The organism is Streptomyces sp. NPDC104381 (assembly GCF_055583745.1).
Genome location: NZ_JBVJNK010000003.1, coordinates 346,571 through 459,572 on the forward strand (window position 1 = coordinate 346,571; position 113,002 = coordinate 459,572).

The following is a 113,002-nucleotide window of genomic DNA, read 5'->3' on the forward strand; positions in this document are numbered from 1 at the left end:
GACGACTGGCAGAAGGACAAGGAGAAGGACTCCGGTTCCGGCAGCAACGACGACCGTGAGAAGCCGGACTCGTGGAAGCACGAGAAGCCGGAGGGCGGTGTCCACGCCGGTGGCGGTGCGCTGGCCGGCCTGTCGTCGGACGACTGGCAGAAGGACAAGGAGAAGGACTCCGGTTCCGGCAGCAACGACGACCGTGAGAAGCCGGACTCGTGGAAGCACGAGAAGCCGGAGGGTGGCGTGCACGCCGGTGGCGGTGCGCTGGCCGGCCTGTCGTCCGACGACTGGCAGAAGGACAAGGAGTCCGGCTCCGACTCCGGCTCCGGCGACAGCGAGAAGACCTGGAAGCACGAGAAGCCCGAGGGCGGCGTCCACACCGGCGGTGGCGCGATGGCGCTCTCCGGCAGCGGCCTGGCCGCCGGCTCGGTGCTGATGCTCGGTGGCCTGGGTGCCGCCGCGTACAAGCTGCGCCGCCGCAACGCCTCGGGTACCGCGGCCGCCTGACGGGCGCCCCGTACTGAATGAATCCTGTCGTGGCCGCCGCCCTCACCGGGGCGGTGGCCGCGCCGATTTCCCCGTACCGCCGGCCCGTGCCTCCCGAACGACGGGCCGCCCGTACCGCAGGCCCGCCCCTCCCGTACGCGAAAGGCAGCATGCGCATGGCCGCCCCGCAGCCGTCGTCCGAAAAAGACCCCGCCTCCCCTGCCCTCGGCCGTTCCCTGCTGTGGCCCGTCGCGGCGGTGGGGCTGGGCTTCCTCCTCGTCTACAACTCCTTCGACGCGTCCGCCGGAGTGCCCCCGGCTCCCGCCGTGGTCTCCCTCCCCGCCGCCTCGGCATCCGCCTCACCGGCCCCCTCGGCATCGGCCACCAAGGCCCCGCCGGGACTGCCCCCGTCGAATCCCAGGCGGATCTCGATCAAGTCGATCGCGGTCGACGCGCCCTTCACGCCGCTGTCGATCGGCCCCTCCGGGCAGCTGGACGCGCCGCCCGCGAACGACGCGAACCTCGCGGGCTGGTTCAAGAACGGCGCCACTCCCGGCGAGCGCGGCACCTCGGTGGTGGCCGGGCACGTCGACACCAAGACCGGCCCCGCCGTGTTCCTGCTGCTCAGCACGCTCAAGGCGGGCAACACCGTCGACATCACCCGCGAGGACGGCGTGGTCGCCACCTTCAAGGTCGATTCGGTCGAGACCTTCAGCAAGGACGACTTCCCGAACGATCGGGTGTACGCCGACACCGGTTCCGCCCAGCTGCGTCTGATCACCTGCGGCGGCGTGTACGACAAGAAGAAGAAGGACTACGAGGACAACGTGGTTGTCTTCGCCCACCTGGCCTCCGCCAAGAACTCCTGAGCGCTTCCGGCGCTTGACCCTGACGCATGGGTGAGGGCTTAGCGTCTGCGTGCTCCGGCCACCCGGGCCCGGAGCGCGCAGACGAGGAGTCCGCCGATGACCGCACGCCCGACCCTGCCCCGGCTCTCCCGTGAGGTACGGCTCGCGGCCGTCCCCGAGGGCCTGCCGCGTCCCGAGCACTTCCACGTCGTGGAGCAGCCGCTCCCGGTGCCGGGGGAGGGGGAGGTGCTCGTACGCAACACGTACTTCCAGGTCTTCCCCGCCCTGCGCATCCTCGTCTCCGGCGGGGCGGAGGGCGCGCCCTTCCCCGGGCTGGCCCCCGGTGACACGCTGTTCGGCCCGTCCGTCGGTGAGGTGGTGGCCCGGCCGGGCACCGCCGGACCGCCCGTGGGCGCGCTGGTCTCGCACTTCCTCGGCTGGCGGGAGTACGCGGTGGTGCCGGCCACGGAGTGCGTCCTGCTCGACGACGGCGCTCTGCCCGACCCGGCGGCCCACCTCTCCCAGGGCTCCCTGGCGTACACGGCGCTCACCCGGGTCGCCGGACTCCAGCCGGGGGAGACCGTGTTCGTCTCGGGCGGAGCGGGAGGGATCGGCTCCGTGGCAGGCCGGATCGCCCGGCTGCTCGGGGCCGGACGGGTCATCGGAAGCACCGGCTCGCCGGCCAAGGCCGAGCGGATGACGGACGGCCTCGGGTACGACGCCGTCGTGCTGAGGGACCCCGAACACTCCTTCTCCGACCGGCTGGCGGAGGCGGCCCCCGAGGGTATTGATGTCTTTGTCGACATGGTCGGGGGCGAGCAGCTGCGCGCGGCCGTACGGGCGGCGCGGCCCGGCGCCCGGTTCGTCCTGATCGGGACGCTGGCGGGCCAGCTCTCGGGGAAGGGCGGGGGCGCCACGGCACCGGTCGAGATCGACACCTTCCAGCTGGTGGTCAAGCGCATCACGATGCGGGGGATCTCCGGCCTCGACCACCCGGAGGCCCATGGCGAGTGGACCCGGGCGTTCGGGGCGTGGCTGCGCTCCGGGGAGATCACCTTCCCGCACGTACGGATCCCGGGCATACGCAACGCCCCTGCCGCGTTGCACGAGTTGATGGACGGGCAGCACCTCGGCACGGTGGTGGTCGAGCTGTAGCACCGGGACGGCACACAGCGGGGGGTGGGGATGCGGATCGGTGACGCCGCGGCGGCCGCGGGCACGACGCCGAGAGCGCTTCGGTTCTACGAGGAGCGAGGGCTGCTGCCCCCGCCGGCGCGCAGCGCCACGGGACAGCGGCAGTACGGCGCGCGCGATGTGGCGCGGGTCGGGTTCATCCGCGAGCTGCTGTCCCTCGGACTCACCGTGGAGGACCTGAGCCGGTGCGCGGACCGTCTCGATCTGCTGATGGACAGCCCGCCCCCGAGATGCGGCGGCGGGGACGGGGGCCCGGGGAGCGAAGGGGTGGCCTCGCGGAGACTGGCGGTGCTCGACGCGGAGATCGCGCGTCTGACCCGGCTGCGCGAGCAACTCGCCGCCCGGGTCGGGACGGTGGGCCGGCCGGTCGGCTGAGGGCGCCGGCAATCTCCGGCCGGGACGTCCCGTACGCACCTAAAATGCCACGGTGACGACGACGCCGGCAGACACCTGGACTCCGCGGAGGCTCCCGCGCCGTGACACGGTCATGGCCCTCCGCCCGGTCTCCGAGCTCGCGCCGCTCATCGGACACGAGGACCGCCGTACGAGGTACCGGGGGCTGTCCCTTCTCGCCGAGCGGGCGGCGCGGCCCCGGCTCCCGGCGGGCGAGGCGGCCGAACTGGCGGCACTGCTGCCGCGTGACGTCCCCGGGCCGCCGGACGAGTCGCTCCTGCTGGCCGGGCTCTACGGGCGCCTCGGAATCCACCTCCCGCCCGGAGCGATCCCCGCCTGGCGTGCCGCCGCGTCCCCGGCCCGCGTGCGGATCGCCTGGCTGCGGGCCGAACTCCTCACGGACCCCTCGGCGCTGCGGCACGAGCGGCCGGGGGAGACGCTCCACCGGGCGGTGCGCGCCATCGACGCCGGGGACGCCCACCGCCCGGACCGGCTCGTGGCCGAGGTCCTGGGCGCCCGTGACCCCGTCCTCCGGACGGAGGCGGTACGGCTGATACGACAGGGCCTGCACGCCGGACTGCTGGCACCCGGGCCCGCGAGGGACCAGCTGGCCGGGCTGCTCGGCACCGGCCCGGACGACACGGCCGCCGCGGCCGCCGCGCTGGAGGAACTGGCCGAGCCCTGGGCGGCGACGGACCCCCTGCCGGCCACCCGGTTCGCCCCGTACCTCGGCCCCACGCACGGCGCGCCCGTGTCCGCCCTCGCGCTCACCGCGGCCGCCCGGCACGGGCACGGGCCCCTGCTGACGCGCACGGCGGCCGACTCCGCCGCGCCCCCGGACGTACGGCGCCAGGCCCTCGAACTCCTCGGGGACCTGGCGGAACGCGGTGACATCGGCGCGCTCCTGGACATCGCCGCCCAGGACCCGCTGCTTCTCGGCGGGCCCGCCCTGAGCTGTCTGCAAGGGCTCCACCGGCGGGGGCACTTCCCCGACGTGTCCCAGGCGCCGGCCGTTGTCGCGCTGGCGCTGGCCGACCACTCGATCGACCCCCGCACGGTCGCCACGGTCCTCTACACCTGCCGCCGGGCGGTCCTGGACCTGCTCACCGGGACACCCGCGGACGACCCGTGCGGGCCCCGCCGCCTCGCCCTGCTCGTCGCCCTGGCCGGGCAGGGGACGGGCGACCTCCCGATCGGGGCGGCGGTCACCCGTATGCTCCCGTCGGCGCGGCTACCGGCGCCCTGCCTCGAAGCGATCCGTGAACTCCGCCACGAGGAAGCCGAGGAGGCCGTGCTGGCGCTGCTGCCCCGCGCTCCCGCCGCCGTCCTCGACACGCTCGAAGCCATCGGCGGACAGCGCACCGTCGCGGCGCTGACCGAAGCGCTCGGCCCGGACACCGACGGCCGTGCAACCGCCCCCTTCCTCCGCCCGGTGCGGCACCGTGCGCTCGAACTCCTCTGGCAGCTCACCACCGATCCGGAGGTCCGGCGCACGCTCCTGGCCCGCGTCGATCCCGCCGCCCTGCCCCCGGCCGTCGCGGCGGACCTCGGAGCCCCCGACGAGCGGGAACTGGCCCTGCTGACCGAGGGACCGGAGCCCGCCGACCCGGTCGCCGCGCTCCGCACGCTCACGGCCCACGGCAGCGCCGCTACCCTGCCCGCCGTCACGGGGCTGCTCCTGCGCGTCGTGAGCGAACTGGCGGCATCGTGGGAGACGGTCGAAACGGGCGCGCTCCCGGAACCGGCCCGCGCCGAGGAACCCGTCGTCCCCCAGGAGATCGTGGACGCCGTACGCGGCCTGGGCGGCCGGCTGCACGAGCGGCGCAGGATCAGACCGTCCTGCCTGGTCGGCGCCCGTGACGCCCGGGAGGCGGGCGACGCGCTGCTGGCCGGGATCGTGCTGGACCTGCTGGACCGGCCCGGCCTGCCGCCCCGGGAAGGGGCCGTCCTGCTCGAAGTCCTGCGGCGCGCGCCGTCGGCCCGTACCCGCCCCCGTGTGCACCGGCTGCTGCGCCATCGCGATCCGCAGGTGCGCAAGCAGGCCATCGCGCTGCTGGCCGCGGGCACCACGGGCGAGGACGCGCAGGCCCTGTCGGCCACCCTGATCGCACTGACGCGGGCCGAGGACATCCGGACCGTACGGCAGGCGCTGCTCGCCCTCGGCCATGCCGAGGCCCGCTGGGCCTGCACGGCGATCGCGGCCCTCCTGGACCACCCCACCATGAACATCAGGAAGACCGCAGCGTCGGTCCTGGCACGCGCCGGGACCCAGGCCGCCGTACCCGGACTCCTGCGCTCGCTCGGCCGCGACGACAACCCGGGGCTGCGCACCGCGCTCGTCGCCGCACTGCGCGCGGTGCTGGGCGACGCCTGGACGGCCACGCTCCTCGCCGCCGCCGCACGGGCCGGGGACCCCCGCCGACGCGCGCTGCTGCTGCGGGCCCTCGACGGCGCCCTCGCCTCCCGTACGGTCCTCGCCCTGGCCGAGCAGGGTTCCCCGGTCGTGCCGGACCTGCTCGCCCTGGTGGCCGCCGGCCGGATCCGCCTCGCGGCGGGGAGCGCCGCGGACGATCTCGCGGAGCTCTTCGCGGAGTACGGGATCACCCACTCCGCCCACCCGCGGGACGGGGACGCGGACTCCCGGGCCGCCGAACTCGCCGAGCACGGCTGGAGCGCCCCGGTCGCCCTGCGCCTCGCCGAGAGCCATGACGCGGTGCGGGCCCGCCGCACGGCGGAGCTGCGGCCGATGCTGGCGCACTGGCTGGACCTGGCCACGGCGGTCCCTGAGGAGGCCCGGGACCGGGTCCTCGCCCTCGTCGTACGGCTCTGCCCCACGCCGTGGCCGCCCGCCGAGCTGGACCTCTTCGCCGGGTACGCCCAGGTGCTGACGGAGGGGCTCGCGGGGGAGCGGGGACACCGGGCAGGACTCCTCTCCGTACTCCGGGCCGCGGCGCCCCGGCTGTCCGGCCCCGAGCGCATGGAACTCGCCGACGCCGTACGGTCCTTGTCGCCCCCGCAGCCCATGGAGGCGCTGCGGTTGCTCCGGGCCTGTGACGCCGTACCGGTCAGGGAGGACCTGGACCGTGCGCTCGCCGCCGCCCGCGTCGAGGCCGATGTCCGGGAGGCCGAAACCGCCGTACTGCGTGAGGCGTTCCCCCTGCCGCAGCCGCCCGCACCCGACAGCGCGGGCGAGGCATGGCGGTCGGCGCTGCGCGCGGCCCTCCGCACCCGGCGCGTCCTGGAGGAGTTCCGGGACCGCGTCCCCGGTCCGCCGGACGCCGGGCAGCGGCTCGCCGGGCTCGTGGCCGCCTACCCGGAGGCCGGTGACGACGAGGTGCGTGCCCTGCTCGTCGGATGGATGACGGAGCTGAGGCCGCTCGGTGTGCCCGCGTGGACGCCCGCCGGGCCGGTCGCCCCGGCTTCGGAAGTCGTACGCGCCGGTGACCCCGGCCGGCCGCGTTCCACCGCGCGGCGCACCCGGCTGCTGGAGCTGCTGGAGGGCCCCGACGCCCGCCGCGGATCCGAAGCGGCCCGGCAGCTCCTGGGCCGGCCCGAGCCGGACACGGCACGCGCGGTCCTCGACGCGTACCTGCGCGGACGCGTCGACCTGCCGCCCGGGGACCGCCTGGTCCGCACCCTGGCCACCGTCGATCCCGCGGAGCTGGGCGCCGGGGACCTGCTGCCCGCCAGGATCGTCCTGCTCGCCCGGCGGCTCGGCCCCTGGGACCTCGTACCGCTGATCCCGCTCCTGCTCGCATGGTGGGAGCACGGTCCCGCCGCCGTCCGTACGGACGCCGGTCACGCCCTGCGCTCCGCGCCCGCCGATCTGCTGGCGGAACACCTCCGTGCCCGGCTGGAGGCGGGGGCCTGGGGTCTCCTGGACCTGCTGGAGGGCCTGCGGCTGCTGGCCACCCCGGAGCTCAGGAGGATGCGGGAACGGCTGCGCGCCGAGGGGCGCGACGACCTCGCCGAACGGCTCCTGCTGGACGAGGGGCCCGGCTCCGTCGCGCCTCCGCCGGCCCCCGCCGGGGCGGACCGCCGCCCGGACCGCGCCGAACTGCTGCGCCTGGCCCGTACCGGAGGGCCGGAGCAGATACGCAGGGCCCTCTCCCGCCTCACCGAGGAGCACGGCGGACGGTCCCCGGACAAGGACCCCGGTCTGCGGGAACTCATCGGCGAGCTGCTGCACCACCCCAGGCCCAAGGTCAGGCTGCACGCCCACCGCACCTCACGCGCCCTGCTGGACCGGCCCTCCCATCTGCTGCACACGGCCGCCCTGCTGGAGGACCCGCAGCCGGACATCAGGCGCATGGCGATCAGGACGCTCTGCCACGCCGGCTGGGAGCCCGCAGTCCCCGCGCTGGTCGCCCTGCTCGGCCACTCGCACCCACCGGTCCGCAAGGAGGCCGCCGAAGGGCTCCTGTTGATGGGCGCAGCCGCGGTCCCCGCCCTGCGGCACGCCGTTGGCCAGGCCCGCCCCGACAGGCGCGCCCGCTACACGGGCGTCCTGGAGCGGCTCACCGGTTCCGGCGACGACGCGCCGCCCGTGCCCTGATCCCTCAGTGGGCGCTCTCCCGCTCGGCCACGGCGACCTGGTGCAGGGTGCGGCCGGTGCGGGCCGACCGGGCGTGGTACGGGTCGGGGGTGCCCGGCCGGTCGTGCACGGCCTGCCGGTCGTTGGCCTTGATCAGCAGCCAGGCCTCGGGCCCCCGGACCCCCTCCTCGTCGTCGATGTGGAAGCGGGTGAGCGCGAACTCCCCGTGCAGCTTGGCCCCGTCGAGCCGGAACGTGGCGTGCCCGTCCTCCAGGGAGTCGGCGAACGGGACGGGATCGCCCGCGAGGTCGTGACTGGTGGGGGTGTAGGTGCCCTGGTCCCAGACGATCACGGTGCCGCTGCCCTGTTCGTCCCTGGGGATGACACCCTCGAACTCGCGGTACTCCAGGGGATGGTCGTCCGTCGGCACGGCCAGCCGTTTGTCGCTCGGATTGTCCGACGGGCCGCGCGGCACGGCCCAGGACTTCAGGACGCCGTCGACCTCGAGACGGAAGTCGAAATGCATACGCCGGGCGTCGTGGATCTGCACCACGAAACGCCGTGTGCTTTCGCTGTCCACGCCTGATCCTTCCGCCGGATGCGTCGGACGGTGCGCGGCTGCCCGGTCGAAGGCCGTGCGGGCCCCGCTCGGTCCATGCCTCCACTGTGCCGCCGCCGACCGCACGCCGCACGGCGGGGGCAGGCCGGAGGCGGTGCGGCGACGGCTCCCACCCGCGACGACTTCTCGCCGAGGCCGCGACGACTTCCCCTCCCGAGGCCGCGACGACTTCTCGCCGAGGCCATCCGGTCTGGACCAGATCCTTGACGGGCCTCGGGCCACTGCCTTAAATCAAGTGTTGAAAGATACGCCCGGGACGAGCGCGTCGCGTGTTCATCTCTCGGTGCTTGTCTGTCATGCGCATGACTGTCATCCCCCCACCAGAAATGAAGTGATGACTGTGCCTTCCCCCCATCGCGCGGAGCGCCGCCTCTCCAGGAAGCGCCGCACCACGCTGTACGCCGCCCTCTCCCTGCTCTGCTGCTCCGTGGTCATGACCGCGCTGCCCGCCGGAGCCTCGGCCGCACCCGACCCCCACACGGCTGCGTCCTCCACCGGTTCCCGGGCCGCGCAGGCCGTCGCCTTCGAGGACAACTTCGACGGTGCCGCCGGATCCGCCGTCGACGGCGGCAAGTGGCTGACGGAGACCGGCGACAACGTCGACAACCACGAACGGCAGTACTACACGGCGGGCAACAGCAACGCCGCCCTCGACGGCCAGGGCAACCTCGTCATCACCGCCCGCAAGGAGAACCCCGGCAACTACCAGTGCTGGTACGGGACCTGCGAGTACACCTCCTCCCGTCTCAACACCTCCGGCAAGTTCACCGCGACGTACGGGCACATCGAGAGCAGGATGAAGATCCCGCGCGGGCAGGGCATATGGCCCGCCTTCTGGATGCTCGGCGCCGACATCGGCAGCGTCGGATGGCCCAACAGCGGTGAGATCGACATCATGGAGAACGTCGGCTTCGAACCCGGCACCGTCCACGGCACCCTGCACGGCCCCGGCTACTCCGGATCCGGCGGCATCGGCGCCGGCTACACCCTCCCGGGCGGGGCCGCGTTCGCCGACGACTTCCACACCTTCGCCGTGGACTGGGCCCCCGACTCCATCACCTGGTCCGTCGACGGCACCGTCTACCAGCAGAGGACACCCGCGGACCTCAACGGCAACGACTGGGTGTTCGACAAGCCGTTCTTCGTCATCCTCAACCTCGCCGTCGGCGGCTACTGGCCGGGCGACCCGGACGGCAGCACCAGCTTCCCGCAGGAGCTCGTCGTCGACTACGTCCGTGTGACCACGGGCGACTGAGCGCGGACGCGGACCGGCGGAGGACACCCCCGCCGGTCCGCGCACCGACGTAGCATGATCCGTATGGAGCAGCGCACACTCGGCAGGACCGGCCGTGACGTATCGGTCGTAGGACAGGGCACCTGGCAGCTCGGCGGGGACTGGGGCGAGGTGCGGGAGGCCGAGGCCTTCGGCGTCCTGGACGCCGCCGTCGAGTCCGGTGTCACCTTCTTCGACACCGCCGACGTCTACGGCGACGGCCGCAGCGAACAGCTCATCGGCCGCTATCTGAAGGACCGCCCGGACGCGGACGTCTTCGTCGCCACCAAGATGGGCAGGCGCGCGGAACAGCTTCCGGAGAACTACGTCCTGGACAACTTCCGCACCTGGAACGACCGTTCGCGCGCCAACCTCGGCGTCGACACCCTCGACCTCGTACAGCTGCACTGCCCGCCCACGGCCGTCTACTCCTCCGACGCCGTGTACGACGCCCTGGACACGCTCGTCGACGAGCAGCGGATCGCCGCGTACGCGGTGAGCGTCGAAACGTGCGCCGAGGCGCTCACGGCCATCGCCAGGCCCGGAGTCGCGAGCGTCCAGATCATCCTCAACCCGTTCCGCCTGAAGCCCCTCGACGAGGTCCTCCCGGCCGCCGCGGAGGCCGGGGTCGGCATCGTCGCGCGGGTGCCGCTCGCCTCCGGACTGCTGTCCGGCAAGTACACCGCCGACACCGTGTTCGCTCCCGAGGACCACCGCACCTACAACCGCCACGGTGAGGCGTTCGACCAGGGAGAGACGTTCTCCGGCATCGACTACGCGACCGGTGTGGCCGCCGCCGCGGAGTTCGCCGCGCTTGCTCCCGAGGGCGCCACCCCGGCGCAGACCGCGCTGCGCTGGATCATCCAGCAGCCCGGTGTCACCAGCGTCATCCCCGGGGCACGGTCCGTGGAGCAGGCCCGCGCCAACGCCTCGGCCGCCGCTCTTCCGCCCCTGCCGCAGAGCACCCTCGACGCGGTGCGCGACCTGTACGACCGGCGGATCCGCGCGGAGGTCCACGCGCGCTGGTGAGCCGCCCGCTCAGTCGTCGTCGCCGTCACCGGCCGGGTCCACCGCGGCCCCGGCCGGAGCGGGCGACTCGATACCGGCCGTCGGCGTGGAACCGGGATCAGGGGTGTCCGCCGCCCCGGTGTCCGGCGCGAAGAGGATCGTCCCCAGATAGACCGCCGCGAGGAACGCGACCGTCCCCGCCACGGCGCTCGCGACGCGCGGACGCCGGCGGATGGCCTCACTCGTGCTGATCCGGCGGGTCGTGGCCGACCTCGCGGCGGATCTGGAGGCCCGGGGCGCGGGAGCCGCCCGTCTGCGTCCGGTGGCCTGCGGCAGCCGGTACGTCGACGGGCCCCCGCCCGCGGGGGCCCCGGGAGCCGGCGCGGGAGCGGCCGGGGCGGCGGACCGTGGAGCGGCGGCCGAGTGGTGCGGCAGCGGCTCGGGCCGCCCACGCCAGGCGTCCGTACGGAACCAGTCGGAGACCTGCTGCGCGCTCGGCCGGTCCTCCGGCTTCTTCGCCAGCAGACCCAGAAGGTACGAGTCGAAGGCGGGGGAGACGTCCACCCCTCGCTGCCTGACCGGCACCGGAGGCGTGTCCACGTGCTGGTAGAGCGTCGCGGTCGCGGTGTCCGAGCGGAACGGCGGCTGCCCGACCAGCAGTTGGTAGATGACACAGCCCAGGGAGTACATGTCCGAGGCGGAGTCCGCCGTACGGCCCAGGGCCCGCTCGGGCGCCAGATACAGGCTCGTACCCACGATGTGGCCGGCCGTGGTCAGCGCCGTCGAGGGGTCGTCGACGAACTGGGCGATGCCGAAGTCCCCGATCTTCACGGACCCGTCGGCGTCGAGCATCAGGTTGCCCGGCTTGATGTCCCGGTGGACGATGCCCTGCCGGTGGGCCGCGGCCAGACCGGCGGCGGCCTGGCCGGCGATGTGGGCCACCTGCTCGGGATGGACCGTCTCCTGAGCCTCCAGCAGATCCCCGAGACTCCGGCCCTCGACCAGCTCCATCACCAGGTAGAAGCGGTCCTCCCAGGAGCCGAAGTCGAACACCGCCACCAGGTGAGGGTGGCTCAGACGCGCGGCCGTCTGCGCCTCCAGGCGGAAACGCGCGGTCGACGAGGCGTCGGCCTGGTCGCCCAGCAGCAGCTTCACCGCCACGGCCCGCCCCAGGACCTCGTCCTCGGCGCGCCACACCTCGCCCATACCGCCACGGCCGATGGGGGATATCAGCCGGTACCGTCCAGCAACCAGCACCTGTGCACACCAATCTCGAATTATGGCCCGCTCCGACTGCCGCGGCGGCGACCTCGTCGGGCTCATCGCCTCGGTACGGTGCGTCGGGATGCGCGGCCTGATCAGGATATCCGTCCCCCGGACCTCCGCTCGCCCGGCCGGAGTCCGGGACGCCGGATCCGGCCAATCGGCCTGCCCGACCGGCCTGTTCTCACCCGGCGCCGAGCCAGTCGAGCACGGCGGCGGCGGTGAACTCCGCCTGCCCGCCCGGGAACAGCAGCTCCGCCTTCCCGAACGCCGCGGCGTCCACCGGCACCCGGGTCTCGGGGATCGCGACACAGCGCATCCCCGCCGCGTGCGCCGCCCGCACCCCCGGCACCGCGTCCTCCAGGACCACGCACGAGTCCGGCGCCACACCCAGCCGCCGGGCCGCCTCCAGGAAGACGTCGGGCTCCGGCTTGCCGTGGGCCACCTCCTCGGCGGAGACGTACAGGGGGAGGTACGCGTCCAGTCCCGTGACCGCGAGCGTCGCCGCGATCGCGGCCCTGGAGGACCCCGACGCCACCGCCATCGGCACCCCGGCCCCGTGCAGTCGTGCGACCAGCGTCCGCATCTCCGGGAAGGCGGTGGTGGACGTCCCGGCGAGCTCCAGGTACAGGGCGTTCTTGCCGGCCAGCAGCTCGTCGACCGGCGCCTCGATCCCGTACTCCTCCCGCAGGGCGGTGAGGGTCTCACGGGTGCCGATCCCGATGAAGCGCGCGTGCTCCTCCCAGCCGAAGTCCCGCACGCCGTACCGGGCGAGGAGCCGGCGCCCCGCCTCGTAGTAGTTCGGCTCGCTGTCGACGAGGGTGCCGTCGAGATCGAGGAGGACGGGCGGTACGGGGCGGCGCGGGGTGCTCATGGCCCCCAGCATGCCCGACGGCCGTCAGCCGCCCGCGGCCCGCCCCACCGCCTCGACCAGGGGCAGGACCCGGTGCGCCACCCGCTCGCGCAGGGCGACATCGGTCCGGGTCCTGACCACGCCGGGGAGCTGGATCAGCTGCTGGATCACGTCCTCCAGATGCCCGTTGTCGCGGGCCACGACGCGCGTCAGGAGGTCGCCGCCCCCGGTCGTGGAGAACGCCTCGATGATCTCCGGGACGGCGACGAGGGCGTCACCCACCTCGTCCAGATGCCCCTGGGTGACCTCCAGGTGGACGAAGGCGAGCACCGGATGGCCGAGGGCCGCGGGGGAGAGGGCGGGGCCCGTGCCCGTGATCACTCCGTCCCGCTCCAGACGGTCCATCCTGGCCTGGAGGGTGCCGCGGGCCACGCCGAGAATGCGCGCGTACTCACGCACACTGGTGCGCGGCTGCTCGATGAGCAGCCGGAGGATGCGGGTGTCGAGGGCGTCCACCGCCATGTCGGGCTGTTCTCCTCCTGGCTCGGTGACCGGTCGCCCGACTGTACCCAGGGCCGGCGGTCGCGCCCGGCACCGGTGACCCGGCGGATCGTTTGACGGGACCGTACGGGCGTGGTTGCGTGGAATGGCAAACGGGGGGTAAAGGGGCAAGCCGGACTGCGACCGAAAGCGGTTGACCATGGCTCTCACGCCGCCGTTGGACATGGCTCTCACGTCGCCGGTGAACTCGCACAACGAGTGGGATCCGCTGGAGGAGATCATCGTCGGGCGCCTCGACGGCGCGACGATCCCCTCCGGTCACCCGGTCGTCGCGTGCAACATCCCGCCCTGGGCGGCCCGGCTCCAGGGCCTGGCCGCGGGCTTCCGCTATCCGCGCCGGCTGGTCGAGTCGGCCCAGCACGAGCTCGACCGGTTCGTCGACCTGCTGCGCTCCCTCGGGATCACCGTCACCCGCCCGGACGCGGTCGACCACAGGCAGCGCTTCGCCACCCCCGGCTGGTCGTCCCGTGGATTCTGCAACACCTGCCCGCGCGACAGCATGCTCGTGATCGGCGACGAGATCATCGAGACGCCGATGGCCTGGCCGTGCCGGTACTTCGAGACCCACTCCTACCGCACGCTCCTCAAGGACTACTTCCGGCGCGGCGCGCGCTGGACGGCGGCACCGAGACCCCAGCTGACCGACGAGCTGTTCGACCCGGACTTCCGTACGCCCGGGGAGGGGGACCCGATGCGCTACATCCTCACCGAGTTCGAGCCGGTGTTCGACGCGGCGGATTTCGTACGGGCCGGACGCGACCTGTTCGTCACGCGCAGCAACGTGACCAACCGGATGGGCATCGACTGGGTACGCCGCCATCTCGGGCCCGGCTACCGCGTCCACGAGATCGAGAGCCGCTGCCGGACGCCCATGCACATCGACACGACGTTCCTCGTGCTCGCTCCCGGAAAGGCGCTGGTGAACCCCGAGTACATCGACGTCGACCGGCTGCCCGACGTACTGAGCTCCTGGGACATCCTGGTGGCCCCGGAGCCCGACCGGATCGACGACCGGCTGCTCAAGGTCACCTCGCTCTGCGGCAAGTGGCTCAGCATGAACATCCTCATGGTCGACGACAAGCGGGTGATCGCGGAGCGGCGTCACACCGGCATGCTGCGTGCCCTGGAGAAGTGGGGTTTCGAGCCGATCCCCTGCGATCTGCTGCACTACGCGCCGTTCGGCGGCTCGTTCCACTGCGCGACGCTCGACGTCCGGCGGCGCGGAACGCTCGAATCCTATTTCGACTGACCGGCCGCCGCCCCGCCCCGGCGGAGCGGCGGCCGTCGCCGCTACCCGGTCCTGGACGGGGTCAGCCGCAGCACGGTGCCCTCGCCGTCCGCGGCCAGGACGAGCGAGCCGTCCGGCGCGGCGGCGATCCCCGCGAACCGGCGGGCGAGGCCCGGCAGTCCGTGGGCGAACAGGGCGGGTTCGGCCTCCGGCGGCAGGAGGACGGCGTCCGGCGACGGGCCGACCGGCAGGTCCTCGGCCTCGGTCCAGCTCGCCGACGTGGTGAGGGAGACCGCACGCACCCTGCGGTGCCCGGTCTCCACCGTGTACAGCGTGTCGCCCAGGACCGTCAGCCCCTGAGGCGCGCCGAGCCCGTCGGCCACGACGGCCGCCGCACCGTCCTCCTCCAGCCTCAGCACGGCGCCCGCCCGCTCGTCGCTGACGTAGCACCGCCCCGCCGCGTCGAAGGCCACGTCGACCGGGCGGCGGAGCCCCTCCGCGAGCACGGTGACCTCGTCGTCGCCGTCGACGGCCAGCACCCTCCCGCCGCCGGACTCGGCGACCACGAGCGAGCCGGACGGGCTCACCGCGATGCCCAGCGGCCGGTCCAGCCCGCCCGCCCGGGCCCGCATCGATCCGTTCCCCGGGTCGTAGGTCCGTACGTCCCCGAACTGCGAGGTGAGGTGCAGGAGTTCGCCGTCCGCCACGATGCCGTGGACGAACGGCGCCAGGACGTGGACCGCGGGTTCTCCCGTCCCGGCGCCGTCGTCGTCGGCCCGGGTGCCCCCACCGGTGGCCGGCGGGCTCGCCACCCGGTAGTGGTCGGCCGCGTACACCGTGCCGCCCGGACCGACCGTGACGCCGTACGGGCCGTCGAAGCCGCGCGGCACGATCACCCGGGTCCGTCCGTCGGGGCGCATCTCGGTGATGCCGCCACTGGCGTAGCTGGAGACGAACATCCGGTTCTCGGCGTCGAACGCCGCGTTGTCGAGTCCCACCACACCGCTGGTGATCAGGGTCCTCGCCCCGGTGCCGTGCAGATCGAGGCGCGTCACCCGGCCCTCCGGTCCGAGCGACAGGACGTGCAGGACACCGCCCTGGTCGAAGCGGACCGCGACCGGGCGGTCCACCTCGTCCGCGACCATCTCGGGGTCACCGCCGTCCGGCGGGATGCGCCAGACCTGCCCGCTGATCATGTGCGGGTAGTAGAGGTACCCGTCGGGCCCGCGCTGCATCGCGTTGCCCATGGCGAGCCCCTCGGTGAGCACGGCCGGCTCACCTCCGTCGGGGAAGAGCTCCAGCAGACGGCCGTCCGGCTTCATCTCGTTGACGAACAGCCGGTCCCCGACGCAGGTGATGCCGTTGGGGTTCTTCACCTCGTCGCAGACCAGGGAGTACTCGCCCTGCGGGGTGCGCCGCCAGACGCGCCCCGGGACCAGGTCGGCGATGTACATCGAGCCGTCCGCGCCGAACGCGAGGTCGTCCGGCGACAGGACCGGACCGCCCGCCGGTACGACGACGTCGAGTTCACCCCTCGCCAGATCGACCGCGCTGATCCGGCCGCCCAGGAACTCGGCGACGTACAGCCGCCCGTCCGGGCCGAACGCGATGCCGTTGGACCCCCACAGCGGGTTGGCGGGGTTGAGTCTCCGGGCGGTCGGGTGGGGGTCCCGCCGCCCGGTCCCGTCGAACCTGCCGGGGTATCCGGCCGCCTGCTCCTCCGTCCCGCGCACCCCCGTCACTCCGCCTCGACCAGGACGTCGTCCATGCCGTCGCCCTCGCGCCACTCCCTGAGCAACGCGTGGAAGGCGACCGGACCGTCGCCGAAGGACTCGCTGCGCGCCCGCGGCCTGCCCTCGTTGTTGTAGTACCCGGGCGTGCACTCCGCCTGGAACGCGTGCAGGCTCGGGGCCTTCCGGCGGATCGTGGCCACCCACTCCTCCTGTGCCTCGACCGTGGGCTCCACGCGCCGGGACCTGCGCCGCTCCGACTCGGCGACGACCTCCGCGACATGCGTGGCCTGCTCGTCGAGGATGTGGACGTAATTGACGGAGCTGGCGTTCTGCAGCGGGCCGAGCTGGAAGAAGTTCGGGAAGCCGTGGCTGTAGAACCCGTGGAGCGTCTTCGGGCCCTCGGCCGCCCAGGACTGCAGCAGGGTCACGCCGTCGCGCCCGTACACCGGGAGCCTCCCCGACATCACACCGGAGACGCCCACCTCGAACCCGGTGGCGAAGATGATGCAGTCGACCTCGTACTCGACGCCGCCGACCACCACCGCGTCCTCGGTGATCCGCTCGACTCCGTGGCTGTCCGCGGTGTCCACGAGCGTGACGCCGGGGCGGTTGAAGGTCTGCAGATAGTGGTCGCTGAACGTGGGCCGCTTGCACATGTAGCGGTACCAGGGCTTGAGCTTCTCCGCGGTCTCCTCGTCCGCCACGAGGGCGTCCACGCGGGCCCGTATCTCGTTCATCTTCTGGAAGTCGGCGATCTCGTACGCCCGTTCACGCTCCTCGGCCGGCACGTCCGCGTACGTGTCGGTCGGGATGAGCTTCTCCTGCAGGCGGGCGGTGCTGGTCCAGGCGTCGTCCACCAGGTCCTCGTCGACCTTCTTGCCGGTCACGACCTCGAGGAAGTTCTCCATCCGCCGACGCTGCCAGCCCGGCCGGAGCGACGCGGCCCACTCCGGGTCGGTGGGCCGGTTGTCCCGGACGTCGACCGAGGAGGGCGTGCGCTGGAACACGTAGAGCTGCCGTGCGTCGGCTCCGAGGTGCGGGACGACCTGGATGGCCGTGGCGCCCGTACCGATCAGGGCCACGCGCTTGTCGGCCAGGCCCGTCAGGCCGCCGTCCTGGTCGCCTCCGGTGTACGCGTAGTCCCACCGGCTGGTGTGGAAGGTGTGGCCCGCGAAGGTCTCGATGCCCGGGATGCCGGGCAGCTTCGCCTGGCTGAGCGTGCCGCTGGACACCACGACGTAACGCGCCCTGACGCGGTCCCCGCGGTCGGTGGTGACCGTCCACTCCGACGCGTCGTCGTCCCAGCGCAGTTCGGTGGCCTCGGTCTGGAAGCAGGCGTCGTCGTAGAGGCCGAAGTGACGCGCGATGGCCCGCGCGTGCTCGCGGATCTCCTCGCCCGGCGCGTACTTCCACTTCGGGACGTAGCCGACCTCCTCCAGCAGGGGCATGTAGGTGTAGGCGTCGATGTCGCAGTGGATGCCCGGGTACCGGTTCCAGTACCAGGTACCGCCGAAGTCACCGCCCTTCTCGATCACCCGGATCGACCGTACGCCCGCCTGCCGCAGCCGCGCGGCGGCGAGGAGACCGCCGAACCCGCCGCCCACGATCACCGCGTCGACCCGGTCCAGCAGGGGTTCCCGCCGGAAGTGCGGGTCGGCGTGCGGGTCGGCGTCGTAGTAGCCGAACTCACCGGTGGCGCCGCGGTACTGGGCGCTGCCGTCGGGGCGGATGCGCCGGTCTCGTTCCGCGCGGTACTTCAGGCGCAGCGCCTCCGGGTCGAAGTCAGGACGCGGGCCGGGGCCGGTGGGTGAGGTGTGGGGGGAGGGCATACGGGGCCTCGTTCCTCTGGGCGGATCAGGGGGCGGGTCATGGCCGGTGTCGTCGTGCGGCCGCCGGTGCGCCGGGTGCTCGGGCGGCCGCCTCGGACGGACGCGGATGTCCGCGTCCGGGGTGCGCGCAGGCAAGTGGCCTTGTCCCGCAGGGGACTTGTGGTGCGCGCGCTTCGATCTGAAGTGCATAGTACACATCATGTGGCAGATACATATCGCGACCCCGGCCGCACGCGGGGGAGGGGGTTCAGACCGCGGACCAGCCGTTGTCGACGGGAAGGACCGCCCCGTTGATGTTGCTCGCCGCGTCGGACGCCAGGAAGACGATCGCCGCCGCCTGCTCCTCCGCCCGGGCCGGCGATCCGACGTTGCCCATGTAGGGGGCGAGGGCGGCCGGACCGTGGGCGCCGCGGTCCGCGTCGACCCGGATGTTGGTGAGGGTGCCGCCGGGGGCGATGGCGTTGGAGCGGATGCCCTTGTCGCGGTACATGACGGCCAGGGACTTGGTCAGGCCCGCGATGCCGTGCTTGGAGGCCGTGTACGCGGCGCCCGCCGCGCTTCCCCGCAGGGAGGCCTCGGAGGCGGTGAAGACGACGGCCCCCTTGCCGGCGGCCAGCATGGAGGGCAGCACGGCCCGCGTGAGGCGGAACGGGGCCGTGAGGTTGATGCCGATGACGCGCTCCCACTCGTCGTCCCCGGTGTCCGCGGCCGCCGACATGCTGTCCATGACCCCGGCGTTGTTGACCAGGACGTCCACGCCGCCGAACTCCTCCACCGCCGTCGCCGCGACCCGGTCCACGACCGCCTGGTCGCGCAGATCGCCGATCACGGGCACCGCGGTCCCGCCGGCCCGCTCCACCTCCTCGGCGACGGCCCGGGCGGCCGCGTCGTCGACATCCGCCATCACGATGCGCGCGCCTTCCCGTGCGAACAGCAGGGCGGTGGCCCGGCCGATGCCCGATCCGGCGCCGGTGACGATGACGCTGCGGCCCGGGCCGCTGGTGGTGACGCTCACGTGATGCTCCTCGTGTCCGGTGGTGGGGGAGGCACGCTACCTTTAATGGCGTGCAGTGCCAAAATGGCAAGGTGCGCCAGAAAAGATATCGCTACGATGGGCGCAGCCGGAAGGAAGGTGGCCGAAAACCGTGGAAACCGCGCACGTCAACGGGGTGCACGACGCGCCTCCGGCCGCCTCGGGAGCCGGGGCCGGAGCGGGTGCCGCAGACACCGGAGCCCGCCTCGGGCGCCCGCCGCTGACCGAGCGCCGCAAGGCGGCGACACGGCTGGAGATCGCCCGCGAGGCCGTACGTCTCTTCGCCGACCGGGGCGTGGCGGCGACCACCGCCGAGGAGATCGCCGCCGCCGCCGGGATCTCCCAGCGGACCCTGTGGCGCTACACCTCGTCGAAGGAACTGTGCGTCCGCCCCCTGCTGACGTACGCGCTCGACTTCGTCATCGCCCTCATGAGGTCGTGGCCACGCGACCGGCCGCTGGCGGAGGCCGTCGTGGGGACCCCGTCCACGCAGGCGGACGGCACGGTGGACGGGGCGGGGGACACGGACGCGGAGGCGCTGCGCGATCTGGTCCTGCTCACCCGGACCGAGCCGGGGCTGCGCGCGGTATGGCTCCAGGTCCACCACGACGCGGAGCCCGCCTTCGCCGAGGTCATCGCCGAGCGCGCCGGGTACGGGCCGGACGACCTCGAACCGAGGGTGCAGGCGACCCTGCTCAACGGCGCCCTCCGCGTCGCGGTCGAGCAGTGGGCCTGGGGCACGGATCCCCGGCCGCTTCCGCTGTCCCGCACCATCCACCGTGCGCTGGCCATCGCCCGGTCGGGCCTCTCCGACTGACCCGGCGCTCCGGCTGCCTCCTTTTCCGGGCGGGCGCCCGGGACGTGTCCGCTCGCGCGGCCGGTCGTTGACCAGGGCATGAACCTGCGGCCCATGTCCCTCGTGCTCGTCGCCCTGCTGGGCGCGGCCGGCTGTGTCTCCGTACCGGCCCAGGCGGAGAGGCCCGCGCCCTCCGCCTCCGCACGTCCCGGAAACGCCCCCGCCGCCCAGGCGTCCACGGCGCCCGCCGCGCCCCCGGCCGTCCATGACGCCCTGGGGAAGACGGAGGAGCGGCCCGGGAAGCGGAAGCGGGAGAAGGGGACGCCGGAACCGGCCCGGGATGCCGGGGCGGCCGCCCCACCGGCCCGCCAGGAGGCGCGGAACCAGCCGCCGCGCGTGTCACCCGCCCGCCCCCAGCCGCCGCGCCGCGCGGCCACGCCCCGCAGGGCGCGGCCCCGGCAGACGTACGACATGCGCACCGTCTGCGCGACCGGCCGCGGTGTGGCGTCGGCCGAGATCATGGACCTGTGCCGCACGACGTACGGCCGCTGACGGCACGTCACGCGACCGGAGCGGGCGCGTCGGGGCGCTCCGGGCCGTCAGACGACTGCGTGGTCCGTCACGCGGACGACGAGACGGCCGGGTCCGCCGCTGCCCACGGCCGCCGGTCCGGCGCGCCGGTCGGCGGGGCGCAGGACGACGTTCTCCGGGTAGAGCCGGCCGAGCAGTGCCAGCACGGCGATGTCCGCCTGGTCGGTGGCGTCCAGGACGACCTCGCCCTCCTGCGCCCGGGCCAGCCCGGGGGCGTCCAGTACGGCCCGTACGTCAGCGGTCCGGGCGGCGCCGGAGAGCGGCGGCGCGCCCTCGGCGGGCTTCTCGCGGTGGGCGAAACGGTGACCCCGCAGGGCCTGGCCGAGGTCGGCACGGGCGGTGATGCCGTCGTGGGCCACCTCGATGCGAGCGGTGCGGGTCCCGTCGACGGTCGGACCGGCGACGATCCGGCCGGTGAGCCGTACAGGAGCGCCGGGCGCGGGTGGCAGGTCCTCGACGTGTGTACGGGGTGCGGCGTAGTAGTCCTTCGTCTCGACGACGTACGTGGCGGTCCCTTCCGTCTCCGGGCGGGGCCGCCAGGTCAGCAGATGCCGGGGCGCGGTGAAGGGCCGCCCGTCGACGACGGCGGGCAGGACGGTGCCGCCGCCGTGGTCGAAGCCGTAGCCGGCGGGGCCCGATCCGCCGGTGACGGCATGACGGGCGAAGTCCACGATGCTGGTGTGCCGGATGCGGCGGACCAGGAGTTCGGTGAGGAAGCGGTCGCGGGCGGGCTCGGTGTGCCGCAGGCCGGCCGGGGTGACCAGGAGAGGGACGTCCTGCCAGTTCGTGAAGGGCAGCAGGGCGTCCCGCAGCAGCACCACCTGGTGAAGCCACTCGTTGTAGAGCTGCATCGTGACGGGCCCGCCGCGGCGGCCCATGAGCAGTTCGGCCGCCGGAGGGGTCAGCAGATGGCCGTAGCAGTGACTCCGGACGACCAGGCGGCCTGCGGGGAGCGGCATCGGCTCCCTGAGCAGCCGGTCGAGGGAAGCGGTCGCCCACGACGCGATCTCCCGGCCGACGGCGTCGGCCTGCGCACCCAGTTCACGGGTGGTCGAGGTGCTGTCGGGGCCGACGGCCAGGGGCAGGGAGGCCTCGCGGGTGCCGAGGCCGAGTGTCGCGCGGATCTGGCTCTCCAGTACCTCACTGTCGGCGCGGCGCAGGGCGGCGCCGTCGATGACGCCCTGGAGCAACGGCTCGGTCCCGGCGAGGAACTGGCGTGCCGTCATGGCTCCGGCCGCCGGGAAGGTGTTCCACCGTGAGCCGCCGAGGGCGGTCGAGGCGTCCCAGGACGGGGTCGGGGCCGGGGCCGGGGTTCGGTCGGGATGCATGGGTCCTCCGGTGTGTCGGCGCTATCTGGATCGTTTGTTACAGATTGCGGGCATGAAGAGATCAGTCGAGGGCGCCCAGCGCGACCTCCACGACGGGTTCGAGGGCGTCGGCGTCCGGCGTGATCTTCGCGGACACGAGCAGTCCGTTGAGGACGGCGACGAGGAAGGCGGCGAGGGTGCGGGGGTCGTGTCGCGCGGAGATCTCGCCCCGCTCCGCCGCCTTGCTCAGCAGGTCGGTGAGCGCCTCCCGGCTCGCCTCCTGCATGTCACGTACCGTCCGCCGGGTGGCCGGGTCCTCGGGCAGGCGCTCGCAGGCGGCATTGACCGCCAGGCAGCCTCGCCCGCCGTGCCGGGTGGCGATGCGGACGCGCTCGATCAGCAGGGCGCGGATCGCGGAGCGCGCGTCCGCCCCCTCCTCCAGGCTGCGCAGGGCGGCGGCGGCCAGTGTGGTGCGGTAGTGCTCCAGGGCGGCCCGGTACAGGCCGTCCTTGTCGCCGAAGGCGGCGTACAGCGAACCCTGGCCGATCCCGAGGTGTCCCGTCAGATCGCGCACCGATGTGGCCTCGTAGCCGCGCGTCCAGAACAGCTCCATCGCGCGGCTCACCGCCGCCTCGGTGTCGAAAGCCCGGGTCCTCGCCATGGGTGAACCGTAACCTATCTGGATCGGTCGCTCAAGAAACATGTGAGGCGGCCCCGGCGTCCGGGTGGCAGCCTGGCGGCGCCGGGCGTGACCTCGCCGGCGCCGCGCGGAGGCCGAGGCGGCCCCTGCGGAGCGGGGATCCCGTCGGAGTCGAGTGGTCCGTTGGCTCTGCCGCCCGCCGACAGCGTGGCGCCGGAATGGGCCAATGGCCCAATGGAACGGGTTCCGTTTGAACCACCAGCCCACCAGGTGCTGAGATAGACCTGTCAATGGCGCTGCGGGTCCCCCCTGGGATCCTCGCGGCGCCTTTCTCATGTCTGCGCCGGTCTCACCGGCGAAAGGGGCGGGGCAACGTGTTGAAGAGGGCGTTCGTCGCACCGGATCCGGGGCGGATGCGGCTGCGGTTCGCGTCGAGGGCCGTGCTCGGCATCGGGCTCGCCGTCGCGCTGTGCGGGGCGGCCGGCCACTCGCTGGCCGCGGCCGTCACCGGTGGCCTGGCCGCGCTGCTCGCCCTGTTCACGGTGACCGACCCGACGGTGCGCGGGCAGGCGATCACGACCGCGCTGCTCCCCGTGGTCGGTCTCCCCGTCCTCACGCTCGCCGCGCTGCTGCACGACGTACCCGTCGCCCGCGACCTGGCGTTCCTCGCCGTCGTGGGAGCGGGGGTGTACGCGAGGCGCTGGGGGCCCCGCGGGCACTCGCTGGGCGTGTTCGCCTTCATGTCGTACTTCTCCGCCCAGTTCCTGCACACCGTGCCCGGCCAGCTGCCCGAGCTGTCCATGGCCGTGCTGCTGTCGCTCGTCGTCTCGTCGGTGGTGCGGTTCGGGGTGTGGTGCTACGAGCGCCGGTTCGGCGCCCCCGTGGCAGTCGCCCTCCCCGCCGAGGCGTCGGGGCTCGGGCGCATCACGACGCGGCAGGCCGTGCAGGCGACATCGGGGGCCGCCTTCGCGCTCGCGGTGGGCCAGCTGCTCTCCGACCAGCGCTGGTACTGGGCGGTCGGCGCCACCTGGTGGGTCTTCGTGGCCACCACCTCGCGCGGCGAGACCGTCGTACGCGGATTCAGGCGGTTCCTCGGGACGGTGATCGGGATCGGGCTGGGCTTCGCGGTGGCCGTGCCGCTGCACCACGAGCCGGTCGTGGCCGCCGTGGTCGTGGCGGTCAGCGTGTTCGGGATCTTCTACACCGCCGCCGTCTCCTACACCTGGATGATGCTGGCCGTGACCGTCATGGCGAGCATGCTGTACGGGCTGCTCGGCGTTCTCGACACGGGTCTGCTCCTGTTGCGGGTGACCGAGACGGCGGCAGGGGCGCTCGGCGCCGTACTGGCGGTGCTGTTCGTGCTGCCGGTCACCACGCACTCGGTGACCGAGGCATGGGTGGAGCGGGCGCTTCGATGCGTGCACACCTGCACGGCGGAGGCCGCCGCCCGGCTCGCCGGGAGGGAGGACGCCGACGCACCCGCGCGCGTCGCCGAGCTGGAGGCCATCCTGGGCCGGGTGCGCCTGTCACTTGCGCCGCTGGTGCACCCGCTCAACCCGCTGAAGGCCCGCAAGCGCCGGGCCCGCCAGGTGCTCGCCCTGCTCGACGACTGCGTACGCGAGGTACGAGGCCTGGCCTCCGTGGCCGCCGACCCGGAGGCCTCGCACGACGTACGGCTCGCCGCGGCCTGCTGGCGGGTGGAGGCCGCCGTGGAGGCCCTCACCGACGCGCCGGCCGCCGGGCGGCACGTCCGGCCCGACGCCGTACCGGCCACGGAGCCGACGGGCGCCGGACAGGTACTGGCCCACCTCCACGCGCTGGAGCGGGCCCTGCTCGAACTCGCCGTGCCGCTGCGCAGGCCGGGCCGCGTTCCGGCCGGCGCCTGACGCCGCACCCTCCTCCGGTCCGGTTCTTTCTGGTCCGGACCAGAAAAGCGTCGCCTGCTACCGTCGCCCGGGAAGATCGTGCCGGATGTGAAGAGGGGTAGCGCGATGGGCGCCGACCACGCAAAGCGGGCATTCATAGGGTCGTTCACCTCGGCGGGCGGCCAGGGCATCAGCGTCGCCGCCGTCGACCGGGACACCGGGGCACTGACCGTGCTCGCGTCCACCGACGCCCTGGCCGACCCGTCCTTCCTCGCGGCCGGCCGGGCCCCGGGAACGGGCGCCCCCGTGCTGTACGCCGTCAGCGAGGTCTCCGACGGGGCCGTGGCCGCGTTCTCCACCGATGACGACGGCACCCCGCGGCTGATCGGCGAGGTGCGGCCCGTCGACGGGAACAGCCCAACCCACCTGGCCCTGGCCGCCGGCCACCTCCTGACGGCCAACTACGGTTCCGGCAGCGTCACCGCGCTGCCCCTGGCCGACGACGGCTCACCCGGCCCGGCGGCCGGGGTCCTGCGGCACGAGGGCCGGGGCCCCGACGCCGGCCGCCAGTCGGGCCCGCACGCGCACCAGGTGCTGGCCGACCCCTCGGGGGAGTGGGTGCTGAGCGTGGACCTCGGCACGGACTCCGTACACGTCTGCGCCCTCGACCCGGACACCGGCTCGCTGCGGCTGCACGCCGAGACCGCGCTGCGGCCCGGGACCGGCCCGCGCCACCTCGCCTTTCACCCGTCCGGGGGACAGGTGTACGTACTGAACGAGCTGGAGCCCACGGTCACCGTGTGCCGCTGGGACGCGGCGGGCGGGCTGCTCGAACCGCTCGGGGAGACACCGGTGCTGCCGCACGACCACGACGAGGCCGCCGGCGTACGCACCTACCCCTCGGAGGTGGTGGTCTCGCACGACGGCCGCTTCCTGTGGACCGCCAACCGCGGGCACGACAGCATCTCGGTCCTCACGCTCGACGGGACCGGTGAGAAGCCCGTCCTGGCCGCCGCCGTGGGCTGCGGAGGACGCTGGCCGCGCGATCTGACCCTCGACCCCACCGGGCAGTGGCTGTACGCCGCCAACGAGCACTCCGGGAACGTCAGCTGGTTCGCCGTGGACGCGGAGACGGGGATCCCGGCGCACGCGGGCTCCATCGAGGTTCCGGCCGCCTCCTGCGTGGTCTTCGGCTGACGGCGCCACACGGCGACGGGAAACGGCGCGGACCGGTGAGCACCGGTCCGCGCCGTGTCGTTCGTGCCGCGCCGTCCCGCGCCCGTGTCGTGGCGTGGGCGCGGCGCCGTTCGTCAGTGCGCCTGGGCGCCCTGCGGGGTCGCCGGGGTGATGCCCAGCGTCGTCGCGTACAGGGAGAGCACGAGCTTCCCGATGGCCGGGTACGCGCCGAGCGGCTCGGCGGTCGAGCAGCCGGCCTCCTTCGCGGCGGCGTCCAGCAGTCCGGCGTCGATCTCCGGGCCCACCAGGTACGGCGCCAGCGCGAGCTGGGCGGAACCGGAGGTCTGCAGCTGCGCGGCGATCGAGGCGACCGAACCCTCCACGTCCAGGGCCGCGGCCATCACCGGCACGGCGAGCCGGGCGGCCAGCAGCATGCCGGTGATCCCGGCGGCCTGCACGGCCTCCTCGCCACCCACCGTGGCCAGCACGATGCCGTCGGCCGCCGTCGCCACGGTGAACAGCCGCGCACGGTCCGCGCGCGCCAGACCGGCCTCCGAGAGGCGCACGTGCAGCGCCTCGGCGAGCAGCGGGTGCGGACCCAGTACGTCGGTCAGCTCGGCCTGCGTACCGCTGTCCATGACGGCCTGCCGTATACGCCGGATGAGGGCGCTGTCCGGGCCCGCGAGCAGCGGTACCACGACCGCGGACGGGCCCGAGGGCTCGGCGACCTCACGGCCCGCGGCGGTGGCCTGCTCGTAGCGCGCGGTGCGCTCGGCGGCGGCCTGGGTGAGTACGGAGGCCAGCGTGGGATATTCGGCGTCGTCGCCGTCGAGATAGCCGATCTGCGCGTTCAGGCCGGGCAGCTCGGAACGGGCGATGCTGATCACTTCCTCGGCCAGGCTGCGCGAGGCCGGGGAAGGGGTACCGGGAAGGGCGAGAACGAGCGCGGCGGCGCCCTCAGGTGCGACCACGGGCTCCGGGCGGCGGTGCCGTCCGGACTGGCGAGGTCGCGGCATTCGTACAGGCAGGCCGGAAGCGGGCCCAGTGGGGGTGCTCATGGCGCCGCATGCTACTGGTTTTGGGTGCCCCTCCGTTCGGGGAGGGGGCCGTCAGGCGTTATCTGTCCGTATATGTCTGTTGAGCGGCATAGAGGGCGGCTGACCTGCTCTGTCCGGACAGACGGTTGCTCGGATTGCCTACGTTACTCCCGGTACGAACAGCAGGGCCGGGTGGGGTGGCAGCCGCAGCCCTCCTTCGGCCAGAGCCCGGGCGATCCTCAGCGCGCCGTGCAGCGGATCACCCTCCGCCGGGACCACCCGGGCTTGCGAGACCTGCTGGGCCAGCTCCCCGCGCAGCGGCCCGAGAAGAGGCTCACCCATGCGGAACAGCCCACCGGTCAGAGCGACTTCACAGCCCTCGGGGCGGGAGTCCGCCGGGCCCGGGCAGACCGCGGCCGCCGCCTCGGCGATGTGCGCCGCCGCGTCCCGCAGGATCCCCGCGGCGACCTCGTCCCCGGGTGCGCAGGAGGCGACCTCGGGCGCGAAGGAGGCGAGCAGCGCGGGACGGTCCGTACGCGGATAGAGCAGGCCCGGAAGACCGGCGGCCGGCCCGAAGACGGCCTCGAGCCTTTCCAGCAGCGCGGGCGAACCACCACGGCGGCCGTCGTGGGCCCGCATCGCCGCGTCCAGCCCCGCCCGGCCGATCCAGGCACCTCCGCCGCTGTCGCCCAGCAGATGACCCCAGCCGTCCGCCCTGCGCCACGTCGTGAGGTCGGTGCCGAGCGCGATCATTCCGGTGCCGCCCGCGACGACCGCCCCGGGCCGCTGCCCCAGCGCCCCGGCGTACGCGGTCACCGCGTCGGCGGCCAGCGCCAGCCGCCGTACCCCCAGCGCCTCCGCGAGCGCGCCGGGCAGCCGGGCGCGCAGCTGGTCGCCGAGCGTCGCCATGCCGGCCGCCCCGATCGCCACGGCACCGACGGCCGCGCCGGCCCCCGCCTCGTCCAGCAGCCGGTCGACGGCCGGCAGCAGCTGCTCCAGGAGATGCCCGGCGTCGATGCCGTCCGCACCCGTCCGTACGGGCTCGGCGCAGACCGTGGTGAACGCCGGGCGCTCCGTGTCCCGGGGGCCGAGCGCCACGCGCAGCCCCGACCCGCCGGAGTCGACGCCGAGGACGAACGCCTCACCCACCGGACCGGGACCCGTCATGCCGGTCACCGGCCGGTCCGGTCACCGGAATCCACGGGCACCGCTGTCCCCGGACGAACACCTGAACGCCTCATGGCTGGACCCCGGAAGAGTGGAGGACTGAAGACGACCGGCACCCTATCGTCCGGCTCCGTCCCGTGGGGGACCGCATGATCACCCGGGGCCCTGTAGGCCGGTAGAGTGACGGCTGTGGCAGCGCGACCGTTGAGTGAACTTGTGGAGCCCGGCTGGGCCGAGGCGTTGGCCCCCGTGGCCGGCCGGGTCGCCGCGATGGGGGACTTCCTCCGCGCGGAGATCGGAGCGGGCCGCACCTATCTGCCGGCGGGACAGAACGTGCTGCGCGCCTTCCAGCAGCCGTTCGACGAGGTACGGGTCCTGATCGTGGGCCAGGACCCCTATCCGACCCCGGGCATGGCGATCGGACTCAGTTTCGCGGTGGCGCCCGACGTACGGCGTCTGCCGGGCAGCCTGGAGAACATCTTCCGGGAACTGCACTCCGACCTCGGCCACCCCCGGCCTTCCAACGGGGACCTGACGCCCTGGACGCGGCAAGGGGTCCTCCTCCTCAACAAGGCGCTGACCACGGCCCCGGGGAAGCCCGCCGCCCACCGCGGCAAGGGCTGGGAAGAGGTCACCGAGCAGGCGATCCGCGCCCTGGCCGCGCGCGGCAAGCCGATGGTCTCGGTCCTGTGGGGACGCGACGCGCGCAACGTGCGGCCGCTCCTCGGCGACCTGCCCGCCGTCGAGTCGGCCCACCCTTCCCCGATGTCGGCGGACCGCGGCTTCTTCGGCTCGCGCCCGTTCAGCCGTACCAACGAGTTCCTCGAACGTGCGGGGGAGAAGCCGGTGGACTGGCGTCTGCCCTGACGCCTGGAGCCCGGCCGGGTGGCACTCCCCGGTGCGGATGGGCCGGACGCGGGACACCGCGTGGGCGGCTGCCCGCCGCCGGGCGGCGCGGCTGTTAGCGTCCCACTCCGCCGGGCCGGCCGGTCCGGTCCAGCGGCGGAGGAGTGGTGCCCCATGCGTGTTCTCCTGGTCGGCGCGGGTGGCGTGGGCACGGCGATCACCAGGATCGCGGCCCGCCGGCCCTTCTTCGAGTACATGGCGGTCGCCGACCGCGACCGTGCCCGGGCGGAGAGCGCCGTCACGGCCCTCGGGGAGAGCGGATCCCGTTTCGGTGTGGCCCGGCTCGACGCCTCGGATCCGGCGGCGGTGCGCGCGGCCCTCGCCGAGCACCGCTGCGACGTCCTGCTCAACGCCACCGACCCCCGCTTCGTCATGCCCCTGTTCGAGGCGGCGCTCGCCCACGGCGCGCACTACCTCGACATGGCGATGTCCCTGTCCCGGCCGCACCCGTCCCGGCCGTACGAGAAGTGCGGGGTCAAGCTCGGCGACGCCCAGTTCGAGCGGGCGGAGGAGTGGGAGGCCTCCGGGCGTCTCGCACTGGTCGGGATGGGGGTGGAACCCGGGCTCTCGGACGTGTTCGCCCGGTACGCCTCCGACGAACTGTTCGACGAGATCGAGGAGATCGGGATCCGCGACGGCGCCGATCTGACGGTGGAGGGCTACGACTTCGCTCCGTCCTTCAGCATCTGGACGACCATCGAGGAGTGCCTGAACCCGCCGGTCGTCTACGAGGAGGACCGGGGCTGGTTCACCACCGCCCCCTTCAGCGAGCCCGAGGTCTTCGACTTCCCCGAGGGCATCGGGCCCATCGAGTGCGTCAACGTGGAGCACGAGGAGGTGCTGCTCGTGCCGCGCCGGCTCAAGGCCGGCCGCGTCACGTTCAAGTACGGCCTGGGCGACGAGTTCATCGGGGTGCTGCGCGCACTCCACACGCTGGGCCTCGACCGCACGGACCCCGTGTCCGTGAAGAGCGACGCGGGCACCGTCAAGGTCTCACCGCGTGACGTGGTCGCCGCCTGTCTGCCCGACCCGGCGGGCCTCGGCGACCGTATGCACGGCAGGACGTGCGCGGGCACCTGGGTGAAGGGCACCAAAGACGGGCGGTCCAGGGAGGTCTACCTCTACCACGTGGTCGACAACCAGTGGTCGATGCGCGAGTACGGCTCGCAGGCCGTGGTCTGGCAGACCGCGATCAACCCCGTCGCGGCGCTCGAACTCGTCGCGAACGGCGTCTGGGGCGGTAGCGGAGTGCTGGGGCCCGAGGCCATGCCGCCGCGGCCCTTCCTCGACCTGCTGTCCGAGTACGGCGCACCGTGGGGCCTGCGCGAAGGGTGACGGCCGGGGTGCGGCCTCGGCGGACGCCTCACCTGACATGCGGACCATGGCGCGCCTCCCTACCATTTGGAACGACATATTCCGCCTTCCTTCAGGCCTGTGACCCGAGCGAGGGAGCATGGCAGAGGACACCGCCGGATCAGCACCGCCGGCAAGCTTGAAACCGAACGCGATCGGTTTCGTCGACGCGCTGGTCATCGGACTGAACGCCACGTCCCCGGCCTACTCGGTGGCGGCCGTCATCGGCCCGATCGTGGCGCTCGTCGGCGTCTACGCGCCCGGAGTGCTCTTCGCCTCCTTCGTGCCGATGCTCCTCATCGCGTCGGCCTTCTACTACCTCAACAAGGTCGACCAGGACTGCGGGACGACGTTCTCCTGGGTGACGCGCGCGATGGGCCCCTGGAGCGGCTGGCTCGGCGGCTGGGCCATCGCGATGACCGGCGTGCTCGTGGTCGGATCACTGGCCGATGTCGCCGTCAGCTTCGGCCTGCTCGCCGTCGGCCTCGACAGCTGGGCCGACAACACCTTCGTCCGCCAGCTGCTCACCGTGCTCCTGATCATCGTGATGACGGGGCTGTGCGTCATCGGGACCGAACTGTCGGCCAAGGTGCAGAACGTCCTGATCCTGGCTCAGGTGGCCTTCCTCCTGGTGTTCGTGATCGTCGCGCTCTACCGGGTCTACGCGGGCACGACGTCCTTCGACTCCATCAGACCCTCGGCCGAGTGGCTCAACCCCTTCGGGCAGGGCGGTGCGGCGCTCACGGGCGGCCTGCTGCTGGGCGTGTTCATCTACTGGGGCTGGGAATCAGCGGTCAACCTCACCGAGGAGGTCGAGGACTCCGCGAGCGCGCCGGGAAAGGCCGGCGTGTGGTCGACCGTCCTCCTGCTGGTGACCTACCTGTCCGTCGGCTTCGCGGTCGTCGCCTTCGCCGGAACGGCCTACCTGGCCGACAACGCGGGGGAGGAGGAGTTCATCTTCGCCCTGCTCGCCGGCGACGTCATGGGCGGCTGGGACTGGATCGTGCTGCTCGCGGTCGCGACGTCGGCGCTCGCCTCCACCCAGACCACCATCATCCCGGCGTCGCGCACCGCGCTGTCCATGGCCCGGCGGAAGGCGCTGCCCGCCCACTTCGCCCACATCAGCCCGCGCTTCCGGACCCCCGACGTGAGCACGTGGTGGGTGGCCGCCATCGCCATCGCCTGGTACCTCGTCGTCAGCCAGATCAGTGAGAACGCCCTCTTCGACTCCCTGACGGCGCTGTCCCTGCTCATCGCCTTCTACTACGCGCTCACCGGCGTGGCCTGTGCGATCTACTACCGCCGTCATCTGACCGAGAGCGTGCGCAACTTCCTCCTCATCGGCCTCGGCCCGGTGGTCGGAGCCGGTCTGCTGACCTGGCTGCTCGTCCGGTCGGTCATGGACATGTCCGACCCGGCGAACTCCTACAGCGGCACCTCCTGGTTCGGTCTCGGACCCCCGCTCGTCATCGGCATCTGCATCACCCTCATCGGGGTGGTGCTCATGGTGGTGCTGAGGTTCGTGTCGCCGTCCTTCTGGGCCGAACGACGGGGTGTGGTCGACCCCGGACTCGTACACGGCAAGGAGCCCTGACATGTCCGTGATCCTCGGGTACGACGAGTCGCCGGGCGCCGAGCGCGCGCTGCGCACGGCGATCGAGGTGGCCGCCGCGTACGGCGAGCAGCTCGTCCTGGTCTACGGGGCCGCGCCGCCCGGTCCCACCGGCGAGGAGTACCGCGCCCACTACGAGGCCATCCGCCAGGCCGGGCGTGCGGGGCTGGAGCACGCGGTCGCCGCCGCCGAGGAGGCCGGCGTACCGACCACGGTCGAGGTCATCGACCTGAAGCCGGCGGAGGCGCTGATCGAAGCAGCCTCCCGCCACGGCGGGCGGGTCATCGTGGTGGGCAGCTGGGGCGAGAGCCCGATGCGGGGGGCGCTGCTGGGCTCCACCCCGCACAAGCTGCTGCACCTGTCGACCGTGCCGGTGCTCTGCGTGCCCACCGACTGACGGAGCCGGCCTCCGGGGAAGCGGGCGGCGGACGGCGGCCGGTCAGCCGATCACCGCCGCTCGTACGCACAGGACGTCCGGCAGATGCGAGACGAGCTGCTGCCAGCTGTCGCCGTCGTCCGCGCTCGCGTACACCTCGCCGTTGCGATTGCCGAAGTAGACGCCCGCCGGGTCCGCGTCGTCCGTGCAGAGCGCGTCACGCAGCACCGTGCCGTAGTGATCGCCGTCCGGAAGGCCCCGGGTGAGGGGCTCCCACGTCTCACCCGCGTCCCGGGTGCGGTAGACCCGGCAGCGGTGACCTGCCGGGACACGGTCGGCGTCCGCGTTGATCGGGAACACGTAGAACGTGTCCGCGCGATGCGGGTGCGCGGCGGCCGCGAAGCCGAAGTCGGAGGGCAGGCCGGCTCCGATGTCCTTCCAGCGCTTCCCGCCGTCGTCGCTGCGGAAGACGCCCCAGTGGTTCTGCAGATACAGCCGGTCGGGATCCACCGCGTCCCGGGTGACCTTGTGCACGCACTGGCCGAACTCGGGGTCCGGGTCCGGCAGGAAGACGGCGGACACCCCCTTGTTGGAGGGAGCCCAGCGCTCACCGCCGTCCTCGGTGCGGAACACTCCTGCGGTGGACACGGCGACCGTCACCGCCCGGGCGTCCCGGGGGTCGGTCAGGATGGTGTGCAGGCCCTCGCCGCCTCCGCCGGGCACCCACCGGGACCGGGTCGGGTGCTCCCAGAGCGGGCGCACCAGCTCGAAGGACTCGCCGCGGTCGTCCGACCGGAACAGCGCGGCCGGCTCGGTGCCCGCGTAGACCACGTCGGGGGCCTCGGGCCCGGCGGGGTGCAGCTGCCAGACCCGCTCCAGCGAGGCGTCGGTGAACTGCGGGAACTTCACGGCGGGTCGCTTCGGCTCCACCCAGCTCGCGCCCATGTCGTCGGAGTGGAACACCGAGGGGCCCCAGTGGGCGCTGTCCCCGCCGACCAGGAGCCGGGGCGTCCGGCCGCGCGTGTCGATCGCGATCGAGTAGATCGCCTGGGCGTTGAAGTGCGGATCGCCGAACTCCCACGCCCCGCCGCGTCTGTGGCCGAGGAAGAGCCCTTTACGGGTGCCCACGGTGAGCAGTACTTCGGACATGCCAGAACCTCCCGAAACGCCGTTGTGTCGGTGAGGCCCAGTCTGCACCCGGCCACTGACAGCGGCCGGGAGGCGCGGTGACGCCGCAGGTCACCGCCGTCGTACAGGGCGGGCGGCGGCCCTCGGTGGACGGGCCGTCCGCACCCCGGGAGTCGTGGTCCTTCCCTCAGCGCGCCGGCGGGGCCGTGCTGCTGCGCACCACCAGACTCGTCGCCAGGTCGACCCGGGTGGTCGCGGGCTGCCTGCCCCGGCCCAGGTCGAGCACCAGACGGGCCGCGGTCTCGGCCATCTCGATGAGCGGCTGGCGCACCGTGGTCAGCGGAGGACCGATCCAGCGGGTGAGCGGCAGGTCGTCGAAGCCGATCACGCTGAGGTCCTCAGGGATCCGGAGTCCCAGCTCGCGCGCGGCCTCGTAGACGCCCAGTGCCTGGAGGTCGTTCCCCGCGAAGATGGCGGTGGGCGGCTCAGGCAGGCGCAGCAGCTCCAGGGCCGCCGTGTAGCCGTCCTCGTGGTTGAACTCGCCCTCCCGGACGAGCGCGGGGTCCATCGGGACACCCGAGGTCTCCAGGGCGGCGCGGTAGCCGTCCAGCCTGGCGCGGCTGCACATCATGCGGGTCGGTCCGCCGATGACACCGATCCGGCGGTGCCCCAGGCCCGTCAGATGGCGGGTGGCGGCGAGGCCGCCCTGCCAGTTGGCCGCCCCGACCGAAGGGATGTCGTCACCGGGGTCGCCCGCCGGATCGACCACGACGAACGGGATGGAGCGGCTGGTCAGTTGGGCGCGCTGGCCGGCGTCGAGGTCCGAGAGCACCAGGATCACTCCGGCCGGGCGGCGGGCCAGAACGCCGTCCACCCACGTCTGTCCCGGGGTGAGCCGGCCGGCGCTCTCCGAGAGGACCAGGCTCAGTCCCTCCTCCCTGGCGACGTTCTCCACGCCCCGGACGACCTCCATCGCCCAGGCGCTGTCCAGCTCGTGGAAGACCAGGTCGATGAGCTGGGACTGCTGGGAGGCGCCGCGCCTACGGCGGTAGCCGTGCCGCAGCAACAGCTCCTCCACCTTCGAACGCGTACTCGGGGCGACGTCGGCGCGCCCGTTCAGCACTTTCGAAACTGTCGGAGCCGAAACTCCGGCCGCTCGGGCGATCTCTGCCAGCGTGGCGGTGCTCTCCGACGACTCGTCGACGGACGCCTTCTCCTGTTGGGGCTGGACCTTTGCAGGGCTCATGCACGAATCGTAGCTCCCCCGCAGCCCTGTATCCGCGTCTGGGCAAGGTTCGTAAATCCTTGCTCCTACCCTCTTGACGGGTCCGAAACACGACCGTACCGTTCCGGCAACATTCGAAAGCCACGCCGAAACATTCGACAGAGGGTGCGGTCATGCGGTCGGGGATATTCACTCAGGGCACACGTACGACGAGATGGGCCGCGGCGGGTGCGGCCATGGCCATGGCCGGTCTGCTGGCCGGCTGTGGTTCCGGGGGCGGCGGGAGTGACAGCGGGACCATCACCGCCTACGTCTACGGGGACGACGCGGTCAAGGTCCAGCAGGCGGCGGTCGACACGTTCAACAAGACCTCCAAGGTCAAGGTGAAGCTGGTGTCGGTCCCCGGCACCGACTACGTGAACAAGCTCCGCAGCGCCATGGGCTCGCCCAGCGCCCCGGACGTCTTCTTCAACTGGGGCGGCGGCTCCATCAAGCCGTACGTCGACTCGAAGGACCTGGTCGACCTGACGTCGACGGTCAAGAACGACGCCACGCTGAAGGACGGATTCCTCCCCTCGATCATGACGGCAGGCGGTCTCGAAGGGAAGGTCTACGGGGTGCCCATGCGCGGCATGCAGCCCGTGATGCTCTTCTACAACAAGACGCTCTTCGCCGAGCACAAGATCGAGCCGCCCAAGACCTGGGAGGACCTCCAGGAGGCCATCAAGACCTTCAAGGCCGCGGGGATCACCCCCTTCGCGCTCGGCGGCTCCGACAAGTGGCCCGAACTGATGTGGATGGAGTACCTCCTGGACCGCATCGGCGGCCCCGAGGTCTTCAAGAAGATCCAGGACGGCGACACGACGGGCTGGGGCGACCCGGCGGTGCTCAAGACGGCGCAGACCGTCAAGGAGCTCGTCGACGGGGGCGCCTTCGGCAAGAACTTCAACTCCGTCGACTACGGCAACGGCGGAGCCCCCACCCTGCTCAACAAGGGCAAGGCCGCCATGCACCTCATGGGCTCGTGGGAGTACTCGACCCAGCTCGGCAAGGCGCCGGAGTTCGCGAAGAAGGACCTCGGATGGGCCGCCTTCCCGACGGTGACCGGCGGCGTGGGTGACCCCGCCAACGTGGTGGGCAACCCCACCAACTACTGGTCCGTCAACGCCCGGACCAAGCACAAGGACACCGCCATCGCGTTCCTGAAGACGATGGCGTCGAAGACCTACGCGCAGGCCCTCGTCGACAACGGCGACGTCCCCACCACGGCCGACGCCGCCGAGATGCTGAAGGGCTCCCCGAACCCGCAGTTCGCGACGGACAGCTACGAAATGGTGCAGAAGGCCCCGAGCTTCACCCTCTCGTGGGACCAGGCACTCGAAGCCCAGTACGCCACGCCGCTGCTCACCGAGATCAGCAAGCTGTTCGCCGGCAAGACGACCCCCGAACAGTTCGTCGAAGCAATGAAGGCCGCGAAGTAACCATGTCCCACCACACTCCGGTCGCGAAGAGGCGCGGAGACGGGAAGGCGGCCGTCGGCGACGTCGGCCGCCCGCCGGTCGCCTGGGCCGTCCCCGGCATCCTCTTCTTCGCCGTCTTCGCGATCGTCCCCCTGGCGATCGCCGTCTATCTCTCCTTCTGCGAGTGGGACGGGCTCGACTCCCCGACCCTGACCGGCCTGGACAACTGGACCAGGCTGTTCAAGGACTCGGAGTTCGGCCAGGCCGCCTGGCTGAGCCTCCTCCTCACCACGATCAGCTGGGTCTTCCAGACCCCGGTGGCCCTGCTGCTGGGCGTATGGGCCGCGGGCCGCCAGCGCAGCCGCGCCTTCCTGTCCGCGATCTTCTTCATCCCGCTGCTGCTCTCCACCACCGCCATCGCGATGCTGTTCCACGCCCTGCTGGACCCCAACTTCGGGGTGATCCAGACGATCGGGCCCTGGATCGGCATCGATCCCAACGTCATGGGGACGTCCACCGGCGCGCTGCTCGTGGTGGCCTTCGTCGGCGGCTGGCAGTTCATGCCCTTCCACACCCTGATCTACCAGGGCGGCGCCCGGCAGATCCCGGAGGTCCTCTACCAGGCCGCCTCCATCGACGGCGCCGGGATGGTGCGGCAGTTCTTCCACATCACGCTGCCGCAGCTGCGCCACACGATGACGACCTCCTCGGTCCTGATGATCGTCGGCTCGCTGACGTACTTCGACACCGTGCTCATCATGACCAAGGGCGGCCCCGGAACGGACACGACGATCCTGCCCTACCTGATGTACCGGACCGGCTTCCAGACGTACGACCTCGGCTACGCGGCGGCCATCGCCACGGCGCTCGTGGTCGTGGCCACCAGTATCTCGCTGATCATGGTCCGCCTCAGTGGCTTCGGGTCCATGCGGTCCACCCGGGAAGGTATGTGACGCGATGTCGATCGACACCCGCCCCGCCACTCCGCAGCACCGCGCGGCACCCACCGCGCCGCGCCGCGGACGCCCCGCCCGCCGGCGCCGGCCCCTGGGCAACCCGGTGGCCGGCATCGGCTCCCTGATCTGGCTCCTCATCGTCCTCGTACCGCTCTACACCCTGGTCTCCGCGTCGCTGATGCGCCAGGACGAGGCGCTCAACGGCGATCCGCTCGCGATCCCCACGGATCCGACGCTCGACAACTACCACACCGTGCTGGACAGCGGGTTCCTCACGCTGATCGGCAACACCGCGATCGTCGCGGTGGCCACGGTCGCCATCGTGCTGGTGCTCTCCGTCCCGGTGGCGTACGTGGCGGTACGCACCCGCAGCCGCCTCTCGTCGCTCGCCTTCCGGACGTTCCTGCTCGGAGTGGCGATCCCGGCGCAGGCGGTGATCGTGCCCCTCTACCTGATGATCGGGAAGATGGGCCTGTACGACACCCTGTGGGCGATCATCCTGCCCACCGCCGCCTTCGCGATGCCCGTCGCGGTGCTGGTGCTCAGCGGCACGATGCGCGACGTCTCCGAGGAGATGTACGAGGCCATGGCGCTCGACGGCGCCTCGCCCCTGCGCATGCTGTGGCAGCTGGCCGTACCGCTGTCCAGGGCCGGGATCAGCACCGTCGCCATCTTCTCCGCGCTCCAGGCGTGGAACGGCTTCCTCTTCCCGCTGATCCTGACCCAGTCGGAGGAGCAACGCGTCCTGACGCTCGGGCTGTTCAACTTCATGAGCCAGTTCGGAGTGAACATCCCCGCGGTACTGGCGGCCATCGTCCTCTCCGTCATACCCATCTTCGCCGTGTACCTCGTGGCCCGGCGGGCGTTGATCAACGGACTGATGGGGGTGGGCGGCAAGTAGGACACCCACGCCGCCCCGGACCACCGCACTCATGAGAGGAACCCCTGCCGCCATGGCGATCCACCCCGTCCCGCAGGCCCGTCAGGCCGATCCGCCCCCCGTCGCCGACGGCCCGTGGCGCGACCCCTCGCTCAGCCCCGAGGCGAGGGTGGCCGACCTGGCGTCCCGGATGACGCTCGAGGAGAAGACCGCCCAGCTCTACGGAATCTGGGTGGGTGCCGACGCGGAGGGCGACGGAGTCGCGCCGCACCAGAACGACATGGTCGACCCGGTCGACTTCGAGGAGATCACCACCCGCGGACTCGGCCAGCTCACCCGGCCGTTCGGCACCGCCCCGGTGGACCCGGGCGTCGGCGCCGTGTCGCTGGCCACTGCCCAGGCCAGGATCGCCGGGTCGAGCCGTTTCGGGATCCCCGCGCTCGCCCACGAGGAGTGCCTGGCCGGGTTCACCGCCTGGGGCGCCACCGCCTACCCGGTGCCGCTCGCCTGGGGCGCGGCCTGGGACCCCGAGCTGGTCGCCGAGATGGCCCACCGGATCGGCGGTGACATGCGGTCGGTCGGCGTCCACCAGGGCCTGGCCCCGGTCCTGGACGTGGTGCGGGACCTGCGCTGGGGCCGGGTGGAGGAGACCATCGGCGAGGACCCCTACCTGGTCGCGACCATCGGGACGGCGTACGTCCGGGGCCTGGAGTCCTCCGGGATCGTCGCCACCCTCAAGCACTTCGCGGGCTACTCCGCCTCGGCCGGCGCCCGTAACCTCGCCCCGGTCCGGGCGGGCGCGCGGGAGATGGCCGACGTGATCCTGCCGCCGTTCGAGATGGCGGTCCGCGAGGGCGGCGCCCGTTCGGTGATGCACTCGTACGCCGAGATCGACGGGGTGCCCACGGCCGCCGACCCGACCCTGCTCACCGGACTCCTCAGGGACACCTGGGAGTTCGGCGGCACGGTCGTCGCCGACTACTTCGGCATCGGCTTCCTGGAGACCCTGCACAGGGTGGCCGAGGGCCGCGGTGACGCCGCCCGTCTCGCCCTCACCGCGGGCGTCGACGTGGAGCTGCCCACCGTGCGCAGCTACGGGGACGCGCTGGTCGCCGCCGTACGGGACGGGCTGGTGGCCGAGGAACTGGTGGACCGCGCCCTGCGCAGGGTGCTGCTCCAGAAGTGCGAGCTCGGCCTGCTCGACCCGGACCGGCCGCTCCTGCCCCCCGTACTCAGCGGCGTGGACCCGGAGCGGGCGCGCGGCACGGTGGACCTCGACCCGCCGCGGAACCGCGCCCTGGCCCGGCTGCTCGCCGAGCGGTCCTGCGTCCTGCTGGCCAACCCGGAGGGCGCCCTGCCGCTGGCGGGCACCGGGCGGATCGCGGTCGTCGGACCCCGCGCCGACGACCCGCTGGCCATGCTCGGCTGCTACTCCTTCCCCAGCCATGTCGGGGTCCAGCACCCCGGGACCGCCATGGGCATCGACGTACCGACCGTCCTGGAGGCACTGCGCGAGGAGTTCCCCGGCGCGGGCGTCGACCACGCGCGGGGCTGCGAGGTCGACGGAACGGACGCCTCCGGCATCGAGGAGGCCACCGCGCTGGCGGCCGGGGCCGACGTCTGCGTGGCCGTGCTCGGCGACCGGGCCGGACTCTTCGGCCGCGGCACGTCCGGCGAGGGCTGCGACGCGACCGACCTGGCGCTCCCGGGTCTCCAGGGCGAGCTCCTGGACGCGCTGCTCGCGACCGGCACCCCGGTCGTCCTGGTGCTGCTGACGGGACGGACGTACGCGCTCGGAGGCCGGGCGGACCGGCTGGCCGGCTGTGTGCAGGCGTTCTTCCCCGGCGAGGAGGGCGGCCCGGCGCTCGCCGGAGTGCTCTCCGGGCGGGTCAACCCCTCCGGGCGCCTGCCGCTGGGGGTGCCCAGGGACCCCGGCGGCCAGCCGTGGACGTATCTGCAGCCGCCGCTGGGCCGGGTCAGCGACGTCAGCAATCTGGACCCCACCCCGCTCTACCCCTTCGGCCACGGGCTCTCGTACACCTCCTTCACCTGGGAGGCCGGCCCCGAGGTGCCGGCGGAGCTTCCCACCGACGGCGAGACCGATCTCGCGGTGACCGTCCACAACACCGGGGACCGCGACGGGGCCGAGGTGGTCCAGCTGTACGTCCACGACCCGGTCGCCCAGACCACACGCCCCGACGTACGGCTGATCGGATACGCCAGGGTGCCGCTGGCCGCGGGGGAGTCCCGGAAGGTCAGTTTCCGGTTCCACCCCGACCTGGTCTCCTTCACCGGGACCGGCGGGCGCCGGATCGTCGAACCCGGCGGCCTGGAGCTGCGGTTCGCCACCTCCAGCGACGCCGCCGACGTCAAGCACACCGTACGGCTGCGCCTCACCGGGCCGGAGCGGACCGTCGACCACCGGCGCCACCTGGTGTGCGCCACCTCGGTCGACTCGCTGGTCGCACAGCAGTGACGTGCGGGGGCCCGGCCCCCGCACGCCCGCCCCGCGCACCCTTCCCCGGGTGCGCGGGGAGCGATGTCGAAACTTTCGAAGACCCCTCCGCGCCCGGGCGCCGGCCTCGCGTCCCCGCGCCTTACGGAAAGGTATCTGTCATGCCCAAGACAATGCGTTCGCTCGCGGTGGGCTCCGCGGCCGCCGTGCTCCTGGTCTCCGCGTTCACGCTCCCCGGTGCTTCCGCCGCCGGCAACGACACCGCCCGGCACGGCGGAAAGGGCCACAGCACCGCCCCGCGGAGCCTCGGCAACCTCGGCCGCGAGGCCGGACTGCGCATCGGCACGGCCGTCGACACCACCGCCCTGGCCGAGGACGCGCCCTACCGGGCCGAGGTCGCGGGGGAGTTCTCCTCCGTCACCGCGGAGAACGTCATGAAGTGGGAAGCGGTCGAACCGCGGCGCGGCACCTACGACTGGGCCGCCGCCGACCGGCTCGTCGGCTTCGCGAAGAAGCACGGGCAACTGGTCCGCGGCCACACCCTGGTCTGGCACAACCAGCTGCCCGCCTGGCTGGACGAGGACGACTTCACCACCGCCGAACTGCGCGAGGTGCTGCACCGTCACATCACCGACCAGGTCACCCACTTCAAGGGCAGGATCTGGCAGTGGGACGTCGTCAACGAGGCCTTCGACGACGACGGCTCGCTGCGGGACAGCATCTGGCTGAGGAAGCTCGGCCCCGGCTACATCGCGGACGCCTTCCGCTGGGCCCATCAGGCCGACCCCGAGGCGCGCCTCTTCATCAACGACTACAACATCGAGGGCGTCAACGCGAAGAGCACCGCCCTGTACGAACTGGTCCGCACGCTGCGCAAGCAGCACGTGCCCGTCCACGGCGTGGGCATCCAGGGCCATCTGGCCGTCCAGTACAGCGCACCGCACGACATCGCCGACAACATGCTGCGCTTCGACCGCCTCGGCCTCGGGACCGCGATCACCGAGGCGGACGTCCGGATCCCCCTGCCGGCCGACAGCACGGAGTACGAGGCCCAGGCCGAGGGGTACGGCGTCCTGCTGCGCGGCTGCCTCCTCACCCCCGGCTGCGACGACTTCACCGTCTGGGGCTTCACCGACACCTACTCCTGGGTCCCGGACACCTTCCCGGGCGAGGGTGCGGCCAACCTCTTCGACGAGGACCTCGCCCCCAAACCCGCCTACGGCACGCTGCGCCAGACCCTGACGATCGCCGGGGGCCGGCACTGATGGCCTCGCTCGACTGGGCCGCCCTGGGCGGCTACTTCCTCGTGATGCTGCTCATCGGCCTCTGGTCGCACCGCCGCATCGGCAACGTGAGCGACTACTTCACCGGAGGCGGCCGGATGCCCTGGTGGCTGTCCGGCATCTCCCACCACATGTCCGGGTACAGCGCCGCCGTGTTCGTCGCGTACGCCGCCATCGCCTACAGCTACGGCATCACCGTCTACGTCTGGGCCTTCCTGCCGCTCGCCTTCGGCACCGCCGTGGGGGCCTGGCTGTTCGCCCCGCGCTGGCAGCGGCTGCGGAAGCGCTACGCCGTCGCCTCGCCCCTGGAGTACCTGGCCAAGCGCTACAACGTGCCCACCCAGCAGGCGCTCGCCTGGAGCGGCGCGCTGCTCAAGGTGTTCGACGTGGCCGCCAAATGGGCCTCCGTGGCCGTGCTGCTCAACGTGTTCACCGGCATGTCGATGACCACCGGCATCCTCATCACCGGCATCGTGACCCTGCTGTACTGCACGGTCGGCGGCCTCTGGGCCGACGCGCTCACCGACTTCGGGCAGTTCATCATCCAGGGAGCCGCCGCGCTCGCCATGCTCTGGGTCGTGCTGGACCGGCTCGGCGACGGCCTCGCGGGCCTGGGCACCATCTGGGACAAGCTGCCCGACGGGCACGGCCGGCCACTCGTCGGTCCGTACACCGCGACCTTCCTCGGCGCGTACGTCGTCGTGAAGCTCTTCGAGTACAACGGCGGCATGTGGAACCTGGCCCAGCGCTACATGGCCACGGACTCCCCGAAGGCCGCCCGCCGTTCGGCCGGGCTCTCCGCCCTGCTGTACGTGATCTGGCCCGCCGTCCTGCTCTTCCCGCCCGTCGCCGCGGCCGTGCTGCTGCCGGGCATCGCGGACCCGGAGAAGGTCTACGCGCTGATGGCGGAGTCGTACCTGCCGGCGGGGCTGGTGGGGCTGACGCTGGCCGGGATGTTCTCGCACACCATGGCGATGGCCTCCTCCGACGCCAACGCGGTCTCTGCGGTCGTCACCCGCGACATCATCCCCGCCGTCGTACGCCGCGCCCGTGAGCTGTCCCCCGCCACCGGGCTGCTCGTCGCCCGGGTGTGCACCGTCGTCTTCATCGGCGTCAGCATGATCGTCGCGATCGAGGCGGACCACTTCGGCGGAGTGCTGGGCATCATCGTCGGACTGGTCGCGGCGGTGATGGGCCCCATCTCCATCCCGATGCTGCTCGGACTGCTGCCCGCCTTCCGCCGGTTCGGACCCCGCGCGGCGCTGTCCTCCTGGGCGCTGGGCCTGCTCGGCTACCTCCTGGTGAAGTTCGTGCTGGACAGCACCGACCAGACGCTCGTGATCGTCACACCGCTCGTCACCTCGCTCGTGGTGTACATCGTCGTCGGACTGATCAGCCCCGAGCCCGACGACACCGCCGACGCGATCGTCGCCGCGCTCTCGCCCGGCCCGGACGAGGACGGCGCACCGGCCCCCGCCGCCCCGCGAACCGCCGCCGCCCCCGGCGCCACCGACTGACGCAGAGGTACCCGCACCGCACCTCTGCCAAGGGCTCACGCCCATCCAATTTGTCATGCGTGTGAACAAAATGGAGAGCGACATGGACAACCACACCAGCCGCAGAACGGTCCTCGGGGCCGGTCTCGGGTTCACGGCACTGGCGGCGACGCCCCTCGGATCGCTGATGGGGCTGACCGGTGAGGCGGCGGCGACACCCGCCGGCCCGGGCCACTCCCCGGCGGTCCGGCCCACCGACCCAGGGGCGTACATCTCCTTCACGCCACGCTCCGGCGCCTTCCCCCTGGTCAGGGCGGGCAAGGCGGCCCCGATCGTGGTCAGCGACAAGGATCACGACGGTGTCGTCCGGGTGGCCGGCGACCTCCAGGACGACATCGAGCGCGTCACCGGCGTCCGCCCCGCGCTCTCCCGGAACGCGACCCCCCGTGGCCGCGAGATCGTCCTCGTCGGCACCATCGGCCGCAGCCCGCTCATCGACGGCCTGATCGCCGCGGGCCGGCTCAAGGTCGCGGACATCGCGGGCAGATGGGAGACCAGCCTGCAGACCGTGGTGGAGAAGCCGCTGCCCGGAGTGGACCGTGCGTTCGTCATCGCCGGCAGCGACCAGCGCGGCACGATCTTCGGCGCGTACGACGTCTCCCGGGGCATCGGGGTCTCGCCCTGGTACTGGTGGGACGACGTCGTCCCCGTCCACCGCGACGCGCTGTACGTCCTGCCCGGCCGGCACAGCCAGGGCACCCCCGCCGTGAAGTACCGCGGATTCTTCATCAACGACGAGAACCCGGCGCTCGGCACCTGGGCACCCGCCTTCTTCGGCCCCGGCAAGGCACCCGGCTTCGAGGGCGGGTTCAACGCCGCCTTCTACGCCAAGGTCTTCGAGGTGATGCTGCGGCTGAAGGCCAACTACCTCTGGCCGGCGGTCTGGGGCCGTGCCTTCGCCGAGGACGACCCGGAGAACCACGCCACCGCGAAGGCCTACGGGGTCGTGATGGGCACCTCGCACGAGGCGCCCATGATGCGGGGCATCGAGGAGTGGAACCGGCACGCCGTCGCCGCCGTCCGCGACAGCGCGGGAAACATCACCAAGCCGGGCCACGACCCGTACGGCGGCACCGGCGAGTGGTCGTTCCGCCGCAACGCCGAGGCCATCAAGGCCTACTGGCGGGAGGGCGTACGCCGCATGAAGCGGGAGGACTTCGAGGGCGTGGTCACCCTCGGCATGCGCGGCAACGGCGACGTCAGCCTGCCGGACGGCGACGGCATCGAGCTGATGACGGAGATCATCGCCACCCAGCGCGCGATCCTCGCCGAGGAGCTCGGCTCGGAGGACGGGGTCCCCCAGGTGTGGACCCTCTACAAGGAGGTCCAGCACTACTGGGACCGCGGGCTGCGGGTCCCGGACGACATCACCGTCGTCCTCACCGACGACAACTGGGCCAACGTACGCAAGCTGCCGGACCTGAAGAACGACCCGCGAGGCGGCGGTTACGGCCTCTACTACCACTTCGACTACGTCGGCGTGGGCCGGAACTACAAGTGGGTCGACACGACCTCGCTCCCCAACATGTGGGACCAGCTCCACCAGAGCGCCGCCTACGGCAACCACGGCCTCTGGGTCACCAACGTGGGTGACCTCAAGGGCAACGAACTGCCCACCCAGTTCTTCCTGGAGTACGCCTGGGACCCCGACCGCTGGCCCCTGGACGCCCTCCCGGAGTGGGAGGAGCGCTACGCCGCCCAGAACTTCGGCGAGCGCAGGGCCGAGGAGATCGCGGAGATCCTCCGCACGTACGCCCGGCTGCAGTCCCGGCGCAAGCCCGAGCTGCTCAACCGGAAGATCACCCTCGACCCGGCCAAGGACCCGGCGACGGACTCCTCCGCCATCGTCTACGACGACCGGGCCACTCCCTTCAGCATCGTCGACTACCGCGAGCTGGAGCGGGTCACCGAGGACTGGCAGCGCCTGGACGCCGCGGCGGAACGCGTCCGGCGGGGCCTGCCCGCGTACGCCCAGGACGCCTGGTACGAGCTCGTCGGCTACGCGGTCCGGGCGACCGCCAACCTGTACGCCCTGCGCGAGGCGGAGTTCACCAACCTGCACTACGCACCCCAGGGCCGGGCGCTGACCAACCAGCTGGCCGCCACGGCCGAGGCGGGACTGGCCCAGGACCTCGCCCTGGCGCGGCGGTTCGACACCGAGGTGGCCGACGGCAAGTGGGAGGGGTTCCAGACGCAGCCGCACATCGGTTACGGCGATGTGGACCGCTACGGTCCCAACGCCCCCTGGCAGCAGCCCGAGCTGGACAACGTGGCGCTCGCTGACGAGATCTTCCCCGCCGTCCGGCGCATCGAACTCCCGCACAGGGCCGAGATGGGCGTGGCCGTCGACGGCTCGGCCGACTGGTGGCCGGCGTCCGGAGCGGAGCCGGTCCTGCCGGTCTTCAGCCCGTACCGGAGCCAGCCCGCGCAGTACGTCGAGGTGTTCAACCGGGGTACCGTCCCCTTCGACTTCCGCATCCGTACGGGCGCCTCCTGGCTGATCGCCGACCGGACGCGGGGCCGGGTGGACGCCCAGACCCGGGTCACCTTCCGCGTCGACTGGTCCCGGGCCCCGAAGGGCGTCACCCGGGTGCCGGTCACCGTGTCCGGCCCCGGCGGCAGCGAGGTCGTCGTCCGTGCCGTCGTCGACCGGCCCGGGCTGGAACGTTCGCAGCTCAAGGGGTTCGTCGAGGCCAACGGATACGTGTCCATGGAGGCCGACCACTTCCACCGGGCGGTGGGCCGCGGCGGGATCTCCTGGCGCCGCATCCCCGGCATCGGACGCACCGGATCGGGCATGGAGCCCTTCCCGGTGACCGCGGCCCGGCAGACCCCGGGCGGAGGCGGGCCCCGGCTGGAGTACCGGCTCAGCCTCTTCACCACCGGCCCGGTGACCGTCTGGGCGTATCTGTCGCCCCGCAACAACGCGCTGGCCACCGACGGACTGACGTACGCCGTCTCCTTCGACGACGACGCCCCGCAGTCCGTCGACATCACCGGGGCGACCGGGTCCGACGACGGCACCATGAACACCCAGTGGGCCCGCAACACGTCGGACAACGTGAACCGCACCGCGACCACGCACCACATCCGCCGGGCCGGCGTCCACGTGCTCTCGTTCTGGATGGTCGACCCGACCGTGGTACTCCAGAACCTCGTGGTGGACACCGGCGGCCTCAAGCCCAGCTATCTGGGCCCGCCGGAGAGTCTCCGGCTGAGCTGACCGGAGCGGGACGAGGAGGCGACAGGGATGAGCATCGAGATCCGGGACACCGAGGGGCGCGGTACGGCGCTGGAGGTGGCCCCCGGGCCGCCGGACGGGCCTCTCCAGGTCGGGATCCGCATCGCGGGCGCCTCCTGGTCCTGCTCACCGGCCGCGGCCAGGGAACTGGCCGCGGCGCTGGTCGCGGCGGCCACCGAGGCGGAGCACGCGCACTCGGGGGAGCCCGTCACGGTCGCGGCACGCGAGCTGCGGCGCGGCGACGTACGGGACGGGAACCGGCTGATGACGGTCGAGGCCGTCCGGACGGACGGGGCGAACGTCCAGGTGACCTGGACATCGGGAGGCGGACGCAGCTGGAGCCAGATGTACGAGGCGGACGCCGGCATCCGCCTCCGGCGCCGACTGGGTCCGGAGCGGTGAGGCGGGCGGCGTACCGGCTCCCCGGCCCGTGCAGGCGGCTCCCCGGCGCATGAGAGGGCACGTACGGGCCGTCTCGTATTTCGACATCCGCCGTAGTACGGTGAACTTCGTAGTACGGTGAATCTCGTACCAAGTGACGGCCCGGCGCACCCGGGCCGTCGCGCCGCCCGCCGTGTCCCGAGGAATCCGGAGCTCCCTGTGAGTGCACTGTTCGAGCCCTACGCCCTGCGGTCGCTGACCGTTCCCAACCGCGTCTGGATGGCCCCGATGTGCCAGTACAGCGCAGCCCCGGACGGGCCGGCCGTCGGCGCCCCGACGGACTGGCACCTCCAGCACTACGGCGCCCGCGCGGCCGGCGGCGCCGGCCTCATCATCGTCGAGGCGACGGGGGTGAGCCCCGAAGGCCGTATCTCGCCGCAGGACCTCGGCATCTGGAACGACACCCAGGTCGAGGCGTTCCGCCGCATCACGACCTTTCTGAAGAGCCAGAACACCGTGCCGGCGATCCAGATCGCCCACGCCGGCCGCAAGGCCTCCACCGGGCAGCCCTGGAAGGGCGGCGCCCCGGTCGGCCCGGACGCCCACGGATGGCAGCCGGTCGCGCCGAGTGCGATCGCGTTCGACGAGAACCACCCCGTGCCGACCGAGCTGACCGTCGGAGACATCGAGGGCGTCGTCCGGCAGTTCGCCGACGCCGCCCGCCGCGCCCTGGACGCCGGCTTCGAGATCGTGGAGATCCACGGCGCCCACGGCTACCTGATCGGCGAGTTCCTCTCCCCGCACTCCAACCGGCGCACGGACGAGTACGGCGGCTCGTACGAGAACCGCACCCGCTTCGCCCTGGAGGTCGTCGACGCCGTACGCGCCGTCTGGCCCGAGGAACTCCCCCTGTTCTTCCGCATCTCCGCCACCGACTGGCTGGAGGACGGCGAGGGCTGGACCGCCGACGACACGGTCCGCTTCGCCACCGACCTCGAGGCCCACGGTGTCGACCTCCTCGACACCTCCACCGGCGGCAACGCCGCAGGCGTCCGCATCCCCGTCGGCCCCGGCTACCAGGTCCCCTTCGCGGCCCGCGTCAAGACCGGGACCTCCCTGCCCGTCGCCGCCGTCGGCATGATCACCGAGCCGCAGCAGGCCGAGAAGATCCTGGAGAACGGCGAGGCCGACGCGGTCCTCCTCGGCCGGGAGCTGCTCCGCAACCCGTCGTGGGCCCGGCACGCCGCGCGCGAACTCGGCGCGGAACCGCATGTCCCGGACCAGTACCACCGCTCGGTCTGACCGCGGTCGCGCAGGCGCGTCCGGGATCTCGGCCACCACGGAGTGGGTAGGCTGAGCGGCGATGTTCACTCCCCAGGGCCCCACGCTGCGCGAGCTGGCCGCACAGGCGCTCTCCTCGACCATGCGGGGATACGACCTGCTCGCCCCGAAGTTCGACCTGACGCCCTACCGGACCCCGGACCGGGTGCTCGAAGCCGTCGCCGACGCGGTGCGGCCCCTCGGGCCGTTCGACCGGGGCCTGGACGTCTGCTGCGGCACCGGAGCGGGCGTCGGCGTGCTGCGGGAGCTCTGCCGGGAGCGGGTCACCGGGGTCGACTTCAGCGCCGGGATGCTCGGCGTCGCCCGGGCCGCGTACGCCGGTACCACCGGCGGCCCCGCGGTGGACTGGGTCCGGGCCGACGCCCTGGCGCTGCCGTTCGAGCGGGCCTTCGACCTGGCCCTGAGCTTCGGGGCGTTCGGCCACTTCCTGCCGACGGAGCGCCCAGGGCTGTTCGACCAGGTGTACGCGGCGCTCCGGCCGGGCGGACTGTTCGTCTTCCCGGTGGGCGCGCCTCCCGCCGTGGGCTCCCGGGCCTACTGGTCACTGCTCGGCTTCGACCTGGCCATGCGGGCCCGCAACGCCCTGTGGCGCCCCCCGTTCGTCATGTACTACCGCACGTTCCCGCTCGCCGGCGTGGTGGACGACCTCGTACGGACCGGATTCACCGTGCGGCTGCTGCCCCTGGAGGAATTCGGCAGGCGGCCGGACGGCAGCCCCCGGGTCCGGCTCGTGACGGCGGCGCGTGGATAAAACTACGACGGCTCTCGTACAATGGAGCCCCCGGTACGAAGTGGAGCCACCGTGACGACGAACGCCGCTCGCGTGCTCGCCCACCCCTCGCGCGAGGAGATCCGCGTCGAAGGAGTGCTCCACGCGCTGTCCGACCCGATCAGGCTCCGGATCGTGCGCCAACTGGCGGGCGCCGCCGACGAACAGGCCTGCTCCCGCTTCGACCTCCCGGTCTCCAAGTCCACCACGACGCACCACTTCAGGGTGCTCCGGGAGAACGGCGTCATCGCCCAGTTCTACCGGGGGACGGCCAAGCTGAGCTGTGTACGGACCGAGGACCTGGACGCCCTCTTCCCCGGCCTGCTGGACAGTGTCCTCGCCGGGGTCGACCTGCAGGCCGAGCGTCTCGGCCAGGGCTGACACCCCTCGGCGACGGCCTAACGGGGACCGCCGCGTGCCGCGTCGAGCAGTCCGGACCAGTCGGGGATCTTCACCGGCCCGCGTCCGAGCGAGCGGCCGAGCGCCGACTCGGCGCGTTCGATGGCCAGCCAGCCGTCCCACTCCACCGGCAGCAGCCCCTGGCCCCGGAGCACCCCCAGCGGGTCGGCGGGCACCTCGCGGCCGAGGAGCAGCGGGGCGTCGTCGATCAGTGAGGCGACCGTCTCCTTCGCGCACGACCTGTTCGAACCGATCACCCCGGTGGGACCACGCTTGATCCACCCGGCGACGTACTCCCCGGGCGACGCCTGCCCGCCCCTGACCACCTGGCCCGCCCGATGCGGCACGGTGCCGCTCACCGGGTCGAAGGGCAGGCCGGGCAGGGGCGTGCCCCGGTACCCCACCGCCCGCAGCACCAGCTGGGCCTCGATGTCCTCGTACGCCCCGGTGTCCCGCACCCCTCCGGCGCCGTCCGGGGCCGTCCGGGCGAACCGCACGCCCGCGACCCGGCCGTCCCGCTCCAGCAGTGCGGCCGGCCGCAGGAAGAACCGCAGCCGGAGGCGGCGCTCCGCGTCGGCCGCCGCGGGCGGAGGATCCGCCGCCCATCCGCGCAGCACGTCCAGATTGCGCCGGACCGCGGCGGGCAGGGGAGTGCCCTGGCTGCCGGCAGCCGCGTACGCCGGATCGCGTGCGAGCTCCGCCCCGTCGACGACGATCCGCGCCCCGGGGAGCGCGCCGAGCTCGCGCAGCTCCTTGGTGGTGAACCTGGCCTGAGAGGGCCCGCGCCTCCCGACGATGTGGACCTCGCGCACTTGGCTCGCCTCCAGGGCGTCGAGCGCGGCCGGCGGGACGTCCGTGCCGCGCAGCTCGGCCGCGCCACGGGCGAGGACGCGGGCCACGTCCACCGCCACGTTGCCGACTCCCACCACCACGGCCGAACGGGCCCGGAGCGCGGAGCCGTCGACGGCCGCGTCCGGGTGGGCGCTGTACCAGGACACGAACTCGGTGGCCGAGAAGCTCCCCGGCAGCCCCTCACCGGGAACGCCGAGCGGCCGGTCGGCGGCGGCACCGACGCAGTAGACCACCGCGTGGTACAGCTCCTTGAGCCGGTCGGGTGACACCCCGCCCGGGACGCCCACCCCGACATGTCCGACGAACGTGATCCGGTCGTCCTCCAGGACCGACCGGAGACTGCCCTGGAGCGACTTGATCTTCTCGTGGTCGGGCGCCACGCCGTAGCGGACCAGCCCGTACGGGGTGGGCAGCCGGTCCAGTACATGCACCCGCACGTCCGGTACCCGCGACTGTTCCAGCAGGGCCTGGGCCGTGTAGACCCCGCTGGGCCCCGAACCCACGACGGCGACACGGAGCACGGCGCACCTCCTTGGGCGGTTGCCTCCAGCATGGCACCGCCGGGGGAAGCGGGGAGGGGCTCGCGGGCCCGGAGGGGGCCCTCCAGCGCGCCTCGGCCCACCGGCGCGGCCCTCAGGCCATCAGTCCGCGCATCCGGTCGATCTCCACGGTCTGCTGGGCGACGACATCGTTGGCCATCTCCTCCACCAGCACGTTGTTGCCGTCGGCGAGCGCCTCGGTCGCCATGGTGACCGCCCCCTGGTGGTGGGTGATCATCAACTCCAGGAACAGCTGGTCGAACGCCTTGCCGTGCGCGGCCCGCAGTCGCGCGATCTGCTGGTCGGTGGCCATCCCGGGCATCGCGGCGTGGTCCTCGTGCGTCTCCTCGCGGTCATCGCCGCCGTTCTTCTTCAGCCAGCCCTCCATGGCGCCGATCTCGGGCTTCTGGGCGGCCGATATGCGTTTCGCCAGCCGCTCGACGGAGGTGGAGGCGGCCCGTCCGGGGACGAGTGCGGTCAGTACGAGCGCCTGCTCGTGATGGGCGATCATCATGCGGGCGTAGCGGAAGTCGGCGGAGTTGGGGGTGTTGTCCCCGGCGGCCTTCACCGCCTCCTCGGCCGACAGCGTCCTGGCCGGTTCGCCGGGCCTGCCCGGAGCCACGACCGAAGGACCTTCGTCCGCCCCGGCCTTCGTCCCGTCGTCGCCGTCGTCGCAGCCGCCCAGTGAGAGGACGGCGGCCACGAGCGCCGCCGCCAGAGCTGCTGTGCGCACGCGGGTGTTCCGACGGTGCATCAACACGACGACCTCCATTGCCACATGAGTGTGTTGCGGACAGTCTCCCCGCCTTGCACCCGGCCCGTGATCAAAAACTTTATTACGTCTCTGTTGCCGTCTGTTGGTGTGTACATGATACGGGTCATACTGCCGGGGTCCATGAACCGTTCGTCGACGAACGGACACTAGGGAGGACGCAGTGACCTCGTTGCACACCACCAGCGTGCGGAGGAGACGTCTGGGTGTGGTGACAGCCGCGGCCGGACTCATTGCCACGCTGTTCACGGCCGGGCCCGCAGCCGCGACCCCCGATCCGGGTGACGCCGCCACCACCCGCAGCGGTGTCTCCGTGAGCGAACAGGCCGAAGCCAGAGCCGCCATCGAGAGCGGCGAGATACCCGGCGTGGACGAGATCGTCCACAGCTCCAACATCAAGCACCTCGCCAACGTCCCCAAGGACGCGCTGAAGGGGCTCAACACGGACCTGGCCTTCCAGGGGAAGTACGCGTACGCCGGCAACTACGACGGTTTCCGCATCTTCGACATCAGCAATCCGAAGAAGCCGAGGACCGTCTCGCAGGTCCTCTGCCCCGGCTCGCAGAACGACATCTCCGTCTCGGGGGACCTGCTCTTCCTGTCGACCGACTCCTCGCGCAGCGACGACTCCTGTGCGAGCACCACGCAGCCGGCCACGGAGAAGTCCTCCTGGGAGGGCATGAAGGTCTTCGACATCAGCGACAAGCGTCACCCGAGGTACGTCGCCGCCGTCGAGACCGCGTGCGGGTCGCACACCCACACGATCATTCCGGAGCGCAAGAACGTCTACGTGTACGTCTCCTCGTACTCGCCGAACGAGACGTTCCCCGACTGCCAGCCGCCGCACGACGGGATCTCCGTCATCAAGGTGCCGCGCAGCACGCCCGAGAAGTCCCGGATCGTGAACTTCCCGGTGCTCTTCCCGGACGGCGGCAACCCGGGCGCGCCGACCAACCCCGGCGTCTCCAAGACCACCGGATGCCACGACATCACCGTGCTGCCCTCGAAGGACCTGGCGGCCGGGGCGTGCATGGGCGACGGTCTGCTGTTCTCCATCAAGGACCCGGAGCACCCCAAGATCATCGACCGTGTCCAGGACAACGTGAACTTCGCGTTCTGGCACTCCGCGACCTTCAACCAGAAGGCCGACAAGGTCGTCTTCACCGATGAGCTCGGCGGCGGCGGCGCGGCCACCTGCAACGACGAGATCGGCCCCGACCGCGGTGCCGACGGCATCTACGACATCACCGGCAAGGGCGACCACCGCAAGCTGGTCTTCCGCTCCTACTTCAAGATCGACCGCCCGCAGGCCGACACCGAGGTCTGTGTCGCGCACAACGGCTCGATCATCCCGGTCAAGGGCCGCGACCTGATGGTCCAGGCCTGGTACCAGGGCGGGGTCTCCGTCTGGGACTTCACCAACTCCGCGAAGCCCAAGGAGATCGCGTACTTCGAGCGCGGCCCGGTCACCCTGGACGAGGTCACCACGGCCGGTCCGTGGTCGGCGTACTACTACAACGGCTACATCTACTCCAACGACATCGAGAAGGGCTTCGACGTCCTGAAGCTCGACGACCGTCGGACCGACCCGGCGAAGAAGGTGCGGCTGAAGGAGCTCAACGTCCAGACGCAGCCGGACTACTTCGACCGCTGATCCACCGTACGACCCGCAGCTGAACACACGTGCCCCGCCGGACGGTCTCCGCCCGGCGGGGCACGTTTATCTCATTGACCGCCGGGTCGGCGCGGGGACATGCTGTACCCCTGATTCCGGCGATGCGGGGGATCGCCGGAATCAGCCGGGGGCGGCGCCGCCCGACCGGTCAGGCCGCGGGCCGCACGCTCGTTCCCGCGGCCGCGGCCCACTCCACCAGGAGGCGCTGGTACTCGGACTCGTCGGCCGGGGACAGCAATCCGCCCGAGCGCTGCCACAGGGTGCGGATCTCTTCGTTGACCACGGAGGCGGGGCGCACGGCGGCGGACGGGTTCGGATACGGGGACATGTCCACCAAGCTAAACCCCCGCAGGGCCTTCGGAGCCCCTTCGGGACAGGGATATCCCTCACACCGTCTCCCGGAATCCTTCACGAACCGCCTGTGTACGGCTTCTCCCCGGCGTGTTCCGTGAGGCGCAGTGCCCGGAGCGCGTCCGGCCGCTCCGCCACCGGCAGATGGTCCACGAAACGCACCTCACAGCCCACGGCCGCCGCACCGGCGTCCGCGTGGCGGTCGTCACCGACCATGACCACGTCGGCGGGATCGAGCTCCAGCAGCCCGCACGCCGTACGGAACAGCCGAGGATCGGGCTTCTGGACGCCGTGCTCGTAGGACAGGACGTACGCGTCGACGAACGCGTCCAGGCCGTGCGCCCGGAAGACGGGGCGCAGGTCCCAGCCGATGTTGCTCACGATTCCCACCGCGACACCGTCCCGGCGCAGCCCGCGCAGGACCTCCTCCGCGTCGGGGTACGGCTGCCAGGCGTCGGGGCTCATATGGCGGTCGTACAGCGCGTCGTACAGCGCCGGGTCGGGGAGATCCGCCTCGCGGGCCAGTCCGGTGAACGCCTCCCTGTGCGTCCGCGCGGTGCGGTCGCGTTCGGCCCACGCGGCGGCCAGCGGCGGCGGGATCCGCTCGGGGGCCGGACCGCCGGGCAGCGCCCCCGCCGCGGTCAGCCGGCGTACCCAGCGCCCGAAGTCCGCCGGCTCCACGGCCGTGGAGCGGGCGTCGAGAACAGCACGCAGCCACGCCTCGACGGACTCGATCCGGAAGAGGGTCCCGGAGAAGTCGAAAAGCACACCCTTGATCTGCATGGTCCGGATCCTCTCCGCCTCGGGTGAGGATCTACAAGGGCCCGTCGCCGTCACCGGCCGGTCTCCGCGTGCGCGCGGTGTACGCGGTGTACGCGGCCACGGACAGCGCGGCCGTGGCGCCCCCCAGCAGGATTCCGCCCAGCACGTCGCTCAGCCAGTGCACGCCGAGATAGACACGGGTGAGAGCCACGCCGGCCACCGAGACCACGGCGAGCACCAGTGAGCCCCACCACAGGGGCGCCTGCGCGCCGTACAGGCGCAGCAGCCACAGGAGCATCCCGCAGGTCACCGCGGCCGTCATGGCGTGCCCCGACGGGTAGGCCGCGAACTGCGCCGAGTCCACCGGGTCGGGCCACTGCGGGCGTTCCCGGCCCACCGCCGCCTTGAGTCCCTGCTGGACGAGCGCGGCGATCAGACAGGTCGCCGCGATCCACCCCGCGAGCAGCCGGGAGCCACGCCACCACAGGGCGATCACGACGACCGCCGTCAGTACGCGCATGGCCCACGGGTCCCACACCCAGTCCGTCAGCACCCGGGCGACCCGGACGAGCCCCGGCCGGGTCACCGCCTCGCGGTGCAGCGCCTCGGCCACCGTCGTGTCCAGGGACATCAGGGGCGGCCAGCGCACCGCGACCAGCACGAGCAGAACGACGGACAGCGAGGCGCAGACGAGGCCGGTGAGCAGGCCGGGGACCCGGGTGCGCGGAGGACGGGGAGGGGAGTACATGGGGAGATCCTCGTTCACCTGGGGCGTGTGAAGCTATCCCAGAGCCCTGAGTCCCGGCACGAAGGCCACCAGCAGCGGCACCACGGGCACCAGCGCCGCGGCAGCGGTCAGCCGCAGCCGGCGCCCCGCGGTGAGCCGCTCGACGGGGGCGAGCAAGCGGTTCACCCTGAGCGGCAGATGGGCGCCGGAGGCCGGGGCGGGGCCGAACACCCCCCGGTCCTCGTTGAGTTCGACCAGGGCGAGGGCGATCGTCAGACGGCCGAAGCGCCGTGACGCCACGTCGTCCGCGGCCAGTTCGACCAGACGGTGCATCTCGTCGCGGAACGCGGCGAACACCGGCACCTGCGGGAATCCCGTCGCCAGCGCGTCCGAGCAGTGCAGTAGCCAGTCGTGGCGGGCGCGGGCGTGCCCCTGCTCGTGTGCCAGCACGGCATCGAGCTGACGCCCCTTCAGCCGGCCGAGCGCCGCGGTGGTGATGACGAGCTGCGGAGCGGCCCCCGGCAGCCACCAGGCGTCGGGACGCTCGCCCTCCAGCACCACGAGGCGCCCGCCGCCCGGCTCCTCGCCCGGCATCAGCGGGGAACGGACCAGCAGTTCGGCGCGCCGCCTCCTGCGCCGGACCCGGGCGCGGTGGATCTCCCGTACGAGCATGGTGGCCGACCACACCCCGCCGAACGCCAGCAGGACCGCGATGACCGCCGACCACGGCCCGTACGCGCCCAGGGCGTAGGCCTCGACCACCGCGTGCGGTGCGGGCGCGAAGACATGGCCGCGGACCGCCTGCCAGGCGGCGGCCGCGCTGAGGGTCATGGAGAGCCCGAACGACAGCAGGACGGCGGCGACCACGCACTGCCAGACCCACAGGGCCACGACCGGCTCGCGCTCCGGCCACCGGGCCCTCGCCATCAGGCCCGGGGCCACGACGGCGGCCAGTGCACCGAGCAGCAGCAGCGCGAGGGAGACCAACATGGCGTCAGCCTATGAGCGCCGACTCCCCACGGGTATGGCCGCGCGCGCCAAGTGACGTAGGACACGGGGCGGGAGGCCCGCCGTCTCACAGGGTGAGCAGCATGGCGAACATGCCTATCCCCATGGTCAGCCTGCACGCCAGGGCCAGCTCCGGCCGCGCGCCCCAGGCCGGTGCGGATCCGCCGCCGCTCCGGCCGGCCGGCACCCCGGCGGGCGAGGGAGCCGGTATCAGCCGTCCCGCCGCGTGCAGGACGTAGAGCGCGTAGTAGACCAGCAGCACCCCCGTCAGTACGGGGACGCCCCCCGCGGGCCCGGCCGCCGACCCGTGGCCCGGGTGACCGCCGCCCGCCGGATGGGCGGCCCCCGGCCCCATGGCCAGGGCCATGTAGACCATGGCGAGCGAGCCGACCAGATGGTGCAGATGATGGCCGCCGCGCCCGGCGGACCGGAGCGCGTGCAGCGCGGCGGCGCCGAACACCACCGCGTACACCACCCACGTCCGGTCCGGGAGCGTGAGCAGGGCCGCGGGCACCGCCATCGCGGCCATCCCGAACCCCATCAGCGCCTCGGCGCGCGCCGAGGCGCGTTCGCGCCGTGTGCCGTCGCGGGTCCTCAGCAGGCAGTACGCCCCTGTGGCCGCGCACAGCACCATGAGCAGCCAGCCGGACAGCGCCGGTCCGTGCACGGTGCACCTCCCCTACGGCGGATCACGCCGGTGTCGTCCCATCGATGCCCCGTACCGGCCGCCTCTACCGGGGCGCATTGGGGTACTGGGGGAGCGCGCCAGGGGCCTGCGGGGGGCGGTCGGGGCCGGGTTAGTCTCGGGAGAGCACCCTCGGCAGAGCACACCACCGGAGAAGAGCCACATGGACAGCGCACCGGCCACGGCACAGGCAGAACTCACCTTCCGCGACGCGACCGGCGACGACGTGCCGGTCCTGGTGCGGCTCGTCGAGTCCGCCTACCGGGGCGACGCGAGCCGGGCCGGCTGGACCACCGAGGCGGACATCCTCCAGGGGCAGCGCACCGACGCCGACGGGGTGCGCGAGATCCTCGCGACCCCCTCCGGCAAGGTCCTCGTCGCCGAGCTCGACGGCGCGCCGGTCGCCTGCTGCCAGCTCGAACACCGGGGGAAGAACGCGTACTTCGGCATGTTCGCGGTCAAGCCGGGGCTCCAGGGCGCGGGCCTCGGCAAGGTCATCATCGCCGAGGCGGAGCGCACCGCCCGCGAGGACTGGGGCGTCGCCGAGATGCACATGACGGTGATCTCGGTCCGCGAGGAGCTGATCGCCTGGTACGAGCGCCGGGGCTACCGCCGTACGGGAGAGCTCACGCCCTTCCCGTACGGCGACGAGCGTTTCGGCATCCCGCAGCGCGACGACCTCGTGTTCGAGCTCCTGGTCAAGGAGCTCTAGGGCGTCGGGGCGCGCCGCAGGCCACCGCGGTCTCAGGCGGTGAAGCGGCCCGCGCGCCGGATCTCCGGGTAGTCGGTCGTCGCGCCGTCCAGGCCCAGCGCCCGGACCAGACGCAGATGGTCGGGGGTGTTGACCACCCAGCCGATCACCTTCAGGCCTTCGGCGTGCGCGTGCTCGACCACCTCGAGGGTGAGACGGCGGATGTTCAGGGCGAGCGTCGCCGCGCCCACCGCCTTCGCCCGGTCCACCACGTCGGCCTCCCAGCGGCTGGCGATGAGCACCGTGCGCACCCCCGGGACCAGCTGCGCGATCTCGGCGACCGCCTCGTCGTGGAACGACGACACCTCGACCCGGCCGGCCAGGTCACGCCGCCTCATCACCTCCGCCAGGGCCCGCGCCGCCGCCACGTCCTTGATCTCGGCCTGGAGGGGTGAGCCGATCGCGTCGAGGACCTCCTCGAAGACGGGCACCCGCTCGCCCTGTCCGGCGTCGAGCTCGCGGAGCTCCGCCAGCGTCTTCTCGGCGATCAGGCCCCGCCCGTCCGTCGTACGGTCCACGGCCGCGTCGTGCATCACGGCGAGCGCGCCGTCCTTGCTCAGATGGAGATCCAGCTCGACGGCGTCCATGCCGGCCTGCTCCGCGTGCGCGAACGAGCGCAGCGTGTTCTCCGGCTCGACGCCCATGACCCCGCGATGACCGATGGTGAGAAAAGTCAAGGCACTCCCCGCTTCCGTCCGTCGTGTTCGCCCGCGTGCGGCTCCTACCCCCCAGGGAACCAGTTCTCGCGTACAGGACGGTCTTCGCCCTACCAGTCCGGCGGAAGAAGTTGTCGCATCCAGGTGTGGCAGGAAAAATAACGGTGAACATGTAGGTCGGCAGGATAATTTTCTGCCCTCCACTTGTCCGAAGGAACCGGAGATGGATACGGTTACTTGACGCGAGGTTCTCCCGTGAAGGAAGTGTTATGACGGAAATTCTTGAGCATGCCGCCGCCACCGGCGCGATAGCTTCTGCCCAGCGGGTCGTGGAGCACCCGGCCTGGCCGGCGCTCAAGAGTGCCGTGGAGGAGCTCCGCCCCTGGCAGTCCAAGGACGGCTCCATCGACTTCGAGGCCGACGGCGCCCCGTCCGCCGAGGCGGCCGGAGCCGTCGTCGGGCGCGTGATCGCCGCGGTCGAGCAGCTCTCCCCGCTGCTCCCGCACGACGCCGCCTACCACCGCGCGCTCGTCACCGATCTGCGCCGCTGGACTGCCGAGGGCTTCGGCGTCCCGGACTTCCTGGACTCCCTGCTCGCCTTCCAGCCCGCCGAGGACCGGGCGGACGGCCTCCAGCACCTCGTCGTCTTCGCGATGTACACGCAGAACGGCAACCCGGACCGCAATCTCGAAGCCGTCGTGCTGCGGATGGTCTGGCCCGAGTGGCTCGCCGAGCTGGAGGCCACCCGCTACGACAACCCGATGTTCTGCGGGATCACCTTCGAGGACTTCACCTCGGGCTACGACACCAACTCCGCCGTGCTCTTCCCCGAGACCATCGCCGTACGCGAGGCGCCGGAGCGCTTCAGCTGGGGCGGCATCTTCTGCGACCGCGAGGCCGCCCGCTTCCGCCGCGTGACCGAGGCGTCCGTCGAGCTGCTGAGCGTCGAGCTGCCCGACGACATCCGCGAGATGCTCGGCGACCAGAAGCGCTGCGAGCAGGCCTTCGTGCTCTGGGACATGGTCCACGACCGCACCCACAGCCACGGCGACCTCCCGTTCGACCCCTTCATGATCAAGCAGCGCCAGCCGTTCTGGATGTACGGGCTCGAGGAGCTGCGCTGCGACCTCACCGCCTTCCGGGAGGCCGTGAAGCTGGAGGCCGACGGCTTCGGCCAGGGCCGCGACGTCCAGTTCGCCGTGCTCTTCGACCGGATGTTCCGCTTCCCCGTGACGGGTGAGCGGGTGCGCAACTACGACGGTCTGGGCGGTCAGCTCCTCTTCGCCTACCTGCACAAGCACGACGTGGTCCGCTGGACCGACAACACGCTCAAGATCGACTGGGCCCGCGCCCCCGAGGTCACCAACCAGCTCTGCGGTGAGATCGAGCAGCTCTACCGCGACGGCATCGACCGCCCCAAGCTCGTGCACTGGTTCGCGGCGTACGACCTGGTCTCCTCCTATCTCGCGCCCCACCCCGGATCGCGCTGGGCCAAGGGTCCCGACGCCCTGGACCTCGATCAGCCCCCTCGGAAACTCGTCGACGACGTGCTTCCTGACGAGTTTCCCCTGAGCATGTTCTATGAGGCGCTCTCGAAGAAGCTGAAGCATGTGATCGCCTCCACCAAGGGGATCACCGCGGCGGACGCCGGGCGGGCAGCTGCGTGAGCGCGGGTTCTGAGGAGGCGGTGGCGATGAACGGAACAGGCAGTGCCGACAGCGGAGTGCTCGAGGGCGCGGTAATCGCGGTGGCCGGAGCGGCGGGGCCGGCGGGCCGCGCCACCCTGCTCAGGCTCGCGGAGGCGGGGGCGACCGTGGTCGCCTCCGACGCGAACCCCGAGCGGCTCGTGGAGGCGGTCGACGCCGCGCGCTACGCCCACGGAGGAGCGACCGTCACCGGTGACACGGTGGACCTCCTCGATCCGGGGGCCGCGCGGGAGTGGGCCCTCAAGACCGAGAAGGAGTTCGGCCGGGTCGACGGACTGGTGCACCTCGTCGGGGGCTGGCGCGGCGGCGCCAACTTCGCGGACACCAGCCTGGCCGACTGGGACTATCTGGAGAAGCTGCTGATCCGTACGGTCCAGTCGACGTCGCTGGCCTTCCACGAGGTCCTCCAGCGCAGCGACCTGGGCCGGTACGTGCTGGTCAGCGCCGCCGGTGCCGGCAGCCCCACCGCCGGGAACGCCGCCTACGCCGCGTCCAAGGCGGCGGCCGAGGCATGGACGCTGGCCCTGGCCGACTCCTTCCGTAAGGCGGGGGGTGACGCGGGCCCGACATCCGCTGCTGCGATCCTGGTCGTCAAGGCACTGGTGCACGACGCGATGCGCGCCGAGCGCCCGAATGCGAAGTTCGCGGGCTTCACGGACGTCACGGAGCTGGCCGAGGCCATCGCCGGGGTCTGGGACATGCCCGCCGGAGAAGTGAACGGAAAGCGTCTGTGGCTGACCCCGCAACCGTAAGGACCGATGCGCGACGTCATCACGATCCGCAGGTACGCGGTTTCGCCAGTGACAACTACGCGGGTGCCCACCCCGAGGTGCTCGCCGCCCTCGCCCTCGCCAACGGCGGCCATCAGGTCGCCTACGGCGAGGACGACTACACCGGACACCTCCAGCGGGTCATGCACAGCCACTTCGGCCCCACCGCCGAGGCCTTCCCGGTCTTCAACGGCACCGGGGCGAACGTCGTCGCCCTCCAGGCGCTGGCCGACCGCTGGGGTGCCGTGATCTGCGCGGAGTCGGCCCACATCAACGTGGACGAGGGCGGCGCGCCGGAGCGGGTGGGCGGGCTGAAGCTGCTCACGGTCCCGACCCCCGACGGCAAGCTCACCCCGGAGCTCATCGACCGGGAGGCGTACGGCTGGGACGACGAGCACCGGGCCATGCCGCAGGTCGTCTCGATCACCCAGAACACCGAGCTCGGCACGGTCTACACCCCCGCAGAGATCCGCGCCATCTGCGAGCACGCCCATGAGCGCGGCATGAAGGTCCATCTCGACGGCGCCCGGATAGCCAACGCCGCCGCGTCCCTGGACGTGCCCATGCGCACGTTCACCAACACGGTCGGTGTCGACGTGCTGTCCTTCGGCGGCACCAAGAACGGCGCGCTCTTCGGCGAGGCCGTCGTCGTCCTGAACCCGGACGCGGTCCGGGCGATGAAGCATCTGCGCAAGCTGTCGATGCAGCTCGCCTCCAAGATGCGCTTCGTCTCGGTCCAGCTGGAGGCGCTGCTCGCCAAGGACCTCTGGCTGCGCAACGCACGCCACGCCAACGCCATGGCCCAGCGGCTCGCCGAGGGGGTCCGGACCGTGGACGGGGTGGAGATCCTCCACCCCGTCCAGGCCAACGCCGTGTTCGCGCGGCTGCCGCACGAGGTGACCGAGCGGCTGCAGAAGCGGTTCCGGTTCTACTTCTGGGACGAGAAGGCCGGGGACGTCCGCTGGATGTGCGCGTTCGACACCCGCGAGGACGACGTCGACGCGTTCGTGCTGGCGCTCAAGGAGGAGATGGCCCGGCAGTAGGGTCCCAGGGCATATCTGTGCGGCCGACCGGAAACGCATCGCTTCCGGTCGGCCGCATCGTTGCGTTCCGGGTGTGGAGAGCCTGCGTGGCACCGTCGGAGTTCAATGGACTGGACTATCCGGTAGTCTATGACGTACCGAACCCCGGCCTGCGCTCACCGCAGAGCTCACGTGACGGTGTGGAGCCAGGCCGCGGACTTCCGGCCCCGCTCCGCGTACCCCGCCCCCGAACCGCCCTCCGGAGCAATGCACCCATGACCCTGACGATCACGGTCTCCGACGAGGTCCGCACCCTCGCCCCCGGCTTCACCCATCTCGCCGTCGAGGCGCACGGCCTCGTCAACGGCCCCAGCGGCGAGGACAGTTCGGCGCTGCTGGACGACGCCGTCCGGCGGCTCACGGACCGGCTCGGCGGCCGGGCCCCGCACGAGGACCCGCATGTCGCCGCCTGGCGCGCGATGTACACGGCCTTCGGGGCCAAGCCCTCCCGCACCCGCAACTCCGCGGAGGCCCTCGCCCGGCGCGCGCTCACCGACGCCGGGCTGCCGCGCATCAACCGCCTGGTCGACGTCTACAACGCGATCAGCGTCGCGCACCTGATCCCGGTCGGCGGCGAGGACACCGACCGGATCAGGGGTGCCATGCGGCTCGTACGCTCCACCGGCCAGGACCCCTTCCCCACGGTCGCGGCCGGCGAGGAGACCGTGGAGCACCCCGAGCCCGGCGAGGTCGTCTGGCGTGACGACGAGTCCGTCACGTGCAGGCGCTGGAACTGGCGCCAGGGCACGCGCACGCGCCTGACCGAGGAGTCGGTCGACGCCGTCTTCCTTCTGGAGGGCCTGGCTCCCGTGACCGCGGCGGAACTCGGGGCCGCGGCCACCGAGCTCGCCGAGTCGCTGGAGAAGATCAGTCCCGGAGCGCGGATCACCCTCCACGACCCGGCGTGACGTTTCCTCCGGCGCCCGTGGGGCGCGCGACGGATCAGCCGAGCTCGCGCGCCTCCGCCGGCGTCGGAGCCGTACCGCCGAGGTGTGCCGGGACCCACCAGGTGTCGGCGGCGTCCTTCGGGCGCACCGGGTAGGCGCGCTGGGCGGCCTCCAGGAGCTCCTGGACGCGCTCGCGCAGCCGGCGGGTGATCGCGCCCGCGTACTGGTCGGTGGGGGCGTCCACGGCCTCGCCCACGCGGATGGTGATCGGGGTGTGGCTGCGGCGGAAGTTGCGCGGCCGGCCCTTGGTCCACAGCCGCTGGGTGCCCCACAGCGCCATCGGGATCAGCGGCACGCCGGCCTCCTGCGCGAGCCTCGCGGCGCCCGACTTGAAGCTCTTCAGCGTGAACGACTGGGAGATCGTCGCCTCGGGGAACACGCCGACGATCTCGCCCGCGCGCAGGGACGCGAGCGCGTGCGCGTAGGCGTCCTCGCCCTGGTTGCGGTCGACGGGGATGTGCTTCATCCCGCGCATCAGCGGACCCGACACCTTGTGCCGGAACACCGACTCCTTCGCCATGAAGCGGACGAGCCGCTTCTGGGGCAGGGCGCCCAGGCCGGTGAAGATGAAGTCCAGATAGCTGATGTGGTTGCTGACCAGAACCGCGCCACCGGTCTTCGGGATGTGCTCCGAACCCTGGGTGTCGATCTTCAGGTCGAGCGCCTTGAACAGCGTGCGAGCGGCGCCGATGACCGGCCGATAGACGAGTTCTGCCATCTGGATGAAGACCCTTCTTCAATGCCTGGGGAGGGTTCTCCCGGCGGAAGTTACGCAGCCGTAGGTTTTCGGCATTGGGGCGATCGTGCCCCATGTGCGACGCCGTGGCCAGCCCCAAAGGGCCCGGGGCGAGAGATTCTCGTCACGTGAATCCTCCGGGAATGTAATGAAGCCGCGGGGTGCTGACCCTTTGCGCAGAGCTCTGAGAGGGAGGCCGGGATGGACGGGCGGACGACGGCAGGCACGCTGGACGCGGCCCAACTCGGCGCGGAACTGGGGGACCGGGCCACGCTGGTGCAGTTCTCGACCGCGTTCTGCCAGCCGTGCCGCGCCACCAGGCGCACCCTCGCGGAGGTGGCGGGCATGGTCGAGGGGGTCGCCCATGTCGAGATCGACGCCGAGGCCCATCTCGCGCTCGTACGCAGCCTGGGCATCAGCCGGACCCCCACGGTCCTCGTGCTCGACGCCTCCGGCCGCATCGTCCGCCGCGCGGCGGGACTCCCGCGCACGGTGGACGTCGTCGCCGCGCTGGGCGAGGCGATGTGACGGACCGTGACGCATCTCCCACATGACGGGACGCACTTGACTGTGCACACCACGCATCGTCACTCTGACGCTATGCCGCCAGAACCCCTTCTCTTCGGCCGGGTCCATGTCGACCTCGTGCGCCACGCGAGCGCGCGCTGTCCGGGTGCCTGAGAACCCACGGACCCGAACGCCCCCTCGCAGAAGGACTTCCCCATGACGGCCTCGCCCGACCTCGCCACCTCCCGGACGGCTTCCCCCGAAATCCTCCGCTCCGTCTTCCGGCAGCACGCCGCCGGCGTCGCCGTGATCACGGCCGCCGGCGCCGGCCCGGTCGGCTTCACCGCGACCTCGCTCAACTCCGTCGCCGCCGAGCCGCCGCTCATCTCCTTCGGGGTGGGCACCTCGTCCTCCAGCTGGCCCACGGTCGCCGAGGCGGACCACGTGGGCGTGCACATACTGGGCGAGGACCAGCAGGAGCTCGCGGCGACGTTCGCGCGCAGCGGCGCCGACCGGTTCGGCCCGTCCACCGACTGGCGCACCGGACCCGAGGGGGTGCCGCTGCTCGGGGGAGTGGTGGCCTGGCTGGTCTGCCGCGTGGCGGCCCGGATCCCGGCGGGGGACCACCGCATCGTGATCGGCGAGGTCGTGGCCGGGGACCCGGCGCGAGGCGGCCGGCCGCTGGTCTACCACCAAGGGCGTTTCACCGCTCTGCGAGACTGAGGGCGAGCAAGGCGGCGCCGGAGCGGAGTCCGTTGGCTACGTCACAGTTCCAAGCGCTTGCTTATGGGTAACGTACTGGGTGTACTGGCGAGTAATATTCGACCGGGAGCCGGGTCGCCCCGACCGGAAACCGCCCCATAAGGCGCCTATGCTGCGTGCAACAAGGCAGCCCAGAAATGACGATGCAGTAGGAGAGCCGGCGTGAGCTTGAGGATCGTTGTCTGTGTGAAGTACGTGCCCGACGCCACCGGCGACCGGCACTTCGCCGATGACCTGACCCTGGACCGTGACGATGTCGACGGTCTGCTGTCCGAGCTCGACGAGTACGCGGTCGAGCAGGCGCTGCAGATCGCCGACGAGGCGGACGACGCGGAGATCACCGTGCTCACGGTGGGCCCCGAGGACGCCAAGGACGCGCTGCGCAAGGCGCTGTCGATGGGTGCGGACAAGGCCGTCCACGTCGAGGACGACGACCTGCACGGCACCGACGTCATCGGCACCTCCCTGGTCCTGGCGAAGGCCGTCGAGAAGACCGGTTACGACCTGGTCATCTGCGGCATGGCGTCGACGGACGGCACCATGGGTGTCCTCCCGGCGCTGCTCGCGGAGCGCCTCGGCGTCCCGCAGGTCACGCTGCTCTCCGAGGTCTCGGTCGAGGACGGCGCCGTCAAGGGCCGCCGTGACGGCGACACCGCGAGCGAGCAGCTCGAGGCGTCCCTGCCGGCCGTGGTCTCGGTGACCGACCAGTCGGGCGAGGCCCGCTACCCGTCCTTCAAGGGGATCATGGCGGCGAAGAAGAAGCCGGTCGAGTCCCTGGACCTGGAGGACCTGGAGATCGAGGCGGACGAGGTCGGCCTGGGCGGCTCCTGGACCGCGGTCGACTCCGCGGCCGAGCGTCCCGCCCGTACGGCGGGCACGATCGTCAAGGACGAGGGCGAGGGCGGCAAGCAGCTGGCCGAGTTCCTTGCGGGCCAGAAGTTCATCTGAGCCCGGCCGTTCCCTCCCTAGCCCCGCCCTCCCTCGCACGCAGGAGATTGAAGTCCCATGGCTGAAGTTCTCGTCTATGTCGACCACGTGGACGGTGCCGTCCGCAAGCCCACCCTGGAGCTGCTGACGCTCGCCCGCCGCATCGGCGAGCCGGTCGCCGTCGCCCTCGGCAACGGTGCCGCCGACACCGCCGCCGCGCTCGCCGAGCACGGTGCCGTCAAGGTGCTCACCGCCGACGCGCCGGAGTTCGCCGACTACCTCGTCGTACCGAAGGTGGACGCCCTGCAGGCCGCCTACGACGCGGTGTCGCCGGCCGCCGTGCTGCTGCCCTCCTCGGCCGAGGCCAAGGAGATCGCGGCCCGCCTCGCGCTCCGCATCGGTTCCGGCATCATCACCGACGCCGTCGACCTGGAGGCCGGTGACCAGGGTCCGGTCGCCACGCAGTCCGCGTTCGCCGCCTCGTACACCACCAAGTCCCGTGTCTCCAAGGGCACTCCGGTCATCACGGTCAAGCCGAACTCGGCCGCCGTCGAGGCCGCCCCCGCCGCCGGCGCCGTCGAGGCCCTCACGGTCTCCTTCTCGGCGACGGCCACCGGCACCAAGGTCCTCTCGCGCACCCCGCGTGAGTCGACCGGGCGCCCGGAGCTGACCGAGGCCGCGATCGTCGTCTCCGGCGGCCGTGGCGTCAACGGCGCGGAGAACTTCGGGATCATCGAGGCGCTCGCCGACTCGCTCGGTGCGGCCGTCGGTGCCTCGCGTGCCGCGGTCGACGCCGGCTGGTACCCGCACACCAACCAGGTCGGCCAGACCGGCAAGTCGGTCTCCCCGCAGCTGTACATCGCCTCCGGCATCTCCGGCGCGATCCAGCACCGGGCCGGCATGCAGACCTCGAAGACCATCGTCGCGGTCAACAAGGACGCCGAGGCGCCGATCTTCGACCTCGTCGACTACGGCGTCGTCGGCGACCTGTTCGACGTCGTCCCGCAGCTCACCGACGAGGTCAAGTCCCGCAAGGGCTGACCCGGCAGGAGTTCTGCCCGTACGAAGGCCCGGGGCCGTGTGGTGTTCTCACCGCGCGGCCCCGGGCTGTTTCCGATCACCATTGACGCAAGGACCGGCGGACTTATAACTTCACTATGCGGATGAGAGATTCCGGGAAGCGGAAACGTCGAAGCGTGGAGGGTACGGTCATGGGTCAGCAGGAGAAGGTGGCGACGAGCCTCGCCGGCACGGTCGGTGAGGAGATCAGCGCCTCCCTCACGTCGGTGGACGCCGAACTCGCCCGCCGCTACCCGGGAGACCCCGGCACCCGCCAGCCCGTCCACACCGTCTACGTGCCCGCCGACGACTTCGCCGCCACGACCATCCGCGGCTGGGGCGACCGGGCGCTGGCCGCGCTCGACGAGCACGCCCCCGACGCCGCCTCGCTCGCCTCGGTCCTCGGCCTCCCGCAGGACCTCGCGGAGCCCGTCCACGACCGCGTACGCGCCAAGCTGGAGCGCGAGCCGGTCGAGGACCTGCGCATCGACTTCGAGGACGGCTACGGGCCCCGCCCCGACGCCGAGGAGGACGAGGCCGCCGCCCGCGCGGCGCGACTGGTCGCCGAGGCGTACGCCGACGGCACCGCGGCCCCGTACATGGGCATCCGGATGAAGTGCATGGAGGCCGGCGTACGCGACCGGGGCATCCGCACCACGGACATCTTCCTCACCGGGCTGATGCGGGCGGGAGGGCTCCCCGAGGGGCTCGTCCTGACGCTGCCCAAGGTGACGTACCCCGAGCAGGTCACCGCCTTCGTACGGCTGCTGGAGGCCTTCGAGGAGACCCACGAGCTGCCCTCGGGGCGCCTCGGGTTCGAGATCCAGATCGAGACCAGCCAGTCGATCCTGGCGGCGGACGGCACCGCCGCCGTGGCCCGCATGATCGACGCCGCCCGGGGCAGGGCGACCGGACTGCACTACGGGACCTTCGACTACAGCGCCTGCGTCGGCGTCAGCCCCGCCTACCAGGCCAGTGACCACCCGGCCGCAGACCACGCCAAGGCGGTGATGCAGGTCGCCGCGGCCGGGACCGGCGTACGCGTCTGCGACGGCTCCACGAACGTGCTCCCGGTCGGCCCCACCCAGCAGGTCCACGACGCCTGGCGCCTGCACCACGGCCTCACCCGCCGCGCCCTGGCCCGCGCCTACTACCAGGGCTGGGACATGCACCCGGGGCATCTGCCCACCCGCTACGCCGCCGTCTACGCCTTCTACCGCGAGGGACTCGGCCAGGCCGCGTCCCGGCTCGCCGCCTATGTGGCCAAGGCCGGCGGGGATGTCATGGACGAGCCCGCCACCGCCAAGGCGCTCAGCGGCTATCTGCTCCGCGGCATCGACTGCGGGGCCCTGGACACCGCCGAGGTCACGGACCTCACCGGTCTGAGCCGCGCGGACCTGGACGGCTTCGCCTCGCCCCGCCGGGGCGGGCTGACCGTGACGGCGCCGTAGGGATCAGCCCCCTCACGCGGGCGGGAGCTCCCCCGAGCCGCGCGGGATGAGCCGGGTCGGGAGCTCCACCCTGGCCGGGGCGTGGGCGGCGCCGTCGAGGCGGCGGAACAGGTGTTCCGCCGCGGTGCGGCCGACCGCCGCCGCGTCCTGCGAGATCACCGTGATGCCGAGCAGGTCGGCCAGCTCGATGTCGTCGAAGCCGACCAGGGCGATCCGGCGCTCGCACTCGGCGAGGACGCGGACTGCGGTGACCGTCACCCGGTTGTTGCCCGAGAAGAGCGCGGTCACCGGCTCGGGACCGGCCAGCATGGCCTCGACGGCCGACCTGACCCTGGCCGGGTCGGTCGGGCCGAGGGAGACCCAGGCGTCCTCGACGTCGATCCCCGCGTCCGTCATCGCCGCGTGGTACCCGCGCAGCCGCTCCGTGGCGGTGTGGATGCGCGGCTGGTCGCCGACGAAGCCGATCCTGCGGTGGCCGTGCGCGACGAGATGGGCGACGCCCGCGCGCGCCCCGCCGAAGCTGTCCGACAGGACCATGTCCGCGTCCACCCGGCCCGCCGGACGGTCGACGAACACCGTGGCGATGCCCGCCTTCATCTCCGGCTCCAGATAGCGGTGGTCGTCGCCGGCCGGGATCACGATCAGACCGTCCACCCGGCGGGCGCAGAGCGCGAGGACGAGCTCCTGCTCCCGGTCGGGGTCCTCGGCGCTGGAGCCGTTGATCAGGAGGGCGCCGTGGGCCCGGGCCACTTCCTCCACGGCGCGGCTCAGCGGGCCGTAGAACGGATCCGCGAGGTCCTCCAGGACGAGGCCGATGGACGCGGTGCGGCCCTTGCGCAGGACGCGCGCGCTGTCGTTGCGGCGGAACCCGAGCGCCTCGATGGCCTCCTGGACCCTGCGCTCGGTGTCGGGGGTGACCCCGGGTTCGCTGTTCACCACGCGGGAGACCGTCTTGAGGCCCACTCCGGCACGGGCGGCCACATCCTTCATGGTGGGCCTGTTGCCGTAGCGGGACTCGGAATGGCGGGCGGTCTCGGCCACGGTGCGCTGTCCTGTCGTCGGGAACGGGTGATTCCGGCCTCCACCGGCGGTGCCGGGAGGGGGCCGGATGCTGTGGCGTCGAGCATAGGCCCTGGACAACGTTGTCAAGAGAATGGAGACTAGGTGGACCATCCGACTGAAGCCGCAGGTCCTGCGCCCCACCCCTCCGGAGAGTCCACACCGATGCATACCGACCTCGTCGCCGCGCTCGACATCGGCGGTACCAAGATCGCCGGGGCGTTGGTGGACGGCGCCGGTTCCCTTCTCGTACGGGCGCAGCGTCCCACGCCGGCCCGCGACGGTGCCGAGGCCGTGATGGGCGCGGTGAGCGACGTCCTGACGGAGCTGGCGGCCTCCGCGCACTGGCACCGGGCGCGGGCGGTCGGCATCGGGAGCGCGGGCCCGGTGGACGCCTCGGCCGGCACGGTCAGTCCGGTCAATGTCCCGGGCTGGCGCGGCTTTCCGCTGGTGGACCGGGTGGCGGCCGGGACGGGCGGCCTGCCGGTCACACTCGTCGGCGACGGGGTCGCGATGACGGCGGCGGAGCACTGGCTGGGTGCCGCCCGCGGCTACGACAACGCGCTGTGCCTGGTCGTCTCCACCGGGGTCGGCGGCGGTCTCGTGCTCGGCGGAAAGCTGCACCCGGGCCCCTCGGGCAACGCGGGCCACATCGGCCACATCAGCGTCGACCTGGACGGCGACCCCTGCCCCTGCGGCGCGCGCGGCTGCGTGGAGCGCATCGCCAGCGGGCCGAACATCGCCCGGCGGGCCCTGGAGAACGGCTGGCAGCCCGGCCCGGACGGCGACGCCACGGCCGCCGCGGTGGCCGCCGCCGCACGTGCCGGAGACCCGGTCGCGGTGGCCTCCTTCGAGCGGGCCGCCCAGGCGCTCGCCGCAGGCATCGCCGCCACCGCCACGCTGACGGACATCGACATCGCCGTGATCGGCGGGGGAGTGGCCGGCGCGGGCGAGGTGCTGTTCGCCCCGCTGCGCAGGTCCCTGCGCGACTACGCCACGCTCTCCTTCGTCCAGGACCTCACCGTGACCTCGGCGGTGATGGGCACCGACGCGGGTCTCGTCGGCGCGGCGGCCGCCGCCTCGGTGGCGACGGCCCGGCCCGGCGCGTCGAACGGCGTACGGGCCGTGGCAACCCCGTAGGCACCCGCGCGCCCCGTGACCGGCGGGCGCCGTCCGCCGGCTGCCGGGCCCCGGGTCAGCGGTTCCCGTCCGCCGGCTGCTGGGGGACCACCACCAGGAAGGCGTCCCGCTCCAGGTCCATCACGACCTCGGCGGCCACGCCCTCGCAGCGGCGTGCGGCCGCGAACTCCTCCGCGGGCCGGCTGCCCCGCGGCCCTCCCGCGGGAAACTGCCCGAGTACCGTGCGGCGCACCGCGTTCCCCCTCGTCGTTCCAGTGGCTGACCGCTCCAACGACGTCCGGCCGTCCCGGGTTACGGCGGTGAGGGCGGCCCGGACCCGTGCGGCCGGAGGCCTCCGGCGCAACCGTGTCACCCCGGCGGGGTTTCCGGAGCGGGGTGTTGCGGGCAAGCCACAGGGGGCTACGGAAGAGGGGGACCCGTGATCGTCTGGATCAACGGTGCGTTCAGTGCGGGCAAGACCAGCGCCGCGTGCGAACTGATCGATCTGATCCCGAACAGCACCTTCTACGACCCCGGACTGACCGGAGGGGAACTGCGCCGGCTGCTGCCCCAGAAGAAGCTCGCCGAGGTGACCGACTTCCAGGACCTGCCGATCTGGCGGCGTCTGGTGGTCGACACGGCGGCCGCGCTTCTCGCCGAACTCTCCGGGGTGCTGGTGGTGCCGATGACACTGCTGAGGCAGGAGTACCGCGACGAGATCTTCGGCGGGCTCGCCGCCCGGCGCATACCGGTGCGCCATGTACTGCTCTCACCTGAGGAAACGATCCTGCGGAAACGGATCGCCGAGCGGGAGGACTTCGCCGACGACCCCGAGCACAGCGAGCGCGTCCGGCAGTGGGCCTACGAGCACATCGAGCCGTACCGGGCGGCGCTCGGCTGGATCACCGCGGACGCCCACACGATCGACACCAGCGCGCTCACCCCGTACGGGACGGCCGAGCGGATCGCCGAGGCGCTGCGCACCGGTGAGGCCAGGGAGTGCGGGATAGTCCAGACGCCCGAACCGCGTGGGGAGACCGTGGCGTCCGGGGTGCTGCTCTTCGACGAGCAGGACCGGGTGCTGCTGGTCGACCCGACCTACAAGCCGGGCTGGGAGTTCCCCGGCGGTGTGGTGGAGCCCGGAGAGGCCCCGGCCCAGGCCGGGATACGGGAGGTCGCCGAGGAGCTCGGGCTCCGTCTGGACACGGTGCCGGAGCTGCTGGTGGTGGACTGGGAGGCGCCGAAGCCGCCCGCGTACGGGGGACTGCGCTTCCTGTTCGACGGTGGCCGCCTGCACGGGGAGGACGCCGCGCGGCTGCTGCTGCCCGGCTCGGAGCTGCGCGGCTGGCGGTTCGTCACCGAGGAGGAGGCCGCGGGCATGCTCCCGCCGACCCGCTTCGAGCGGCTCCGCTGGGCCCTGCGTGCCCGTGAGCGGTCCCGGGTGCTCAACCTGGAGGCCGGAGTGCCCGTGGGCGGCCCGTAGCGCCGTACGGGGCGCCGTGCGGCACTGCGGGCGCCCGGGGCCCGCCGCCCGCCGCTCTCCGACCTCGCCGCTCCTGCTCGCGGCCGGGCGGCAGTGCGGCGACTCCGGTTCCGTCAGGCCTTCTTGGACTCCGCGTAGTTCCGGAGGAACAGCGCCTCGGCCACCGAGAGCCGCTCCAGCTCCTCCGGCGACACGCTCTCGTTCACCGCGTGGATCTGGGCCTCGGGCTCGCTCAGCCCGATGAGCAGGATCTCCGCCTCCGGGTACAGCGCGGCCAGGGTGTTGCAGAGCGGGATGGACCCGCCGAGGCCGGAGGTCTGCATCTCCTCGCCCGGGTAGGCGAGCCGCATGGCCTCGGCCATCGACGCGTAGGCGGGACTGGTGATGTCGGCGCGGAACGGCTGCCCCTGGCCGACCTGTTCGACGGAGACCCGCGCCCCCCAGGGGGCGTGCGACTCGAGGTGGGCGGTCAGCAGCTTCGTCGCCTCGGTGGCGTCCTGCCCCGGCGGGACCCGCAGGCTGATCTGCGCCCGGGCGCTCGCCTGGAGCGACGGAGTGGCGCCGACCACCGGCGGGCAGTCGATGCCGATCACGGTGACCGCGGGCCGTGCCCAGATGCGGTCGGCGACCGTACCCGTGCCGATGAGCTCCACCCCGTCGAGCACCTTGGCATCGGAGCGGAACTCGCCCTCCGGGTACTGCAGTCCGTCCCACCCGGCGTCCGACGTGAGCCCGTCGACCGTCGTCGTACCGTCCTCGGCCCGCAAGGACGCCAGCAGCTGGATCATCGCGGCCAGCGCGTCCGGAGCCGCGCCGCCGAACTGCCCGGAGTGCAGGTTCCCTTCGAGGGTGTCCAGCTGGACCCGCAGCATGGTCATCCCGCGCAGCGTCGCGGTGACGGTGGGCAGCCCGACACGGAAGTTGCCGGTGTCACCGATGACGATCGTGTCGGCGGCCAGCAGCTCCGGGTGCGCCTCGGCGTAGCGCTCCAGGCCGCCCGTGCCCTGCTCCTCCGAGCCCTCCGCGATCACCTTGACCGAGACCGGGACGCCGCCGTTCGCCTTCAGGGCGCGCAGCGCGAGCAGGTGCATGATGAACCCGCCCTTGCAGTCCGCGGCGCCCCGGCCGAACCACCGGCCGTCGCGCTCGGTCAGCTCGAACGGCGGCGACAGCCAGGCGGACTCGTCCAGCGGCGGCTGCACGTCGTAGTGCGCGTAGAGCAGAACCGTGGGGGCGCCGGCCGGGCCGGGCAGGTAGCCGTACACCGACTGCGTTCCGTCGGGGGTGTCGAACACGGAGACGTCCTGGAACGCCTCGGCGCGCAGTGCGTCCGCGACCCAGCCGGCCGCCGCCTCGCACTCGCTCCTGGGGAACTGAGCCGGGTCCGCCACCGACCGGAAGGCCACCAGCTCGGCGAGCTCCGCCTGGGCGCGGGGCATCAGCGAGGCAACGGTCTCGGAAATCGGACGGGCGGTCATGGGCACGCTCCTTGCGGGTACGACGTTAGGACTACGGCGCGACGTGTGCGCGGCTTCGGGCGAGGCCGTGGATGAGGCGTCGCATGTACGACGAATTCATGGCTGATCCTCCCACAGCGGAGTTCGGCCACGGCGCGCCGTAGGATGCCGTGAGCAGTTGGGGCCACTGGTCGGATCGGGAGCAGAAGCACATCGTGAGCAGCGAGAACGCAGACGCCGGACGTGAGCCGGATGAGACGTCGTCGGTACCGCCGGAGTCCTCGGTATGGGACGTCGTCGTGGTCGGCGCGGGCCCGGCCGGAGCTTCCGCGGCGTACGCGGCGGCCGTGACCGGCCGTCGGGTGCTGTTGCTGGAGAAGGCGGAGATCCCCCGTTACAAGACGTGCGGTGGCGGAATCATCGGGTTCTCGCGGGACGCCCTGCCCCCCGGATTCGAACTGCCCCTGAAGGACCGCATCCACGCGGTCACCTTCTCGCTCAACGGGAAGCTGGCGCGCACCCGTCGGTCCAAGCGGATGCTCTTCGGGCTGATCAACCGGCCGGAGTTCGACGCCGGACTGGTCGAGGAGGCCCAGAAGGCCGGCGCCGAACTGCGCACGGGCGTGGCGGTGGCACGGGTGGAGCAGCACGGCACCGCCGTGCCCGACCGGCGCACGGTCGCCGTGGTGCTGGCCGGCGGGGAGACGGTGCTCGCCCGGGCCGTCGTCGGCGCGGACGGCAGTGCCGGCCGCATAGGGGCTCATGTCGGCGTGAAGCTCGACCAGGTGGACCTCGGGCTCGAGGCCGAGATCCCCGTACCGGAGACGGTCGCCGAGGACTGGGCGGGCCGGGTGCTCATCGACTGGGGGCCGCTGCCCGGGAGTTACGGCTGGGTCTTCCCCAAGGGGGACACCCTGACCGTCGGCGTCATCTCGGCGCGTGGCGACGGCGCGGGGACCAAGCGGTATCTGGACGACTTCGTGGGCCGGCTGGGCCTCGCCGGGTTCGAGCCGACGATCTCCTCCGGACATCTGACCCGGTGCCGCAGCGACGACTCCCCGCTCTCCCGTGGACGCGTGGTCGTCTGCGGCGACGCGGCCGGGCTGCTGGAACCCTGGACGCGGGAAGGCATCTCCTTCGCCCTCCGGTCCGGGCGCCTCGCGGGCGAATGGGCGGTGCGGATCGCGGAGTCGCACGACGCGGTCGACGCCCGGCGGCAGGCGCTGAACTACGCCTTCGCGATCAAGGCGGGGCTGGGCGTGGAGATGAGCGTCGGGCGCCGCATGCTCCAGCTGTTCGAGCGGCGCCCCGGGCTCCTGCACGCGGTGCTGACGGGCTTCCGCCCCGCGTGGAACGCGTTCGCGGGAATCACCCGGGGGACGACGTCACTGGCCGAGCTGGTCCGTACGCACCCGCTGGCGCAGCGGGCGCTGCATGTGATGGACCGCCGGCAGTCGGCCGGCCCTCGGTAGGCAGCCGGCCCCGGGTTGACCGCCGGCCCCGGGTTGACCGCCGGTGCTCGGTGGACAGCCCACCCTCGGTTGACCGCCGGCGCTCGATTCGCCGCCGGTCCTCGGCAGGCAGTAGATCGGAGGCACCGTCACCGGGCAGACGCCCGGGGCGGTGCCTCGCCGCATCCGTCCCCGCGCACCCGTTCCCGCCGGCTCAGCCGCTGACCGTGATCCGGAAGACGGGGTGGTCGGGGCAGGCCGCCAGGAGTTCGGCGTCGGTGGAGCTCGCCGTGATGCCCTGGAAGTACTGGTTGACCTCCCAGCCCCAGCGCTTCAGATAGGCGCGGACGATGCGCACCTTCTGCTCGTCGTCCGCGATCTCCACAGCGGTGAACGTCCGGACCTTGCGGCCCACCTTCAGCTCCCCGCCGCCGGCCGCGCGCATGTTCCGGACCCACTGGGAGTGGCCGCGGGCGGAGACCAGGTACTGGGCGCCGTCGTGGTGGTGGGGGTTGACGGGGATGCGCTGCATCCGGCCGCTCTTACGGCCCCGTACCGACATCTCGGCGCTGCCGGCCAGGCTGATGCCGTGTCGTGCCAGCCAGCCGATGACGCTGTTCATCCGCTGCTGGAAGGCGTTGGCCTGGAGGTAGTACGGCTGCTGCGACATGGTGGCTCCTGCCATTCAGAGAGCACTGCTCTCGCTTGAGATCAGTGTGCACGAGTGGAGTGCTCCAAAGCAAGAGCAGTGCTCTCTTTTGTGTTCGGTGCTCTGATCGCGTGGCAGACTGATCCCATGAGCACCATTCGAGGAGCCCGGGAACGCGCCCGTATCGAAGTCACCGCGGCCATCAAGGACGAGGCCAGGAGACAGCTCGCGGCGGAAGGCGCCGCGAAGCTCTCCCTCCGCGCCGTCGCCCGCGAGCTCGGCATGGCGTCCTCCGCGCTCTACCGCTACTTCCCCAGCCGCGACGACCTGCTGACGGCGCTCATCGTCGACGCCTACGACGCGGTGGGCGAGGCGGCGGAGACGGCCCGGGACAGGACCGGCGGGCCGGCAGGTCCCCACCCCGACCGCTGGCTGGCGGCCGCCCGCGCCGTACGGGAATGGGCCCTGGCCCACCCCCATGAGTACGCGCTGATCTACGGCTCGCCCGTCCCCGGCTACACCGCCCCGCAGGACACGATCGGTCCCGCCGCTCGTGCGGGCCAGGTCCTGATCGACGTCGTACGCGACGCCTACCACACCGACGGCCTCGCCGTCCCCCCGCAGGACGCCCGGCTGCGCACCGAGGGCGCACGTATGACGGCCGATCTGGCCGACGATCTCCCGCCGACCGTCGTGGTGGCCCTGGTCTCCGCGTGGGCGCAGCTCTTCGGGCTGATCTCCTTCGAGCTCTTCGGCCAGTTCAACCGTGTCGTCGAGGCACGCGAAGAGTTCTTCCGGCACGCCGTCCACGAGCTCGGGCGCTCGGTGGGCCTGATGGACGGCCGGCCCTCCGGGACCGGGAGCGCGGGGGACTGACCCACACCGGCCACGCATGGCCCACGTACTCCCCGGGGAGTACGTGGGATCGCCACGTCCGGCTGACGTGCGCCCGGGGTCCGCGCGTCTAGCGTGGCCGGTATGCAGGATGAGCGAGCGCACCCGGGGCCGGGAGGCCGACGCCACGGGCCGCCCTGGCGTGCAGGGCGCGGCGGCCCAGGCGGGGGCGGCCGGGGGAGGGGCGGCGTCGTGGAGCGGTTCGGCGGCCGGGAGGGGCGCGGTGACCGGCTGCCGTGGCCGTCGACCCTCGTGGTCGGTGTGATCGTGATGGTGGGCACCACCGTCGCCGCGCACGGCCAGGACCGTGAACCGCTGGACCTCGTCGCCCGGCTGCTCCTGCTCGCCGCGGTCGCCGTGCTGCTCGTGCGGCACCGGCACCCCGTCCTCGCGGTCGCCGCGACGTCCGCCGCGACACTGGTCTACCTCGGCCTGGGGTATCCGTACGGCCCGGTCTTCATCGCCGTCGCTGTCGGCTGCTTCCGGGCCATCGTCTCCGGGCACCGCAGGGCCGCCTGGTGGTCGCTGGGAATCCTGTGGGCGGGGCACCTGCTGGCCGCGCACTGGCTGTACCGGTGGCTGCCCCCGGAGGGCGACGGCCCCGCCCCCTGGGGCCAGGAGGCGTTCGTCACCGCCTGGGTCGTGGCGATCGTCGCCGCCGCCGAGCTCCTGCGGGTGCGCCGCGAGCAGTGGGCGGCCGCCAGGGCGGAGCGGGAGGCCGCCGAGAGGCGGCGGGCCGACGAGGAGCGGCTGCGGATGGCCCGCGAACTCCACGACGTGCTCGCCCACAGCATCTCCGTCATCAACGTCCAGGCGGGCGTGGGGCTCGCCCTGCTCGACTCCGACCCCGAACAGGCCCGTACGGCCCTCACCACCATCAAGTCCGCCAGCAAGGAAGCGCTCGGCGAGGTGCGTCAGGTGCTGGAGAACCTCCGGACCCCGGGCGACGCACCCCGCGCGCCGGCCCCCGGACTCGACCGCCTGCCCGAACTGGTCGACCAGGCCGCGGGGGCCGGGCTCACCGTGACCGTCGAGACGGAGGGCCCACGTGTGCCCGTCCCGCCGGGCGCCGACCTCGCCGCCTTCCGCATCGTCCAGGAGGCCCTGACGAATGTGGTCCGGCACTCCGGATCGCGTACCGCACACGTCCGCGTCACGTACGGGGGCGCGCGCCTCCGGCTCCTGGTCGAGGACGAGGGACCGCCGACCGGTGACGACGCCGGGGGCAGCGGCAACGGGCTCATCGGGATGCGGGAACGAGCCGCCGCGCTGGGCGGCACGATCGACGCGGGCCCCGGGCCCGACGGCGGATTCAGGGTCGGCGCGGAACTCCCGCTGCGCCCCGGAGACGAAGCCGGCCCCGGCGTACGGGGCGAGGCCGGTACGGAGGAGGCGTCGTGATCCGCGTACTGCTCGCCGACGACCAGTTGCTGGTCCGGGCCGGATTCCGGGCGCTCCTGGACGCCCAGCCGGACATCGAGGTGGCCGGCGAGGCCGCCGACGGGGCGGAGGCCGTACGACTGGTGCGTGAACTGCGCCCCGACACCGTGCTCATGGACATCCGGATGCCGAAGATGGACGGTCTGGCCGCGACCCGGGCGATCACCGACGACCCGGGCCTGAGCGAGGTGAAGGTGGTCATGCTCACCACCTTCGAACTCGACGAGTACGTCTTCGAGGCGATCCGGTCGGGAGCCTCCGGCTTCCTGGTCAAGGACACCGAACCCGACGAACTGCTGCGGGCGGTGCGCGCGGTGGTGGGCGGGGACGCCCTGCTGTCGCCCGGGGTGACCCGGCGGCTGATCGCCGAGTTCGCGGCCCGTTCCAAGGAGCCCGCCGCGGTGACGCTTCTGGACGGACTGACCGAACGCGAGCGCGAGGTCATGGCCCTGGTCGGCATCGGGCTCTCCAACGAGGAGATCGCCCGCAGGCTCGTCGTCAGCCCGCTCACCGCCAAGACCCACGTCAGCCGCTCCATGGTCAAGCTGGGCGCCCGGGACCGGGCCCAACTCGTCGTGCTCGCCTACGAATCGGGGCTCGTGCGCCCCGGCTGGCTCGGCTGAACGGGAGGCAGGCGCCGCTCCTCGGCCGCCCTCGGGAAACGCCACAGGACATGGACGACCCGGAGGGCGAACGCCAGGGCGCCGAGCACGGCCCCGGCCCGCAGCAGCACACGCTCGGCGCCGCCCGGCAGTTGGAGGAGCAGCGCGGGGAGCGAGACCCCGGCGAACGTGGCCGCCGCCACCACGGCGCCGCTGACCAGGGCGTAGCCGATCTCGACGGTCATCGCGTCCCGTTCCGCCTGAGTGCGTCGTGACATGTCCGAAGTGTCACAGGGGGCGTGGCCGACGGCAAGGACGTCTCTCCGCCGCGCCCCTCTCCCGCACCGGCGGAGCCGCCTCCGCACGGTAGATGCGCCTGCAATTATTGTGTGTGCATGAATGGTTCACTCCTCTGCTAGCGTGCGTCCATGGCAGTGAAGAAGTCCGAGCGGGCGCTCGTCGGCGAGTGGCGCGAGATGCTCGCGCTGCACGCCAGGACCCTGGGCGAGCTGGATCGGGCACTGGGTCCGCACGGCCTGGGCGCCAGCGACTTCGAGGTCCTGGACGTCCTCACGGAGGCCGCCGGTGAGCGGGGCGACGGCTGTCTGCGCGTCCAGGAGATCGCGTCGCGGGTCCATCTCAGCCAGAGCGCGCTGTCGAGGCTGGTGGCACGGCTGGAGAGGGACGGCCTCGTACGCCGCGTGATGTGCGACGAGGACCGCCGGGGTGTGCGTGTGGAGCTGACCGGCACCGGCCGGGCTCGCCACACGGAGGCCAGACCCCTTCAGCGGTCGGTGCTCTCACGGATGCTGGACGGCACCCGCGCGTGAACCGGCCCGGAAGGGCGGCGCCCCGGCCCGCTCACGACCAGACGACCGCCGAGTTCCTCTCCCACACCCCGGCCACCTCGGCGTCCCCCGACACGGCGACGGACGAGAGCGGACGGCGATTCCACAGCGCCAGATAGAGCTCCTCGGCCGTGCCGCTCAGAGTGCAGTCGGCCGGAGCGTCCAGGGCGTCCGCCCCGCGCACCGTCAGCGGTGGCCCGTCGGACAGCCGTACGGTCCACACCGTGTCCGTGTCCACGGCCCGCACCCGGAGCGTGCGCGGCGGGTCCGTGCGCACCCGGCTCTTGGCACGGGCATGGAACCCTGCCAGCAGTTCGTCGATGCCGTCCACCGCGTGCGCGGGAGCCACGGCCGTCGGTCGGCCGCCCCGCGCCGACTCCGCGTCCACCCGGTGGATCCTGGTCTCGTGCGCCTGCCGGCGTGCCCAGAAGGCGACCGAGGACGGCGCGGGAAAGACGGTCCAGCACTCCAGGGCGGCCGGTGCCGCGCGGAGCGCGTCGACCAGCAGGCGGTGGCCCTCGGTGAACCGGTCGAGCAGCGCCTCGCCGTCCAGACCGGGCTCCTCGCGCGCCGGCCGGTGCGTCCGGTGCCCCTGGACGAGGAACTCGGTCGCCCAGCGGTGCACCATGCCGGTGTGTTCGAGAAGGTCGCGCACCCGCCATCCCGGGCAGGTCGGGACCGGGGCGTGCGTCCCCGCCTCACGGGCGGCCCGCGCGAGCGCACGGCCTTCCGTGGCGAGGGCTGTCAGGTGCTCGGAGGTCTCCACCGCGGCGATTGTGCCAGAGACATGTCAGACGCCCTGGGGGTGTGCGGAACGGCTCCGGCCGGGGCGGCGCAGCAGCCGGGAGAACCAGCCGAGCGCACACGCCTGGACGAGGACCGAGACGACCAGCGCGAGATAGGTGAACCAGGCGGGGCCCGCCGAGTCCGCGCCGGCCATCGAACTGCCGAGAAGGAAGACGAAGACGGTCGGCGCGGCCAGGAAGAACAGCCAGACACCCGCGAACGAGGCGTCCTCGTGGGACACGAACACCGTGTCCACCGCGACGAACACCGCGACCGCCAGTACGAGGCCGAGGTAGATCCGTGAAGCCGTGTTGCCGAAGGTCAGTCGTGCCGCCGTACGCAGCCGCTGGTTGTCCGTCACCTGGTGACTCATGTCCGCTCCCCTGGATGGCCGATACCTCCATCGTGCGCCGGGGGAGCCGCCGGTGCCTGAGTACGGCTACTCAGTCGTTCGGTTGTTCGCCCGCGTTGCGGGCCGTCCAGCCGAGCACCGCCGCCGTCGCGGCGAGCAGGGTCACCGTGGTGAGGGCCACCGGGAGCGACAGCCAGTCGGCGAGGAAGCCGATCACCGGAGGCCCCAGGAGCATCCCGCCGTACCCGAGGGTCGAGGCGGCGGCCACCCCGCTGGGGCCCGCCAGCGCGCCCGCGCGGCCGACCGCGACGGGGAATATGTTGGCCAGGCCCAGGCCGGCCACGGCGAAGCCGAGCAGGACGAGCCAGACGGCCGGCGCCAGGGCGCCGAGCAGCATCCCGGCCGCGGCCGTGGCCCCGCCGGCCACCAGCGTGCGGGTCTGCCCGAAGCGTTCGAGAAGGGCGGTGCCGGTGAGCCTGCCGATGGCCATGGTCAGCGCGAACAGGGAGTACCCCGCCGCGGCGAGACCGGGCGTGGCCCCCAGGTCCTGGCTGAGGTGCAGTGCGCCCCACTCGGCCAGGGCGCCCTCTCCGTACGCCGTGCAGAGGGCGATGACCCCGAACAGGACGACGATCCGGCGCGCATGCGCGCCCATCCCCTTCGACTGCTCCGGGGCGTCCGCCGCCTGCGGCTCCGTGGGCGGAGCCGTCGCCCGGCCGCGCAGGAGCACCGGGGCGGTCACCGCGGTGACGAGCAGGCCGAGCCCCGTCAGGGCGAAGAGGTGCGTCGAGGGCGACAGGCTGCCCGCGACCAGCCCGCCGAGCCCCGCTCCGGCCATGCCGCCGAAGCTGAACGCGGCGTGGAAGCTCGGCATCACCGGGCGGCGCAGTGCGGAGACCAGATCGACGGCCGCGCTGTTCATCGCCACGTTCAGCCCGCCGTACGCGGCCCCGAAGACCAGGAGTACGAGGCCGAGGGTGAGGGCCGAACCCATCTGCGCCGGCAGGGCGATGCTCAGCGACAACAGCACACCGCAGACCACGGTGACCGCATGGCTTCCGTAGCGCCGGCACAGCCTGCCGGTGAGCATCATGGTGATCACCGCGCCGGCGGAGACCCCGAGCAGGGCGAGTCCGAGGGTGGAGGCGCTGGCTCCCGTCTGGTGCTTGATGGCCGGGATGCGGACCACCCAGCCGGCGAAGAGGAACCCGTCGAGGGCGAAGAACACGGTCAGGGCGGCACGGAGGCGGGCCGACGAGGGCGGGGCGGTGTCTCCGCCGAGCTCCCCCGACAGGCCCGTCAGCAGTTTGTTTACTTGCGGCACAAAGTGAGGATAGGGTGGCGCCGAGGCCGGGCGCAAGGTCCCCGCAACGGTGACCGGCCGGTGAACGGTGCGGGATGCCGGAGCGTCGGCATCGGCTCCGGATCATGGGAGACTCGCCCCCATGAACGGCAAGTCGACCACCACGCGGACGAAGCTGGAGAGGGGCCGCAGCGCGCTCGGGCCCGCCCTGGAGCTCGTGCACACGGGGCGTGCCCCCACCCGTGCCGTCCTCACCTCCGAGCTCGGCGTCACCCGTGCCACCGCCGGCGCGGTGGCCGCGGAGCTCGAAGCGCTCGGGCTCATCAAGGTCGACTCCAGCCCGGGCTCCGCCGCCGGTTCGCAGGGCCGTCCCTCGCACCGGCTGTCCGTCCTGGACAGCGGGCCGGTGGCCCTCGCCGCCCAGGTGCACTCCGACGGCTTCCGCGCCGCGCTCGTGGGACTCGGCGGCCGGATCGTGGCCACCGCGCCCGGCTGCGTCGCCGTCATGGCCGACCCCGCCCAGGTCCTCGGCGAGGTCGTCGAGGCGGGGGCGCGGCTCCTGCGCGAGAGCGGGCTGCGCTGCGTCGGCTCCGGGCTCGCCGTGCCCTCCGCCGTCGCCGAACCCGAGGGGACGGCGCTCAACCCGCTGCACATCGCCTGGCCCGCCGGGGCGCCGGTCCGGGAGATCTTCTCCGCCTGCGTACGCGCCGCGGGTATCGCCGGCCCCGCGTTCACCGCCAACGACGTCAACCTCGCCGCCCTCGCCGAACACCGGCACGGCGCCGGGCGCGGTGCCCAGCACCTGCTCTGCGTCGCCACCGGCCACCGCGGGGTGGGCGGCGCGCTGGTCCTGGACGGCCGCCTGCACAGCGGGAGTTCGGGTCTCGCCCTCGAAGTGGGGCACCTCACCGTGAACCCCGAGGGCCGCCCCTGCCACTGCGGCGGACGTGGCTGCCTCGACGTCGAGACGGACCCCCTGGCCTTCCTCACGGCGGCCCGCAGGGAGCCCGGCCCCGAGGAGTCCCTGCTCAAGCAGTCCGGCGACCTGCTGCGCACGGAGTACGGCGACCCCGATGTACGGGCCGCCGCCGAGGAGCTGATCGACCGGCTCGGCCTCGGCCTCGCCGGGCTGGTCAACATCCTCAACCCGGACCGGATCATCCTGGGCGGCCTTCACCGCGACCTGCTGGAGGCCGACCCCGAACGCCTGCGTGCCGTGGTCGCCGACCGCAGCCTGTGGGGCCGCAGCGGAAGCGTGCCGATCCTGGCCTGCACGCTCGACCACAACAGCCTGGTGGGCGCGGCCGAGCTGGCCTGGCAGCCCGTACTCGACGACCCGCTGGCCGCACTGGCCTGACCTGCCCGAACCCGGTTCCTCAGACCTCCGCCAGGGCGAACGCCCGCGCCGGATTGTCCACCAGCACCGTCTCCAGGAGCTCCTCGCCGAGCGACCGCACCAGCCGTGGCCGCAGCCCCCTCAGCAGGTACGGCATACCGGGCGTCCCGGGCACCGTCGTGTCGCCGCCGAGCAGCAACTGCCCGCCGAACCCGGCCTCCGCGAGTGCGGCGAGCTGCTCGGGGAGCCGCCAGTCCGTGGCGTGATGCGCCCGCGAAGGGCCGTCGAACGCCAGGAACACACCCGCCCGGGCGGCATCGAGCTGCGCGACGCCGTCCGGGAACCGGCCCGGATGGCCGAGGACCACCCGCCGCGGCTCCACGCCCAGTTCCCCGCACAGCAGGTCCAGCACGTCCCCGGCAGCCGTACCCATCTCCAGATGGACGGCGATCGGCACCCCCGTACGGTGATGGGCGCCGGCGGCCGCCCTCATCGTGTGCCGGGCGTGCGCGTCGAGGCCGTGGAACGCCCCGGCCACCTTGATCAGCCCCGCCCGCACGTCCGTCGCCCCGATCCCGTCCGTGATCTCCGAGACGAACAGCTCCTCCAGCTCCGGCATGATCCGGCCGAGCAACTCGGGCGCGTAATGGGCCGCTTGGTGCAGCCCGGTCGCCGCGACGATCCGGGTCCCGGCAGCCCGCGAGAGGGACGCCAGGTCCACGGGCCGCCTGCCCATCCCGTACGGGGTCCACTGGACGACCGTCCGCCCGCCCAGCGCCTGGAAGTCCCGCAGCCGTTCACCGGCCCCCTCCGGGTCGTCCAGCTCCAGCCCCGGCAGCACCGGCGTACGGATGAAGAGGTGGTCGTGCGCGTCGCAGACCCCGAGTTCCCCGGCGGGAACATCACCGAGGACCGTGCGGACCCGGGTCACCACTGCTTCCCCCGCCCCAGCCGGTCCCGCTCCGGCGACGACAGGTGCAGCACCTCGTAGCGGTCGCCCGGCGCACCGGACGGCTCGTCCTCCCAGAGGGTGAAGTGCAACAGCTCCCAGTGGCGCGGATCGACGGCCAGCGCGGTGGCGATGTTGCCCGGGGTGCCGGCCAGCCGGCGGCTCTCCTCCAGTGCGGCCTCCACCGCCGCGGCCGGCCGGACGGTGTCCGCGATCCGCTCGCGGCGGCGGACGGCGGTGCGGGGGAGTGCCCCTGGGGCGGCGCCCTCCTCGTAGTGGAGTCCGGTCCAGTGCTGGACCTCCGGGCGGCCGAAGTCGTCGACGATGCCCTGGAATCCAGGGCCCCACAGGAAGCTGTTCATGCCCTCCGGGGCCGACCACAGGTACAGCGGGGCGTACTGGTTGACCGGTGAGGTCTCCCCGCGTTCGCGGACCAGATACGCCTTGAGTCCCAGCCCCGGGAAGGCGTCGAGGAGATGGCCCCGGGTCGCGACCCGCTCGCGGATGATCCCCATGTCGTAGTCGGCGGGCAGGGTGATCTCGTACTGCATGGCGTGCACGCGTGTGCTCCTCAGGCCGGACGGTTCGACGGGACGTGCGGGACGTGCGGGGCGAGCAGGGAGAGCAGTCCCCGGACGGCCGAGTCGAAGGCGTGCGCCGACCCGGACGCGCGGGCCAGGACATAGCCGCCCTGGACGGTGGCCACGATCGTCGCCGCGACCTCCCGGGGGGCCGTTCCGGGCGCGAACTCGCCCGCGTCCAGGCCCTCCTGGAGGATCTCGGCGAGCCGCTCCCGCAGCCAGCCGATGGTCTCCTCCACCGGGGCGCGCAGCGCGTCGCTGGCCACCACCTCGGGGTCCATCGTCAGCCGCCCCACCGGACAGCCCCGCAGCACCTCACGCTCGCGCAGCAGATAGGCCGAGATCCGCTCGTACGCCGATCCGGGGCCGTCCAGCAGGCGCCCGGCCGTCTCCCGCATCTCCGCGGAGGTGCGGAGCACCGCGGCGAGCGCCAGATCGGGCTTGCCCGCGAAGTGGTGATACATGCTGCCCTGGCCCGCCCCCGCACGCTCCTGGATCGCCTTGGGGCTGGTGCCCACGTATCCGCGCTCCCACAGGAGCTCCTGGGTGGCCCCGATCAACCGTTCCGGAGTGCTCATGCGCCCACTGTACATACCAGTAGGTACAGAATCCACGGCGCGCCCTGCCCGGGGGGAGCAGGCATCCGGCCACGGTGTACTCCCGCCGTCGTACGGCAACCGCCGCCGGCCGTACGACGCTTCCGGCCGCTCCCCGAGACAGGCTCGTAAACGACCGGAACGTGACGACGAATCCCTCACCGAGGAGCTGACCGAGATGAACACCCTGGCGAGTTACGGAGGACCCGGACCCTGGATCCTCTTCTTCCCGATCATCTGGGCGGTGGTCGCCGTCGGCGTCGTCACGCTGCTGCGCCGCACCGTCTGGCGCGGCCGCCGTGGCCCGTGGCAGCCGCACGGCGTCAGGCGGGGCGGCCCCGCCGACGACCGGTCGCCGATCGGCCTCCTCGGACGGCGGTTCGCCGCGGGGGAGATCGACGAGGACGAGTACTGGCGCAGGCTCTCCGTCCTGGACGAGCCCTACGGCCGCTACGACAAGGACGGCCCGGCATGACCGCGGAAGGCCGGGGCCGGGCGTGAAACGGAGCGGAGCGCGTCGATCACGAGTGGATCGACGCGCTCCTGGGTGCTGTGCGCGGCGTGGTGTGCTGCGCACGGTGCGCGGCCGCTCTCCCGTCAGCCGACCACGGCCGACCGGGTGCGTGTCCGTGCCGCCACCGGCTCCATGAGTCCCACGACGTCCGAGCCGAACGGGCCGTCGGTCGTCGACCCGTACACCGGGAGAGGCGGCAGAGCGGTGGTGAACGATGGTGCGGGCAGGGTGAACCAGATGACTTTGCCCGCGTCATCGCTCGGTCGTACACCCCAGCTCTCGCTGACCGCGGCGATCATCGCCAGTCCGCGCCCGGAGGTGGCGGACTGATCGGCGTCGCACACGGTCGGCAGCCGGGGGTCGTGGTCGTGGACGGACACCGTCAGCCGGTCGAGCAGCAGCTCGATCTCGACGGTGCATGATTTGTCCGGCTGTGCATGCCGGTGGACGTTGGTCAGCAGTTCGGTGACACCGAGCGCTGCCTGGTCGATCAGAGGATCGAGATGCCAGTAGCGCAGTTGCGCCGAAATGATTCTGCGGACCTGACCGATCCGCGACGGCAGGGCCTGGAGCTCCACCGCGCAGTGCCTGCTTGGCTCGCTGATCACGGCTGCGACTCCCCGAAATAGGTCCGGAAGAAGACGAAGGAACGGATCCAGCAGATGGCTGACTGCTGTTTCTGGTCATGCGTGGTCCGCCCTGAACGGTTCCCGGCGAGGGCGGCTTTCGCTGTCACCGCCGGTACACCATCAGTGACGTGTGACCAGCGTGACTCAGGGGGTTGGGCTCCGCAACTCGCGGTGTCTGTACCGGGCCGTAGCGTCAGACCCGTCGGCCCGCGGCGCTCCGCAGGACCTCCAGGAATCTGCGGACCGGGGCGGCCCCGCCGGGCCTGCGGTTGCGCTGGCCCATGGTCAGCCGGTACCGCACCCCGTCGATGCGGGCGATCGCCGAGTCGGCGGCCAGGAACCACGGTCTGGCCGCGCTCACCGCCGACACCGGGGCGCTGGCGATCTCCCGCCCGTTGCTCGTCAGCAGCGCGATCCGGCCGTCCTCCACGATCACCTGGCCGGCCCGGGTCAGTGACCGCGCCCACCGTCGGATCCTCACGTCACTCGCCCTGAAGTCGGCGGTGCCGAACTCCGTTGCGCCGAAATCCGCAGCGCTGAACTCTGTCTCGGCCATGGCGACTTCGCCCCCCTTGTACCGGCTTCTGCAAGTCTGCCCATGGAGAGGGCCCTGACACCAGGCCTCATCGCCACCGAAACCGGCCGCTTTCCGCCGCGTCCCGACCGCCGGCGCGGCCCGGCGGGGCGGCCGGTGCCCCTGGGCCAAGGGAGGCCTATGGGACGCCAAAGTAAACGTTTGCGCAGGTGGGGGGAATATCGTAGGCCCCACGGAGAACGCCGTCACCCGAAGGAGACCCGCTGATGGACACCAGTGAGCACACACCCCGCGGTGGCGTCGTGGAGACCGTCGACGTCGACCGGAGCGACCCGGACTACCGTGCCTGGCTCAAGGAGGCGGTACGCAAGGTCCAGGCGGACGCCAACCGTTCCGCGGACACCCATCTCCTGCGCTTCCCGCTGCCGGAGCACTGGGGCATCGACCTCTACCTGAAGGACGAGTCGACGCACCCCACGGGCAGTCTCAAGCACCGGCTGGCCCGTTCGCTCTTCCTCTACGGACTCTGCAACGGCTGGATCCGCCGCGGCAAGCCGGTCATCGAGGCCTCCAGCGGCTCCACGGCCGTCTCGGAGGCGTACTTCGCGAAGCTGATCGGTGTGCCGTTCGTCGCGGTGATGCCCCGGACCACCAGCCCCGAGAAGTGCCGCCTGATCGAATTCCACGGCGGCCAGTGCCACTTCGTCGACGACTCCCGCAGGCTGTACGAGGAGTCGGCGGCCCTCGCGGCCGAGACGGGCGGCCACTACATGGACCAGTTCACCTACGCCGAACGCGCCACCGACTGGCGGGGCAACAACAACATCGCCGAGTCCATCTACCAGCAGCTGAGGCTGGAGAGATACCCCGAACCCGCCTGGATCGTCGCCACCGCGGGCACCGGCGGCACCTCGGCGACCATCGGGCGCTACGTCCGGTACATGCAGCACGACACGCGGATCTGCGTACCGGACCCGGAGAACTCCTGTTTCTTCGACGGATGGACCCGCCACGACCAACTGGCCACCAGCGACTGCGGATCACGCATCGAGGGCATCGGCAGACCCCGGATGGAGCCGAGCTTCGTGCCCGGGGCCATCGACCGGATGATGAAGGTGCCCGACGCGGCCAGTGTCGCGGCGGTCCGGATGCTGGAGCGCGCCATCGGCCGCAAGGCGGGCGGATCGACCGGCACCGGGCTGTGGAGCGCCCTCAGGCTCGTGGCCGAGATGGTGGAACGGGGAACCACCGGAAGCGTCGTGACGCTGTTCTGCGACCCCGGCGACCGCTACCTCGACAAGTACTACTCCGACGACTGGCTGAGCGCGCAGGGCCTCGACATCCGGCCGTACACGGAGACCATCGACCATTTCATGGCCACCGGCACCTGGTCCTCCTGAGCCGGGGGCACTCCGGAGGCCCCGGGGGCCCTCGTCCGGAGCCCTCACCCAGGGCCGGGGAGGCGTTCCACGGCGACCATGGCGGCGTCGTCGCCCAGGTGGCCGCCCGCATGGCGCAGCAGATCGGCGCACAGCCGCTCGACCAGGGGCCCGGGCCCCGTCCCCGGCCACGAACCCAGCCGCTCGGCCAGCGGGTAGAAGCGCCCGGAACCGTCCCGCGCCTCGGTGACCCCGTCCGTGTACAGCAGCAGCAGGTCCCCGGCACGGAAGGTGAACAGATCCTCGGCCGGCCCGTCGTCCGTCAGCGGCCCGACGCCGAGGGGCGGAGCCGGCCGGGTCGCGTCCAGGGCGTGCACGCGTCCGCCCCTCAGCAGCAGAGGCGGGGGATGCCCGCAGCTGACCAGCCGGAGCTCCGGCCCCGCATCCGGGATGTCCAGGACGGCCGCGGTGACGAAGGCCTCCGCGATGTCCTGGCCCGCGGCGTCCTCCGCGACCGCGGCGTTCTCGGGCCGGGCGCCCGTCTCGTTCAGGGAGTCGATCCGGTGGGCGGCGACACTGCTCTCCAGACGGGTGACCAGATCGGGCAGGTGCTCCTCCTGGCGCGCCAGCGCACGGAAGGCGCCCAGCACCCCCGCGGCACTGCTGATGGCGTCGAGGCCCTTGCCGCGGACGTCACCGATGATCAGACGGGTCCCCCCGGCCGTGCGCGCCGTCGCGTACAGATCACCACCGAGCTGGGCCCCCGCCTCGGCCGCCAGGTAGACCGAGGCCAGACGCAGCGGGCCACTGCGTGCGGGCAGGGGCCGGAGGATGCCGCGCTGCGCCGCCTCGGCCACGGTGCGCAGCCGCACCAGCTCCGCCGCCCTGCGCTCCCGCAGGTGGGCGAAGAACGTGACGATGGCCGAGATCAGGAACAGAGCGGCGATCTGGTACATGTGATTGAGATCGGTGATGCTGGAACGGGTCACGGCCACGACGGCCTGGGCCAGCACCGCCACCGCGCCGACCAGGGCGGTGGGACGCGGACCGGCGAACGTCGCGGTCAGCGCCGGCGCCGCCACCAGGAACGGGCCGAGATGCACCCCGGGCGGGACATTGATGTCGACGACCGTCACGACGGCGATCAGGGCGAACGGCACCACGAGAAGTGCCCGGCTCCACCGGGATCCCTCCTGGAGCTCATCCGTCCACTGCCGCACGTCCATGAGTCCGGGATACCTCAGCAGACCCCTCGGCGCCCCTCCTGGGCGGTCGCCGGGGTGCGTTCCGGGCTCCCTCAGTCGTCGAGCAGGGTGCCGAGCTCACGGGTGAAGACCCGCCGCCCGGCGCTCGCCAGCAGCGGATCGGCCCAGCGGGGCAGCAGCCTCACCCGCAGCTCCTCGACCCAGATCACATGCGAACCCGAACCGGTCGGGCAGACGTCGATCGACGCACGGCCGCGCACCACGGCCCCGCGCTTCTCCAGCCGGCACAGCCCCGCCCGGCCGGCGGCCGGCGGGGTCCACCGCACGACCTCCATCGGATCGTCGAAGCCCAGCGGCCCCACGCCGGTCCGGGCCACGAAGACCGTGCCGGTCCTGGTGGGCAGGCCCCCGGGGACGGTGACCGAGGTGAACGGAACGGTCCCGCCGTGCCGCTCCCAGTCGGTCACCCGTCGCCACGCCTCGGCGGCGGGGAGGGGCGTGAAGCGCTCGATGCGGAATACGGCCACGGTCCGATCCTAGGACGTCCGGCGCCCGTGAGCCCCGCAGGCGGAGGGTGGCGGGGCGGTCGTCGTAAGCCCGGGGCGGACTACTCGTCCGCAGGGCCGTCCGCCACCACCAGGCCCGGCAGATGCTCCTCGATCTCCAGCCTGGCCGCGTCCGGCAGACCCGCGTCCGTGACGAAGGCGTCGACCTCGTCGAGCGCGGCGAACGAACTCAGGCCCACCGTGCCCCACTTGGTGTGGTCGGCCACCACGACGACGCGCCGGGCCGCCCGTACGAAGCGGCGGTTCGTCTCGGCCTCCGCGAGATTGGGCGTGGACAGACCGGCCTCGACCGAGATCCCGTGCACCCCGAGGAACAGCACGTCGAAGTGGAGCGAGCCGATCGCCCGGTCCGCGACCGGCCCGACCAGCGAGTCCGACGGCGTACGGACCCCACCGGTCAGCACCACCGTGGCCGCACCGGCCCGCGCACCGCCCGACGCGCCCGGGCGCTGCGCGCCGTGGAACACGTCCGCGACCCGCACCGAGTTCGTGACCACCGTCAGCCCGGGCACGTCCAGGAGGTGCCGCGCCAGTGCGAATGTCGTCGTACCGCCGGAGAGCGCGATCGCGCTGCCGGGCACCGCCATCGCGGCCGCCGTGCGCGCGATGTCCTCCTTGGCACTGAGCTCCAGCGTCGACTTGGCCTCGAAGCCGGGCTCGTGCGTGCTCGCCTCGACGACCGGGACGGCACCGCCGTGGACCTTCTCGATCACACCCTGGCGCGCCAGCGCGTCCAGATCCCGGCGGATGGTCATGTCGGAGACGCTCAGCTTGCGGGTCAGCTCGTTGACTCTGACCCCGCCGCGCTTGCGCACATCGTCGAGAATGAGCGCGCGCCGCTGCTCCGCGAGCAGATTCTGGTTCTCGCTCAACGCCGGGCCCCGGTCCTTCCCTCTGTCCGCACGGTCCGGCAGCGGTCCTGCGGGACGCGCCCATCCTGCCACGCACCCCCGCAGGCCGTCCCACTGGGGAGATTCGGTGAGAGCCGGTGCGGCGGACCCCTCCCGTCGGAGATGGTGGTGACTGCGCATCAGCTCAACCCAGCCGTCCCCCACCGGCCACGCGCCGACGGACCAGAGAGCGAGTCACCGACATTGCCCCCTGCACCCCGGACCGAGGCCGCGCACAGCGGTGGCGCCGCACTGGAACTGCTCGTCCACGGTGTCGGCGGAACCACCCCGCAGGAGATGCTCGGTGACCCCCGTACGACCAGGATCACCGGGGACGCCACGGCCGCCGTCCACCGGCGTACCGAGGACGTCGGCGCCGAACAGCACCCCGAGCGCCACCGGGATGGGCCCGTCGCCGAGGCCTACTGCTGGTCCAACCTCACCTCGGGCAACGGTTCCCGCGCCCTGTGGCTGCTCCTGCTGCCCTTCATGGTGGTCAACCTCGCCCACTGGATGCGCCCCGCGGCACGGGGGAGCGCCCGGGCGGTCCGGCTCTACGGGGTGCTGGTGCGGCTCCTCGCGCTCAGCCTGACCGTGCTGCTGACGGCCGCCGCCTGCGAGGTCGCCCTGGACCTGGTGGCCTGGCAGTGCGCGGGGACGCCCGAGTGCTCCGGGCAGCGCTCCTGGCTCGGGTTCCTCTCCACGGAGCAGGACGGATGGTTCGCCCAGCCCGGCCGCCGCCTCGCCGTCGCGGCACTCGTGCCCACCGCGGTGGTGGGCCTGCTCTGGTACCTCTCCAACCGCACGTGGAGCGCCTACGAGTCGCAGCGGCCCCTGACCTGGGAGCGGCCGGACAGCACGGGCACGGACGACGACGGGACCACGGACGACGACACGGACGACGCCCCGGACGCGGACACGGAGACGGACGACGTCTCGGACGCCGACCGGACCACGGGCGCGGACGCCGGAGCCCCGTCCGGAGCACCCCTCGTCCGCCCCGCTCTCGGCAGGCCCGGCTTCTGGTACGGACGCAGGCTGGTGGCCCGGCTGCGCGCGGCGCACACCGCCGCCGGGTTCCTCACCGTCGCGGCGGCGGTCGGCGGTGCGGCGGCACGTCACGACCGGGCCGCCGACAGCCCCGTACCCGAGGTGGCCGGCGCCCTGTTCGAGACCGTCCTCGCGCTGTGCGCGCTCGTCGTCCTCGCGGTGATCTGCCACCGGGGACGCAGCGAGCGACGCCTCGACAACCGGCTCGACCGGGCCCTCACGACCTTCCTGCCCGGTACCGCCCTCGCCCTGCTGGTCTGCGCCCTCGTCTACGCCGCCTGGTCGCGTCCCGCCTGGGTGTCCTCGGGCGCCCTCCCCGGAGAGGCCGTCTTCCGCGCCCTCGCCCTGGGCCAGGGCCTGCTCGTCGTCGTACTCGCCGTGGTGGCCCTGAGCCTCTACCGGCGCGTCCCCGAACCGCGCACCACCCTCCACGGCCTCGGCGGGCCGGCGGTGGCCATGCTCGCCTGCGCCCTCGGCGGGGTGATGACCGGCGGGATCGCCCAGCGCGTGGCCGACTGGCTCGACGGCCCCGGCACCCCCGGCATGGGCGCGGGCGCCGACATAGAGGGACCGCCCGTGCTCCTCAGCTGGCAGGCCTCCGTCATCCCGGTCCTGCTGCTCCTCCTGCTGCCGCCCGTCGTCTGGCTGGTGGTCCGCACCGCCCGTCACGCCCGCCGGCTCGGACCCGTGATCGAGGCGGAGTACGGGGAGAAGCACCCCGAGCCCGGACGCACCCGGCACATCGCGCGCACCCGCGCCACCGCCGCGCTCACCGACTCCGCGCCCGGCATCCTCGGACTGCTGTCCGCCGCCACCCTGCTGCTCGGCGCCGGAGCCGTGACCGGATCCTGGCTCACCGGAGAGGTCCCCGGCCTCGCGACGGACGGCACGGGCCCGTTCGTCGAATCGGCCGCCGAGACCGCCCAGTCGACCGGCTCCTGGATGACCGGTTTCGGCGTGATACTGCTCGTCGCCCTGGGCCGCCGCGCCTACCGCGACGTCTCCGCGCGGCGCACCGTCGGCATCCTCTGGGACGTGGGCACGTTCTGGCCGCGCGCCGCCCACCCCTTCGCACCGCCCTGCTACGCGGAGCGGGCCGTCCCCGACCTCTCGTCCCGGATGTGCGCCTGGACGGGAAGCACCCGCGGCCGGCTCGTCATCTCCGGCCACTCCCAGGGCAGCGTGCTCGCCGCCGCGGCGGTGTGGCAGCTCCCCGACACGGCCCGCCGCAGGGTCGCGCTCCTCACGTACGGCTCCCCGATCGAGCGGCTGTACGGGCGCTGGTTCCCGGCCTACTTCGGCCGCGTCCCCCTCGAAGGGCTCCAGCGCTCCGTCCACTGCTGGCGCAACCTCTGGCGTGCGACGGACCCGATCGGCGGTCCGGTCAGGATCGACGAGGGGCAGGGCCACGAGGTGGACCGGGGCCCGTTGAAGGACCCGCTGGTCTACGGCCGCACCATCGAACACCCGCTGCCGGAACCGGTCCTGGGCCACTCCGACTACCAGGCCGACCCGGTCTTCGCCGTCGAACGCGCCGCCCTGCTGGAACGGCTCGGGCCCGTCGTCCCCCAGCAGGCGGGCACGGGCGCGCAGGACCGGGGCGGTGCCGCTCAGGGCAGCGCCGGAAGGTCCTCGGGATAGAGCATGGTCAGGTCGTCCGTGCTCGGCTCCGTGAGCTGGGCGACCCGGCCCGCATGCCGCTCCACCATCGACTCGAAGGTCTGGCGGGCCGTCCGGCCGTTGCCGAAGGCGGGGCCCTTGGGAAGCGCCGTGAAGTACTTGACCAGCGCCTCCCCGGTGCCCTCCGCCAGGCTGTACTCGTGCTCGTCGCTCTGCTGCTCGACGATCCGCAGCAGCTCGTCCGGTTCGTAGTCGCTGAAGGTGATGGTCCGGGAGAAGCGGGACGCCACACCGGGGTTGACGGTGAGGAAGCGCTCCATCTCGTGCGTGTACCCGGCCACGATCACCACCACGGCGTCTCGGTGGTCCTCCATCAGCTTCACCAGCGTGTCGATGGCCTCCCGGCCGAAGTCGCGGCCGGAGTCCTCGGGCGAGAGGGCGTACGCCTCGTCCACGAACAGGACCCCGCCGCGCGCCCGGTCGAACGCCTCCTGCGTACGGATGGCCGTGGACCCGATGTGCTCGCCGACCAGGTCGACACGGGACACCTCGACGAGATGGCCGTGCTCCAGGACCCCCAGCGAGGCCAGGATCTCCCCGTACAGCCGGGCCACCGTCGTCTTGCCCGTGCCGGGGGAGCCGGTGAAGACCAGGTGGCGGCGGACCGACGCCGCCTTCAGACCGGCCAGCATGCGGCGCCGGCCCACCTCGATCATGTCGGTCAGCGCCCGCACCTCGCGCTTGACGCTGTCCAGGCCGACCAGCGCGTCGAGCTCGCCCAGCACGGCACCGGAGTCCCGGGCCGGTTCGGCGGGAGCCGCGGGGGCGGGGGCGGGCTCCGCGGGGCGCTGCCCGGGCAGCGCGCCGAGCAGCCCGGGCGTGGCCTGTGTCGCCGTCAGCACCGCCGGGGCCGGGGGAGCGGACCCGGCGCGCAGGCCGCTCTCGTCGCTGGTGCAGTCCCGCGCCACCGGACCGCCCGCCTGCCCGTCGCCTCCGGAGCCGTCGGCGAACTCGTAGCCGCCGCGCGCGCACCGCTCGGTCCGGCACCGGGTGAGGGTGGAACGGCAGCCGTCCATCACGTGGAAGCCGTACCCGTCGCTCCCGGTGACCCGGCAGCTGTCGAACGTGCCCCGGCCCTCGGCGGAGACGTAGAAACCGGCCTCCGCCGGCGAGGTGACCGTGCACCTCTCGATGGTCGGGTCGGCGCCCTTGGTCACGATGACCCCGGTCTGCGCCGCGTCGATGGTGCAGTTGTTCAGCGTGCCGCCGCTGCCGTGGTCACGGAACCACGCCCCGGTGGACGCCTCGCGGATCCGGCAGTCGTCGAGCTGGGCGGTGGCCCCGTCGCTCACCGAGACCGCCGTGTTGCGGATCTGGGTCAGATCGCTGTCCACGACATCGGCGCGTGAGCCCCGGTCCAGGACGAACAGGGCGTCGGGCACGTCGTGGACGCGGCACGAGTCGAGTATCACCGTGGCCCCGTCGCTCACCCAGACCGCCGGGTAGTCGCCCGTACTGTCGTGGATCTCGCACTGGTTGGCGTCGACGCGGGTGCCCGGATCCCACACCGAGAGACCGTTGCGGCCGAACCTGCGGACGGTGGAGCGGGTCAGCGTGAGCACCGAACGGGAGCGCAGGTCGACCGCGTTCTCCGGGATGTCGTGGATGTCGCAGTCCGCGAGCGTGAGGACCGCGTCGGTGTCCAGGGTGACCCCGTCGGCGGACGTACGGTGCACCGTGCAGTCCGTGAGGTGCGCGTTGCCGCGCGAGGTGATCTGCACCCCGCTGCCCTTGATCTCGTACACCTCGCAGCCCACGGCCTCCAGGCCGCTGCCCTCGCCGGTCACGCTCAGGCCCGCTCCCGACGCGTGGTGCACACGGCAGCGGTCGAGACGCGGGTGGGCGCCGTCGCGCACCGAGACACCGGACTGGCCCGCCGAGACGACCTCGCACTCCTCGAACACGCCGCCCGCGCCGTCGAGTACGGCGATGCCCACCCCGGCCGGGTTGTCGACCGTGCAGCGGCGCACCGTGGGCCTCGCGGCGCCCCGCACCTCCACCCCGGCGGCCGACCGGGTCACGATGCGCAGGTCCGACAGCTCGGGGGAGCCCTCCTCGACGAGCAGCGCCGGGGCGGCCGAGTCCTGGCCCTCCACATGGAGGTCCTGGACGACGGCGGAGGCGCGGACGGTCAGGGGGACCCCGTCGGCCGGCGCGATCCGCACGGAGCCCGCGGAGCCCTCGGGGCCGCGCAGCGTCACCGCGCGGTCCACGACGAGATTCTCCCGGTAGGTGCCGGGGGCGACGGTGAGGACGTCACCGTCCGCTGCGGCCTCCAGGGCGGCGGTGAGGGATGCGTATTCGCCTGTACGGCGCCGCCATCGCGATGTGCCGGTGTGCGTCACCTGGACCGTGCCCTGTGCCATGGTGCTGCTGTGCCCCCACCTCGTGCCGTGTGCGCTGCCTCGTGCCTGTCCGCGTGCGCCGCCGGTCCGCCGGCAGCCTCACGCCCCGCCTGCCGAGGAGTCGGGCGGGCCGGTCCACCGTAGCGCGCGTGAGGGGCGCGAGTTGACGGGTCGGCCGCGGAAGGCCACTGGTCAGCCGGATACGGGGCGGACCGGCGGCCACGGGGTCAGCTGCCCGTACCCGTTCTGCCCCAGTCGGGACCGACTTCGGCCCAGGCGCGGTCGAGCCGGGCGTACCGCCGTTGCATCATGCGCCATACGACGATCCTGCGGACGATTTCCGTGAGACCGCCCGCGACCAGCGTCGCTCCGATACCCGCGAGCGCCGCGTGCGTACGGGCCGTCGACAGGTCCATGGGACGCATCGCGGGGTGGCCCCGGTCGTCCGTCCAGATCTGGATCCGGGCGCCGGGATCGGTCTTCGTCGACGCCGTCGACACGGTGCCCGTGCGTGCCGTACCGTCCGGGGCGAGCCAGTCGGCCACCACCGACGTCCGCATGGAGCCCTCGGTGACGACCGCCTCGGGGTCCTGGGCGAAGCGCGAGGTGCCCGAGGCGCGGACCACCACGGCCTCGGTGGGATGGCGTTGCTCGTGCTGGGCACGCACGGTCCGTCGGAGCGCGTCGTCCGTCAGCGAGCCGGCTCTCCAGCCGACCGCCGGTGCCGCCACCACCATCAGCAGCAGGGCGACCAGAGCCAGCCACGCCTCATGACGATCGGTGGCCCGGCACACGGGATTGCGCCGCCACCGCCGGATTCCCAGAACCACTCGCACAGTCATGCACCCCCTTCCCTGTCCGTGATAACCCGGGAGAGCGGCGAATGCCTCCTCGGACGGCGAAGAGAGAGCAATTTCACGCCGCCAACGGCCCACGGCCCTCCCCGAGTTCCTTCTCCGCGACGGGGCCGCCGCGAAGACCCGTCGGCCGAGGGCCCCGTCCCGTCAGCCGAGGACGCGCACCGGGTCCCCGGCCCGGATCACCCCGGTGCCCTCCGGGATCATGTGCTGCCCGAAGAGCAGGTACTTCCCGTCCTTGCGGTGCCGCGCGAGCGTACGCAGCGGCTCCTTGCCCCGCTCCCCGGTCCGCTGGTCGGTGGTCGTGATGACGCAGCGGCCGCACGGCTTGACGACGCGGAACGCGACCTCCCCGATCGCGATCCGCCGCCAGCCGTCCTCGGCCCAGGGCGCCGTGCCCTCCACGACCACATTCGGCCGGAACCGGTCCATCGGCAGCGGCCCCTCGTCCGGGTGGTCCCCCTGGGCCACCAGCGAGTTGAGCGCGTCCAGCGAGGCCCGCGTGGTGAGCAGCAGCGGATAGGCGTCGGCGAGCGACACGGTCTCGCCCGGCCGTCCGAAAGCCGGATCGACGGGTCTGCGGTGCGACGGCGCGTCGAGATGGACGAGCCGGACCTCCGCACCGAGACGCGCGCCGAACCAGGCGTGGGCCGCCTCCGCGGCCACCACCACCGTCACCTTGCTCCTGTGGAGCTCGGCGACGACCGTGCCGGCCGGATCGGGCACCTCCACCACCAGCGTCGGACTCCCGGATGCCGACAGGGCCAGCCCGCCGCCGGGCAACGGCTCGGCGGACAGCAGGGCCATACCGGGCTGCTGACGTTGGGTGACGACCCTGTCCTCGCCGTCGATCAGCATCCAGCGGCGGTCGCCGTCGAGTCCCCATGGCTCGACGGCCACCGCGTCGGCCGCACGGGCGGCCAGCGACTTGACCGGGTGGACATATGCGGCACCGAGTACAGGAGAGACCATGCCGACATCCTGCCAGCCGTCACTGACAGTGCGCGGCAGGGCCCGTCAGTACCCCCGGCTCTGGTACGGGCGGTTGTACGGGTCCTCGTAGGGCGACTGCGCGGGAGTCGGCGCGGGCCGAGGCGACGCGGGCCGCGGCGAGGCGGGACGCATCGCCTCGTACCCCGTACCGGGCCGCTGCGGCTGCTGTGCCTGCTGGTAGCCGCGCGGCGCCGACGGCTGCTGCGGGATGTACGGCGCCGGCGCGTGCTGCAGCTGTGCGGGCTGCATCATCGGCGCCTGCTGCATCCCGGCGTTCTGGTACTGCGGCTGCGGTGCCTGCTGCGGGTAGCCGTAGGACCCGGTGTGCTGCGAAGGGGCGGCGGGCAGTGCCGGGAGCGCCGACGGAAGCGCGGGCAGATAGCTGTTCCCGGTGTCGTAGGCGGCGGGGACCCGGATCGGCGCGATCTGAGGGGTCCCCCGCTCGGCGACCAGGGAGTCGTAGATCGGGGTGTCGGGGAACGACGGCGTGGCGTAGTAGCCGCTGCCGTAGGTGGAGCGGGGGGAGGTCATGACACATAAGTTAAGCCCACGATGTGCTGGTTGGGGAGCCCCAATCTTGGGGTTATCCGTTTTACGCTGCTTTTGTCGGCCTGACCTGCCAGGACACCGCTGCGCCGCACAGGGTGGCATCCCTCGCGGGGGCCGCCGGGAGCGGCGCGGGACCCGGCCGTGCTCAGTGCTTGTCGCCGTTCCCGCCCCATGGGTGGCGCATCCGGATCCACACGTCACGCGCCTGCCGGCCCGCCCGCGTCCTGCTGCGCGCGACGAGGACACGCGCCTGCTCCGGGGTCTCCACCATGGGCCCGGAGCCACGCAGCGGCTTGCCCGCCGTCTCGTGCAGGAAGAACGCCGCGACGAGCCCGACGGCGCCCGCGACCATCAGGTAGTACGCCGGGACCATGTCGTTGCCGGTCGCCTCCACGAGCGCGGAGGTGAACAGGGGAGTGGTCCCGCCGAACAGCGACACGGAGATGTTGAAGGCGATCGACAGGGCGCCGTACCGGAGACGGGTCGGGAACAGCGCCGGCAGGGTCGAGGCGGAGGTCCCCGCGAAGCAGACCAGCAGCAGCCCGAGGACCCCGCAGCCGATCGCCGGCAGCAGGATGCCGCCCTCCCGGATGAGCAGGAACGCGGGCACCGCGAGGACGACGAGTGCCACGCTCCCGCCCATGAACACCGGGCGACGGCCCCAGCGGTCGGAGGACCTCCCGACGGTCGTGATGGTCAGCACCACGAGCAGCATCGTGCCGAGGACCAGGAGCTGGGCCGTCGCCTCCGGCTCGCCGAGCGTGCTGGACATGTAGGTCGGCAGATAGGAAGTCACCATGTAGTTCGTGACGTTGTAGAGCAGGACCAGGCCCATGCAGATGAGCACCGCTTCCCAGTGCCCGGTGAAGATCTCCTTGAGACGGCCCTTGCCGGACTGGCGTGCCTGCTCGACGGGATCGCCCTCGGCCGCCACTTCGGCCTGTGCCTCCTCCTCGCGCTGGAAGGCGGGGGTCTCCTCCAGCTTCAGCCGCATGTACAGACCGATCAGGCCGAGCGGGCCCGCGACGAAGAACGGGATGCGCCATCCCCAGTCCGTCAGCCCGTCCGTACCGAGCACCGCGGTCAGCACGGTCACCAGGCCGGAGCCGAGCGAATAGCCGACGAAGGTGCCGAAGTCCAGCCAACTGCCCAGGAAGCCGCGCCGCTTGTCCGGCGCGTACTCCGCGATGTAGGTCGTGGCACCCGCGTACTCACCGCCGGTGGAGAAGCCCTGCACCAGACGGCACACCAGCAGCAGCAACGGGGCGGCGAAACCGATCGTGGCGTACGACGGGAGGAAACCCACCGCGAAGGTGCTCGCCGCCATCATGATCATGGTGACCGCCAGAACCTTCTGGCGCCCCACCCGGTCACCGAGCGGGCCGAACACCAGCCCGCCGAGCGGCCGTACGAGGAAGGCCGCGGCGAAGGTCGCGAAGGTCGACACCACCTGTGCGCCCGGTGAACTCGACGGGAAGAAGACCTTGCCGAGGGTGCCCGCGAGATAGGCGTAGACACCGAAGTCGAACCACTCCATGGTGTTGCCGAGCGCCGCCGCCGTCACGGCGCGGCGCACCTTCGGCGGATCGGTCACCGTCACGTCCTCGGCGGCCAGGGCCTTCTTGCGCCGCCGGAGCAGCGTCCGCACCATCTGGTCCGTCGCCGCCCGGTCGCCCCGGCGCCGGGGGAGGTGAGGATGTCGTCTCGGTCCCGGCATGAATGCCCTGCCCTCCGGTGTGTAACTGCTCTTCCCGCCGCCACTGCCCTGACATGCGCGGAGCCCGGTCCGGCCCCCTGGAGGGCCGGACCGGGTCCGCGGAACTCACACCGTCCGCTCGAGCCGGACGAGGACCGCCTTCGAGGTGGGCTGGTTGCTGATGTCGGCCACACTGTCCAGCGGCACCAGGACCTGGGTCTCCGGGTAGTACGCCGCCGCGGACCCGCGCGCGGTCGGATACGCCACCACCTCGAATCCCTCGGCCCGGCGCTCCGCCTCGTCGTGCCAGACACCGACGAGATCCACCCGCTGACCGGCGCTCAGGCCGAGTTCGGCGAGATCCGCGGGGTTGACGAGGACCACACGCCGGCTTCCGTGGATCCCCCGGTAGCGGTCGTTGGCCGTGTACGGGACGGTGTTCCACTGGTCGTGGGAGCGCAGGGTCTGCAGCAGCAGGTGCCCTTCCGGCACGTCCGGCATCTCCCAGGCGTTCCGGGTGAACAGGGCCTTGCCCACGGCGGTGGGGAAGACACCCTCGTTGACCGGGTTGGGCAGCCTGATGCCTCCCGGGCGGGTCACCCGCCGGTTCAGGTCGTGCAGTCCGGGCACGATCCGGGCGATCCGGTCGCGGATCGCGCCGTAGTCGGTCTCGAACTCCTGCCACGGGAGGTCGACCCGGCCGTCGAGGGTGCGGCGGGCCAGCCGGCAGAGGATGGCCACCTCGCTGAGCAGGAGCTTGGACGCGGGCTTCAGCCGCCCCCGGGAGGTGTGCACCTCGCTCATCGAGTTCTCCACCGTGACGAACTGCTCCCCGCCCGCCTGGACGTCCCGTTCGGTCCTGCCCAGGGTCGGCAGGATGAGCGCGGTCCTCCCGCAGACGGTGTGGGACCGGTTGAGCTTGGTGGAGATGTGGGCGGTCAGCCGGCAGGTCCGCATGGCCTCCTCGGTGACCGCGCTGTCGGGGGCGGCCCGGACGAAGTTGCCCGCGACCCCCAGGAAGACCTTGATCCGGCCCTCTCCCATCGCCCTGATCGCGTTCACCGAGTCCAGCCCGTGGGCGCGGGGCGGGTCGAAGCCGAACTCCCGCTGCAGCGCGTCCAGGAAGGCGTCCGGCATCTGTTCCCAGACACCCATCGTGCGGTCGCCCTGCACATTGCTGTGGCCGCGCACCGGACAGGCACCGGCGCCCGCCCGCCCCAGGTTCCCGCGGAGCATCAGGAAGTTGACGATCTCCCGGATGGTCGGAACACCGTGCTTGTGCTGCGTGACCCCCATGGCCCAGCAGACGATGACGCGTTCACTGCGCAGCACGTCGGCACCGACCGCCTCGATCTCCTCACGGGTCAGACCGGTGGCGGTGATCACGTCGTCCCAGGAGATCTCCCGGGCGTGTCCGGCGAACTCGTCGAAGCCGCTCGTGTTGGTGTCGATGAAGTCGTGGTCCAGCACCTGCCCCGGCCGCTCGTCCTCGGCCTCCAGCAGCAGCCGGTTCAGCCCCTGGAAGAGGGCCAGGTCACCACCGGCCCGGATGTGCAGGAAACGGTCGGCGATCTCCACGCCCTGCCCGACCAGTCCACGGGCCTTCTGCGGGTTCTTGAACCTCAGCAGCCCCGCTTCCGGCAGTGTGTTCACCGCGATGATGCGGGCGCCGTTCAGCTTCGCCTCCTCCAGGGCGGACAGCTGCCGGGGATGGTTGGTCCCGGGGTTCTGTCCCACGACGAAGATCAGGTCGGCGTGGTGGAGGTCGCTGAGGCTGACCGTTCCCTTGCCCGTGCCGAGCGTCTCGTGCAGGGCGAAGCCGCTCGACTCGTGACACATGTTGCTGCAGTCGGGCAGGTTGTTGGTCCCGAAGGCCCGCGCGAAGAGCTGGAGCACGAACGCGGCCTCGTTGCTCACCCTGCCCGAGGTGTAGAAGACCGCCTCGTCGGGTGTGTCGAGCGCCCTCAGCTCCTCGGCGAGCAGGTTCAGGGCGTCGTGCCAGCTGATCGGCTCGTAGTGGTCGGAGTCCGGCCGCTTGACCATCGGACGGGTGAGCCGGCCCTGCTGGTTCAGCCACAGGTCGGAGCGGCCCGCCAGGTCGGAGACCGGGTGCGCGCGGAAGAAGTCGGTGGTGATCCGCTTCCCGGTCGCCTCGTCGTTGATGTGCTTGGCGCCGTTCTCGCAGTACTCGTTGCGATTGCGGTGACCGGGGGCGGGGTCGGCCCAGGCGCAGCCCGGGCAGTCCGTCCCGTCCACCTGGTTCATCGTCAGCAGGTCCACCGCGGTCTTCCGCGGGGACGTCTGCTGCAGGGAGTACTCCAGCGCGTGCACGACCGCGGGAACGCCGGCGGCCCACTTCTTGGGCGGGGTGACGGTCAGGTCGTCCTTCGGTTCGTCACTGGGCGGCTTCATCGGGTTGCCTCTCGTCTCCTGTGTCCCGCCCGAGGCTCAGCCCACGGGCCACGTGGGCACCTGGCTCTTCGACAGTTCCGGCTCCCCGGGCCGTACGTGTCCCTTGCGGATGGTCCCCCGCCAGCCCCCGCCGGCTTCTCCCAGCCCCTCGATGAACTCCTTGAAGCACGCCAGCTCCTGGCACACGATCCGGCCGGCCGCACCGGGGACCGCCGTGAGCACACCGTGCGCGCCACGGCGCCTGAACCGCATCCGTACGGTGATCGCCGTACGCTCCGGAGCGAGGGCCCGGAACTCGACCTCGCCCTCGTGCCACGGGCCGCGGTCCAGGCTGCGCCAGGCCACATGGGAGTCGGGGACCTGCTCCACGATCTCGGTCTCGAACTCCTTGCGCACCGGGCCGGCACGCACGACCCACGCCATCACGGAGGGCGTGACCTGCACGACGCGTCTCACCACACGGCTGAACCGGGGGAAACCCTCGAACTGGGTCCACTGGTTGTACGCGGTACGCACCGGCACCGCGACCTCGATCGTTGCCTCAACGGTGTTCATGCACCACTCGCCTTCAGGGGGCCGGTGCCCTCAGTCTCACCGCGGGTCCGGCAGGCCGCCACACGACGGCCTGCCGGGGGACACGTCCGGCTCAGTAGCGGGTCGGCGGGAATCCGCGGTCCCTGCGCGGGGCGGTGCCCGTGGGCATGGACCCGGTGTTCACCTCGTGGTCGACCTGCTCGCGCACCGCCCGGTACACGGCGTCCGGATCCTCGGGCGCCCGGGTGGGGAGCCCGGCTTCCTCGCGGTCGAGCACCGTCCGGCGCTCCAGGGCCTCCTGGTCGGGCCGCCGGGGCATCCCCCGTCCGGCTTCCGTCTCGCCTCCGACCGCTTCGTTGGACTTGTGGTGCGTCATGTCCGTCTCCTCCTCGGATCGGCTCAGCTGCGCTCGTGGCGTCCGCCCCGGGTCAAGCCCCTTCGCCGGAGTCCGTTCCCTGGGCCGGGTCCGCGTCCTGCTCCCCGGCGGGCGCCCCCTGGTCCGCCTCACCCTTTCGGACGGTGCAGTGGAGCGAATCACCCTGCACATCGGCGACGACGGTGTCGCCGGACTCCGCCTCACCGCCGAGCAGGAGGTCGGCGATGCGGTTGTCGAGCTCCGTCTGGATGGTCCGCCGCAGGGGGCGGGCCCCGAACTCCGGCTGGTGCCCGTGGGCGATCAGCAGCTTCTTGGCGGCCTCGGTGACCTCCAGCCGCATGCCCTGCGCGTGGACACGCCGCTCGCTGCGGGCCAGCAGGTGATCCACGATCCGTGACAGGTCGTCCTCGGTGAGGCTGTGGAAGACGATGATCTCGTCGATGCGGTTCAGGAACTCCGGCAGGAACCGGCCCCGCAGCTCCTCCATCAGCTCGTCCTTGAGATCGGACGCGTCGCCCTGGTGACCGAGGATGCGACGGGCTCCGATGTTGGACGTCATGATCACGACACAGTGCCTGAAGTCGACCGTGCGGCCCTGGCCGTCGGTGAGGCGCCCGTCGTCGAGGATCTGGAGCAGGGTGTTGAAGACGTCCGGGTGCGCCTTCTCCACCTCGTCGAAGAGGACCACGCTGTAGGGCTGCCGCCGGACCTTCTCGGTGAGCTGGCCCGCCTCGTCGTATCCGACGTATCCAGGAGGCGCGCCGACCAGGCGGGCGACCGTGTGCTTCTCCTGGAACTCGCTCATGTCGAAGCGGATCATGCGGTCCTCCTCGCCGAACAGCAGCTCGGCGAGGGTCTTGGCCAGCTCCGTCTTGCCCACGCCGGTGGGGCCGAGGAAGAGGAAGGAGCCGACGGGCCGGTTCGGGTCCCCCATCCCGGCACGGTTGCGCCGCACCGCCTGCGAGACCGCGGTGACCGCCTCGTCCTGGCCCACGATCCTGGAGTGCATCTCCTCCTCGAGCCTGAGGAGCTTCTCCTTCTCGCTGGCCGTCAGCTGGGACACCGGGATCCCCGTACGGCGGGAGATCACGTCCGCGATGTCGGTCGCGGTGACCGAGACGACGCCCTCCCGGCGTTCCTCGATGCCCGCGAGCTCGCCCTCCGCCGTGGCGATGTCCCGCTTCAGCTCCGCGGCCCTCTCGAAGTCCTCGGCGTCGACCGCCTGGTCCCGCTCCCGCCCCAGCTTGGCGATGCGGTCCTCCGCGGCGACCGCGAGCGTCGAACGCGCCGTACTGCGCAGCCGCACCCGTGCCCCGGCCTGGTCCATGACGTCGATGGCCTTGTCGGGCAGGAAGCGGTCGCTGACGTAGCGGTCGGACAGTTCCGCAGCGGCCGCCAGCGCGCCGTCGGCGAAGCGGACCTGGTGGTGGGCCTCGTACGCGTCGCGCAGCCCCTCCAGGATCTGCACCGTCTCCTCCACCGAGGGCTCCGGGACCATCACCGGCTGGAATCGGCGTTCGAGCGCGGCGTCCTTCTCGACGTACTTGCGGTACTCGTCGATCGTCGTCGCGCCCACGACGTGCAGTTCTCCGCGCGCCAGGGCCGGCTTGAGCATGTTGCCCGCGTCCATCGAGCCCTCGCCCGTGGCGCCCGCGCCGACGACCGTGTGCAGCTCGTCGATGAAGAGGATGATGTCGCCGCGGGCCTCCTGGACGTCCTCGATGACCTTCTTCAGCCGCTCCTCGAACTGCCCCCGGTACTGCGCGCCGGCCACCATCGCGGACAGGTCGAGGGCGACCACGCGCTTGTCCTTCAGCGTCCCCGGGACCTCACCGGCCACGATCCGCTGCGCCAGCCCCTCGACGATCGCGGTCTTGCCGACTCCCGGCTCGCCGATGAGCACGGGGTTGTTCTTGGACCGCCGGGAGAGGATCTCGACCGTCTCCTCGATCTCCTCGGCCCGCCCGACCACCGGGTCGAGTTTCCCGGCCTTCGCCTCCTCGGTGAGGTCCCGTCCGAACTCGTCCAGCGTCGTCTCGGGCTTCTTCTCCCTGGGGGCGGACCCCTCGGCGCGGCCCGCCTGCTCCGTGAGACCGGCGAGCTTCTGCCCGTCCTCACCGTCGGCCCGCAGCAACCGGGCGGCGCCCGTGTCCACGCCTTCGAGGAGCGCGCCGAGGATGTGCTCCGGCCCGATGTACGACGCGCCGGCCGTCCTGGAGCGCTCGTAGGCGGTGGCGAGGGTGCGCTTGGCGGCCGGCGTCAGCCCCGGTTCCGAGGACGGCTCCCCCGACTCCCGGGGGAGGACCTCGGCGATCCGGGCGGCCAGGGCGTCGGGATCCATCCTCGCCCGTGCGAGCAGCCCCCGCGCCGGCTCGACCTTCGTCGCCGCCCACAGGAGATGGTCCGTGTCGAGGTCGGACGTCCCGTCCTCCATCGCCCGCCGGCCCGCCAGATTGAGGAGCTCCTGCGAGGACTCGGTTAGCAGCCGCCCGATCGGCACCCGTTGCACCGCCGGAGGTGACGATGCCGGGGACATTCCGAAGAACCGGTTCAACAACTCGCTGAACGGGTCGGACGAGCCGAAATCGAAGGACGACATCGACATGGCAGCTCCTGGGACGGCGGCGGTCTCTTCGGGCGGGGTGCCGACGAGGGTTCCCCTCAACCGAAACGCGGTGCGGAGCAGCGCGCAACTCGCGGACCCGGGACCTGCGGGCCGCGGCCCCGCCGTCAGCCGGTGACGATTCCCATGACGAGGTTGATGGCCGTGGCGAGGATGCCGGTGCCGAAGACGTACGACAGCAGTGAGTGCCGCAGCACGATCGCGCGGATCGTCGAACTGGAGACGTCCGTGTCGGACACCTGGTAGGTCATGCCGAGGTTGTAACTGAAGTAGAAGAAGTCGCGGTACGCCGGGGGACGGTCCGAGTTGAAGTCGATCCCGCCCGAGGCCGCGTAGTAGACGTAGGCGTAGCGGGTCGCGTACATCAGGTGCAGCGCGGCCCACGCCGTGAACACCCCGCACAGAGCGATGGCCGCGCCGGCGTGCCCGGTGTCGGCCGGGCCGAGCAGAAGCAGCAGAACGATGGCCAGCAGCCCGCACGACGCGACCGCCACCACCACCAGTTCCTCCGTGACCGGCCGGAAGTCCTCACGCCCCGCGTTCCGGCGGGTGGCGGCGGCGTCCATCGGCCACAGCACGACCCATCCCCCCAGGACGAAGAGCAGCTCGGTCGCGGTGATCCCGGTCAGGCCACCCAGCGCCGGGACGGTGCCCAGCCCCACGGCCAGGCCGATCACGGCTCCGAGGGCCACGGCACAGCACAGCCGGGGAACAGCGTCCAGAGGCAGCCAGGTGCTCATGCGTCATGACCCTAGCCCGGAGTGCGGGTCGCGGCCCGGTGGCTCCGACGCGTACGGAACGCTCGTACGGACCGCCCAGCCGCCGGCTCCGTGCGGCGAGCGCGGCGCGGCCGGGGGCCGGCCGGAGGTCCGGCGGAACGACCAGGTATATACCTTGTATGCCCTTCCTCCGCCGCCTCCTCCCTGCCGCCGCCCGTCGCGGCCGGCGGCGTTCGGCCGCGGACGTGCAGCGGGTGCTCCATCCCGGCGGCGCGCTGGTCCTGCACGACGTGGACGGGGCGCTCGTCTTCGCCCTGCGGGCGGCCCTGGCGATGGGGCTGGTCGCCGTGCCCGTCGTCCTGGCGGGCCGTGCGGACCTCGCGGTGTACGCCATGCTGGGCTCCTTCACGACCACGTTCGGCCGCAACCTGCCCTACGCCCGCCGCGCCCGGGTCCTCGCCCTGGTGGCCCTGGCGATGACGGCGTGCGTGGCCTGCGGTTCGGCGCTCGCGGCCTGGGCACGCCCGGAGGAGAGCGCGGCCGGTGCCGCCGTCGTCGTCGCGGCGACGGGGCTGGTCGCGGGAGCGGCCAAGTACGTCTGCGACGCCACCCGGCTCAGCGGCCTCGGCGCGATCATGGTGCTGTTCTCGTTCGCGGTGGCGGCCCACGCCTCTCCCACGTCCGCCGACATCCTGCCGTACACCGCGATGGCGGCAGCCGGGGCCGCGCCCGCGTGGATCCTCGGGATGCTGGGTCTGCTGATCCATCCGGACCGGCCGCAGCGCCTCGCCGTCGCCACCGCCCTGCGCGAGGTCGCCGCACTGCTGGAAGCCCGCGCCGCCGGCGCCGAGGTGCCCGGGCGGACACGGCACCGTGCCACCGTCGCCGTGCTGGACGCCTACCGGAGCCTCGGACAGCCGCCGCCCGCCCGGCGGACCGCGCCCCGCCACGACACGCTGCTCCTGCGGTCGGCCGACCTGTCCTGGGCCCTGCTGGTGGGCGCGGCACGGTGGTCCCCGGAGGAGCAGAGGAGCACCGCACTGCACCTGCGCGGCCAGGCCCGGCTGCTCACCGGGCGGCGGCACGGGATCCCCCCGGTGCCCGATGTGCCGCCGCCCTTCGGGGGGACGGGCCTCGACGGTTCCCGCATCCCGGCGAGCCCGGGCCGGGCGCGCGCCCCGTCCGTGGTGCTGCGCGCCACCGAGCTGCTGCTGGGCCGCCCGCAGGGTCCGCACCACCGGGCGGTCCTCGCCGTGCCCGCCGTGCGTATGGCCGTGGGGACCGGGGTCGCCGGCGGCCTCGCCGTGCTCCTGGGCCTGGAGCACAGCTACTGGGCCGCGATCTCGGCAGCCGCCGTGCTGCACTCGGTCAACGTCCGCACCACGGCCCAGCGCGCGGTCCAGCGCACGCTGGGCACGGTCGTCGGCCTGCTGCTGGCGCTCGGGGTGCTGGCCGCGGAGCCGGGCCCGGTGGCGCTCGCCGTGGTGATCGTGGCCCTGGAATTCCTGCTGGAGTACATCGTGGTCCGCAACTACGCCCTGGGCGTGGTGTTCCTGACCCCGATGGCGCTGCTGCTGAGCGATCTCGCGGCTCCCGCGCCCGCCGGGGAACTGGTCCTCGACCGTGCGCTGGGCAGCGTCATGGGGATCGCGGTCGGGCTGCTCTGCGCGCTCCTGGTGGTCCATGACCAGGCAGTGGTGCGGGTGGAGCGGGCGCTCGACGCATGCCTGGCGGCCGCCGAGGACGCGGAACGGTCCCTGGCCGGCCCGGCGAGGGCCCCGCGCGCGGTGGTCCGCCTGCGGCTGGCGGAGGCGGTCGTGGAACTGCGCGAGGCGGACGACGCCGCGGCAGGCGAGGTGTGGCCGGCCGAGATCGATCCCTCCGAACTCGCCACGGCCGAACAACGCGCCTACGCCCTGCTCGGCCGGCTGGATCTCCACCCCTAGGGCCTGGCCGTACTCAAGGGCGTGGGCCGCACTCGGCCGCCGTCAGGTCGGCGAGCCGTCGCGCGGTGTCGAAGTGGGGGGTGAGCCGGGTCTTGGTCAGGGCGAAGGCGGTGCCGGTGGCTCGGTCGGCGTAGACGTAGCTGCCGCCACCGCCGATCCAGCCGAACGTGGTGGGCGCCTCGTCCGGCCGGGCGCCCAGGCGGCCCAGCGGGTAGCCCAGGGCCAGCCGGGCCGGGTTGCCGAAGACCTGGTCGGTGCCCTCGAAGGCCACCGCCGTCAACGCGTCGAGCCCGTGTGAGCCGATGAGCCGGCCGTCGAGGACCGCGGCGTTCATGGCGGCGATGCCCCGCGCGGTGAAGGTGCCGACCGACGGGATGTCCGCCCGGAGGATCTCGGGGCTGTTGCCCATCGCCGCGGCCGGTTGCCGCTCCCAGGGCGCGAGGACGGCGTCGGCGTCCGGAGCGGGGGCCGGGAGCGGTGCGGCGTCCTCGAGCCGTGCCAGCCGGGGCAGATCGGCCCCGGGCACGCCGAAGCAGAGATCACCCTCGATGCCCAGGGGCTCCGCGATCCACTCGCGCAGGAGCTGCCGCATCGGACTGCCCGTGGCCCGGCGCGCGATCTCACCGACGAGGAAGCCGAAGGTGAACGCGTGGTACCCCGTCCTGGTCCCGGGGCGCCACAGCGGCTTCGCGTCGGCGATCGCGGTGCAGACCCGTGACCAGTCGGGCAGGTCGGCAGGGCCGATGTCGCGCGGCATCGACGGCACACCGGCCGAGTGGGTCAGCACATGCCGGAGCGTCGCCGTCGACTTGCCGTGTGCGCCGAACTCCGGCCAGAGGGCGGCCACCGGCGTGTCGTACCCGACAGCGCCGGTCCTGACGAGCAGATGAGCGATCAGAGAGGTCATGACCTTGCCGGCGGAGAAGCTGAAGAAGAGGGTTTCCGGGCCGACCCTCCGCCCGGTCGCGCTGTCGGCGACACCCGCGACGGCGTCGACCACCTGGGCACCGTGGTGGTGAACGGCGACCTGCAAGCCGGTTTCGGCTCCGGTGCCGACGAGTTCGTCGAGGGCGCTTCGGATCCTCTGCTGGAGCGCGGGCATCGGGCTCAACGGTTCGGCCATGTGCAGCGGGTCCGGCTGTACGTCGGCGGCTCGCCGAAGGGGGCACCGGACAGGGTCCACGTGCCGGCCGCTCCTGATCGCACCATGTCACGTCCTCGGAAACTCATCGGTACGCGGGCGTCTCCGCCCCTTTGCCGTGGGAAGGGGACAGCGGTCAGCTTCTACCGAATCGAGGCTTTTGTCCCGTGGCAGTACGCTGCTTATGAGTGGTGCCCGTACAGGGAATCACCTTTGTCCGACGATCCGGAGCCGATACCGGAGCCGGATTCCAGTCCCTCGATCGCCAGGAGGAATCATGGCCAACCCCGAACAGGATCCGAACGGGCAGGAGGGCCCGGCCGACGGTGGTGCGGCTGGTACGCCGGGGGTTCATGACGGTGGTGCCGATGGTGGGGCGGAGGGTCCCGCTGACGGTGGTGCGGCTGGTACGCCGGGGGTTCATGACGGTGGTGCCGATGGTGGGGCGGAGGGTCCCGCTGACGGTGGTGCGGCCGGTACGCCCGGAGTCCACGACGGCGGCGCCGACGGCGGGGCGGGCGAATCCGGCAGTCGCCGTTGAGCACCTCCCGGACCGAACTCCGGAACCCCGGCCCCACGGAGGGCGCCGGGGTTCCGGAGACGCGTCCGGCCCGTCTGACCCGTCTGACCCGCCTCGGCCAGGAGGAGTTCGCCCGCGACATCTGGGGGCGCAGAGCTCTGCTCACCCGCAACGTCAGCGACTTCTCCGACCTGTTCTCCGCCGGCGCCGTCGACGAACTGATCGCGCGTCGCGGGCTGCGCACCCCCTTCCTCCGCGTCGCCAGGAACGGCTCCACCCTTCCCGAGTCGTCGTACACCTCGTCCGCAGGCGTCGGCGCCACCATCTCCGACCAGCTCGACGACACGGCGCTGTGGCGCCAGTTCGCCGACGGCGCCACCCTCGTCCTGCAGGCCCTGCAACGCACCTGGGGGCCGGTCGCCGACTTCTGCACCGGGCTGAGCACCGAGCTGGGGCATCCCATCCAGGCCAACGCCTATGTCACCCCTCCGCAGAACCGCGGATTCGACGACCACTACGACGTCCACGACGTCTTCGTCCTCCAGATCGAGGGCACCAAACGCTGGGTCGTCCATGAGCCCGTCCACCCCGATCCGCTGCGCGATCAGCCCTGGACCGACCGCCGCTCCGCCGTCGCCGAGGCCGCGAGGAGCACGCCGTACATCGACACCGTGCTGGAGCTGGGCGACGCCCTCTACCTGCCTCGGGGCTGGCTGCACGCCGCCGAGGCGCAGGGAGAGGTCTCGGTCCACCTGACGATCGGGATCCACACCTGGACGCGGTACGCGCTCGCCGAACAGCTGGCCGCCTCCGCGCTCGCGGCGCTGCGCGACGACCCCCGGATGCGCGGGAGTCTGCCGCTCGGCGTGGACACCCCCGCCGAGGAGATCGATCTCGTCCGCGAACGTCTCGTCGCCGCCGTCACCGAGGCCGATTCCGCTCCGTCGTTCCACCGCGCCCGGCGGGGACAGGCGCGCCCGGCCCCGCTGGGGCCGCTGGCCCAGCTCGCGGTCGTCGACGGCCTCGGCCCCGCGACGCCCGTACGGCTCCGTGAGGCGCTCGAAGCACGGCTGGAGGGACCGCGCCTGACCACACGTGTGGGATGGCTCGACTTCCCGGAGACCGATCTGCCGTCGGTGATCCGCCTGCTCGACGGCGAGGTCCGTACGGCCGGTGACCTCGGCATCGAGCTCGTCGAGAGACTGCTGCGCGCGGGCGTACTGGTTCCCGCCGAGCGGTGACACCGCCGCGATGACCGCGAAGGATCGCTTCCTCTGCGCCGACGCGGCCCGGACGCGCGGCGACTCGATGGTGGGAACGGCGCCGCACGGCACCGTCTGGGTCCTCATCGAGTACCGGGGCGGCTGGCCGGCCAACGGCTTCGACGGCCTCGACCTCGAACCCCGTACCAAAGCGCTCGTGTTCTCCGCCGCCCAGGCCGTACGGGCCCGGATCCTGCTGGTCAGGCGGCACGGGCGGCACACTCCCGAAGGCGCGCGCCGCTGGGCCGTACTGCGCTACGAGAAGTCCGGCGCCCACCGGCAGCAGTGGGGCACCTGGAGCCGGGACGAGGACCTCGCGCAGATCGTCGGGGCCCTCGGTGCCCCAGGCCAGCCCGGGCACCCCCCGGTCGTCCTGGTCTGCGCCCACGGCCGGCACGACACCTGCTGCGCCGTGCGGGGGCGGCCGGTGGGGCGCGCCCTGAGCGACCGCTGGCCGGACCTGGTGTGGGAGTGCACGCACGTCGGCGGGGACCGGTTCGCCGCCAACGTCGTCGTCGCGCCCGACGGCGTCTACTACGGCGGTCTCGATGCCGCCTCCTCCGTCGAAGCGGTCGAACAGCATCTGGCCGACCGTATCCACGCCGGCCATCTGCGCGGATACACCGACCTCTTCCCGCCCCAGCAGGCCGCCGTCACCGCGCTGCTCAGGCACTTCGGCCCGGCGGGACGCCATGCGTACGCGGTCGCCGAGACCACGCGTGACGGCACCGGGTGGCGGATCCGCGTCATCCGCCACCCGCCCCGTCCGGCCGCCTTCGACATCGAGGTGCGGTCCCACCGCACCACGCCGTACCAGCTGACCTGCCGGGGGCCGGCGATGAGCCCGGCCGTCGTCCACGAGGTCGTCTCGATCCGCACGGCCGAGCGTCCGAGGCCGTTCGACTGAGCCGCCGGGGACGCGAGGAGCGGTCGTACGCCGAAGTCGTCGTACGCCGGACCCCGGAGGCCGCGTACCCGGTCTCTCAGGGTTCCTCGTGTTCCGACCCGTCGGTGCCCGGCCACGCCTCGTCGAGCCGCTTCAGCTCCGCCTCGGTCAGTTCCAGCTCCGTGGCACCGGCCGAGTCCTGGATGGAGGCGGGCCGGCTGGCTCCCGGCACCGGGACCATCAGCGGGGAGCGGCCGAGCAGCCAGGCCAGGACGACCTGTTGAGGGCTGACTCCGCGTGCCTCGGCCACGTGGTGGAAGGGGGTGCCCGCGGAGGTGGGGGCGGAGCTGCCGTCGAGGGAGCTGCGCCGGATGCCGCCGAGCGGGCTCCAGGGCAGGAAGGCCAGTCCCAGCCGGGTGCTCAGCCGGAGCTCCGGCTCGCTGTCGCGGACGGCGGGGGAGTACTGGTTCTGCACGGAGACCAGACCGTCGCCCAGGATCCCGTGCGCCTCGACGATCTGACCGGTGGTCACGTTGGAGATGCCCGCGGCCCGGATGGTGCCGGCGTCGAGCAGCTCGCGCAGCGCGCCGACGGAGTCGGCCCAGGGAACGGCGGGGTCGGGCTTGTGGAGCTGGTAGAGGCCGATGGCCTCGACGCCGAGCCGCCCGGCGGACGCCTCGGCGGCGTACTTGAGGTGGGCGGGGGTGCCGGTGACGGTCCAGCTGCCGTCGCCCGGACGGCCCCGGCCGCCCTTGGTGGCGACCAGGACGTCCGAGGTGTCGCGGCCGTAGCGCCGCAGGGCCCGGGCGATGAGGTGTTCGTTGTGGCCGGTCTCGTCCGCGTGCCAGTGGTAGCTGTCGGCCGTGTCGATCAGGGTGACCCCGGCGTCGAGTGCCGCGTGGATGGTGGCGACGGCGCGTTCCTCGTCGGGGCGTTGCTCGATGGACAGGGGCATGGCGCCCAGGCCGACGGCGCTGAAGGTGGTGTTCTTGACGGTGCGGTACAGCATCGGGTGTCGTCCTTCAGGAGGCGTGGGTGGCGGATGTGCCGAGCGCTTCGGCGGCGGCGTCGGGGAGCCAGTCGGCGGTGCGGGAGAAGGTGAAGCCCAGGTCCTTGGCACGGGCGTTGCTCATGGCGTAGTGGCGGTCGAAGGAGAACGGGCCGGCCGCCTCGCCCGCGGCGACCGTCCGGTACACGGGCTCCCGGCCGGTGCGGGACGCGATCAGTCCGCTCAGTTCGCGGACGTCGAGCGGACCGTCGGAGCAGGCGTTGACCGCACCGGTGAAGCCGGTGGCGGTGCTCGCCCACAGCAGCAG

Annotated in this window: 103 protein-coding genes (1 of these 103 only partly in view); 52 read left to right on the plus strand and 51 right to left on the minus strand. The window is 72.5% G+C overall.

Annotation, left to right across the window (positions count from 1 at the left end; genetic code table 11):
- The 5 genes from ACZ607_RS11030 to ACZ607_RS11050 form a co-directional block, all read left to right on the plus strand.
- The coding region (locus ACZ607_RS11030) for a hypothetical protein (protein WP_469733980.1) at positions 1 to 501 on the plus strand (501 nt) is incomplete at its 5' end.
- 155 nt (positions 502 to 656) lie between these two features.
- Complete coding sequence (locus tag ACZ607_RS11035; protein WP_469733981.1) at positions 657 to 1,349, plus strand: class F sortase; 693 nt, start codon at positions 657 to 659, stop codon at positions 1,347 to 1,349.
- Between the two features lie 96 nt (positions 1,350 to 1,445).
- Positions 1,446 to 2,483: an MDR family NADP-dependent oxidoreductase gene (locus ACZ607_RS11040; protein WP_469733982.1), complete on the plus strand. Its 1,038-nt coding sequence runs from the start codon at positions 1,446 to 1,448 to the stop codon at positions 2,481 to 2,483.
- Positions 2,484 to 2,513: 30 nt separating this feature from the next.
- Positions 2,514 to 2,897 carry a MerR family transcriptional regulator gene (locus ACZ607_RS11045; RefSeq protein WP_469733984.1) on the plus strand — a complete coding sequence of 128 codons (384 nt, stop codon included), beginning with the start codon at positions 2,514 to 2,516 and terminating at the stop codon, positions 2,895 to 2,897.
- 52 nt (positions 2,898 to 2,949) lie between these two features.
- On the plus strand, positions 2,950 to 7,470 hold the full coding sequence (locus ACZ607_RS11050) for a HEAT repeat domain-containing protein (protein ID WP_469733985.1): 4,521 nt from the start codon (positions 2,950 to 2,952) through the stop codon (positions 7,468 to 7,470).
- Between the two features lie 4 nt (positions 7,471 to 7,474).
- Here the strand turns inward: ACZ607_RS11050 and ACZ607_RS11055 are convergent, their stop codons facing one another.
- Positions 7,475 to 8,134, minus strand: a complete 660-nt coding sequence (locus ACZ607_RS11055) for a DNA polymerase ligase N-terminal domain-containing protein (protein WP_469733986.1) — start codon at positions 8,132 to 8,134, stop codon at positions 7,475 to 7,477.
- 268 nt (positions 8,135 to 8,402) lie between these two features.
- On the opposite strand from ACZ607_RS11055, the gene ACZ607_RS11060 reads away from it, so the two are divergent.
- Both ACZ607_RS11060 and ACZ607_RS11065 read left to right on the plus strand, forming a co-directional pair.
- Positions 8,403 to 9,323, plus strand: coding sequence for a glycoside hydrolase family 16 protein (locus tag ACZ607_RS11060; RefSeq protein WP_469733988.1), 921 nt, complete (start codon positions 8,403 to 8,405; stop codon positions 9,321 to 9,323).
- Positions 9,324 to 9,377: 54 nt separating this feature from the next.
- Positions 9,378 to 10,370 carry an aldo/keto reductase gene (locus ACZ607_RS11065; RefSeq protein ID WP_469733990.1) on the plus strand — a complete coding sequence of 331 codons (993 nt, stop codon included), beginning with the start codon at positions 9,378 to 9,380 and terminating at the stop codon, positions 10,368 to 10,370.
- 9 nt (positions 10,371 to 10,379) lie between these two features.
- On the opposite strand, the gene ACZ607_RS11070 is transcribed toward ACZ607_RS11065, so the two are convergent.
- From ACZ607_RS11070 to ACZ607_RS11080, 3 genes are all read right to left on the minus strand, one after another.
- Positions 10,380 to 11,555 (minus strand): serine/threonine-protein kinase, encoded by a 1,176-nt coding sequence (locus tag ACZ607_RS11070; protein ID WP_469734912.1) that lies wholly within the window; start codon positions 11,553 to 11,555, stop codon positions 10,380 to 10,382.
- A gap of 241 nt (positions 11,556 to 11,796) precedes the next feature.
- Positions 11,797 to 12,486: an HAD family hydrolase gene (locus ACZ607_RS11075; RefSeq protein ID WP_469733992.1), complete on the minus strand. Its 690-nt coding sequence runs from the start codon at positions 12,484 to 12,486 to the stop codon at positions 11,797 to 11,799.
- 24 nt (positions 12,487 to 12,510) lie between these two features.
- Positions 12,511 to 12,987: an Lrp/AsnC family transcriptional regulator gene (locus tag ACZ607_RS11080; RefSeq protein WP_469733994.1), complete on the minus strand. Its 477-nt coding sequence runs from the start codon at positions 12,985 to 12,987 to the stop codon at positions 12,511 to 12,513.
- 178 nt (positions 12,988 to 13,165) lie between these two features.
- On the opposite strand from ACZ607_RS11080, the gene ACZ607_RS11085 reads away from it, so the two are divergent.
- Entirely contained in the window at positions 13,166 to 14,275 is a 1,110-nt protein-coding gene (locus ACZ607_RS11085; RefSeq protein ID WP_469733996.1) for an amidinotransferase, read from the plus strand.
- Between the two features lie 41 nt (positions 14,276 to 14,316).
- Here ACZ607_RS11085 and ACZ607_RS11090 read toward each other — a convergent pair whose 3' ends face one another.
- From ACZ607_RS11090 to ACZ607_RS11100, 3 genes are all read right to left on the minus strand, one after another.
- A complete protein-coding gene (locus tag ACZ607_RS11090; RefSeq protein WP_469733998.1) occupies positions 14,317 to 15,987 on the minus strand; it encodes an SMP-30/gluconolactonase/LRE family protein in 1,671 nt (556 codons plus the stop codon).
- A gap of 5 nt (positions 15,988 to 15,992) precedes the next feature.
- Positions 15,993 to 17,816 (minus strand): flavin-containing monooxygenase, encoded by a 1,824-nt coding sequence (locus ACZ607_RS11095; RefSeq protein WP_469734000.1) that lies wholly within the window; start codon positions 17,814 to 17,816, stop codon positions 15,993 to 15,995.
- Between the two features lie 247 nt (positions 17,817 to 18,063).
- A complete protein-coding gene (locus tag ACZ607_RS11100; RefSeq protein WP_469734001.1) occupies positions 18,064 to 18,831 on the minus strand; it encodes an SDR family NAD(P)-dependent oxidoreductase in 768 nt (255 codons plus the stop codon).
- Between the two features lie 154 nt (positions 18,832 to 18,985).
- On the opposite strand from ACZ607_RS11100, the gene ACZ607_RS11105 reads away from it, so the two are divergent.
- Together ACZ607_RS11105 and ACZ607_RS11110 are read left to right on the plus strand one after the other, a co-directional pair.
- Positions 18,986 to 19,666, plus strand: a complete 681-nt coding sequence (locus ACZ607_RS11105) for a TetR/AcrR family transcriptional regulator (RefSeq protein WP_469734913.1) — start codon at positions 18,986 to 18,988, stop codon at positions 19,664 to 19,666.
- A 93-nt stretch (positions 19,667 to 19,759) separates the two neighbouring features.
- On the plus strand, positions 19,760 to 20,197 hold the full coding sequence (locus ACZ607_RS11110; protein ID WP_469734003.1) for a hypothetical protein: 438 nt from the start codon (positions 19,760 to 19,762) through the stop codon (positions 20,195 to 20,197).
- Between the two features lie 47 nt (positions 20,198 to 20,244).
- Here the strand turns inward: ACZ607_RS11110 and ACZ607_RS11115 are convergent, their stop codons facing one another.
- Complete coding sequence (locus ACZ607_RS11115) at positions 20,245 to 21,564, minus strand: hypothetical protein (protein WP_469734004.1); 1,320 nt, start codon at positions 21,562 to 21,564, stop codon at positions 20,245 to 20,247.
- Between the two features lie 61 nt (positions 21,565 to 21,625).
- Complete coding sequence (locus ACZ607_RS11120) at positions 21,626 to 22,204, minus strand: TetR/AcrR family transcriptional regulator (RefSeq protein ID WP_469734006.1); 579 nt, start codon at positions 22,202 to 22,204, stop codon at positions 21,626 to 21,628.
- A 353-nt stretch (positions 22,205 to 22,557) separates the two neighbouring features.
- Between ACZ607_RS11120 and ACZ607_RS11125 the strand changes: the two genes are divergently transcribed.
- Positions 22,558 to 24,069 carry an FUSC family protein gene (locus ACZ607_RS11125; protein WP_469734007.1) on the plus strand — a complete coding sequence of 504 codons (1,512 nt, stop codon included), beginning with the start codon at positions 22,558 to 22,560 and terminating at the stop codon, positions 24,067 to 24,069.
- Positions 24,070 to 24,174: 105 nt separating this feature from the next.
- Positions 24,175 to 25,245, plus strand: a complete 1,071-nt coding sequence (locus ACZ607_RS11130) for a lactonase family protein (protein ID WP_469734009.1) — start codon at positions 24,175 to 24,177, stop codon at positions 25,243 to 25,245.
- A 113-nt stretch (positions 25,246 to 25,358) separates the two neighbouring features.
- On the opposite strand, the gene ACZ607_RS11135 is transcribed toward ACZ607_RS11130, so the two are convergent.
- On the minus strand, positions 25,359 to 26,282 hold the full coding sequence (locus ACZ607_RS11135) for a sirohydrochlorin chelatase (RefSeq protein ID WP_469734010.1): 924 nt from the start codon (positions 26,280 to 26,282) through the stop codon (positions 25,359 to 25,361).
- Positions 26,283 to 26,420: 138 nt separating this feature from the next.
- The gene (locus ACZ607_RS11140; RefSeq protein ID WP_469734011.1) at positions 26,421 to 27,428 is read right to left on the minus strand and encodes an N-acetylglucosamine kinase; all 1,008 of its coding nucleotides are present in this window, start codon (positions 27,426 to 27,428) and stop codon (positions 26,421 to 26,423) included.
- 189 nt (positions 27,429 to 27,617) lie between these two features.
- On the opposite strand from ACZ607_RS11140, the gene ACZ607_RS11145 reads away from it, so the two are divergent.
- The 4 genes from ACZ607_RS11145 to ACZ607_RS11160 all read left to right on the plus strand — a co-directional run bounded on the left by ACZ607_RS11145 (position 27,618) and on the right by ACZ607_RS11160 (position 31,696).
- Positions 27,618 to 28,295: a uracil-DNA glycosylase gene (locus tag ACZ607_RS11145; protein ID WP_469734013.1), complete on the plus strand. Its 678-nt coding sequence runs from the start codon at positions 27,618 to 27,620 to the stop codon at positions 28,293 to 28,295.
- 153 nt (positions 28,296 to 28,448) lie between these two features.
- The gene (locus ACZ607_RS11150) at positions 28,449 to 29,669 is read left to right on the plus strand and encodes a saccharopine dehydrogenase family protein (protein ID WP_469734015.1); all 1,221 of its coding nucleotides are present in this window, start codon (positions 28,449 to 28,451) and stop codon (positions 29,667 to 29,669) included.
- A gap of 118 nt (positions 29,670 to 29,787) precedes the next feature.
- Positions 29,788 to 31,281 carry an APC family permease gene (locus tag ACZ607_RS11155; protein WP_469734017.1) on the plus strand — a complete coding sequence of 498 codons (1,494 nt, stop codon included), beginning with the start codon at positions 29,788 to 29,790 and terminating at the stop codon, positions 31,279 to 31,281.
- A 1-nt stretch (position 31,282) separates the two neighbouring features.
- On the plus strand, positions 31,283 to 31,696 hold the full coding sequence (locus ACZ607_RS11160) for a universal stress protein (protein ID WP_469734019.1): 414 nt from the start codon (positions 31,283 to 31,285) through the stop codon (positions 31,694 to 31,696).
- A 42-nt stretch (positions 31,697 to 31,738) separates the two neighbouring features.
- Here the strand turns inward: ACZ607_RS11160 and ACZ607_RS11165 are convergent, their stop codons facing one another.
- Complete coding sequence (locus ACZ607_RS11165) at positions 31,739 to 32,824, minus strand: WD40/YVTN/BNR-like repeat-containing protein (RefSeq protein ID WP_469734021.1); 1,086 nt, start codon at positions 32,822 to 32,824, stop codon at positions 31,739 to 31,741.
- Between the two features lie 166 nt (positions 32,825 to 32,990).
- Positions 32,991 to 34,049, minus strand: coding sequence for a LacI family DNA-binding transcriptional regulator (locus ACZ607_RS11170; RefSeq protein WP_469734024.1), 1,059 nt, complete (start codon positions 34,047 to 34,049; stop codon positions 32,991 to 32,993).
- Positions 34,050 to 34,264: 215 nt separating this feature from the next.
- Between ACZ607_RS11170 and ACZ607_RS11175 the strand changes: the two genes are divergently transcribed.
- The 11 genes from ACZ607_RS11175 to ACZ607_RS11225 all read left to right on the plus strand — a co-directional run bounded on the left by ACZ607_RS11175 (position 34,265) and on the right by ACZ607_RS11225 (position 48,731).
- The gene (locus tag ACZ607_RS11175; RefSeq protein WP_469734026.1) at positions 34,265 to 35,509 is read left to right on the plus strand and encodes an extracellular solute-binding protein; all 1,245 of its coding nucleotides are present in this window, start codon (positions 34,265 to 34,267) and stop codon (positions 35,507 to 35,509) included.
- 2 nt (positions 35,510 to 35,511) lie between these two features.
- Positions 35,512 to 36,441, plus strand: coding sequence for a carbohydrate ABC transporter permease (locus ACZ607_RS11180; protein ID WP_469734028.1), 930 nt, complete (start codon positions 35,512 to 35,514; stop codon positions 36,439 to 36,441).
- Between the two features lie 4 nt (positions 36,442 to 36,445).
- Positions 36,446 to 37,345, plus strand: coding sequence for a carbohydrate ABC transporter permease (locus tag ACZ607_RS11185; RefSeq protein ID WP_469734029.1), 900 nt, complete (start codon positions 36,446 to 36,448; stop codon positions 37,343 to 37,345).
- A gap of 52 nt (positions 37,346 to 37,397) precedes the next feature.
- The gene (locus tag ACZ607_RS11190; protein ID WP_469734914.1) at positions 37,398 to 39,800 is read left to right on the plus strand and encodes a beta-xylosidase/alpha-l-arabinosidase; all 2,403 of its coding nucleotides are present in this window, start codon (positions 37,398 to 37,400) and stop codon (positions 39,798 to 39,800) included.
- A gap of 140 nt (positions 39,801 to 39,940) precedes the next feature.
- Positions 39,941 to 41,044 (plus strand): endo-1,4-beta-xylanase, encoded by a 1,104-nt coding sequence (locus ACZ607_RS11195; RefSeq protein WP_469734031.1) that lies wholly within the window; start codon positions 39,941 to 39,943, stop codon positions 41,042 to 41,044.
- On the plus strand, positions 41,044 to 42,579 hold the full coding sequence (locus tag ACZ607_RS11200) for a sodium:solute symporter family protein (protein ID WP_469734033.1): 1,536 nt from the start codon (positions 41,044 to 41,046) through the stop codon (positions 42,577 to 42,579). Before ACZ607_RS11195 ends, ACZ607_RS11200 begins: the two co-directional genes overlap by 1 nt.
- A gap of 55 nt (positions 42,580 to 42,634) precedes the next feature.
- Entirely contained in the window at positions 42,635 to 45,841 is a 3,207-nt protein-coding gene (locus ACZ607_RS11205) for a glycosyl hydrolase 115 family protein (protein ID WP_469734035.1), read from the plus strand.
- Positions 45,842 to 45,868: 27 nt separating this feature from the next.
- Complete coding sequence (locus ACZ607_RS11210; RefSeq protein ID WP_469734036.1) at positions 45,869 to 46,261, plus strand: hypothetical protein; 393 nt, start codon at positions 45,869 to 45,871, stop codon at positions 46,259 to 46,261.
- 198 nt (positions 46,262 to 46,459) lie between these two features.
- Positions 46,460 to 47,542, plus strand: coding sequence for an NADH:flavin oxidoreductase/NADH oxidase (locus ACZ607_RS11215; protein WP_469734037.1), 1,083 nt, complete (start codon positions 46,460 to 46,462; stop codon positions 47,540 to 47,542).
- A 61-nt stretch (positions 47,543 to 47,603) separates the two neighbouring features.
- The gene (locus tag ACZ607_RS11220; protein ID WP_469734039.1) at positions 47,604 to 48,332 is read left to right on the plus strand and encodes a class I SAM-dependent methyltransferase; all 729 of its coding nucleotides are present in this window, start codon (positions 47,604 to 47,606) and stop codon (positions 48,330 to 48,332) included.
- A gap of 21 nt (positions 48,333 to 48,353) precedes the next feature.
- Positions 48,354 to 48,731 carry an ArsR/SmtB family transcription factor gene (locus tag ACZ607_RS11225; RefSeq protein ID WP_469734040.1) on the plus strand — a complete coding sequence of 126 codons (378 nt, stop codon included), beginning with the start codon at positions 48,354 to 48,356 and terminating at the stop codon, positions 48,729 to 48,731.
- Between the two features lie 17 nt (positions 48,732 to 48,748).
- Here ACZ607_RS11225 and ACZ607_RS11230 read toward each other — a convergent pair whose 3' ends face one another.
- Together ACZ607_RS11230 and ACZ607_RS11235 are read right to left on the minus strand one after the other, a co-directional pair.
- Positions 48,749 to 50,122: an FAD-dependent oxidoreductase gene (locus tag ACZ607_RS11230; RefSeq protein WP_469734042.1), complete on the minus strand. Its 1,374-nt coding sequence runs from the start codon at positions 50,120 to 50,122 to the stop codon at positions 48,749 to 48,751.
- Positions 50,123 to 50,234: 112 nt separating this feature from the next.
- Positions 50,235 to 50,894, minus strand: a complete 660-nt coding sequence (locus ACZ607_RS11235) for a DUF305 domain-containing protein (protein WP_469734915.1) — start codon at positions 50,892 to 50,894, stop codon at positions 50,235 to 50,237.
- 181 nt (positions 50,895 to 51,075) lie between these two features.
- Here ACZ607_RS11235 and ACZ607_RS11240 point away from each other — a divergent pair, with 181 nt between their 5' ends.
- Positions 51,076 to 52,566, plus strand: coding sequence for an LVIVD repeat-containing protein (locus ACZ607_RS11240; protein WP_469734044.1), 1,491 nt, complete (start codon positions 51,076 to 51,078; stop codon positions 52,564 to 52,566).
- Positions 52,567 to 52,735: 169 nt separating this feature from the next.
- Here the strand turns inward: ACZ607_RS11240 and ACZ607_RS11245 are convergent, their stop codons facing one another.
- The 5 genes from ACZ607_RS11245 to ACZ607_RS11265 all read right to left on the minus strand — a co-directional run bounded on the left by ACZ607_RS11245 (position 52,736) and on the right by ACZ607_RS11265 (position 56,102).
- On the minus strand, positions 52,736 to 52,915 hold the full coding sequence (locus tag ACZ607_RS11245) for a hypothetical protein (protein WP_099172224.1): 180 nt from the start codon (positions 52,913 to 52,915) through the stop codon (positions 52,736 to 52,738).
- 80 nt (positions 52,916 to 52,995) lie between these two features.
- Positions 52,996 to 53,721 carry an HAD family hydrolase gene (locus ACZ607_RS11250; protein WP_469734046.1) on the minus strand — a complete coding sequence of 242 codons (726 nt, stop codon included), beginning with the start codon at positions 53,719 to 53,721 and terminating at the stop codon, positions 52,996 to 52,998.
- Positions 53,722 to 53,752: 31 nt separating this feature from the next.
- Entirely contained in the window at positions 53,753 to 54,448 is a 696-nt protein-coding gene (locus ACZ607_RS11255; protein WP_469734048.1) for a phosphatase PAP2 family protein, read from the minus strand.
- A gap of 33 nt (positions 54,449 to 54,481) precedes the next feature.
- Positions 54,482 to 55,417 carry a M56 family metallopeptidase gene (locus ACZ607_RS11260; protein ID WP_469734050.1) on the minus strand — a complete coding sequence of 312 codons (936 nt, stop codon included), beginning with the start codon at positions 55,415 to 55,417 and terminating at the stop codon, positions 54,482 to 54,484.
- Positions 55,418 to 55,502: 85 nt separating this feature from the next.
- The gene (locus tag ACZ607_RS11265; protein ID WP_469734052.1) at positions 55,503 to 56,102 is read right to left on the minus strand and encodes a DUF5134 domain-containing protein; all 600 of its coding nucleotides are present in this window, start codon (positions 56,100 to 56,102) and stop codon (positions 55,503 to 55,505) included.
- Between the two features lie 181 nt (positions 56,103 to 56,283).
- Here ACZ607_RS11265 and ACZ607_RS11270 point away from each other — a divergent pair, with 181 nt between their 5' ends.
- The gene (locus tag ACZ607_RS11270) at positions 56,284 to 56,832 is read left to right on the plus strand and encodes a GNAT family N-acetyltransferase (protein ID WP_469734054.1); all 549 of its coding nucleotides are present in this window, start codon (positions 56,284 to 56,286) and stop codon (positions 56,830 to 56,832) included.
- A 32-nt stretch (positions 56,833 to 56,864) separates the two neighbouring features.
- Here the strand turns inward: ACZ607_RS11270 and ACZ607_RS11275 are convergent, their stop codons facing one another.
- A complete protein-coding gene (locus tag ACZ607_RS11275) occupies positions 56,865 to 57,548 on the minus strand; it encodes a glycerophosphodiester phosphodiesterase (protein WP_469734055.1) in 684 nt (227 codons plus the stop codon).
- A gap of 248 nt (positions 57,549 to 57,796) precedes the next feature.
- Here ACZ607_RS11275 and ACZ607_RS11280 point away from each other — a divergent pair, with 248 nt between their 5' ends.
- The 4 genes from ACZ607_RS11280 (at position 57,797) to ACZ607_RS11295 (ending at position 61,993) form a co-directional block, all read left to right on the plus strand.
- Entirely contained in the window at positions 57,797 to 59,194 is a 1,398-nt protein-coding gene (locus ACZ607_RS11280; protein WP_469734057.1) for a DUF6421 family protein, read from the plus strand.
- A gap of 26 nt (positions 59,195 to 59,220) precedes the next feature.
- Complete coding sequence (locus ACZ607_RS11285; protein WP_469734059.1) at positions 59,221 to 59,985, plus strand: SDR family NAD(P)-dependent oxidoreductase; 765 nt, start codon at positions 59,221 to 59,223, stop codon at positions 59,983 to 59,985.
- Positions 59,964 to 61,046: a threonine aldolase family protein gene (locus tag ACZ607_RS11290; protein ID WP_469734061.1), complete on the plus strand. Its 1,083-nt coding sequence runs from the start codon at positions 59,964 to 59,966 to the stop codon at positions 61,044 to 61,046. Before ACZ607_RS11285 ends, ACZ607_RS11290 begins: the two co-directional genes overlap by 22 nt.
- 254 nt (positions 61,047 to 61,300) lie before the next feature.
- Entirely contained in the window at positions 61,301 to 61,993 is a 693-nt protein-coding gene (locus ACZ607_RS11295; protein WP_469734062.1) for a B3/B4 domain-containing protein, read from the plus strand.
- A 34-nt stretch (positions 61,994 to 62,027) separates the two neighbouring features.
- Here the strand turns inward: ACZ607_RS11295 and ACZ607_RS11300 are convergent, their stop codons facing one another.
- Positions 62,028 to 62,750, minus strand: coding sequence for a lysophospholipid acyltransferase family protein (locus tag ACZ607_RS11300; RefSeq protein WP_469734064.1), 723 nt, complete (start codon positions 62,748 to 62,750; stop codon positions 62,028 to 62,030).
- 219 nt (positions 62,751 to 62,969) lie between these two features.
- Here ACZ607_RS11300 and ACZ607_RS11305 point away from each other — a divergent pair, with 219 nt between their 5' ends.
- From ACZ607_RS11305 to ACZ607_RS11325, 5 genes are all read left to right on the plus strand, one after another.
- Positions 62,970 to 63,296: a TlpA family protein disulfide reductase gene (locus tag ACZ607_RS11305; protein WP_469734066.1), complete on the plus strand. Its 327-nt coding sequence runs from the start codon at positions 62,970 to 62,972 to the stop codon at positions 63,294 to 63,296.
- Between the two features lie 195 nt (positions 63,297 to 63,491).
- Positions 63,492 to 63,998, plus strand: coding sequence for a flavin reductase family protein (locus tag ACZ607_RS11310; RefSeq protein ID WP_469734068.1), 507 nt, complete (start codon positions 63,492 to 63,494; stop codon positions 63,996 to 63,998).
- Positions 63,999 to 64,199: 201 nt separating this feature from the next.
- A complete protein-coding gene (locus tag ACZ607_RS11315; protein ID WP_469734069.1) occupies positions 64,200 to 64,985 on the plus strand; it encodes an electron transfer flavoprotein subunit beta/FixA family protein in 786 nt (261 codons plus the stop codon).
- 57 nt (positions 64,986 to 65,042) lie between these two features.
- A complete protein-coding gene (locus tag ACZ607_RS11320; RefSeq protein WP_469734071.1) occupies positions 65,043 to 66,005 on the plus strand; it encodes an electron transfer flavoprotein subunit alpha/FixB family protein in 963 nt (320 codons plus the stop codon).
- A gap of 170 nt (positions 66,006 to 66,175) precedes the next feature.
- A complete protein-coding gene (locus ACZ607_RS11325; RefSeq protein WP_469734072.1) occupies positions 66,176 to 67,474 on the plus strand; it encodes a DUF6986 family protein in 1,299 nt (432 codons plus the stop codon).
- 12 nt (positions 67,475 to 67,486) lie between these two features.
- On the opposite strand, the gene ACZ607_RS11330 is transcribed toward ACZ607_RS11325, so the two are convergent.
- Entirely contained in the window at positions 67,487 to 68,515 is a 1,029-nt protein-coding gene (locus ACZ607_RS11330; protein ID WP_469734073.1) for a LacI family DNA-binding transcriptional regulator, read from the minus strand.
- Between the two features lie 183 nt (positions 68,516 to 68,698).
- On the opposite strand from ACZ607_RS11330, the gene ACZ607_RS11335 reads away from it, so the two are divergent.
- Entirely contained in the window at positions 68,699 to 69,673 is a 975-nt protein-coding gene (locus ACZ607_RS11335; protein WP_469734075.1) for an ROK family protein, read from the plus strand.
- 55 nt (positions 69,674 to 69,728) lie between these two features.
- Here the strand turns inward: ACZ607_RS11335 and ACZ607_RS11340 are convergent, their stop codons facing one another.
- Entirely contained in the window at positions 69,729 to 69,905 is a 177-nt protein-coding gene (locus ACZ607_RS11340; protein WP_469734077.1) for a hypothetical protein, read from the minus strand.
- Between the two features lie 186 nt (positions 69,906 to 70,091).
- Between ACZ607_RS11340 and ACZ607_RS11345 the strand changes: the two genes are divergently transcribed.
- The gene (locus ACZ607_RS11345) at positions 70,092 to 71,135 is read left to right on the plus strand and encodes an NUDIX hydrolase (protein ID WP_469734079.1); all 1,044 of its coding nucleotides are present in this window, start codon (positions 70,092 to 70,094) and stop codon (positions 71,133 to 71,135) included.
- Positions 71,136 to 71,248: 113 nt separating this feature from the next.
- On the opposite strand, the gene ACZ607_RS11350 is transcribed toward ACZ607_RS11345, so the two are convergent.
- Complete coding sequence (locus tag ACZ607_RS11350; RefSeq protein WP_469734081.1) at positions 71,249 to 72,613, minus strand: M20/M25/M40 family metallo-hydrolase; 1,365 nt, start codon at positions 72,611 to 72,613, stop codon at positions 71,249 to 71,251.
- A gap of 194 nt (positions 72,614 to 72,807) precedes the next feature.
- Between ACZ607_RS11350 and ACZ607_RS11355 the strand changes: the two genes are divergently transcribed.
- A complete protein-coding gene (locus ACZ607_RS11355) occupies positions 72,808 to 74,064 on the plus strand; it encodes a geranylgeranyl reductase family protein (protein WP_469734083.1) in 1,257 nt (418 codons plus the stop codon).
- Between the two features lie 193 nt (positions 74,065 to 74,257).
- Here the strand turns inward: ACZ607_RS11355 and ACZ607_RS11360 are convergent, their stop codons facing one another.
- Positions 74,258 to 74,713: a nitroreductase family deazaflavin-dependent oxidoreductase gene (locus tag ACZ607_RS11360; protein WP_469734106.1), complete on the minus strand. Its 456-nt coding sequence runs from the start codon at positions 74,711 to 74,713 to the stop codon at positions 74,258 to 74,260.
- Between the two features lie 126 nt (positions 74,714 to 74,839).
- Between ACZ607_RS11360 and ACZ607_RS11365 the strand changes: the two genes are divergently transcribed.
- The 3 genes from ACZ607_RS11365 to ACZ607_RS11375 all read left to right on the plus strand — a co-directional run bounded on the left by ACZ607_RS11365 (position 74,840) and on the right by ACZ607_RS11375 (position 77,649).
- The gene (locus ACZ607_RS11365; RefSeq protein ID WP_469734108.1) at positions 74,840 to 75,568 is read left to right on the plus strand and encodes a TetR/AcrR family transcriptional regulator; all 729 of its coding nucleotides are present in this window, start codon (positions 74,840 to 74,842) and stop codon (positions 75,566 to 75,568) included.
- Positions 75,569 to 75,670: 102 nt separating this feature from the next.
- Entirely contained in the window at positions 75,671 to 76,987 is a 1,317-nt protein-coding gene (locus ACZ607_RS11370; RefSeq protein ID WP_469734110.1) for a sensor histidine kinase, read from the plus strand.
- On the plus strand, positions 76,984 to 77,649 hold the full coding sequence (locus tag ACZ607_RS11375) for a response regulator (RefSeq protein WP_469734112.1): 666 nt from the start codon (positions 76,984 to 76,986) through the stop codon (positions 77,647 to 77,649). The genes ACZ607_RS11370 and ACZ607_RS11375 overlap by 4 nt, the downstream gene beginning before the upstream one ends.
- Here ACZ607_RS11375 and ACZ607_RS11380 read toward each other — a convergent pair.
- A complete protein-coding gene (locus tag ACZ607_RS11380; RefSeq protein ID WP_469734113.1) occupies positions 77,610 to 77,906 on the minus strand; it encodes a DUF6332 family protein in 297 nt (98 codons plus the stop codon). The two genes, ACZ607_RS11375 and ACZ607_RS11380, sit on opposite strands and share 40 nt — an antisense overlap.
- Before the next feature lie 150 nt (positions 77,907 to 78,056).
- Between ACZ607_RS11380 and ACZ607_RS11385 the strand changes: the two genes are divergently transcribed.
- Positions 78,057 to 78,458: a MarR family transcriptional regulator gene (locus tag ACZ607_RS11385; RefSeq protein WP_469734115.1), complete on the plus strand. Its 402-nt coding sequence runs from the start codon at positions 78,057 to 78,059 to the stop codon at positions 78,456 to 78,458.
- 31 nt (positions 78,459 to 78,489) lie between these two features.
- Here ACZ607_RS11385 and ACZ607_RS11390 read toward each other — a convergent pair whose 3' ends face one another.
- The 3 genes from ACZ607_RS11390 to ACZ607_RS11400 form a co-directional block, all read right to left on the minus strand.
- Entirely contained in the window at positions 78,490 to 79,242 is a 753-nt protein-coding gene (locus ACZ607_RS11390) for a maleylpyruvate isomerase family mycothiol-dependent enzyme (RefSeq protein ID WP_469734117.1), read from the minus strand.
- A 24-nt stretch (positions 79,243 to 79,266) separates the two neighbouring features.
- Positions 79,267 to 79,635 (minus strand): SCO4225 family membrane protein, encoded by a 369-nt coding sequence (locus ACZ607_RS11395; protein ID WP_469734119.1) that lies wholly within the window; start codon positions 79,633 to 79,635, stop codon positions 79,267 to 79,269.
- Between the two features lie 70 nt (positions 79,636 to 79,705).
- Complete coding sequence (locus tag ACZ607_RS11400; protein WP_469734120.1) at positions 79,706 to 80,938, minus strand: MFS transporter; 1,233 nt, start codon at positions 80,936 to 80,938, stop codon at positions 79,706 to 79,708.
- A 121-nt stretch (positions 80,939 to 81,059) separates the two neighbouring features.
- Between ACZ607_RS11400 and ACZ607_RS11405 the strand changes: the two genes are divergently transcribed.
- A complete protein-coding gene (locus ACZ607_RS11405; protein WP_469734122.1) occupies positions 81,060 to 82,274 on the plus strand; it encodes an ROK family protein in 1,215 nt (404 codons plus the stop codon).
- Between the two features lie 19 nt (positions 82,275 to 82,293).
- Here ACZ607_RS11405 and ACZ607_RS11410 read toward each other — a convergent pair whose 3' ends face one another.
- The 3 genes from ACZ607_RS11410 to ACZ607_RS11420 are packed head-to-tail and all read right to left on the minus strand — an operon-like array spanning position 82,294 to position 84,361.
- The gene (locus tag ACZ607_RS11410; RefSeq protein ID WP_469734124.1) at positions 82,294 to 83,184 is read right to left on the minus strand and encodes a phosphotriesterase family protein; all 891 of its coding nucleotides are present in this window, start codon (positions 83,182 to 83,184) and stop codon (positions 82,294 to 82,296) included.
- Entirely contained in the window at positions 83,181 to 83,762 is a 582-nt protein-coding gene (locus ACZ607_RS11415; protein ID WP_469734125.1) for a DUF4865 family protein, read from the minus strand. The genes ACZ607_RS11410 and ACZ607_RS11415 overlap by 4 nt, the downstream gene beginning before the upstream one ends.
- An 11-nt stretch (positions 83,763 to 83,773) precedes the next feature.
- Positions 83,774 to 84,361 (minus strand): TetR/AcrR family transcriptional regulator, encoded by a 588-nt coding sequence (locus ACZ607_RS11420; RefSeq protein WP_469734127.1) that lies wholly within the window; start codon positions 84,359 to 84,361, stop codon positions 83,774 to 83,776.
- A gap of 196 nt (positions 84,362 to 84,557) precedes the next feature.
- On the opposite strand from ACZ607_RS11420, the gene ACZ607_RS11425 reads away from it, so the two are divergent.
- Positions 84,558 to 84,854 carry an SHOCT domain-containing protein gene (locus ACZ607_RS11425; protein WP_469734129.1) on the plus strand — a complete coding sequence of 99 codons (297 nt, stop codon included), beginning with the start codon at positions 84,558 to 84,560 and terminating at the stop codon, positions 84,852 to 84,854.
- Between the two features lie 122 nt (positions 84,855 to 84,976).
- Here ACZ607_RS11425 and ACZ607_RS11430 read toward each other — a convergent pair whose 3' ends face one another.
- Together ACZ607_RS11430 and ACZ607_RS11435 are read right to left on the minus strand one after the other, a co-directional pair.
- Positions 84,977 to 85,501: an ATP-binding protein gene (locus ACZ607_RS11430; RefSeq protein ID WP_383189385.1), complete on the minus strand. Its 525-nt coding sequence runs from the start codon at positions 85,499 to 85,501 to the stop codon at positions 84,977 to 84,979.
- Between the two features lie 214 nt (positions 85,502 to 85,715).
- The gene (locus ACZ607_RS11435) at positions 85,716 to 86,078 is read right to left on the minus strand and encodes a hypothetical protein (protein WP_469734131.1); all 363 of its coding nucleotides are present in this window, start codon (positions 86,076 to 86,078) and stop codon (positions 85,716 to 85,718) included.
- Between the two features lie 245 nt (positions 86,079 to 86,323).
- Here ACZ607_RS11435 and cds1 point away from each other — a divergent pair, with 245 nt between their 5' ends.
- Positions 86,324 to 87,457 (plus strand): L-cysteine desulfhydrase Cds1, encoded by a 1,134-nt coding sequence (gene cds1, locus ACZ607_RS11440; protein ID WP_469734133.1) that lies wholly within the window; start codon positions 86,324 to 86,326, stop codon positions 87,455 to 87,457.
- Between the two features lie 44 nt (positions 87,458 to 87,501).
- On the opposite strand, the gene ACZ607_RS11445 is transcribed toward cds1, so the two are convergent.
- The 3 genes from ACZ607_RS11445 to ACZ607_RS11455 form a co-directional block, all read right to left on the minus strand.
- Positions 87,502 to 88,662 (minus strand): PP2C family protein-serine/threonine phosphatase, encoded by a 1,161-nt coding sequence (locus ACZ607_RS11445; protein ID WP_469734134.1) that lies wholly within the window; start codon positions 88,660 to 88,662, stop codon positions 87,502 to 87,504.
- 71 nt (positions 88,663 to 88,733) lie between these two features.
- A complete protein-coding gene (locus tag ACZ607_RS11450; RefSeq protein ID WP_469734136.1) occupies positions 88,734 to 89,168 on the minus strand; it encodes an SRPBCC family protein in 435 nt (144 codons plus the stop codon).
- Between the two features lie 80 nt (positions 89,169 to 89,248).
- Positions 89,249 to 90,079 (minus strand): DeoR/GlpR family DNA-binding transcription regulator, encoded by an 831-nt coding sequence (locus ACZ607_RS11455; RefSeq protein ID WP_469734138.1) that lies wholly within the window; start codon positions 90,077 to 90,079, stop codon positions 89,249 to 89,251.
- A 222-nt stretch (positions 90,080 to 90,301) separates the two neighbouring features.
- On the opposite strand from ACZ607_RS11455, the gene ACZ607_RS11460 reads away from it, so the two are divergent.
- Entirely contained in the window at positions 90,302 to 92,788 is a 2,487-nt protein-coding gene (locus ACZ607_RS11460; RefSeq protein ID WP_469734140.1) for a hypothetical protein, read from the plus strand.
- On the opposite strand, the gene ACZ607_RS11465 is transcribed toward ACZ607_RS11460, so the two are convergent.
- The 10 genes from ACZ607_RS11465 to ACZ607_RS11510 form a co-directional block, all read right to left on the minus strand.
- The gene (locus ACZ607_RS11465) at positions 92,758 to 95,193 is read right to left on the minus strand and encodes a right-handed parallel beta-helix repeat-containing protein (protein ID WP_469734142.1); all 2,436 of its coding nucleotides are present in this window, start codon (positions 95,191 to 95,193) and stop codon (positions 92,758 to 92,760) included. The two genes, ACZ607_RS11460 and ACZ607_RS11465, sit on opposite strands and share 31 nt — an antisense overlap.
- A 206-nt stretch (positions 95,194 to 95,399) precedes the next feature.
- On the minus strand, positions 95,400 to 96,014 hold the full coding sequence (locus ACZ607_RS11470) for an Rv1733c family protein (protein ID WP_469734144.1): 615 nt from the start codon (positions 96,012 to 96,014) through the stop codon (positions 95,400 to 95,402).
- 162 nt (positions 96,015 to 96,176) lie between these two features.
- Positions 96,177 to 97,001 (minus strand): MOSC domain-containing protein, encoded by an 825-nt coding sequence (locus ACZ607_RS11475; RefSeq protein WP_469734146.1) that lies wholly within the window; start codon positions 96,999 to 97,001, stop codon positions 96,177 to 96,179.
- 45 nt (positions 97,002 to 97,046) lie between these two features.
- Positions 97,047 to 97,553, minus strand: coding sequence for a DUF6643 family protein (locus ACZ607_RS11480; protein ID WP_469734148.1), 507 nt, complete (start codon positions 97,551 to 97,553; stop codon positions 97,047 to 97,049).
- A 163-nt stretch (positions 97,554 to 97,716) separates the two neighbouring features.
- Complete coding sequence (gene proP / locus ACZ607_RS11485; protein WP_469734916.1) at positions 97,717 to 99,222, minus strand: glycine betaine/L-proline transporter ProP; 1,506 nt, start codon at positions 99,220 to 99,222, stop codon at positions 97,717 to 97,719.
- Positions 99,223 to 99,393: 171 nt separating this feature from the next.
- On the minus strand, positions 99,394 to 101,679 hold the full coding sequence (locus ACZ607_RS11490) for an FdhF/YdeP family oxidoreductase (protein WP_469734150.1): 2,286 nt from the start codon (positions 101,677 to 101,679) through the stop codon (positions 99,394 to 99,396).
- Between the two features lie 36 nt (positions 101,680 to 101,715).
- On the minus strand, positions 101,716 to 102,234 hold the full coding sequence (locus ACZ607_RS11495) for an SRPBCC family protein (protein ID WP_469734152.1): 519 nt from the start codon (positions 102,232 to 102,234) through the stop codon (positions 101,716 to 101,718).
- A 91-nt stretch (positions 102,235 to 102,325) separates the two neighbouring features.
- Positions 102,326 to 102,589 (minus strand): hypothetical protein, encoded by a 264-nt coding sequence (locus ACZ607_RS11500; RefSeq protein ID WP_469734154.1) that lies wholly within the window; start codon positions 102,587 to 102,589, stop codon positions 102,326 to 102,328.
- A gap of 52 nt (positions 102,590 to 102,641) precedes the next feature.
- Positions 102,642 to 105,194, minus strand: a complete 2,553-nt coding sequence (locus tag ACZ607_RS11505) for an ATP-dependent Clp protease ATP-binding subunit (RefSeq protein ID WP_469734156.1) — start codon at positions 105,192 to 105,194, stop codon at positions 102,642 to 102,644.
- Positions 105,195 to 105,319: 125 nt separating this feature from the next.
- Positions 105,320 to 105,952, minus strand: a complete 633-nt coding sequence (locus tag ACZ607_RS11510; RefSeq protein WP_469734158.1) for a DUF1345 domain-containing protein — start codon at positions 105,950 to 105,952, stop codon at positions 105,320 to 105,322.
- Positions 105,953 to 106,110: 158 nt separating this feature from the next.
- Here ACZ607_RS11510 and ACZ607_RS11515 point away from each other — a divergent pair, with 158 nt between their 5' ends.
- Positions 106,111 to 107,877 carry an FUSC family protein gene (locus ACZ607_RS11515; protein ID WP_469734160.1) on the plus strand — a complete coding sequence of 589 codons (1,767 nt, stop codon included), beginning with the start codon at positions 106,111 to 106,113 and terminating at the stop codon, positions 107,875 to 107,877.
- 13 nt (positions 107,878 to 107,890) lie between these two features.
- On the opposite strand, the gene ACZ607_RS11520 is transcribed toward ACZ607_RS11515, so the two are convergent.
- Positions 107,891 to 109,000 (minus strand): serine hydrolase domain-containing protein, encoded by a 1,110-nt coding sequence (locus tag ACZ607_RS11520; protein ID WP_469734162.1) that lies wholly within the window; start codon positions 108,998 to 109,000, stop codon positions 107,891 to 107,893.
- 555 nt (positions 109,001 to 109,555) lie between these two features.
- Here ACZ607_RS11520 and ACZ607_RS11525 point away from each other — a divergent pair.
- Together ACZ607_RS11525 and ACZ607_RS11530 are read left to right on the plus strand one after the other, a co-directional pair.
- Complete coding sequence (locus ACZ607_RS11525; RefSeq protein WP_469734164.1) at positions 109,556 to 110,779, plus strand: cupin domain-containing protein; 1,224 nt, start codon at positions 109,556 to 109,558, stop codon at positions 110,777 to 110,779.
- Positions 110,780 to 110,789: 10 nt separating this feature from the next.
- The gene (locus tag ACZ607_RS11530; protein WP_469734166.1) at positions 110,790 to 111,707 is read left to right on the plus strand and encodes a sucrase ferredoxin; all 918 of its coding nucleotides are present in this window, start codon (positions 110,790 to 110,792) and stop codon (positions 111,705 to 111,707) included.
- Positions 111,708 to 111,783: 76 nt separating this feature from the next.
- Here ACZ607_RS11530 and ACZ607_RS11535 read toward each other — a convergent pair whose 3' ends face one another.
- Both ACZ607_RS11535 and ACZ607_RS11540 read right to left on the minus strand, forming a co-directional pair.
- Entirely contained in the window at positions 111,784 to 112,695 is a 912-nt protein-coding gene (locus tag ACZ607_RS11535; protein ID WP_469734167.1) for an aldo/keto reductase, read from the minus strand.
- Positions 112,696 to 112,708: 13 nt separating this feature from the next.
- Positions 112,709 to 113,002, minus strand: partial view of an NAD-dependent epimerase/dehydratase family protein gene (locus ACZ607_RS11540; RefSeq protein WP_469734169.1) — the 3' portion only. 648 nt of this gene lie beyond the right edge of the window; 294 of the gene's 942 nt are visible here — the last part of the coding sequence; its start codon lies off the right edge, out of view; its stop codon occupies positions 112,709 to 112,711.

Excerpts from the sequence above, each read along its gene's own strand:
- ACZ607_RS11035 (WP_469733981.1), top strand. The coding sequence starts at position 657 with ATGGCCGCCCCGCAGCCGTCGTCCGAAAAAGACCCCGCCTCCCCTGCC.
- ACZ607_RS11040 (WP_469733982.1), top strand. The coding sequence starts at position 1,446 with ATGACCGCACGCCCGACCCTGCCCCGGCTCTCCCGTGAGGTACGGCTC.
- ACZ607_RS11045 (WP_469733984.1), top strand. The coding sequence starts at position 2,514 with ATGCGGATCGGTGACGCCGCGGCGGCCGCGGGCACGACGCCGAGAGCG.
- ACZ607_RS11060 (WP_469733988.1), top strand. The coding sequence starts at position 8,403 with ATGACTGTGCCTTCCCCCCATCGCGCGGAGCGCCGCCTCTCCAGGAAG.
- ACZ607_RS11065 (WP_469733990.1), top strand. The coding sequence starts at position 9,378 with ATGATCCGTATGGAGCAGCGCACACTCGGCAGGACCGGCCGTGACGTA.
- ACZ607_RS11070 (WP_469734912.1), bottom strand. The coding sequence starts at position 11,555 with ATGGGCGAGGTGTGGCGCGCCGAGGACGAGGTCCTGGGGCGGGCCGTG.
- ACZ607_RS11075 (WP_469733992.1), bottom strand. The coding sequence starts at position 12,486 with ATGAGCACCCCGCGCCGCCCCGTACCGCCCGTCCTCCTCGATCTCGAC.
- ACZ607_RS11080 (WP_469733994.1), bottom strand. The coding sequence starts at position 12,987 with ATGGCGGTGGACGCCCTCGACACCCGCATCCTCCGGCTGCTCATCGAG.
- ACZ607_RS11085 (WP_469733996.1), top strand. The coding sequence starts at position 13,166 with ATGGCTCTCACGCCGCCGTTGGACATGGCTCTCACGTCGCCGGTGAAC.
- ACZ607_RS11095 (WP_469734000.1), bottom strand. The coding sequence starts at position 17,816 with ATGCCCTCCCCCCACACCTCACCCACCGGCCCCGGCCCGCGTCCTGAC.
- ACZ607_RS11110 (WP_469734003.1), top strand. The coding sequence starts at position 19,760 with ATGTCCCTCGTGCTCGTCGCCCTGCTGGGCGCGGCCGGCTGTGTCTCC.
- ACZ607_RS11115 (WP_469734004.1), bottom strand. The coding sequence starts at position 21,564 with ATGCATCCCGACCGAACCCCGGCCCCGGCCCCGACCCCGTCCTGGGAC.
- ACZ607_RS11120 (WP_469734006.1), bottom strand. The coding sequence starts at position 22,204 with ATGGCGAGGACCCGGGCTTTCGACACCGAGGCGGCGGTGAGCCGCGCG.
- ACZ607_RS11130 (WP_469734009.1), top strand. The coding sequence starts at position 24,175 with ATGGGCGCCGACCACGCAAAGCGGGCATTCATAGGGTCGTTCACCTCG.
- ACZ607_RS11135 (WP_469734010.1), bottom strand. The coding sequence starts at position 26,282 with ATGAGCACCCCCACTGGGCCCGCTTCCGGCCTGCCTGTACGAATGCCG.
- ACZ607_RS11140 (WP_469734011.1), bottom strand. The coding sequence starts at position 27,428 with ATGACGGGTCCCGGTCCGGTGGGTGAGGCGTTCGTCCTCGGCGTCGAC.
- ACZ607_RS11150 (WP_469734015.1), top strand. The coding sequence starts at position 28,449 with ATGCGTGTTCTCCTGGTCGGCGCGGGTGGCGTGGGCACGGCGATCACC.
- ACZ607_RS11155 (WP_469734017.1), top strand. The coding sequence starts at position 29,788 with ATGGCAGAGGACACCGCCGGATCAGCACCGCCGGCAAGCTTGAAACCG.
- ACZ607_RS11160 (WP_469734019.1), top strand. The coding sequence starts at position 31,283 with ATGTCCGTGATCCTCGGGTACGACGAGTCGCCGGGCGCCGAGCGCGCG.
- ACZ607_RS11165 (WP_469734021.1), bottom strand. The coding sequence starts at position 32,824 with ATGTCCGAAGTACTGCTCACCGTGGGCACCCGTAAAGGGCTCTTCCTC.
- ACZ607_RS11170 (WP_469734024.1), bottom strand. The coding sequence starts at position 34,049 with ATGAGCCCTGCAAAGGTCCAGCCCCAACAGGAGAAGGCGTCCGTCGAC.
- ACZ607_RS11175 (WP_469734026.1), top strand. The coding sequence starts at position 34,265 with ATGGCCATGGCCGGTCTGCTGGCCGGCTGTGGTTCCGGGGGCGGCGGG.
- ACZ607_RS11180 (WP_469734028.1), top strand. The coding sequence starts at position 35,512 with ATGTCCCACCACACTCCGGTCGCGAAGAGGCGCGGAGACGGGAAGGCG.
- ACZ607_RS11185 (WP_469734029.1), top strand. The coding sequence starts at position 36,446 with ATGTCGATCGACACCCGCCCCGCCACTCCGCAGCACCGCGCGGCACCC.
- ACZ607_RS11190 (WP_469734914.1), top strand. The coding sequence starts at position 37,398 with ATGGCGATCCACCCCGTCCCGCAGGCCCGTCAGGCCGATCCGCCCCCC.
- ACZ607_RS11195 (WP_469734031.1), top strand. The coding sequence starts at position 39,941 with ATGCCCAAGACAATGCGTTCGCTCGCGGTGGGCTCCGCGGCCGCCGTG.
- ACZ607_RS11200 (WP_469734033.1), top strand. The coding sequence starts at position 41,044 with ATGGCCTCGCTCGACTGGGCCGCCCTGGGCGGCTACTTCCTCGTGATG.
- ACZ607_RS11205 (WP_469734035.1), top strand. The coding sequence starts at position 42,635 with ATGCGTGTGAACAAAATGGAGAGCGACATGGACAACCACACCAGCCGC.
- ACZ607_RS11210 (WP_469734036.1), top strand. The coding sequence starts at position 45,869 with ATGAGCATCGAGATCCGGGACACCGAGGGGCGCGGTACGGCGCTGGAG.
- ACZ607_RS11220 (WP_469734039.1), top strand. The coding sequence starts at position 47,604 with ATGTTCACTCCCCAGGGCCCCACGCTGCGCGAGCTGGCCGCACAGGCG.
- ACZ607_RS11225 (WP_469734040.1), top strand. The coding sequence starts at position 48,354 with ATGGAGCCCCCGGTACGAAGTGGAGCCACCGTGACGACGAACGCCGCT.
- ACZ607_RS11235 (WP_469734915.1), bottom strand. The coding sequence starts at position 50,894 with ATGCACCGTCGGAACACCCGCGTGCGCACAGCAGCTCTGGCGGCGGCG.
- ACZ607_RS11245 (WP_099172224.1), bottom strand. The coding sequence starts at position 52,915 with ATGTCCCCGTATCCGAACCCGTCCGCCGCCGTGCGCCCCGCCTCCGTG.
- ACZ607_RS11250 (WP_469734046.1), bottom strand. The coding sequence starts at position 53,721 with ATGCAGATCAAGGGTGTGCTTTTCGACTTCTCCGGGACCCTCTTCCGG.
- ACZ607_RS11255 (WP_469734048.1), bottom strand. The coding sequence starts at position 54,448 with ATGTACTCCCCTCCCCGTCCTCCGCGCACCCGGGTCCCCGGCCTGCTC.
- ACZ607_RS11260 (WP_469734050.1), bottom strand. The coding sequence starts at position 55,417 with ATGTTGGTCTCCCTCGCGCTGCTGCTGCTCGGTGCACTGGCCGCCGTC.
- ACZ607_RS11270 (WP_469734054.1), top strand. The coding sequence starts at position 56,284 with ATGGACAGCGCACCGGCCACGGCACAGGCAGAACTCACCTTCCGCGAC.
- ACZ607_RS11280 (WP_469734057.1), top strand. The coding sequence starts at position 57,797 with ATGACGGAAATTCTTGAGCATGCCGCCGCCACCGGCGCGATAGCTTCT.
- ACZ607_RS11285 (WP_469734059.1), top strand. The coding sequence starts at position 59,221 with ATGAACGGAACAGGCAGTGCCGACAGCGGAGTGCTCGAGGGCGCGGTA.
- ACZ607_RS11295 (WP_469734062.1), top strand. The coding sequence starts at position 61,301 with ATGACCCTGACGATCACGGTCTCCGACGAGGTCCGCACCCTCGCCCCC.
- ACZ607_RS11300 (WP_469734064.1), bottom strand. The coding sequence starts at position 62,750 with ATGGCAGAACTCGTCTATCGGCCGGTCATCGGCGCCGCTCGCACGCTG.
- ACZ607_RS11305 (WP_469734066.1), top strand. The coding sequence starts at position 62,970 with ATGGACGGGCGGACGACGGCAGGCACGCTGGACGCGGCCCAACTCGGC.
- ACZ607_RS11310 (WP_469734068.1), top strand. The coding sequence starts at position 63,492 with ATGACGGCCTCGCCCGACCTCGCCACCTCCCGGACGGCTTCCCCCGAA.
- ACZ607_RS11320 (WP_469734071.1), top strand. The coding sequence starts at position 65,043 with ATGGCTGAAGTTCTCGTCTATGTCGACCACGTGGACGGTGCCGTCCGC.
- ACZ607_RS11325 (WP_469734072.1), top strand. The coding sequence starts at position 66,176 with ATGGGTCAGCAGGAGAAGGTGGCGACGAGCCTCGCCGGCACGGTCGGT.
- ACZ607_RS11335 (WP_469734075.1), top strand. The coding sequence starts at position 68,699 with ATGCATACCGACCTCGTCGCCGCGCTCGACATCGGCGGTACCAAGATC.
- ACZ607_RS11350 (WP_469734081.1), bottom strand. The coding sequence starts at position 72,613 with ATGACCGCCCGTCCGATTTCCGAGACCGTTGCCTCGCTGATGCCCCGC.
- ACZ607_RS11360 (WP_469734106.1), bottom strand. The coding sequence starts at position 74,713 with ATGTCGCAGCAGCCGTACTACCTCCAGGCCAACGCCTTCCAGCAGCGG.
- ACZ607_RS11365 (WP_469734108.1), top strand. The coding sequence starts at position 74,840 with ATGAGCACCATTCGAGGAGCCCGGGAACGCGCCCGTATCGAAGTCACC.
- ACZ607_RS11370 (WP_469734110.1), top strand. The coding sequence starts at position 75,671 with ATGCAGGATGAGCGAGCGCACCCGGGGCCGGGAGGCCGACGCCACGGG.
- ACZ607_RS11380 (WP_469734113.1), bottom strand. The coding sequence starts at position 77,906 with ATGTCACGACGCACTCAGGCGGAACGGGACGCGATGACCGTCGAGATC.
- ACZ607_RS11385 (WP_469734115.1), top strand. The coding sequence starts at position 78,057 with ATGGCAGTGAAGAAGTCCGAGCGGGCGCTCGTCGGCGAGTGGCGCGAG.
- ACZ607_RS11395 (WP_469734119.1), bottom strand. The coding sequence starts at position 79,635 with ATGAGTCACCAGGTGACGGACAACCAGCGGCTGCGTACGGCGGCACGA.
- ACZ607_RS11405 (WP_469734122.1), top strand. The coding sequence starts at position 81,060 with ATGAACGGCAAGTCGACCACCACGCGGACGAAGCTGGAGAGGGGCCGC.
- ACZ607_RS11420 (WP_469734127.1), bottom strand. The coding sequence starts at position 84,361 with ATGAGCACTCCGGAACGGTTGATCGGGGCCACCCAGGAGCTCCTGTGG.
- ACZ607_RS11425 (WP_469734129.1), top strand. The coding sequence starts at position 84,558 with ATGAACACCCTGGCGAGTTACGGAGGACCCGGACCCTGGATCCTCTTC.
- ACZ607_RS11435 (WP_469734131.1), bottom strand. The coding sequence starts at position 86,078 with ATGGCCGAGACAGAGTTCAGCGCTGCGGATTTCGGCGCAACGGAGTTC.
- cds1 (WP_469734133.1), top strand. The coding sequence starts at position 86,324 with ATGGACACCAGTGAGCACACACCCCGCGGTGGCGTCGTGGAGACCGTC.
- ACZ607_RS11445 (WP_469734134.1), bottom strand. The coding sequence starts at position 88,662 with ATGGACGTGCGGCAGTGGACGGATGAGCTCCAGGAGGGATCCCGGTGG.
- ACZ607_RS11465 (WP_469734142.1), bottom strand. The coding sequence starts at position 95,193 with ATGGCACAGGGCACGGTCCAGGTGACGCACACCGGCACATCGCGATGG.
- ACZ607_RS11470 (WP_469734144.1), bottom strand. The coding sequence starts at position 96,014 with ATGACTGTGCGAGTGGTTCTGGGAATCCGGCGGTGGCGGCGCAATCCC.
- ACZ607_RS11475 (WP_469734146.1), bottom strand. The coding sequence starts at position 97,001 with ATGGTCTCTCCTGTACTCGGTGCCGCATATGTCCACCCGGTCAAGTCG.
- ACZ607_RS11480 (WP_469734148.1), bottom strand. The coding sequence starts at position 97,553 with ATGACCTCCCCCCGCTCCACCTACGGCAGCGGCTACTACGCCACGCCG.
- proP (WP_469734916.1), bottom strand. The coding sequence starts at position 99,222 with ATGGTGCGGACGCTGCTCCGGCGGCGCAAGAAGGCCCTGGCCGCCGAG.
- ACZ607_RS11490 (WP_469734150.1), bottom strand. The coding sequence starts at position 101,679 with ATGAAGCCGCCCAGTGACGAACCGAAGGACGACCTGACCGTCACCCCG.
- ACZ607_RS11495 (WP_469734152.1), bottom strand. The coding sequence starts at position 102,234 with ATGAACACCGTTGAGGCAACGATCGAGGTCGCGGTGCCGGTGCGTACC.
- ACZ607_RS11500 (WP_469734154.1), bottom strand. The coding sequence starts at position 102,589 with ATGACGCACCACAAGTCCAACGAAGCGGTCGGAGGCGAGACGGAAGCC.
- ACZ607_RS11505 (WP_469734156.1), bottom strand. The coding sequence starts at position 105,194 with ATGTCGATGTCGTCCTTCGATTTCGGCTCGTCCGACCCGTTCAGCGAG.
- ACZ607_RS11510 (WP_469734158.1), bottom strand. The coding sequence starts at position 105,952 with ATGAGCACCTGGCTGCCTCTGGACGCTGTTCCCCGGCTGTGCTGTGCC.
- ACZ607_RS11515 (WP_469734160.1), top strand. The coding sequence starts at position 106,111 with ATGCCCTTCCTCCGCCGCCTCCTCCCTGCCGCCGCCCGTCGCGGCCGG.
- ACZ607_RS11520 (WP_469734162.1), bottom strand. The coding sequence starts at position 109,000 with ATGGCCGAACCGTTGAGCCCGATGCCCGCGCTCCAGCAGAGGATCCGA.
- ACZ607_RS11530 (WP_469734166.1), top strand. The coding sequence starts at position 110,790 with ATGACCGCGAAGGATCGCTTCCTCTGCGCCGACGCGGCCCGGACGCGC.
- ACZ607_RS11535 (WP_469734167.1), bottom strand. The coding sequence starts at position 112,695 with ATGCTGTACCGCACCGTCAAGAACACCACCTTCAGCGCCGTCGGCCTG.